The organism is Stenotrophomonas sp. 704A1, assembly GCF_030549525.1.
In the GTDB taxonomy this organism is placed as follows: Bacteria; Pseudomonadota; Gammaproteobacteria; order Xanthomonadales; family Xanthomonadaceae; genus Stenotrophomonas; species Stenotrophomonas tuberculopleuritidis.
This window is the reverse complement of sequence record NZ_CP130831.1, coordinates 1-115,343: the sequence shown is the minus strand read 5'-3', so window position 1 is coordinate 115,343 and position 115,343 is coordinate 1. Positions and strand designations below refer to the sequence as shown.

93 protein-coding genes and 4 pseudogenes (1 of these 97 running past the window's edge) are annotated in these 115,343 nt (G+C 66.0%); 25 read left to right on the top strand and 72 right to left on the bottom strand.

All coding sequences use genetic code 11. The annotated features are described in order from the left end of the window. A protein-coding gene (locus Q5Z10_RS00485) for a glutamate synthase small subunit GltD family protein (RefSeq protein ID WP_303637409.1) crosses the window boundary here: on the top strand, positions 1–581 show its 3' end. 865 nt of this gene lie to the left of the window's left edge; only the last 581 of its 1,446 coding nucleotides appear in the window; its start codon lies beyond the left edge, outside the window; the stop codon is at positions 579–581. Here Q5Z10_RS00485 and Q5Z10_RS00480 read toward each other — a convergent pair. Then, positions 567–2,999 (bottom strand): response regulator, encoded by a 2,433-nt coding sequence (locus Q5Z10_RS00480; RefSeq protein WP_303637408.1) that lies wholly within the window; start codon positions 2,997–2,999, stop codon positions 567–569. The genes Q5Z10_RS00485 and Q5Z10_RS00480 overlap by 15 nt on opposite strands. 174 nt (positions 3,000–3,173) lie before the next feature. Between Q5Z10_RS00480 and Q5Z10_RS00475 the strand changes: the two genes are divergently transcribed. Further along, positions 3,174–4,040, top strand: coding sequence for a methylglyoxal synthase (locus tag Q5Z10_RS00475; protein ID WP_303637407.1), 867 nt, complete (start codon positions 3,174–3,176; stop codon positions 4,038–4,040). Positions 4,041–4,149: 109 nt separating this feature from the next. On the opposite strand, the gene Q5Z10_RS00470 is transcribed toward Q5Z10_RS00475, so the two are convergent. From Q5Z10_RS00470 to ttcA, 3 genes are read right to left on the bottom strand one after another with little or no spacing between them, the layout of a single operon-like run. Beyond that, positions 4,150–4,929: a M48 family metallopeptidase gene (locus Q5Z10_RS00470; protein WP_303637406.1), complete on the bottom strand. Its 780-nt coding sequence runs from the start codon at positions 4,927–4,929 to the stop codon at positions 4,150–4,152. A 59-nt stretch (positions 4,930–4,988) separates the two neighbouring features. Continuing rightward, the gene (locus tag Q5Z10_RS00465) at positions 4,989–5,894 is read right to left on the bottom strand and encodes a recombination-associated protein RdgC (protein WP_303637405.1); all 906 of its coding nucleotides are present in this window, start codon (positions 5,892–5,894) and stop codon (positions 4,989–4,991) included. 36 nt (positions 5,895–5,930) lie between these two features. Next, entirely contained in the window at positions 5,931–6,851 is a 921-nt protein-coding gene (gene ttcA / locus Q5Z10_RS00460; RefSeq protein WP_303637404.1) for a tRNA 2-thiocytidine(32) synthetase TtcA, read from the bottom strand. Positions 6,852–6,941: 90 nt separating this feature from the next. On the opposite strand from ttcA, the gene Q5Z10_RS00455 reads away from it, so the two are divergent. Beyond that, positions 6,942–7,145 carry a YdcH family protein gene (locus Q5Z10_RS00455; RefSeq protein WP_303637403.1) on the top strand — a complete coding sequence of 68 codons (204 nt, stop codon included), beginning with the start codon at positions 6,942–6,944 and terminating at the stop codon, positions 7,143–7,145. Positions 7,146–7,215: 70 nt separating this feature from the next. Here Q5Z10_RS00455 and Q5Z10_RS00450 read toward each other — a convergent pair whose 3' ends face one another. The 6 genes from Q5Z10_RS00450 to Q5Z10_RS00425 form a co-directional block, all read right to left on the bottom strand. Then, a complete protein-coding gene (locus tag Q5Z10_RS00450; protein ID WP_303637402.1) occupies positions 7,216–7,572 on the bottom strand; it encodes a hypothetical protein in 357 nt (118 codons plus the stop codon). After that, positions 7,569–10,205, bottom strand: a complete 2,637-nt coding sequence (gene plsB, locus Q5Z10_RS00445) for a glycerol-3-phosphate 1-O-acyltransferase PlsB (RefSeq protein ID WP_303637401.1) — start codon at positions 10,203–10,205, stop codon at positions 7,569–7,571. The genes Q5Z10_RS00450 and plsB overlap by 4 nt, the downstream gene beginning before the upstream one ends. Further along, positions 10,205–11,158, bottom strand: coding sequence for a hypothetical protein (locus Q5Z10_RS00440; RefSeq protein WP_303637400.1), 954 nt, complete (start codon positions 11,156–11,158; stop codon positions 10,205–10,207). The genes plsB and Q5Z10_RS00440 overlap by 1 nt, the downstream gene beginning before the upstream one ends. Before the next feature lie 280 nt (positions 11,159–11,438). Further along, positions 11,439–12,263: a S1 family peptidase gene (locus Q5Z10_RS00435; protein WP_303637399.1), complete on the bottom strand. Its 825-nt coding sequence runs from the start codon at positions 12,261–12,263 to the stop codon at positions 11,439–11,441. Between the two features lie 217 nt (positions 12,264–12,480). Further along, on the bottom strand, positions 12,481–13,206 hold the full coding sequence (gene pyrF / locus Q5Z10_RS00430; RefSeq protein ID WP_303637398.1) for an orotidine-5'-phosphate decarboxylase: 726 nt from the start codon (positions 13,204–13,206) through the stop codon (positions 12,481–12,483). Next, positions 13,203–14,126 carry a 5'-nucleotidase, lipoprotein e(P4) family gene (locus tag Q5Z10_RS00425; protein WP_303637397.1) on the bottom strand — a complete coding sequence of 308 codons (924 nt, stop codon included), beginning with the start codon at positions 14,124–14,126 and terminating at the stop codon, positions 13,203–13,205. Before Q5Z10_RS00425 ends, pyrF begins: the two co-directional genes overlap by 4 nt. Positions 14,127–14,227: 101 nt before the next feature. Between Q5Z10_RS00425 and Q5Z10_RS00420 the strand changes: the two genes are divergently transcribed. Beyond that, on the top strand, positions 14,228–14,878 hold the full coding sequence (locus Q5Z10_RS00420) for a YceH family protein (protein ID WP_303637396.1): 651 nt from the start codon (positions 14,228–14,230) through the stop codon (positions 14,876–14,878). A gap of 38 nt (positions 14,879–14,916) precedes the next feature. On the opposite strand, the gene Q5Z10_RS00415 is transcribed toward Q5Z10_RS00420, so the two are convergent. From Q5Z10_RS00415 to Q5Z10_RS00400, 4 genes are all read right to left on the bottom strand, one after another. Next, positions 14,917–15,441 (bottom strand): GNAT family N-acetyltransferase, encoded by a 525-nt coding sequence (locus Q5Z10_RS00415; RefSeq protein WP_303637395.1) that lies wholly within the window; start codon positions 15,439–15,441, stop codon positions 14,917–14,919. A 91-nt stretch (positions 15,442–15,532) separates the two neighbouring features. Then, entirely contained in the window at positions 15,533–16,018 is a 486-nt protein-coding gene (locus tag Q5Z10_RS00410; protein WP_303637394.1) for a DUF3592 domain-containing protein, read from the bottom strand. Between the two features lie 21 nt (positions 16,019–16,039). Then, positions 16,040–16,780, bottom strand: a complete 741-nt coding sequence (locus Q5Z10_RS00405) for a DUF3592 domain-containing protein (protein ID WP_177179515.1) — start codon at positions 16,778–16,780, stop codon at positions 16,040–16,042. 107 nt (positions 16,781–16,887) lie between these two features. After that, entirely contained in the window at positions 16,888–18,864 is a 1,977-nt protein-coding gene (locus Q5Z10_RS00400) for a UvrD-helicase domain-containing protein (protein WP_303637393.1), read from the bottom strand. 101 nt (positions 18,865–18,965) lie between these two features. Between Q5Z10_RS00400 and Q5Z10_RS00395 the strand changes: the two genes are divergently transcribed. Then, a complete protein-coding gene (locus Q5Z10_RS00395; protein ID WP_303637392.1) occupies positions 18,966–19,586 on the top strand; it encodes a thymidine kinase in 621 nt (206 codons plus the stop codon). Between the two features lie 354 nt (positions 19,587–19,940). On the opposite strand, the gene Q5Z10_RS00390 is transcribed toward Q5Z10_RS00395, so the two are convergent. The 7 genes from Q5Z10_RS00390 to Q5Z10_RS00360 form a co-directional block, all read right to left on the bottom strand. After that, positions 19,941–21,545 carry an OpgD/OpgG family glucan biosynthesis protein gene (locus tag Q5Z10_RS00390; protein WP_303637391.1) on the bottom strand — a complete coding sequence of 535 codons (1,605 nt, stop codon included), beginning with the start codon at positions 21,543–21,545 and terminating at the stop codon, positions 19,941–19,943. A gap of 48 nt (positions 21,546–21,593) precedes the next feature. After that, entirely contained in the window at positions 21,594–24,071 is a 2,478-nt protein-coding gene (locus tag Q5Z10_RS00385) for a serine/threonine-protein kinase (RefSeq protein ID WP_303637390.1), read from the bottom strand. An 18-nt stretch (positions 24,072–24,089) separates the two neighbouring features. Further along, a complete protein-coding gene (locus Q5Z10_RS00380; RefSeq protein WP_303637389.1) occupies positions 24,090–24,656 on the bottom strand; it encodes an ECF-type sigma factor in 567 nt (188 codons plus the stop codon). A 68-nt stretch (positions 24,657–24,724) separates the two neighbouring features. Further along, the gene (gene mutM, locus Q5Z10_RS00375) at positions 24,725–25,537 is read right to left on the bottom strand and encodes a bifunctional DNA-formamidopyrimidine glycosylase/DNA-(apurinic or apyrimidinic site) lyase (protein WP_303637388.1); all 813 of its coding nucleotides are present in this window, start codon (positions 25,535–25,537) and stop codon (positions 24,725–24,727) included. 9 nt (positions 25,538–25,546) lie between these two features. Next, on the bottom strand, positions 25,547–26,332 hold the full coding sequence (locus Q5Z10_RS00370; protein WP_303637387.1) for a hypothetical protein: 786 nt from the start codon (positions 26,330–26,332) through the stop codon (positions 25,547–25,549). A gap of 228 nt (positions 26,333–26,560) precedes the next feature. Next, the gene (locus tag Q5Z10_RS00365) at positions 26,561–26,893 is read right to left on the bottom strand and encodes an EF-hand domain-containing protein (protein ID WP_303637386.1); all 333 of its coding nucleotides are present in this window, start codon (positions 26,891–26,893) and stop codon (positions 26,561–26,563) included. Then, complete coding sequence (locus Q5Z10_RS00360; RefSeq protein ID WP_303637385.1) at positions 26,890–28,092, bottom strand: DesA family fatty acid desaturase; 1,203 nt, start codon at positions 28,090–28,092, stop codon at positions 26,890–26,892. Before Q5Z10_RS00360 ends, Q5Z10_RS00365 begins: the two co-directional genes overlap by 4 nt. A 215-nt stretch (positions 28,093–28,307) precedes the next feature. Here Q5Z10_RS00360 and Q5Z10_RS00355 point away from each other — a divergent pair, with 215 nt between their 5' ends. After that, complete coding sequence (locus tag Q5Z10_RS00355; RefSeq protein ID WP_303639240.1) at positions 28,308–29,066, top strand: ABC transporter ATP-binding protein; 759 nt, start codon at positions 28,308–28,310, stop codon at positions 29,064–29,066. Positions 29,067–29,156: 90 nt separating this feature from the next. Here the strand turns inward: Q5Z10_RS00355 and Q5Z10_RS00350 are convergent, their stop codons facing one another. Together Q5Z10_RS00350 and Q5Z10_RS00345 are read right to left on the bottom strand one after the other, a co-directional pair. Then, a complete protein-coding gene (locus Q5Z10_RS00350; protein ID WP_303637384.1) occupies positions 29,157–30,359 on the bottom strand; it encodes a DUF4785 domain-containing protein in 1,203 nt (400 codons plus the stop codon). Positions 30,360–30,370: 11 nt separating this feature from the next. After that, positions 30,371–31,249, bottom strand: coding sequence for a hypothetical protein (locus Q5Z10_RS00345; RefSeq protein ID WP_303637383.1), 879 nt, complete (start codon positions 31,247–31,249; stop codon positions 30,371–30,373). A 232-nt stretch (positions 31,250–31,481) separates the two neighbouring features. On the opposite strand from Q5Z10_RS00345, the gene Q5Z10_RS00340 reads away from it, so the two are divergent. After that, entirely contained in the window at positions 31,482–32,321 is an 840-nt protein-coding gene (locus Q5Z10_RS00340; protein WP_303637382.1) for an acid phosphatase, read from the top strand. A gap of 150 nt (positions 32,322–32,471) precedes the next feature. Here the strand turns inward: Q5Z10_RS00340 and Q5Z10_RS00335 are convergent, their stop codons facing one another. Beyond that, positions 32,472–34,742, bottom strand: coding sequence for a TonB-dependent receptor (locus Q5Z10_RS00335; RefSeq protein WP_303637381.1), 2,271 nt, complete (start codon positions 34,740–34,742; stop codon positions 32,472–32,474). A 156-nt stretch (positions 34,743–34,898) separates the two neighbouring features. Between Q5Z10_RS00335 and Q5Z10_RS00330 the strand changes: the two genes are divergently transcribed. Both Q5Z10_RS00330 and Q5Z10_RS00325 read left to right on the top strand, forming a co-directional pair. After that, the gene (locus Q5Z10_RS00330) at positions 34,899–35,918 is read left to right on the top strand and encodes a TIGR00266 family protein (protein ID WP_303637380.1); all 1,020 of its coding nucleotides are present in this window, start codon (positions 34,899–34,901) and stop codon (positions 35,916–35,918) included. 164 nt (positions 35,919–36,082) lie between these two features. Beyond that, entirely contained in the window at positions 36,083–37,075 is a 993-nt protein-coding gene (locus Q5Z10_RS00325; protein ID WP_303637379.1) for a patatin-like phospholipase family protein, read from the top strand. 14 nt (positions 37,076–37,089) lie between these two features. Here Q5Z10_RS00325 and Q5Z10_RS00320 read toward each other — a convergent pair whose 3' ends face one another. Together Q5Z10_RS00320 and Q5Z10_RS00315 are read right to left on the bottom strand one after the other, a co-directional pair. Next, positions 37,090–39,087, bottom strand: a complete 1,998-nt coding sequence (locus tag Q5Z10_RS00320; protein WP_303637378.1) for a hypothetical protein — start codon at positions 39,085–39,087, stop codon at positions 37,090–37,092. Between the two features lie 99 nt (positions 39,088–39,186). Continuing rightward, a complete protein-coding gene (locus Q5Z10_RS00315) occupies positions 39,187–39,669 on the bottom strand; it encodes an Lrp/AsnC family transcriptional regulator (RefSeq protein ID WP_025875473.1) in 483 nt (160 codons plus the stop codon). A 126-nt stretch (positions 39,670–39,795) separates the two neighbouring features. On the opposite strand from Q5Z10_RS00315, the gene phhA reads away from it, so the two are divergent. Then, complete coding sequence (gene phhA, locus Q5Z10_RS00310) at positions 39,796–40,689, top strand: phenylalanine 4-monooxygenase (protein WP_303637377.1); 894 nt, start codon at positions 39,796–39,798, stop codon at positions 40,687–40,689. Positions 40,690–40,720: 31 nt separating this feature from the next. Continuing rightward, on the top strand, positions 40,721–41,380 hold the full coding sequence (locus Q5Z10_RS00305) for a DMP19 family protein (protein ID WP_303637376.1): 660 nt from the start codon (positions 40,721–40,723) through the stop codon (positions 41,378–41,380). Positions 41,381–41,422: 42 nt separating this feature from the next. Here Q5Z10_RS00305 and Q5Z10_RS00300 read toward each other — a convergent pair whose 3' ends face one another. The 9 genes from Q5Z10_RS00300 to Q5Z10_RS00260 form a co-directional block, all read right to left on the bottom strand. Next, positions 41,423–42,526 carry a GDSL-type esterase/lipase family protein gene (locus Q5Z10_RS00300; protein ID WP_303639239.1) on the bottom strand — a complete coding sequence of 368 codons (1,104 nt, stop codon included), beginning with the start codon at positions 42,524–42,526 and terminating at the stop codon, positions 41,423–41,425. A 92-nt stretch (positions 42,527–42,618) separates the two neighbouring features. Then, entirely contained in the window at positions 42,619–43,374 is a 756-nt protein-coding gene (gene kduD, locus Q5Z10_RS00295) for a 2-dehydro-3-deoxy-D-gluconate 5-dehydrogenase KduD (RefSeq protein WP_303637375.1), read from the bottom strand. An 80-nt stretch (positions 43,375–43,454) separates the two neighbouring features. Then, the gene (gene kduI / locus Q5Z10_RS00290) at positions 43,455–44,303 is read right to left on the bottom strand and encodes a 5-dehydro-4-deoxy-D-glucuronate isomerase (RefSeq protein WP_303637374.1); all 849 of its coding nucleotides are present in this window, start codon (positions 44,301–44,303) and stop codon (positions 43,455–43,457) included. A gap of 198 nt (positions 44,304–44,501) precedes the next feature. Continuing rightward, positions 44,502–45,560, bottom strand: coding sequence for a LacI family DNA-binding transcriptional regulator (locus Q5Z10_RS00285; RefSeq protein ID WP_303637373.1), 1,059 nt, complete (start codon positions 45,558–45,560; stop codon positions 44,502–44,504). A gap of 38 nt (positions 45,561–45,598) precedes the next feature. Continuing rightward, positions 45,599–47,209, bottom strand: a complete 1,611-nt coding sequence (locus Q5Z10_RS00280; protein WP_303637372.1) for a family 43 glycosylhydrolase — start codon at positions 47,207–47,209, stop codon at positions 45,599–45,601. Positions 47,210–47,226: 17 nt separating this feature from the next. After that, positions 47,227–48,510, bottom strand: coding sequence for a TRAP transporter large permease (locus Q5Z10_RS00275; RefSeq protein WP_303637371.1), 1,284 nt, complete (start codon positions 48,508–48,510; stop codon positions 47,227–47,229). A 3-nt stretch (positions 48,511–48,513) separates the two neighbouring features. Then, positions 48,514–49,044 carry a TRAP transporter small permease gene (locus Q5Z10_RS00270; protein WP_303637370.1) on the bottom strand — a complete coding sequence of 177 codons (531 nt, stop codon included), beginning with the start codon at positions 49,042–49,044 and terminating at the stop codon, positions 48,514–48,516. 10 nt (positions 49,045–49,054) lie between these two features. After that, positions 49,055–50,056, bottom strand: coding sequence for a TRAP transporter substrate-binding protein (locus Q5Z10_RS00265; RefSeq protein ID WP_303637369.1), 1,002 nt, complete (start codon positions 50,054–50,056; stop codon positions 49,055–49,057). A 39-nt stretch (positions 50,057–50,095) separates the two neighbouring features. After that, positions 50,096–50,923: a 2-keto-4-pentenoate hydratase gene (locus Q5Z10_RS00260; RefSeq protein ID WP_303637368.1), complete on the bottom strand. Its 828-nt coding sequence runs from the start codon at positions 50,921–50,923 to the stop codon at positions 50,096–50,098. 174 nt (positions 50,924–51,097) lie between these two features. On the opposite strand from Q5Z10_RS00260, the gene Q5Z10_RS00255 reads away from it, so the two are divergent. The 3 genes from Q5Z10_RS00255 to Q5Z10_RS00245 are packed head-to-tail and all read left to right on the top strand — an operon-like array spanning position 51,098 to position 54,321. Beyond that, on the top strand, positions 51,098–52,063 hold the full coding sequence (locus Q5Z10_RS00255; protein ID WP_442758964.1) for an alpha/beta hydrolase: 966 nt from the start codon (positions 51,098–51,100) through the stop codon (positions 52,061–52,063). Then, on the top strand, positions 52,060–53,682 hold the full coding sequence (locus tag Q5Z10_RS00250; RefSeq protein WP_303637366.1) for a carboxylesterase/lipase family protein: 1,623 nt from the start codon (positions 52,060–52,062) through the stop codon (positions 53,680–53,682). The genes Q5Z10_RS00255 and Q5Z10_RS00250 overlap by 4 nt, the downstream gene beginning before the upstream one ends. Positions 53,683–53,733: 51 nt before the next feature. Then, positions 53,734–54,321, top strand: a complete 588-nt coding sequence (locus Q5Z10_RS00245) for a cysteine dioxygenase family protein (protein WP_303637365.1) — start codon at positions 53,734–53,736, stop codon at positions 54,319–54,321. Between the two features lie 116 nt (positions 54,322–54,437). Here Q5Z10_RS00245 and Q5Z10_RS00240 read toward each other — a convergent pair whose 3' ends face one another. Beyond that, positions 54,438–58,241, bottom strand: coding sequence for a LamG-like jellyroll fold domain-containing protein (locus Q5Z10_RS00240; protein WP_303637364.1), 3,804 nt, complete (start codon positions 58,239–58,241; stop codon positions 54,438–54,440). A 134-nt stretch (positions 58,242–58,375) separates the two neighbouring features. Then, positions 58,376–61,156, bottom strand: coding sequence for a TonB-dependent receptor (locus Q5Z10_RS00235; RefSeq protein WP_303637363.1), 2,781 nt, complete (start codon positions 61,154–61,156; stop codon positions 58,376–58,378). A 284-nt stretch (positions 61,157–61,440) separates the two neighbouring features. On the opposite strand from Q5Z10_RS00235, the gene Q5Z10_RS00230 reads away from it, so the two are divergent. From Q5Z10_RS00230 to Q5Z10_RS00215, 4 genes are all read left to right on the top strand, one after another. Continuing rightward, entirely contained in the window at positions 61,441–62,460 is a 1,020-nt protein-coding gene (locus Q5Z10_RS00230; RefSeq protein WP_303637362.1) for a sugar kinase, read from the top strand. Then, positions 62,447–63,085, top strand: coding sequence for a bifunctional 4-hydroxy-2-oxoglutarate aldolase/2-dehydro-3-deoxy-phosphogluconate aldolase (eda, locus tag Q5Z10_RS00225; protein ID WP_303637361.1), 639 nt, complete (start codon positions 62,447–62,449; stop codon positions 63,083–63,085). The genes Q5Z10_RS00230 and eda overlap by 14 nt, the downstream gene beginning before the upstream one ends. 180 nt (positions 63,086–63,265) lie before the next feature. Continuing rightward, on the top strand, positions 63,266–64,294 hold the full coding sequence (adhP, locus tag Q5Z10_RS00220) for an alcohol dehydrogenase AdhP (RefSeq protein WP_303637360.1): 1,029 nt from the start codon (positions 63,266–63,268) through the stop codon (positions 64,292–64,294). A 109-nt stretch (positions 64,295–64,403) separates the two neighbouring features. Then, the gene (locus tag Q5Z10_RS00215; protein ID WP_303637359.1) at positions 64,404–64,799 is read left to right on the top strand and encodes a hypothetical protein; all 396 of its coding nucleotides are present in this window, start codon (positions 64,404–64,406) and stop codon (positions 64,797–64,799) included. Between the two features lie 54 nt (positions 64,800–64,853). Here Q5Z10_RS00215 and ligD read toward each other — a convergent pair whose 3' ends face one another. The 3 genes from ligD to Q5Z10_RS00200 form a co-directional block, all read right to left on the bottom strand. After that, on the bottom strand, positions 64,854–67,328 hold the full coding sequence (gene ligD, locus Q5Z10_RS00210; RefSeq protein WP_303637358.1) for a DNA ligase D: 2,475 nt from the start codon (positions 67,326–67,328) through the stop codon (positions 64,854–64,856). Between the two features lie 3 nt (positions 67,329–67,331). Next, a complete protein-coding gene (ku, locus tag Q5Z10_RS00205; protein ID WP_303637357.1) occupies positions 67,332–68,276 on the bottom strand; it encodes a non-homologous end joining protein Ku in 945 nt (314 codons plus the stop codon). 230 nt (positions 68,277–68,506) lie between these two features. Then, the gene (locus tag Q5Z10_RS00200) at positions 68,507–68,905 is read right to left on the bottom strand and encodes a hypothetical protein (protein WP_303637356.1); all 399 of its coding nucleotides are present in this window, start codon (positions 68,903–68,905) and stop codon (positions 68,507–68,509) included. Positions 68,906–69,046: 141 nt separating this feature from the next. Between Q5Z10_RS00200 and Q5Z10_RS00195 the strand changes: the two genes are divergently transcribed. Continuing rightward, on the top strand, positions 69,047–69,373 hold the full coding sequence (locus tag Q5Z10_RS00195) for a hypothetical protein (RefSeq protein WP_303637355.1): 327 nt from the start codon (positions 69,047–69,049) through the stop codon (positions 69,371–69,373). 85 nt (positions 69,374–69,458) lie between these two features. Here Q5Z10_RS00195 and Q5Z10_RS00190 read toward each other — a convergent pair whose 3' ends face one another. After that, positions 69,459–71,549 (bottom strand): TonB-dependent receptor family protein, encoded by a 2,091-nt coding sequence (locus Q5Z10_RS00190; protein WP_303637354.1) that lies wholly within the window; start codon positions 71,547–71,549, stop codon positions 69,459–69,461. Between the two features lie 171 nt (positions 71,550–71,720). Between Q5Z10_RS00190 and Q5Z10_RS00185 the strand changes: the two genes are divergently transcribed. The 3 genes from Q5Z10_RS00185 (at position 71,721) to Q5Z10_RS00175 (ending at position 75,090) form a co-directional block, all read left to right on the top strand. Further along, the gene (locus Q5Z10_RS00185) at positions 71,721–72,923 is read left to right on the top strand and encodes an amino acid aminotransferase (RefSeq protein ID WP_303637353.1); all 1,203 of its coding nucleotides are present in this window, start codon (positions 71,721–71,723) and stop codon (positions 72,921–72,923) included. A gap of 334 nt (positions 72,924–73,257) precedes the next feature. After that, positions 73,258–74,274 (top strand): class 1 fructose-bisphosphatase, encoded by a 1,017-nt coding sequence (locus Q5Z10_RS00180; RefSeq protein ID WP_303637352.1) that lies wholly within the window; start codon positions 73,258–73,260, stop codon positions 74,272–74,274. A 108-nt stretch (positions 74,275–74,382) separates the two neighbouring features. Then, positions 74,383–75,090 (top strand): 2OG-Fe(II) oxygenase, encoded by a 708-nt coding sequence (locus Q5Z10_RS00175; RefSeq protein WP_303637351.1) that lies wholly within the window; start codon positions 74,383–74,385, stop codon positions 75,088–75,090. A 66-nt stretch (positions 75,091–75,156) separates the two neighbouring features. Here Q5Z10_RS00175 and Q5Z10_RS00170 read toward each other — a convergent pair whose 3' ends face one another. The 11 genes and pseudogenes from Q5Z10_RS00170 to mblB all read right to left on the bottom strand — a co-directional run bounded on the left by Q5Z10_RS00170 (position 75,157) and on the right by mblB (position 89,484). Next, a complete protein-coding gene (locus Q5Z10_RS00170; RefSeq protein WP_303637350.1) occupies positions 75,157–75,339 on the bottom strand; it encodes a hypothetical protein in 183 nt (60 codons plus the stop codon). A 9-nt stretch (positions 75,340–75,348) separates the two neighbouring features. Next, on the bottom strand, positions 75,349–75,678 hold the full coding sequence (locus tag Q5Z10_RS00165) for a hypothetical protein (RefSeq protein ID WP_303637349.1): 330 nt from the start codon (positions 75,676–75,678) through the stop codon (positions 75,349–75,351). Between the two features lie 90 nt (positions 75,679–75,768). After that, positions 75,769–75,984: pseudogene (locus Q5Z10_RS21375) on the bottom strand (polymorphic toxin type 37 domain-containing protein); the annotation flags it as partial. Positions 75,985–76,181: 197 nt separating this feature from the next. Beyond that, a pseudogene (locus Q5Z10_RS21370) lies at positions 76,182–76,454 on the bottom strand (RHS repeat-associated core domain-containing protein); the annotation flags it as partial. Between the two features lie 160 nt (positions 76,455–76,614). Beyond that, positions 76,615–77,469, bottom strand: a pseudogene (locus Q5Z10_RS00155) (PA0069 family radical SAM protein); the annotation flags it as partial. A 525-nt stretch (positions 77,470–77,994) separates the two neighbouring features. Beyond that, positions 77,995–78,462: a hypothetical protein gene (locus Q5Z10_RS00150; RefSeq protein WP_303637347.1), complete on the bottom strand. Its 468-nt coding sequence runs from the start codon at positions 78,460–78,462 to the stop codon at positions 77,995–77,997. Positions 78,463–78,523: 61 nt separating this feature from the next. Then, entirely contained in the window at positions 78,524–78,898 is a 375-nt protein-coding gene (locus Q5Z10_RS00145) for a hypothetical protein (RefSeq protein ID WP_303637346.1), read from the bottom strand. 5 nt (positions 78,899–78,903) lie between these two features. After that, positions 78,904–82,524 (bottom strand): RHS repeat domain-containing protein, encoded by a 3,621-nt coding sequence (locus Q5Z10_RS00140; protein ID WP_303637345.1) that lies wholly within the window; start codon positions 82,522–82,524, stop codon positions 78,904–78,906. Positions 82,525–82,688: 164 nt separating this feature from the next. After that, positions 82,689–85,064 (bottom strand): RHS repeat protein, encoded by a 2,376-nt coding sequence (locus Q5Z10_RS00135; protein WP_303637344.1) that lies wholly within the window; start codon positions 85,062–85,064, stop codon positions 82,689–82,691. A gap of 995 nt (positions 85,065–86,059) precedes the next feature. Next, positions 86,060–88,240: an anti-phage 6A-MBL system cap2_3 protein gene (gene cap2-3 / locus Q5Z10_RS00130; protein ID WP_303637343.1), complete on the bottom strand. Its 2,181-nt coding sequence runs from the start codon at positions 88,238–88,240 to the stop codon at positions 86,060–86,062. A gap of 68 nt (positions 88,241–88,308) precedes the next feature. Continuing rightward, a complete protein-coding gene (gene mblB / locus Q5Z10_RS00125; protein WP_303637342.1) occupies positions 88,309–89,484 on the bottom strand; it encodes an anti-phage 6A-MBL system MBL-fold protein in 1,176 nt (391 codons plus the stop codon). Positions 89,485–89,593: 109 nt separating this feature from the next. On the opposite strand from mblB, the gene Q5Z10_RS00120 reads away from it, so the two are divergent. Further along, the gene (locus Q5Z10_RS00120; RefSeq protein ID WP_303637341.1) at positions 89,594–90,496 is read left to right on the top strand and encodes a BrxR family transcriptional regulator; all 903 of its coding nucleotides are present in this window, start codon (positions 89,594–89,596) and stop codon (positions 90,494–90,496) included. A 12-nt stretch (positions 90,497–90,508) separates the two neighbouring features. On the opposite strand, the gene Q5Z10_RS00115 is transcribed toward Q5Z10_RS00120, so the two are convergent. Continuing rightward, positions 90,509–91,090, bottom strand: coding sequence for a hypothetical protein (locus tag Q5Z10_RS00115; RefSeq protein WP_303637340.1), 582 nt, complete (start codon positions 91,088–91,090; stop codon positions 90,509–90,511). A gap of 605 nt (positions 91,091–91,695) precedes the next feature. On the opposite strand from Q5Z10_RS00115, the gene Q5Z10_RS00110 reads away from it, so the two are divergent. Next, positions 91,696–93,033: an AAA family ATPase gene (locus Q5Z10_RS00110; RefSeq protein ID WP_303637339.1), complete on the top strand. Its 1,338-nt coding sequence runs from the start codon at positions 91,696–91,698 to the stop codon at positions 93,031–93,033. A gap of 836 nt (positions 93,034–93,869) precedes the next feature. After that, positions 93,870–94,520, top strand: a complete 651-nt coding sequence (locus Q5Z10_RS00100) for a hypothetical protein (RefSeq protein ID WP_303637338.1) — start codon at positions 93,870–93,872, stop codon at positions 94,518–94,520. Positions 94,521–94,849: 329 nt separating this feature from the next. Here the strand turns inward: Q5Z10_RS00100 and Q5Z10_RS00095 are convergent, their stop codons facing one another. From Q5Z10_RS00095 to dnaA, 19 genes and pseudogenes are all read right to left on the bottom strand, one after another. After that, positions 94,850–95,125 (bottom strand): helix-turn-helix domain-containing protein, encoded by a 276-nt coding sequence (locus Q5Z10_RS00095; RefSeq protein WP_303637337.1) that lies wholly within the window; start codon positions 95,123–95,125, stop codon positions 94,850–94,852. 762 nt (positions 95,126–95,887) lie between these two features. Beyond that, positions 95,888–96,478 carry a tyrosine-type recombinase/integrase gene (locus Q5Z10_RS00090; protein ID WP_303637336.1) on the bottom strand — a complete coding sequence of 197 codons (591 nt, stop codon included), beginning with the start codon at positions 96,476–96,478 and terminating at the stop codon, positions 95,888–95,890. Then, the gene (locus tag Q5Z10_RS00085; protein ID WP_303637335.1) at positions 96,456–97,004 is read right to left on the bottom strand and encodes a site-specific integrase; all 549 of its coding nucleotides are present in this window, start codon (positions 97,002–97,004) and stop codon (positions 96,456–96,458) included. The genes Q5Z10_RS00090 and Q5Z10_RS00085 overlap by 23 nt, the downstream gene beginning before the upstream one ends. A 743-nt stretch (positions 97,005–97,747) precedes the next feature. Further along, positions 97,748–98,839 carry a PA0069 family radical SAM protein gene (locus Q5Z10_RS00080; RefSeq protein WP_303637334.1) on the bottom strand — a complete coding sequence of 364 codons (1,092 nt, stop codon included), beginning with the start codon at positions 98,837–98,839 and terminating at the stop codon, positions 97,748–97,750. Positions 98,840–99,153: 314 nt separating this feature from the next. Then, positions 99,154–99,417, bottom strand: a pseudogene (locus Q5Z10_RS00075) (hypothetical protein); the annotation flags it as partial. Between the two features lie 306 nt (positions 99,418–99,723). Then, a complete protein-coding gene (locus Q5Z10_RS00070) occupies positions 99,724–100,467 on the bottom strand; it encodes a pyridoxine 5'-phosphate synthase (protein ID WP_303637333.1) in 744 nt (247 codons plus the stop codon). Between the two features lie 9 nt (positions 100,468–100,476). Continuing rightward, a complete protein-coding gene (locus Q5Z10_RS00065; RefSeq protein WP_303637332.1) occupies positions 100,477–100,737 on the bottom strand; it encodes a hypothetical protein in 261 nt (86 codons plus the stop codon). 40 nt (positions 100,738–100,777) lie between these two features. After that, a complete protein-coding gene (gene cls, locus Q5Z10_RS00060) occupies positions 100,778–102,238 on the bottom strand; it encodes a cardiolipin synthase (protein ID WP_303637331.1) in 1,461 nt (486 codons plus the stop codon). Positions 102,239–102,402: 164 nt separating this feature from the next. Beyond that, entirely contained in the window at positions 102,403–102,816 is a 414-nt protein-coding gene (locus Q5Z10_RS00055) for an ExbD/TolR family protein (protein ID WP_065200109.1), read from the bottom strand. Positions 102,817–102,819: 3 nt separating this feature from the next. Next, positions 102,820–103,245: an ExbD/TolR family protein gene (locus Q5Z10_RS00050; RefSeq protein ID WP_025875550.1), complete on the bottom strand. Its 426-nt coding sequence runs from the start codon at positions 103,243–103,245 to the stop codon at positions 102,820–102,822. A gap of 61 nt (positions 103,246–103,306) precedes the next feature. After that, positions 103,307–104,068, bottom strand: a complete 762-nt coding sequence (gene exbB / locus Q5Z10_RS00045) for a TonB-system energizer ExbB (protein ID WP_049420916.1) — start codon at positions 104,066–104,068, stop codon at positions 103,307–103,309. A 94-nt stretch (positions 104,069–104,162) separates the two neighbouring features. Continuing rightward, positions 104,163–104,831, bottom strand: coding sequence for an energy transducer TonB (locus Q5Z10_RS00040; protein WP_049408447.1), 669 nt, complete (start codon positions 104,829–104,831; stop codon positions 104,163–104,165). Positions 104,832–104,974: 143 nt separating this feature from the next. After that, entirely contained in the window at positions 104,975–106,162 is a 1,188-nt protein-coding gene (locus Q5Z10_RS00035; protein ID WP_303637330.1) for a tetratricopeptide repeat protein, read from the bottom strand. Between the two features lie 131 nt (positions 106,163–106,293). Further along, on the bottom strand, positions 106,294–107,100 hold the full coding sequence (locus Q5Z10_RS00030) for a M48 family metallopeptidase (protein ID WP_303637329.1): 807 nt from the start codon (positions 107,098–107,100) through the stop codon (positions 106,294–106,296). Between the two features lie 71 nt (positions 107,101–107,171). Beyond that, complete coding sequence (locus tag Q5Z10_RS00025; protein WP_303637328.1) at positions 107,172–108,017, bottom strand: CPBP family intramembrane glutamic endopeptidase; 846 nt, start codon at positions 108,015–108,017, stop codon at positions 107,172–107,174. A 67-nt stretch (positions 108,018–108,084) separates the two neighbouring features. After that, entirely contained in the window at positions 108,085–110,544 is a 2,460-nt protein-coding gene (gene gyrB, locus Q5Z10_RS00020; protein ID WP_303637327.1) for a DNA topoisomerase (ATP-hydrolyzing) subunit B, read from the bottom strand. A gap of 112 nt (positions 110,545–110,656) precedes the next feature. After that, complete coding sequence (recF, locus tag Q5Z10_RS00015; RefSeq protein WP_303637326.1) at positions 110,657–111,751, bottom strand: DNA replication/repair protein RecF; 1,095 nt, start codon at positions 111,749–111,751, stop codon at positions 110,657–110,659. A gap of 884 nt (positions 111,752–112,635) precedes the next feature. After that, positions 112,636–113,736, bottom strand: a complete 1,101-nt coding sequence (gene dnaN, locus Q5Z10_RS00010; RefSeq protein WP_005411731.1) for a DNA polymerase III subunit beta — start codon at positions 113,734–113,736, stop codon at positions 112,636–112,638. 275 nt (positions 113,737–114,011) lie between these two features. After that, positions 114,012–115,343, bottom strand: coding sequence for a chromosomal replication initiator protein DnaA (dnaA, locus tag Q5Z10_RS00005; RefSeq protein ID WP_303637325.1), 1,332 nt, complete (start codon positions 115,341–115,343; stop codon positions 114,012–114,014).

The window sequence follows — 115,343 nt, the reverse complement described above, 5'->3', positions numbered from 1 at the left end:
TCGCCCTGCCCGACCTCAACGGCAAGCGCGTGGTGGTGCTCGGTGGTGGCGACACCGGCATGGACTGCGTGCGCAGCGCGGTGCGCCTGGGTGCGGCCAGAGTCACCTGTGCCTACCGCCGCGACGAAGCCAACATGCCCGGCAGCGCGCGCGAGGTGGCCAATGCACGCGAGGAAGGCGTGCGCTTCCTGTTCAACCGCCAGCCGCTGTCGATCGAGGCCGGTGCCGATGACGAAGTGATCGGCGTGACCGTGGTCGAGACCCGGCTCGGCGAGCCCGACGCCAACGGCCGCCAGAACGCGGTGCCGATCGAAGGCAGCGAATCGCTGCTGGAGGCGGACGTGGTGATCATCGCCTTCGGCTTCTCGCCCAGCGTGCCGGCCTGGTTGGCCGAGCATGGCGTGGAGGGCCAGCCGAACGGTCGCATCGTGGCCGGCGGCAAGGAGCGGCTGCCGTTCCAGACCGCACATCCGCGCCTGTTCGCAGGCGGCGATGCGGTACGCGGTGCCGACCTGGTGGTGACAGCCGTGGCCGAAGGCCGCGACGCGGCCGCCAGCATCGTCCGGCTACTGGCACGCTGACGGCCGGGCCTGCGGCTGCAGCGCTGCGGCAAGCGCTGCGCGCAGCTGTTCGCGGTCCACCGGTTTGGCCAGGAAGTGGTCGATGCCGGCGGCCCGGCACTCCTGCCGCGTGCGTTCGAGCACGCTGGCGGTCAAGGCGATGATCGGCACCGCCGCCGAGCCGGGGCGGGGATCGGCACGGATCGCACGGGCCAGCGCGAAGCCGTCCATGCCCGGCATGTGGCAGTCGGTGATGACCAGCGCGAACGCGCCCGCCTGCCAGGCCTGCCAGGCCTGCTGTCCGTCGGCCGCCGCATGCACCTGCAGGCCCAGTTCCTGCAGCCGCTGCACCAGCAGCTGCAGATTGGTGGGATGATCCTCGGCCACCAGCACCCGCACCCGCGGCAGCGCTTCAGTACTGGCGGGCGCTGCCGCCAGGGCGGTCGCCGGTGCCGCGCACGCCGGCAGGTACAGGTCCAGCCACACGCGGGTCCCCTTGCCCGGCGCGCTGCGCAGGCACAGCTGCCCACCCATCGACGCGGCCAGTTCACGGCAGATCGCCAGGCCCAGGCCACTGCCGCCGAAGCGCCGGGTGGTGGACGCCTCGGCCTGGGTGAACGCAGCGAACACCGCGCGTTGCCGCGCCCTGCTGATGCCAACGCCGGTGTCGGTGACCTGCAGCCGCACCTGCTGCCCGTGCGCGCGCTGCTGCAGCATCCGCAGCTGCAGATCGACGCCCCCCTGCAGGGTGAACTTCAGCGCATTGCCGGCCAGATTGAACAGGATCTGGCGCAGGCGCAGGCCGTCGGCCAGCGAGCCGCGCTGCAGTGCCGGGTCGATTGTGCAGCGCAGGTGCAGCCCCTTGCTCGCCGCCACCGGTGCCAGCAGACGCTGCACCGCCCGCAGCAGTTCGGCCAGATCGGTGGGCAGCGGCTGCGCAGGCTGTGGTCCAGGCTGCAACCGCTGGCTGTCCAGCACATCGTCCAGGATCTGCCGCAGCATGGCCGCGGCGTCATCGATGGTGGCCAGCACCTGGCGCTGGCGGGCATCCAGCGCGGTACCGCCCAGGCATTCCAGCATCCCCAGCAGGGTACTCATCGGGGTACGGATCTCGTGGCTCATCGTGGCCAGGAAGTGGGTCTTGGCCGCAGCGGCCTGCTCCGCGTCGCGGCGTGCGACGTGCAGCGCCTGGGTCCGTGCATGGGCCCGGGTGACATCCATCCAGTAGCCACTCCATTCCACGCCGCTGTCGCCGCAGGCAATCGGCCGCCCGTGCGAGCGGACCCAGCGCAGCCCGTCGCGGCCATGCGTGCGGAAGGTGATGTCGATGGCACCGTGGGCCAGCGCTGCGGCATCCACGCAGGCCAGCACCGCCGCACGGTCCTGCGGGTGCACGGCGGCCATCAGCCGGCCGTGGTCGACCCGCGCGGTATCCACGCTCACCCCGAACAGGGCATGCACGTCGCCGGCGATGTGCAGAACGCTGTAGCGGCCGCCGCTGCTGCGCCGCGCGCGGTACACCACCGCCGGCAGGTGGGCGGTGACCTCCTGCAGGCGTTGCTCCAGCGCCTGCCGGCGCAGGCCTTCGCGGTGCAGGCGCCAGTAGCCGAATGCATGCAGCAGGCCCAGCGCCAGGACCACCAGCAGCACTGCCACCCACCAGCGCACCGGCGATTGCGGCAGCTGCCGGTGCCGCGGCGCGGTCGATATCCAGTTCACCCGCAGCGCCTCGGTCTGTTCCGGGGTCATGCCGGCAAGCAGCTGGTTGAAGCCGGTCACCAGCGAGGCGCACGCCGGCACCGTGGCCAGCACCAGCGCATCGCTGAATCCGGCCGGCGCCGCCACGTCCAGGCCACTCCCCGGGTGCCGTCGCAACGCGCTTTCCACACTCACCAGGTCCGCCACTGCGGCGTCGACACTGCCGGTGGCGAGCAGCTGCAGTGCGCTGTCCACGCCGGCGACCTGCAGCAGCTGCGCGTCGGCCGCCTCGTCGTCAAGGCGCCGCGACAACGGCACGCTGTCGGGGCTGGCCAGGCTGTGCCCGCGCAGCCCGTCCAGGCCGATGATCGGTGGCGAATCGCGGCGGCGAACGATGACCTGCGGCACCTGCAGGTACGGCCTGCTGGTCACCCAGCTGGACGGGACCTGCGCGCGTGGCCAGCCCAGCACGGCACGGGTGCCGTCGGGCAGGCTGCCTTCGGCCAGCGCCGCGGCAGTGACCGGCACCGGTCGCAGCGCAGGAACCCGTTCCTGCAGCCGCGACAGATAGGCCGCCACCAGGCCCTGCGGCTGTGCATCCTGGCTGGAGGACAGGGGCGCGCGATCGGCGGGATAGGCCAGCACCAGCGGGCCTTCGCAGCGCTCTGCGGGTGCGGCCGCCGCGGCGCTGGACAGCCACCACGACAGGACGATGCAGGCACGACGGCCGGCGACATTCACGGCGATCTCCTCATGTCGCAGACGGGGTGGTGGCGGTGCGATGGCGGTGTGGTGGATTGGGCTCCTGCCACGGTAGCGGCGCATCTGCGGTCAACAATGAGGAAATTTGTAAAACGATACGAAGCTGACAATAGCGACATACACTGCCGCCTCTACCCTTCCCCGGAGCTATCGATGCGCATCGGTCTGGCCGCCAACCGCCTCCATCACCACGACGCGCGCGCGGCCCTGTTCCGCTGGCTGCGCGCGAGCGAGTCCGGGCTGCGCGAACTGGGCGTGACGCTGTGCGCGGTCGGGCGCACCCATGACGCGATACAGCGGCACGGCTTCCTCAGCGGTTACCCCGGCCTGCAGGGCTATCCCTACGGTCGCCAGGGTGGGCTGATGAAACTGGTCGCCGAGGTGGTGGGCATGGGTGCCGAGCGCACGCTGGACGGTGCGATCTACCTGATGGATCCGGTGGATCCCTCTTCGGTGTTTCCCGAAGCAACCGCGCTCAAGCGCCAGTGCGTGATCCACGCGAAGCCCTTCATCTCCACCGTCGCCACGGCGCGCGACTGGGTCGAGGTCGAGCGGGTGCACGCCGGCATGGCCGCCGATGCCGGTGCCGACGACCTGCATGCGTTCGAGGACCAGACCCTGGCCCTGATCGCGCACGACGCGATGAAGCCGGCCATGCTGGCCTTCGCCGACGAGCACTTCGATGTGCTGGCGCGGTTCGCGGAGCGGGTGGCCACCGGCACCACCGGCCAGCGCCTGAACGAACTGGCCTGGAGCCGTGGCTGGCCCGCCGATACGCCCTGGGTGACGCGCTACCAGAGCGGGCCGATGGGCGGCGACGCGCAGATTGCCGACCGGGTGCTGGAAGGGCGCTGCCAGCGCGCGATCTTCTTCGAGGATCCGCATGTGGCGCGCCAGCATGAGGCGGATATCCAGCTGCTGGAGCGTGCGGTGACGACGGTGACCGACCAGGCGGTGTGCATCACGGCGCCGCGGGTGGCGGCACGCTGGGCAGCGGCGGCGGCGTTGCGGGCGAGGTGAGGGTTGCGGTCGCGGGCTTCACCCTCTGTTGTAAAGCCCCTTCTGCTGAAGGGGCGTGGCGAAGGCGGGGGTAGAGAAGAAAGCGTGGGCAACGGCGGCAGCGCTGGCGCTACAGCAGTTGCCGAAGCATCGCCTTCAGGCGCCGACCTTCCAGCTGGAAGTAATCGCGCTGCGCGCGCCAGTCGGGGAAGCGTGTTTCCACTTCGTGCCAGAACGCGGGCGAGTGATTGGCCTGGATGAGATGGCAGAGTTCGTGCACCAGCACGTATTCGAACGCTTCCGGACGACCGAGCACCAAGGCCAGGTCCAGTGCCATGCTGCCATCGGGAGCCAGCGAACCCCATTGCGATGACATCACTTTCAGGCGCAGCCGGCTGGGCGCACGCGGCAGGCCCGGCAGGTATTTGGGCAGCCAGCGGCCGACGTCGGCGCGGGTCTGCGCTTCGTAGAACTCACGCAGCAGGCGCCGCAGCGTCGCATCGCCGGCACGTGTCGGCCACTGTACGCAGGCGCCCTGGTCATCGATCTCCAGCCGCGCATAGCGGCCTTCCTGCCAGCGCAGCGGCAGCAGTTGACCACGCAGCGGCAGGACGCCATCAACGCCGGGCTGCAATGCGGCCGGCAGGGCATGGCCCTGGTAATGGCGCAGCTGCAGGCCCAGCCATTCGCGATGCTGTTCCAGAAAGCGTTCGCCCATCGCCAGGCTGGCGCGCGGCGGCAAGGTCAGCCGCGCACCGCGCTCGTCCACGCTCAGCTTGATCCGGCGCGCACGCGGATCGCGTACGCGCAGGACCTCGATCTCAGCATCGTCCAGGCGCAGGCGCACCGTGTCGCGCTGCACGGTGGCGGGCGGGACCGGCGAGATCAGGCGGCGCAGCAGGCGGCTCATGCAGCAAGCATAGCGCCGCTTTGGGCCGCCGGATGACCGGCGGCCTGCCGGGTGCCTGTTCAGTCGGCCTTGCTGAGTTTGAAGGCCTCTTCGAGCAGCAGGAACAGGCGGCGGATCTCCGCACTCTGCAGGGCGAAGCGGGCGTCGAACTCGGCGCGGCGGCCGTCTTCGTCGGCGTGTTCCAGCTGGTCCAGCGCGCCGTCGAGGAACTTCAGCTTGCGCACGATCAGGTCATCACCGAGCACGAAGGACAGGTTGTCCTCGAACACCAGTGCCAGCTTGGTGACCTGCTTGCCGGCATCCAGGTGCTTGTCGATCTCGTCGCAGCGCAGTTCCTGGTGCTGGCACTTGACCACCGCGCCGCCTTCCACCGGGTCCTTCATCTCGCACTCTTCGCCCAGGCTCAGCCCGGTCGGCAGCGGCTCGCCGGCAATCCAGCCGGTCAGGATCGAGCGCGGCGCGACTTCGGCGTTCAACGGCATCGCCGGGAAGCTGCCAAGCAGGCCGCGGATGTCGGACATGAAGTATTCGCCGGTCTTGCGGCTGGAGGTATCCACGACCACGTAACCGTGCAGCTGGTCGATGAACGCATCGTTGCGCGAGGACTTCACGAAGGCGCGCGGCAGCAGCTCGTGCAGCAGATCGTCCTTCATGCGCTTGCGCTCGCGGCCGCCGGGACGGCGACCTTCCTTCTCCTCGATCTCCTCCAGCTTGCGCTCGAGCAGGTCGTTGACCACCGCACCGGGCAGGATCTTGTCCTCACCGCCCACGGTCAGCCACAGATGTTCGGCGATACGGTGCGAAAACACCTCTTTCTCTTCACGGCCGAACGGCGACATGAAGCCACGCGAGTTCATTTCCAGCGCGCCCACCGGCTTCAGCAGGGCGTGCGGCAGCAGGGTGTCGACTTCGGAAAAATCGGTGCTGGTCGGGAAACGGAAGAACGTCAGGTTGCGAAAGAACATGGAATTCCGGAAGGCAAAGGGAAAGGGCGCCCGCCCTCAATGGGCAGGCGTCTGTGGGTCGGCGTCGGGCTCGGCCGGTGCGGCCGCCAGCCAGGCTTCGGCCGCGGGGTGCGCCGCATCCTCGCGGCGACCCAGGGCCATGAAGTCGAACAGGTTCGCATCGGCCAGCTGCGCAGGACGCACGTCGGCCATCGCACGCGCGATCTGCTCGATGCGGCCGGGGTGGTCCTGGTCCCACTGCCTGAGCATCTGGCCGACCTGGCGACGCTGCAGGTTTTCCTGGCTGCCGCACAGGGTGCAGGGGATGATCGGAAACCGCCGGGCCTGCGCGTACGCGGCGATGTCGTGTTCGCGCACGTAGGCCAGCGGGCGGATCACCACATGCTGGCCGTCATCGCTGAGCAGCTTCGGCGGCATGGCCGCCAGCCGGGCATGATGGAACAGGTTCATGAACAGCGTGGCCACCATGTCGTCGCAATGGTGGCCCAGCGCGATGCGGGTGAAGCCGTGGGCCTTGGCGTGGTTGTACAGCGCGCCACGACGCAGGCGCGAGCACAGCGAACACATCGTGCGGCCCTCGGGAATGACCCGGCTGACCACCGAATAGGTGTCCTGTTCGATGATCTGGTAGGGCACGCCCAGCCCGGCCAGGTAGCCGGGCAGCACCTGTTCGGGAAAACCGGGCTGCTTCTGGTCCAGGTTCACCGCCACCAGCTCGAACGGCACCGGCGCCTTCTTCTGCAGCTGCAGCAGCAGGTCCAGCAGGGTATAGCTGTCCTTGCCGCCGGACAGGCAGACCATGACCTTGTCGCCGGCCTGGATCATGCCGAAATCGGCGATGGCCTGGCCCACCTGGCGGCGCAGGCGCTTGCCCAGCCGGTCCAGCCCGCGCCCGGCCGCGCGCGCATCGCGCGGCGCGCGCTGCGGAGGATCGGGCAGGGAAATCACGGCGGTCATGCCCCCATTCTAACGGCTTGCGGCGGCCCGGACCCGGGGTCGGAATTCCCCTCTCCCGGCAGTCATCGTCGCTGTGTATGCTCGGGGACTGTGGACACCTACAGCGCCGCCGAAATCGTCGAGCACCTCGTCGCCCTGCGCGCCGAGCACCGCGCGCTGGATGAACAGATCACGCGCATGGCCGCCAACGGCGAGGACGAGCTGGAGTTCAAGCGCCTGAAGCGGCGCAAGCTGCAGTTGAAGGACTGCATCGCGCGGCTGGAAAGCCTGCAGATTCCCGACGAACCGGCCTGACCGCTGCGCCCGTCCGCGGCCGACAGCGCGGCAGTTCCACGCCAGGGGGAGCCGGCCATCGGGCCACGGCTCAGCGCGGCAGTTCCAGCTCCGCACGCCATGCAGCCTCGCCGTCCACGCTCAGCGCACAGCGGTGCCGGCCGCCCTCCAGCGTACAGCGCAGCCGCAGCGGATGGCCGTACCAGTCACCGACCAGGCCCTGGCGCGCGGCATCCTCGTCGCCCGCCACCCGCACCTCACCCGCCAGCCACAGCTGGTAGCGCGCCGGCTGTCCGCCCCCATGGTCGACACACAGGCGGACCGGCGCATCGGCCAGACGCCCGGGCAGGGTGTCCTCGACACAGGCCGTTGCCGCCTGCGCCGCGATCGCGCCGGCGCCGCCGGCGGCAGCTGCCACCGCCAGGGCAACCGCGCGAAGCAGGCTCACTCCTGCGGCGCCGGTTCTTCCGGGCGAGCCGCTTCCGGGCTGACCCGTTCGATGGTGTGGCGCAGTTCGCGGCCGAGGATGAACTTCGCATCCTTGGCCCAGGCATCCAGGCGGTCGTCGAACAGCAGCCTGCTGTTCTCGTCCGGCCACACCAGGCGCAGTTCGCGCAGCTTCTGGATGAAGCCGCGGAACAGCGACTTGTCGAAGAACTCCGGCGCGGCCGGGGCGTAGAGCAGGCTCAGACGCTGCGCGGCCTGCTGGCACAGGCTTTCCAGTTCCGCCGCGCCGAGCGTGCCGGGGCCGTTCTTCACCAGCACCGAAATGGCGATGTAGTAGCGCTCGAAGGCCTGCTGCAGCGAGTGGCCGATCGCCCGCAGGCGGAACACTTCATCGGTCTGCCCGGTATTGCGGGCCAGGATGCCGCCGTCGTCTTCGTTGACGTTCTGCAGCAGCCCTTCCCGCACGAACACGTCGATGGTCTGATCGATGCGCTGGGCGAACTCGTCCTCGGTCCAGGGCAGGAACAGCTCGGCCTGCAGGAACGGGTACACCGTGCGGCCCAGCTGGACCAGGCCGGTGCGGCTCATGCGGCGGTTGTTCTGGAAGCAGCAGGCCACCCACGAGGACGCGGTGAACAGGTGCACCACGTTGTTGCGGAAGTAGCTCAGCAGCACCGCGGTATCGCCACTGACACTGAGCACGTCGCCCAGCGGGTGCTTGATGCGGGTGAGCACGTTGATCTCTTCGGCGTGGGCGATGATCCGCTCCGGCGAATGCGGCGTCACCGTCACCCGGCCCGAGTACGGCATCTCCACCAGCAGGGTCTTGCACAACTCGATCTGCGCGATCAGGTCGGCCTCGCCCATCGCATGCTTGGGCGTGGACAACAGCGCCAGCGCCAGCAGGTTGATCGGGTTGACGTCGGCCGCGCCGTTGATGCGCACCTGGATGCGCTCGGCCAGCGTGTCGACGGTGGTCGACAGCCAGGACGGCTTCTCGTCCTCGGCAACCGCTTCGCCGCCCCACTCCGGCGCCTTCTCGGCCAGCACGTCGTTGAGCGCGATCGGTTCGCCGAAGTTCACCACCACCTGGCCGTAGTTCTGCTTGAGCACCTTGGGGATGCCCCACAGCAGCTGCCAGATCGATTCCTTTTCCTTCGGCCGCCCGGACAGCTCGTCCAGGTAGCTGCCGCCTTCCATCAGCTTCTCGTAGCCGATGTAGATGGGCTGGAACAGCACCGGCTTGCGCGGCTGGCGCAGGAACGCGCGCAGGGTCATCGAGATCATGCCGCCCTTGGGCTGCAGCAGGCGCCCGGTGCGCGAGCGCCCGCCCTCGACGAAGTATTCGATGGAATAGCCGCCGGCCACCAGCTGCGCCACGTACTCGCTGAGCACGGCCGAATACAGCGCGTTGCCACGGATCGAGCGGCGGATGAAGAAGGCGCCGCCCTTGCGCAGCAGGGTGCCGACCACCGGCAGGTTGAGGTTGATGCCGGCCACGATGTGCGGCGGCACGATGCCACGGTCGTACAGCAGGTAGGACAGCAGCAGGTAGTCCATGTGGCTGCGGTGGCTGGGCACGTACACCACTTCGTGGCCCGGCGCGGCGGCCTTGAACTTGTCCAGGTGGTGCACCAGCACGCCAGCGTAGATGCGGTTCCACACATGGCTGAGCATGAAGCTGGCCGAGCGCACCACCGGGCTGGAATAGTCCGCGGCGATTTCCCAGGCGTAGGCGTGCGCCTTCTTCCAGGCATCGGCCGGCTTGCTGTTGTCACGCTTGGCCTGGGCAGCGATCGCCTCGCGCACCGGTTCGGCGGCCAGTACCTGGTCCACCAGCAGGCGCCGGGTGGACAGGTCCGGGCCGATCACCGATTCGCGGATACGGCGGAAATGGGTGCGCAGCACGCGCTGCAGCTTGCGCACCGTACGTTCCGGCTCCAGGCCCTCATCGACGGTGCTGCGCAGCGATATCGGCGGTGCGAAGCGCACGATGGTGTTGCGGCCGTTCAGCAGCAGGCCCAGCAGGCGGCGGAAGCGACCGACCAGCGCCCAGTTTTCCGAGAACAGCACGGCGAACCAGCCGCTCTGCTTGTCCGGGGCGCGGCCGACGAAGATCGACACCGGCACCAGGTGCACGTCCAGGTCATCGCGCACGCGATGGGCCTGCAGCACCTTGGCCAGCGAGTCGGAATGGGTCTTGGCGCCACGCTGCTCGGGGATCAGCGAGTTGCTGGAGCTGCGCCGCGAGAGGGCCAGGTAGGCGCGCTTGCGGCCGGTCGGGTCACCCGCCAGCGGCACCAGCGGCGAGGGCAGGCCCGCCTGGCGGCAGGCCTTGTCCAGGATCAGCGCGTTGGACAGACCGTAGTCTTCCAGCACGTACATGACCGGACGGCCATCGTTGTACTGGCCCGGATCTTCCGGCTCGATCTTCAACGACAGCCACGGCTCGACCAGACGGCCAAGCAGGCGTGCCCACAGCGGCCGGCGGCCCGCCGGGCGCGCGTGCACGGGCGCCGCCGCCGGGCTCACGCCGGTGTCGGTCGAGGGGGACGCCGGCGCCGTGTCGGCGGGCGTCGGCTGGGATTCTTCGCCGGGGAACGGCAGCGGGTTCTGTTTCGACATCGACGTCATTATGGCTTAGCCGACGGCGTTGCCGCTTCCCCATCGCTGGCCGGGTCGGTCGCCGGCGGCGGCACGGCGGCGGCGCGCGCGGCATCGGCCTGGCGCAGCAGGGCATCGGTGTCGGCCAGGGTGCGGGTCAGGTACCAGTGGCCCTCGCGCCGGCTCAGCGGCACCTGCACGGTCATCGCCCGCCCGGCAAGCTCGTAGTGCAGACGGACCAGCGCGTTGTCGCCCTGCACCGACAGCAGCTCACCGCGCACGCTGTGCAGCGCCTCGTCCACCCCCAGCCCGTAGCTGGCCAGGACCGCCTTCACGGTGTGGATGAACGGGGCCAGCTGCTGCAGGCTGCCTTCCATGCCGGCGGCCTGCAGCCCGGCTTCATCCTGGAAACCGACCTTGGCTGCGGCACTGGTCAGCGCGGCGATGCTGCTGCGGGCACGGGCCCGATCGCTGATCGGCGCCTCCCCGGCCCAGGCGGCCAGGGTCTGCACCAGCTGGATGTAATGGGCCTGCTGGCCTGGGGTGTAGCCCTTCTGGTGGCGCAGGTACTGCACCCCGAAGTTGCCCATCGACTGCGCGGCCTGGCGCACGGCGCTGGCCTGGCCGGCCAGCTGGCGGTCGAAACTGCGCTGCAGCTGCACGCTGGCGGTGGGCTCGCGCAGCGCGGCCAGCATCGGCAGCAGCTGGTCGCCCAGCGGCAGCTCGGTCAGCGGCCACTGGCTGTGGCCCTCGGCCCAGGCCTGCTGCAGACGCTGGTACTGGCTTGGCGGTACCGCCAGGCGGGCAAAGCCGACCAGGTCATCCTCGGCCAGCCGCTGCGCCATGGCCTGTACCGCGGCGACCGGTTCGGCCGGCGCCGCAGCCGGGTCGCTGCTGGAACCACGGCACGCCGCAAGCGCCAGCAGCAGCGTCGCCGCCAGCCCCCACCCCCGCGCAGACCTTCCCCGTACTGCCACGTTCATGCCATCGGACTCCCCGGACCGGTCCGCATCTTGCGGCCTGCACGGTGACAGCGGCAAGCCGGGCCGTCACGGTTTCCCGCATCGCGCGCGCAACCGATTGATCTGGATAAAAAAAGAGCCCGGATCACTGGGATCGCAGGCTCTTCAAGCCGGCACGGGGCCGGAGGACAGTAGTGTGGCGCATGTCCGGCCCGAGGGCCGGATGGCGGCGATCGTACGCTGCCATTCAACTTAAGGCAATACTTCACATAATTCGTTGTAACCATTTGATTTTATTGAATCAATCACGCTGCCAGACGGCCTCGATGAAATCTACGGCGTGTTTTTCGGCGATTCGGGCATAAACGCCGGGGTAGCCGGCCAGTGCGCAGCCCTCGCCCCAGCTGACAATGCCGAACTGGGTCCAGCCCGCGCGCAGGCGCAGCAGCAGCGGGCCGCCGGAATCACCCTGGCAGCTGTCGATGCCCTCGCGGCCGGCGCAGATCACCTTGCCGCGCGACAGTTCACCGCCATAGGCCTGCTGGCACTCGGCAAACGGCACGAACGGCACCTGCACGGTCTGCAGTCGGGTGGGATAGCGACGGTCCTCGCTGATGTCGGTATCTCCCCAACCGAGGACCGTGAATGCGCGACCCGGCTTCAGCAGGTTGGCATCCGGCCGCAGCCGCAGCGCCACCGGCTGGGCATCGGCCAGCGGCGCGCTGAGCTGGATCAGGGCCACGTCGTGCTCAAGCGAGTTGCCGCTGTTGAACGCCGGATGCAGGTGGATGGCCTTGATGTTGGAGGCCCGCAACGACGGCTCGCTGGACAGCGTGACGGCACCGCCCAGCACGGCCAGATCACCCGGCCGGTCGCCCTCCACACAGTGAGACGCGGTCAGTATCCAGGACGGGGAAATCAGCGTTGCCCCACACCAGTGGCGGCCATGGTCGCTGTCGCCGAGTGACAGGCGCTGGATGCTGACCATGAAGGGATACTCGCCCGGCTGGGCGGCCTCGCCGCCAATGATGCGGGGCGCTTCGCGTGGCGCTGGCGCCGCGATGGCACTCGGGGTGCTGGACGCGGCAAGCAGGCCGGCCAGCAGCAGCAGGGTGTTGCGATCCATGTAGGTGTACTCCCTTGATCGTGAGTGGGCCGGCCAGCCAGAGGCCGTGCCGGTTCACCGATTGGGAAGTACAGGGAACGCGCCATGGCACCGAACGGCGCACAGTTTTCGCCGCTGGGGATGGTTGCGACAGAATCAGCCGCACAAACGCGAACGCCATCCCATGCGGACCGGGATGGCGTTCGGGTTACCAGCGTGATCGCTGCCGGCAGGCGACTCAGCGTGTGGCCAGAGCCGTCGCGATTTCCTGCTGGATGGCGCGTGCGGCGGCCTGCGGATCGGCGGCCAGGCGGATCGGGCGACCGACCACGATGGCGTCGGCGCCATCGGCGAAGGCCTGGGCCACGCCGACCGTACGCTTCTGGTCATCGCCGACCGGGCCACCGGGGCGGATGCCTGGGCACACGATCGAGAACCCGGCACCGGTGGCGGCGCGGATCGGGCCGGCTTCCTGGCCCGAGGCGATCACGCCGTCGATGCCGGCCGCCTGGGCGGCCAGCGCACGCTCGACCACCACGTCCACCGGCTCGCGGTCGATGCCCATCTGCGCCAGGTCGGGGCGGCCCATGGAGGTCAGCACGGTCACCGCCAGCAGGCGCATGTCGCTGCCGTTGGCGGCCACACAGGCCTCCATCATCGCCGGGTGCCAGCCATGGATGGTGGCGTAGCTGACCGGCCACTGCGACAGGCGCTTGATCACGGCGGCGGCGGTGGCCGGGATGTCGAAGAACTTCAGGTCGACGAACACGCGCTTGTCGCGGCGGGCCAGTTCATCGAGCACCTGGAAGTACTCGCCGGAGGCCAGCAGCTCCATGCCGATCTTGTAGAACGCCACGCTGTCGCCCAGGCGGTCCACCCACTCCAGCGCCTGTGCGCGGTCCGGGACATCCAGGGCGAAGATCAGGCGCTCGTCGTCGCGCAGCGGCAGCGGGGCGCGGCTCACGGTGCGTAATCCAGCGCGGCGCGCTTGGCATCGTGGCGGGCCTGGCGCGACTGGCTGTAGTCATTGTTGAACTGCGCCGGCTCGAAGCCGCCGTAGGTCGGGTTCGGCAGCATCCACCAGCGCTCGCCGAACCAGTCGTGGTACTGCTGCAGCAGCGCGTCACGGCCTTCGTTGGTGTTGGCGGTCACTTCCGCGAAGTCACCCAGCTGGTCGCCGAACTGCATCAGCACCCGGTACTTCTGCCCGGCCAGGCGGCGGCGGCAGTTCTTCTCGCTGCCGGCCTGCTCGCAACCTTCGACCACGGTGCCCAGGCCGAGGAACACGCTGTCATCGGTCACCGGCAGGCCCTGCTCGCGCAGGTTGGCCAGGGTCGCCTCCTTCAGGTGCACGGCGCGGTTGGAGATGTACAGCAGGGTGACGCCCTTGGCGTTGGCGGCCTTGGCGAAGTCGACCACGCCGGGGATCGCCTTGGCCTTCTTTTCGGCCACCCACTGGTCCCAGGTCATCTCATCGTATTCCTTGCCGTCGCGGACCAGGCGCGCCTGGTAGGGCGAGTTGTCCAGCACGGTCTCGTCCACGTCCAGCACCACCGCCGGCTTCAGGCCCTTGGCCGCGTTGCCGCGTTCTTCCGGCACCAGCGCGTCCCAGTGGGCTTCCTTCAGCGCGCCGTCGAGGCGGTCGGCGGCGGCGCGGTAGGTCTGCTCGGTGATCGCCCTGTACTCCTGCGCGCGCTGCATCCACAGCACCGCATTGAGGTTGTCGTTGGCGCTTGCATCGCGCGCGCCATCGGCCTTGGCGGCGGAGGCCGGCGCCTGCGGGGCAGCGGCTTCGGCAGCAGGCGCCTCCACGCGCTTGCAGGCGGACAGGCCCAGCGCCGCGGTGGCGAGCAGGGTCAGGGACAGGGAAACAGGACGACGCATGGATTCACCGGCAATCAGATATACCGGCGCATTTTACCGGCAAAGACCGCCCTGGGACGGCTATGCTTGGCGGTTGACCCGTTGCCCATCCGGAGGCCGCCATGACCGATTCCAGCCAGACCCCCGACGTCCCCCTGCTCGACGCCGTGCAGGCCCGCCTGCTGGGCTGCCTGGTGGAAAAGGAGGCGACCACCCCGGACACCTACCCGCTGACGGTCAACGCCGCGCAGTCGGCCGCCAACCAGAAGACCGCCCGCGAGCCGGTGATGAATGTCGATGCCGGCAGCGTGCAGCACGCCCTGCGCCAGCTGGAGACGATGGGCCTGGCCCGCCAGCATTTCTCCTCGCGCGCGGACCGCTATGAGCACCGCCTGCAGGCGGCGCTGGACCTGACCCGGCAGCAGACCGTGCTGCTGGCGCTGCTGCTGCTGCGCGGGCCGCAGACGCTGGGCGAACTGGTCACCCGCAGCGAGCGCCTGCACCGTTTCACCGATGCCGACGAAGCCCGCCACGCCATCGAGCGCCTGCAGCAGCGCGCGCTGCTGGTGGTGCTGCCGCGCGCCAGCGGCCAGCGCGAAGACCGCTACATGCACCTGCTGTGCGGTGAAGTGGACGGTGCGGCGCTGGCGGCGAAGTTCGCCAGCAGTGGCGGCGGCAGCGACGCCGCCGCCCCCGGCCTGGCCGAGCGCGTGGCGCAGCTGGAAGTGGCGGTGGCCGAGCTGCAGGCGCAGCTGGCCGAGCTGCGTGGCTGAAGGCGCGGGTGCCGGCCGCTGGTCGGCACCGGCCGCGTTCAGACCTGCGCCGCACCCGGCGTGGCATACAGCCGGCTGGGGGTTTCGATGCCCGGCAGCTGGATGACGCCCCGTTCCTGCATGCCCAGGCCCAGCAGGATCCTGCCGGACACCGCGTTGCCCAGGTCGGTGATGCCATACAGGTCCTGCAGGCCCAGCGTGCCGCGCGCGTGCTGGAACACCGCCCGCGCCGCTTCACCGGCATAGCCCTGCCCTGCGAACGCCGACAGCACCGCATAGCCGATGTCCGGCCCGGGCAGGCCGTCACGCCGCACCAGCCCGGCATTGCCCAGCCATTCGCCATCGGCCAGCCGTTCGATGGCATACATGCCGAAGCCATTCAGCGCATAAGCGGGCAGCACGCGCAGGGCGATGTACTCGCGCGCCTGTTCCTCGCTGCGCACATTGCGATCGCCGATGAAGCGGACGAAGCCGGGATCATTCAGCAGTGCCAGCATCGGTGCCGCATCGCGGTCTGGTTCCAGGCGGCGCAGCCGCAGGCGTTCGCTTTCGATGGGATGCATGGGTGGGCTCCGGAAGGAATACCTCGATTTTGCAACGCCAGCGCCCGCCGTGCGGCACGCTCAGGCCAAGTGGGCCACTACGATGCCCAGCCTAGCCACATGCCCCGTCACGCTGGCCGAACAGGATCGGCCAGTAGCGCACGCACAGGCGATGGACGCATGCGGCGATCAGGCAGAACCCCATGCCCATCAGCGCCAACAGCAGCGGTGCGCCCCAGCGCAATCCCGGGTGCTGGATACGAGCCTTGGAAGGCATGTCGCCGGGATATAGCACCTGTACCTGTTCGCCGACCACGTACAGTGGTGCCCCGGTAGCAAAGGACGCGGTGAACTGAATCATCTGCCCCTGTGCGGTCTGGAACCTCACCACCGGGCGATGCAGGGTGATGTCACGTGCGGGCATCCCCTCCATTTCCGACCGGGCATCCTCTGCCTGGACGGCCACCACCGTTCCGGTTACGGAAACGGCCTTGCGCGCGAAACGCTGGACGTCCACGAACAGCCAGGCGGCGGCCAGAAGGATCAGCAGGCCCACGGCAAAGAAAAACAGCAAAAAACATCTGAGGAGGGTGGGCATGGTGCTGGCCGGGTTGATCGATCAGCGTGCCGGTGCCGGCGCTGATCGAATGAAGGAAATATCGACATGGTAGTAGCGCGGATTGCCCGGCATGACATGGACATCCAGTTCACGCCCACTCACCTGTGCACGGGGATCGGCCCAGAGATACGCACTGTGGAAGACATGCCATCGAGTGGTTTCAGGATCGCGCCAGGCGCAGACGATGACGAACGGATGCCTTCCCCCCGAGAATACTCCGCGATCGCGCTTGATCGCCCGGACCTTGGCTTGCACCCGTGTCCCGTGGCGAAGGAGCTGCCTGCGCCGCCATGCCCTCGCCGCCTGCGGCAGGTGCAGAAGTCCCACCCCCAGCAAGAATGGGCCGCCGGTCACTCCCAGTATGACGCTCAGGCCCCAGGGTGATGAGAGCGAACGCACCAGGGCCTTGTCCGGGCGGTCCGGCAGGTACAGCACATCTACATGATCGCCCGTCATGTAGGCACGATGGCGGGTACGACCTGCGAAGAACCGCATCACTTGCCCGCTGCTGGTAGTGAAGTCCACCCAGTACAGGAACTTCACCCCTGAAGTGCGCGAACCACCGCGATCAACGCTGACGGCATCCACATGGGTGATCCTGCCATCGGCAATGACCGCCGCATCGAGGAAGCGCCTGGCCCCAACGTAGGCCAGAAGCGCTGAAACAAGCAGGACCAGGCCCAGCCCGAGGAAGGTACGGGTGAGAACAGCAGGGATATCGTTGGACACGATGAAAGACACGGCGCGCACTTCGGGTGCGCTCACACTAGGCCTTAACCCGATGCAGGCTCAAGGCCAGAAGCGTCAATCGGACGGATTGGAATACCACTTTAGTGGCTTTTCGATCCTCAATCGAACAGCGCCTCGATCGCGGCCAACCCCGCCGTCGCGCGCTCCTTCTTCCGCGCCGCATCCGCCACCGGGTCGGCGCCATCGCGCTGGATCTCCTCGGCCGGAATCTCGTCGAAGAACCGGCTCGGCTTCAGCCGCACGTGCTCGCCGAACTTGCGGGTGAGCTTGCTGTAGCTCATCCACAGCTGGATCTTGGCGCGGGTGATGCCCACGTACAGCAGGCGCCGCTCTTCCTGCAGATTGCCCTCGTCCAGACTGACCTGGTGTGGCAGCACGCCGTCTTCGCAGCCGACGATGAACACGTACGGGAATTCGAGGCCCTTGGAGGCGTGCATGGTCATCATGCGCACCTGGTTGCCGCCCTCGTCCTTGTCGCTGCGTGACAACAGCGCCAGCTGCCCGGCCAGATCGGCGGCGGTGGCACCGCGCGGGCCACCCTCGAACCACTGCGCCAGTTCCTCGATGTTGTTGGCACGGCGCTGGTAGCTGGCCTCCTCCTTGGCCTGCTGGCGCAGTTCACTCAACAATCCGGATTCCTTGGCGACCTTGCGGATCATGTCACCGGAGCTGACCTGCCGGGTCTGTGCGCGCAGGTCGCGCAGGATGTCGGTGAAGCGCGCCAGGCTGTTGGCCGCGCGCGGCGGCAGCTGCTGCAGCGCGCCGATCGCCTCGGCAGCCTGCGCCATCGGCATGTCCTTTTCCTGCGCCAGTTCGGCCAGCCTGGCCAGCGTGCCTGCGCCGACGTCGCGCTTGGGCGATTGCACCGCACGCATGAACGCGGTGTCGTCGTCCGGGTTCACCAGCAGCCGCAGCCAGGCCAGGGTGTCCTTCACTTCCTGGCGCTCCAGGAACATGGTGCCGCCGGTCAGGTGGTAGGGAATGCGCAGCAGCTGCATCGCCTTTTCCAGCGGACGCGACTGGAAGTTGCCGCGGAACAGGATGCAGAAATCACTCCACGGCACGTTGCGCGACTGCGCCACGAAGGCGATTTCGGCGGCGACCTTCTCCGCTTCGTGCTCGCTGTTGCGGCACTCCCACACGCGGATGCGCTCGCCATCGGCCTGGTCGCTCCACAGCTTCTTCAGGTGCTCATGCGGATTGTTGGCGATCAGCGCGTTGGCGGCGCGCAGCACGCGGTTGGAGCAGCGGTAGTTCTGCTCCAGCTTGATGATTTCCAGCATGGGGTAATCGCGCCCCATCTGCTGCAGGTTTTCGGGATTGGCGCCACGCCAGGCGTAGATCGACTGGTCATCGTCGCCGACGCAGGTGAAGTTGCCCTTCTCACCGGCCAGCTGCTTGAGCAGCCGGTACTGCGCGTCGTTGGTGTCCTGGCATTCGTCCACCAGCAGGTAGCCGATGCGCTCGCGCCAGGCCAGGGCGATGTCCGGATTCTCTTCCAGGATCTGCACCGGCAGACGGATCAGGTCATCGAAGTCGACCGCATTGAACGCGGTCAGCCTCAGCTGGTAGCGCTCGTAGACGCTGGCCGCTTCCTTCTCGCGGTTGCTGCGTGCGGCGGCCATCGCCTGTTCGGGCGACAGGCCGGCGTTCTTCGCGCGCGACACCAGGTTCTTCATGTCCTCGATGTCGTCGGGCTTGGCCCCGTGCATCAGGTCCTTGATCTGCGCAGCGGCATCGTCGGCGTCGAAGATCGAGAATCCACGCTTCAGGCCCACCGCCGCGTGCTCGATCTGCAGGAACTTCAGGCCCAGCGCGTGGAAGGTGCAGATGGTCACCTCGTCGGCGTCCTGCTCACGCAGGCGCTTGGCCACGCGCTCGCGCATTTCCTTGGCCGACTTGTTGGTGAAGGTGATCGCGGCGATGCGGCGGGCCGGATAACGGCCACAGCCGATCAGGTGCGCGATCTTCTCGACGATCACGCGCGTCTTGCCGCTGCCGGCGCCGGCGAGCACCAGCAACGGTCCTTCGATGTGCAGGACGGCGGCGGCTTGGGGGGGATTGAGACCGTGCATTGGGTGGGGATTGTAGCGGGCGATGGTGGCGGCCACAGCCCGCCGCCGGTGGGGTTGCTGAACGGCGCCGGCCGCCTGCGGCGGCGGCGTACAATCGGCCGATGGCCAAGCTCTATTTCTACTATTCGGCGATGAACGCCGGCAAGACCACCACCCTGCTGCAGAGCGCGCACAACTACCGCGAGCGCGGCATGCGGGTGGCCATCCTCACCCCGCGCCTGGACGACCGGGCCGGCGCCGGCGTGGTCGCCTCGCGGATCGGCCTGCGCGCCGACGGCATGGCCTTTGAACGCGATACCGACCTGCAGCAGTGGGTGGCCGACGACCTGCAGGCCAACGGTCCGCTGGGCTGCGTGCTGGTGGACGAGGCGCAGTTCCTCAGCCGTGCCCAGGTCTGGCAGCTCAGTGAGGTGGTCGACCAGCTGCGCATTCCGGTGCTGTGCTACGGCCTGCGCACCGATTTCCGCGGCGAGCTGTTCGAAGGCAGCCAGTACCTGCTGGCCTGGGCCGACGAGATGCAGGAGATCAAGACCATCTGCCACAGCGGCAAGAAGGCGACGATGACCGTGCGCGTGGACGAGCATGGCCGCGCGGTACAGGACGGCCCGCAGGTGGAGATCGGCGGCAACGAGCGCTACGTCTCGGTCAGCCGCGCGGAGTTCAAGAAGATCACCCGCGGCGAAGGCCGGATCGATCCGGCGCAGGCGCCCCTGCCGCTGTAAGGGGGGTTCTTTTGCAGGGCTTGCAGCCCTGCACCTGCAGAAGCAACGGCAACGTCAGAGGCCTGCATTCTGTGGGATGGCGGGGCGGCTGTTAGTAGGTGTCGATCTTGGTCGACACATCTGTCAGATATCGAATGAAATTCCGACAGATCGCAGAAATCTGTCGAAGGCGGGGTGGGTCCGGTGGCGGGAGTGTCCGCGGCATGGATGCCGCGGCCAAGCCCCCATGGACGGGTTTACGGCGTCTCCCGCCACCGGACCCACCCCGCCAACCCACGGAATGCCCGCTTTTGACGTTGACGTTGACGTCAGTAGGTGCAGGGCTGCAAGCCCTGCAAACCCACCACCCCCCTCTTAGTACAGCGTGCGCTCCGGCGCACCCGCCGGCGGCGGGGTGTACTGGTACAGCCAGGTTTCCGTAAGGGTCCTGCCGCCACTGCGCAGGAACAGGCGGATGTCGATCTGCTCGGTGCTGCCCTCCGGCGGCACCAGGTCGAACATCGCGCGATAGCCCTTGATCTCGCGCAACGGCCGCGCCGACACGATCTCGACCCGGCCGCGGCTGGCCTCGACCACCGCTTCCACGTCGCCCTTGTCGATCAGGCTGGCCAGCTCGCCGCCTTCGAAGTCGACCGCGAAGCGCCAGGAGAAGTACTCGCGCTTCTTGCCGATCACGCCGCCCAGGCCGGTCCGGCTGGCCACGCAATGGGCCAGCGGCGTATGCGCCGGCGGCTGCGCGCCCCAGTACAGGCGATAGCCGACCAGCAGTTCCTGCCCCGGCTGCGGCTTTGCCTTCGGGTTCCAGAACGCCACGATGTTGTCGAAGGTTTCATCGACGGTGGGAATCTCCACCAGCTGCACCGAACCTTCGCCCCACTCGCCCTTGGGCTCCACCCACAGGCACGGGCGCTTCTCGTAGAACACGCCGTCATCCTGGTAGTGGTCGAAGTTGCGGTCACGCTGCAGCAGGCCGAAGCCGCGCGGGTTGCGATCGACGAACATGTTGAAGCGCAGGTTGCGCGGGTTGCACAGCGGCCGCCAGATCCACTCGCCGGCGCCGGTCCACAGGGACAGGCCATCGGTATCGTGGATTTCCGGGCGCCAGTCCCAGCCCATGCGGCGATCGTTCTCGCCCACCTGGTACATGCTGGTGCACGGCGCGATGCCCAGTCGCTCGATGGTCGCGCGCGGATACAGCGCACTGTCGATGTCCATCAGCAGCACATCGCCGTTGGTGATCGCGAAGCGGTAGGCGCCGGCCACGCTGGGCGAATCCAGCAGCGCATAGACGATGATCGTGTCCGAATCGGCGGCCGGCTGTTCCAGGTAGTAGGCGATGAAATCGGGGAATTCTTCCGGCTTGCCCATGCCGGTATCGATGGCCAGGCCGCGCGCGGACTGTCCGTACTGGCCTTCCTTGCCCACCGCGCGGAAGTAACTGGCACCGAGGAACGCAGCGAAGTCGCGGTCGGTATCCTTGCGGGTGTTGAGGCGGAACCCGGCAAAACCGAGGTCGGCCGGCAGCTCCCCGTTCTTCAGGCCACTCTTGCCGTAGTTGAACGCGGCGCCGTCGTAGGCCAGTTCCTGCGCCTTGCCGTCGACCACATCGAACATCCGCACCGGCGAATGGAAGTACAGGCCCAGGTGGAAGAACTTGGCCTGGAACCTGCCAGGCTGGTCGGCCCACAGCGCATGGTCCTGGCGGTAGCCGATCGACTGGTACTGGTCCCAGTCCAGGGCTTCCAGGCGGCCGGGCAGCACCCGCTTGTGGCTCTTGTAGGGCGCCTGCGCCAGCGCGCGCGCCTGGCCCTTCAGGGTGGCGAAATCGAAGGGCTGCGGCTGGCCGAGGCGGCGCAGCCCCAGCTGCCCGCTGTTGCCGGCCGCGCAGGCCGGCAGCGAAGGAAGGCCGAACGCGGCCAGGGCCAGGGAAGCATTGCGGAGGAAGTCGCGTCGTTGCATGCAGGCGCGGGAGCAGAAGGAAGGTCGGCCATCATAGGCAGACAAACGTTAACGGGCAGCGGTGGGAGCGCTGCGCTGTTCAGCCTGCGTGACCGCGGCGATGCGCGCGTCCAGCGCGCGCAGGTCCGGCGCCTGTGGCCCGCGCTGCGCCAGCAGCAGCTGCCGTGCTTCGGTCAGCACGCTGCGCGCGGCCGCCCACCGGCCCGCTTCCTGCAGCGCCTGGCCCTGCGCCAGCAGCGCCTGCGGCAGCAGCGCCACGTGGTCAGGCTGGCGCCAGATCGCCGCCGCCCGGGCATAGTGCGCCGCCGCTGCCGCCGCGTCACCGTTGTCGGCAGCCCATCTGCCCAGCGCGAACTCGCCATGGCCGATCTCGCGGTGGCCCGGTCCCAGCGCACCCAGCAGCTGCGCCTGCACCTGCCGCAGCTCGCGCCCGGCCGCCTCGTGCTCACCGCGCTGCAGCGCCAGCAACGCGCGCGCGCGGCGCACCACCAGCGCCTCAGGGTGACGCGGCCCCCATGCGTCCTGCGCCGACTGCCAGGCCAGTTCCAGCTCGGCCGCCGCCGCCCCGGTGTCGCCTTGGCGGGCCAGCGCGTCACCCAGTTGCCGGTGCAGGCTGATCACCTGCGGGCTGCTGGCGTCGGCGGGGTGGCCGAGCAGCGCCAGCGCCTGCCGGTACCCGGCCAGGGCGGCCGGCAGGTGGCCGGCGGCCGCATCCAGGGCTGCGAGGTCGGCCAGCGATTCGGCGCGGCCGAAGCGCTCGGCCATGCCCTGCCCGCGCAGGGCCAGCGCATGCTGGAAGGCCCGTCGTGCCGCATCGGCGTTGCCCAGCTCGGCCTGGCAGCGGCCGAGCTGGCTGTGGAACTCGGCTACCGCCGCCGGCAAGGCCGCCGCCTCGCTGGCGGCCAGCGGCTGCAGCGGCTGCAGATGGGCCAGGCACTCGCGGCCCCGGCCCAGCATGCGCAGCGCGCGCCCGCGTTGGGTCACCGCTTCGATCTGCAGCGCCGGCGGCACCTGGCCGACCTCCTGCAGCAGCTGCCGCTGCCGGTCCAGGGTCTGCAGGGCCAGCTGGTAGTCGCCCAGGCCGATCCGCAGGCGCCCGATCACCCCTTCCAGCTCGGCCAGCGCCAAGGGCTGGTCGGCCAGCTCGGCCTCGCCACGCTGCTGCCCGGCGGCCAGCAGCTGCGGCACGTCGAAATGGCCATGGCGCTGGCTGGCGGCCTTGTCGAACAGGCCGACAGTGAAATCCTGCATGGCCTGGGCCCGGGCCATTTCCAGCCGCGCCTGGCGTGCCTGCCACAGCGCGCTGGAGGTCGCCAGCAGCAGGGCCAGCACCGACAGCGTGGCCAGCGCCACGCCCCAGCGATGGCGGCCCACGTACTTGCGTACGCGGTAGCCCACACCCGGCGGTCGCGCCTGGATCGGCTGCCCCTGCAGGTACCGTCGCAGGTCACCGGCAAGCGCTTCGGCCGAGGCATAACGTTGCGCCGGGTCCTTCTGCAGTGCCTTTTCCAGCAGCAGGTCCAGGTCTCCGCGCAGGCGCCGCGCCTGCCGTTGCAGCGCGCGGCGCGGCGCGCCCGGTTGCGCGGCCAGCCGCTGCAGCAGTGCCGAGGCGCGCGGTGCCTGCACATCCAGGATCGAGCGCTCCCACTCGGCATCGCTGTGCCGGCGCAGGCGGTAGGGCTTGTGCCCGGTGACCACCTCGAACAGCACCACGCCCAGCGAATAGACGTCGGTCAGGGTGGTCATCGCCTCGCCGCGCACCTGTTCCGGCGCGGCGTAGTGCAGGGTGAAGGCGCGGATCTCGGTGGGCGGGTGCGCCGCGTTCGCGCCGTCGTGGTCGTGGTCGTGGTCGAGCAGCTTGGCGATGCCGAAATCGAGCAGCTTCACCGTGGCGTCGCCGCGGACCAGGATGTTGGACGGCTTGAGGTCGCGGTGCACCACCAGGTTGGCATGCGCATGGCTGACCACCGCACAGACCTGCAGCATCAGCTGCAGACGGGTTTCCAGCGGCGGCTGCAGGCGCCGGCAGTAGTCACTGATCGGTTCGCCTTCCACGTAGTCCAGCGCCAGGTAGGGCTGCCCGTGCTGGTCCACGCCGGCATCCAGCAGCTGGGCCAGGTGCGGATGCTGCAGGCGGGCCAGGATCTGCCGCTCGCGGCCGAAGCGCTGGCGCAGGCCCGGGTCGGCCACGCCGCTGCGCAGCAGCTTCAGAGCCACCTGGCGCTGGTACAGGCCATCACAGCGCTCGGCCAGCCAGACCTCCCCCATGCCCCCTTCGCCGAGCGGCCGCAGCAACCGGTAGGGGCCGACTTCACTGCCGGCACGCCCCGGCGGCGCGGCAGTCCACAACGGCTGGGCCATGAAATCATGGCTGTCCGCTTCCTGCTGCAGCAGCCGCTGCAGCTCCTCGCCCAGGGTCGGGTCCTGTGCGCTCAGCCGTTGCAGGCGCAGCTGCCGGGCTTCCGGCGCCAGCTCCAGCAGCTGGTCCAGCCAGGACGACAATTGCTGCCAGCGGGCGGCGTCCATGGCAGTGCTCGGCGTCGGCTAGTCGCTGCGCATCGCAGCCAGCAGGAACAGCCGTGCCTTCTGCCAGTCACGGCGGATGCTGCGTTCCGAACGCTGGCTCAGCTCGGCGATCTCCAGTTCGGACAGGCCGGCGAAATAGCGCAGTTCCACCACCCGGGCCAGGTGCGCGTCGAGGGCCTGCAGGCGCTCCAGCGCCACGTCCAGCGCCAGCAGATCTTCGTCCAGGCGCACGCCGCTGCTGCTGTTCTCGGGAATCTCGGCCACCCGCTTGAGATCGCCACCGCGCTTGCGTGCGAGCCGGTTGCGCGCGTAGTCGACCACCACGCTGCGCATGGCCGAGGCGGCGTAGGCGAAGAAGTGCGCGCGGTCTTCAAAGCGCGCCGCGCCACGGCTGCCCAGCAGCTTCAGGTAGGACTCGTGCACCAGCGAGGTCGCATCCAGGGTGCGGCCCTGCTGGCCGGCCAGCTGGCGCCGGGCCATGCTGTGCAGTTCCTGGTACAGCGTGGTGAGAACGCGGTCGAGCGCAGCGCGGTCACCACTGCGCGCGGCGTCCAGCCAGACGGTGATATCCGGTCCTTCATCCATCGCCCACGTCCCCCGCAGCGGATGCTGGCTGGACTATAGCGCCGCCCGTGTGCAGCGCATGAAGACGTTCAGCGCTGGCAGTGGCTGCACCAGACGCTCGCGCGCTGGCCGATGGTGGCGTGTTTCAGCGCGCGGCCGCAGGTCGGGCACGGCAGACCGTCGCGGCCATAGACCAGCAGCTCCTGCTCGAAGTAACCGGGTGCGCCATCGGGGCTGATGAAATCGCGCAGGGTGGTGCCGCCACGGGTGATGGCGTAACCCAGGGTTTCCTTCACCGCCGTGGCCAGCCGCTGATAGCGCGCACGCGAGACCTTGCCGGCTTCGCGCAGGGGACTGATGCCGGCCTTGAACAGGCTTTCGGCGGCGTAGATGTTGCCCACCCCCACCACCACTGCCTGGTCCATCAGGAAGGTCTTCACCGGCGCGCTGCGGCCGCGGCTGCGGGCAAACAGATAGTCCCCGTCGAAGGCATCGTCCAGCGGTTCCGGGCCCAGCCCCTGCAGCAGCGGATGGACCTCGCCGGCCGGCTGCCACAGCAGGCTGCCGAAGCGGCGTGGATCGTTGAACCGCAGCAGGCGGCCGTTGTCCAGGCTGATGTCCACATGGTCGTGGCTGCGCAGTGGCGTATCCCCCGGCAGCACGCGCAGGCTGCCGGACATGCCCAGGTGCAGCACGGCGCTGCCTGCGGTGGTATCCAGCAGCAGGTACTTGGCACGGCGGCGCACCGCGTCGATGCGCTGGCCAGGCAGCTGCCCGGCCACTTCCGGTGGAATCGGCCAGCGCAGGTCGGCACGGCGCAGGATCACCCCGTGTACGCGGCGGCCTTCGAGGTGCGGCGCCAGGCCACGACGGGTGGTTTCGACTTCGGGCAGTTCGGGCATGCGGCGATTCTAGCCCTCCTGTCCAGCGGGCAGTGCGGGCGGCGCCGGGGTGCGGTCCGGGAACAGGGTCGGCAGGGTCGCGGCGAAGCTGGCCACGCACGCTTCGGCGTAACGCTCGGCGGTCTGCCGGGCCAGTGCGTAGTCGTCGGCCTGCCACGCATCCAGCGACGCCGAAACCGGTTCGGCGACACGGCAATGCGCGCCCTCACCACCGGTCAGGCGCATGGTCGGCAGCTTGCGCCGGTAGGGAAAGCCCAGGTCCACGTCCTGCCGCAGTTCGTACTCGGTCCCGGCGTTGCCGAGTTCCTTGTAGATCAGGGTAAAGTCGCCCACGGTGACCTGCACCGGCCGCTCCTGTTCGGGAATGGCGCCGGGATGGGCGCTGAAGTACGCCGCCAGGGCTGCCCGCGCCTGCTGCTCCATCGCGCTGAAGGCCGGGTTCGGCACGGTCTCCACGCGGCTGCCCTTCAACTGATCCTTCCTGAAGCCGCTGCCGCCGATGACACCGGAGAACAGCGAAACCGCGGCCTGTGCTGCAACGACCTTGCCGGTGGTGGAGCGCTGCACCAAGCGCAGCGTGCGGTCGCCGACCGGCTGGCCATCGGCATTGGTCTGCAGCCGGGTGCTGGTCGGCACCCGGTGTTCCCACGCAGGTGACAGCGGTACCGCATCCGCCTCCTGCTGCGGTTCGGCGTCGGTGGTCACCGCCACCGCCGGTTCGTCGGCCAATGCCGGTGCGGTCCAGGCGAGGCCGCCGAGCAGAGCGGCGGCGAGGAGGGCAGGGTTTGCATTCATGGGGGATCCTTGGACATCGGTCGGGCCAGCACGGGCGACCCCCACAGGCGTCGATCATCGCAACGGCACCGCATCACCCTCCATGTCCCCACGCCCGCGATCCATCACGGTCGACATGCCAAGCCCGCCCTACCCTGCCTGATCGACCGGCATGCCGGGATCGCGTCGTGCAGGTATCGGCCGTGCCGCCAGCAGCTTTAGCCGCACGCGGCCCCGCCAGCGCTCCGCTCAGCGCGGCGGTGCCGACAGCTCGCGTGCATCCAGGAAGCCGTCGCCGTTGGCATCCTGCCGGTGGAAGCGCTGCGCGAGGGTCTGCTGCTGCTGTTCGCGGCGGATCGGCCTGCCCTTGCCGCCGGGAAGCTCGTCGGCGGTCAGCACGCCATCGCCGTTGCGGTCCATGCGGTCAAAGGCATAGAGCATCCAGTGCACATACTCGGCTTCACTGACCTTGCCATCGCCGTCGCCGTCCATGCGCTGCAGATAGCTGCGGGTGTCGCTGACCTGGGCCAGCGCGGGCGGTGCCATCAGCAGGGCCAGCAGGGCGGTGATGGCTGCCCTCATGCGCCCACCAGGGTGTATCCCTTCAATCGCGTCGCGTAGGCCTGCAGCGCGGCGATGCCGCTTTCCTCGGCTTCGCGGCACCAGGCCTGCAGCTGGCGCAGGCGCTCGGCGGCGTCGTGGCCGCGTGCCTCCAGCAGCGTCGCCAGCCGCGCGCGGTACTCCACCAGCACGCGGATGCGCGGGCGTTGCGCGACCCAGTCACTGAGCTGGGCCCGGCTGTCCGGCTTCAGCCAGCGGCCGTCGTTGACCAGGCCACGGCGCAGCCGCCGCGGCAGCATGCGGCGCAGCTTGGCGCCGGCCAACCGGGCTTCCTCGCGCAGCGCCGGCATGAACACATTGCGCTGGTAGTCGGTCATGGCCTGGAAACGGTGTGACAGCAGTGCCTTCAAGGTCTCGGCATCGGGCACGGCGATGTTCGGGCGCACGTCCATGCTCGGCGCCACCCGCAGTACCCTGGCCAGGCGCAGCGCCTGCAGCAGCCGGATCACGCTCCAGCCGATGTCGAACTCCCAGCGGCGCATCGCGAAGCGGGCCGAGCTGGGAAAGGCATGATGGTTGTTGTGCAGTTCTTCGCCACCGATCCAGACCCCCCACGGGGTGAGGTTGGTGGAGGTGTCGGCCGATTCGTAGTTGCGGTAGCCCCACCAGTGGCCAAGGCCGTTGACCACGCCGGCCGCCCAGAACGGGATCCACGCCATCTGGATGGCCCACAGGGCCACGCCGGGCAGGCCGAACAGCACCGCGTTGATGGCAAACAGCAGGACCGGGCCGAGCGTCGCGTGCGGGGTGTACAGGCGCCGCTCGATCAGGTCATCCGGCGTGCCGCGACCATACTGCTCGATGTCCGCACGCAGGCCGCGTGCTTCGCGGTACAGCTCCACGCCGCGCCAGAACACCTGCCCGATGCCACGCGTGACCGGGCTGTGCGGGTCCTCCTCGGTTTCCACCTTGGCGTGGTGCTTGCGGTGGATCGCCACCCACTCCCGGGTGATCATCGAGGTGGTCAGCCAGGTCCAGAACCGGAAGAAGTGCGCCACCACCGGGTGGAAATCCACCCCGCGATGGGCCTGGCTGCGGTGCAGGTAGAGCGTCACCGAGAAGATCGTCAGCTGGGTGAAGACCAGCAGCACCAGGGCCAGCTGCCACCCGCCCAGGTCGAGCAGGCCGCCGGTCAGCAGGGAGATCAGGGCATCGGACATGACAGCGCTCCAGATCGACGCAGGGATGGCAGACATGATGGGCGCTTGCGTTGCAAACTGCATCCTGTGCCGACGGATGGACAGTGCCATTCCGTGGCTTCGTTCACAGTTGGGGAGCCCTGTTGTCGACCGTTGATCCGCGCACCAGCGCCGTAGCCACCTTCCCGACCGATGGGAACCTGCCACCCCTGATCGAACTGGACCAGGCCAGCGTGATGCGCGGCCAGGTGAAGGTCCTGCACGGGCTCAGCCTGCGCATCGCGCAGGGCCAGCACACCGCGCTGCTGGGCCCCAACGGCTGCGGCAAGTCGACCTTCATCAAGCTGATCACCCGCGAGCTGTATCCGCTGGCCCAGGCCGATGGCCGGGTCGCGGTGAAGGTGCTGGGACAAAACCGCTGGCAGGTGGACCGGTTGCGCTCGCAGCTGGGCATCGTCACCGGCGACCTCAGCAGCACCCTGGCCGACATGCCCGGGCTGACCGTGGAACAGGCGGTCCTGTCAGGCTTCTTCGCCAGCTGCGTGGTGCCCGCCTTCCGCGAAGTGACCGCCGACATGCGCGCGCGCGCGGGCGAGACGCTGGCGATGACCGGCGCGCTGGCGCTGCGCGAACGCGCCTACGCCGAGCTGTCTGCCGGCGAGACCCGGCGCGTGCTGATCGCCCGTGCGCTGGTCAACCGGCCGCAGGCATTGCTGCTGGACGAGCCCTCCACCGGCCTGGATCTGGTGGCCCGCCAGCAGCTGATCGCCACCATGCGCGTGCTGGCGCAGCAGGGCATCACCCTGGTGCTGGTCACCCACCACATCGAGGAAGTGATTCCGGAGATCGAGCGGGTGGTACTGCTGCGCGACGGCCGCGTGCTTGCCGACGGCCCGCGCGCGGTGCTGCTGCGCGACGAACCGCTGTCGGCGGTGTTCGGCGGGCCGATCACGGTGGTCGAGCAGGAAGGACGGCTGACCGCCTACGCGGGGTAAGGCGGCGCCTTGCGGGCATCAACGGCGTCGCGTCGCCAGGCCATCATGCCGTGGTGGCGGGCCGGTAGCGCCGGCCCGCCACCGCCGGCGTCAGAACCGCAACGCCAGCGCGCGTGATTCGATCGGCGCCATCCGGCTCTGGTCCTGCAGCTGCAGGTCACGCAGCTCGTACGGTGCGCCGAAGCCGGAGGGCAGCGCGACCTGGTCGAACGGCAGGACCAGCTGGCCGCCACCGGGGCCTTCGAACCACGCTGCCGCGTGCGCCTGCGCCACCGGTTTCAGCTGCCCGTCGACGGCGGTGGCGTACAACGTGCCACGTGCCTCATAGCGCCCGGCAGCGGCCACCTGCAGCGGCAGGCTGACCTGACGGCTGGCCGGATCCGGCGTCGCCTGGCCGGCGAACCGCGCCGTTGGCCGTGCCACCGCGAAGGCGACCTTGCCGTCGCGCAGCACGCCATCGGCCTGCGTGAACACCTGCAGTTCCCACAGTCCCTGCGCGGTACTGGCTTCGGCCGGGATCCGCACCTGCGCACGCAGGCTGCCGTCGGTGGTGCGCAGCAGCCGCTGCGGCCAGCTGCGGCCATCGGGCGCGACCAGCAGCGCCTCGCCGCCCAGGCTGCCACGGCGTGCCGCCAGCTGCGCGGCGTTGGCGCCGTCTTCCAACAGGCGCGCCTGCAGCTGCACGTTGCCACCGGCCAGGACCTGCGCCTGGCTGGCCTGCACTTCCAGCCGCAGCGGGCTGTTGGGTTCCAGCACCTGCACCACATAGCGGCCCTGCGCCTGCGCGCTCTGCAGTCGATAGGCGCCCACCGCGCTGCTGGCGCCGGTGCGCAGCATGCTGCTGCCATCGGCCACCGGCATGCCGGCGTCCTGCAGCTGGCGGGCATCCACGCTGCGTGCAACGCTGCTGCGCCCGGCCGGGTCGCGCACCTTCAGGGTGTTGGCCGGCAGCACGCGGGCACCTTCGGCCGGGCTCAGCTGGATCACGGCATCGGGCGCCGTCAGCGGCAGCTCCAGGCCGCGTTGCAGCTGGGTGCCATCGACCTGCTGCCAGTAGCTGCGGCTGACCGACGCATACGGCGTAGCCGGCTGCAGTGGTTGTGCCGGGTCCAGCGCCCAGGCAAAGGCCAGCGGCGCGTGCTCGCTCTCATCGGCGGGCAGCGGCGCGGCCACCAGCGCGGCCGGCACCTGATCGCCCGCGCGGGCGGCCTGCAACGGCTGCGCGGCCTGCGCTGCAGAAAGGGACAACGCGGCCAGCACGGCACTGGCCAGCAGGGTGGAATGGATCATCATGGTCGTCTCCCTCACTGGGTCAGGTCGTTGCGCAGCAGGGTGCCGAGGCCGAAGCACTCGCGGCGGCTCTGGTTGTGGCTGAGCGGTTCGGCGCCCTGGGTACGCGCCTTGTCGGTGAACCAGATAGTGCCTGCCGCCTTCTGGCTGCTGCATTCCAGGAAGCCGTCCGAGCACGAGGACAGCCAGTTCTGGGTGAACTCCAGGCCGACATTGGCGGCGTACCCCCCGCAGTAGCTGTTGCTGTCCCACACCGCCGATTCAACATCGCTGCCGACCATTGCACGGAACGGCTTGGGCAGCGCCGGGCGGCCTGCCGTGCCGTACAGGTTCTGCGCGTTGTAGGTGGCCATGCTCGCCACCTGCTGCTGCCGCACGGCATCGTTCTTGTAGCCAAGCAGCCAGCCCAGCGAGGTCTCGAAGGTGTTGCCGTTGAGCACCGCATCGGCCAGGGGCGTGCCGGCCGAGGACGGCGCCAGCGCATTGACCTTGCGCACGGTGCGGATGATCTTCGGATAGCGGCTGTCGTAGGTCGGGTTGGACAGGATCCAGCGCATCACGTTGCCGCCGTTGGAGTGGGTGATCACCACCAGCTGGGTGATGCCACGGCCGTCGATGAAGGCGGTCAGCTGGTTGGCCAGGCAGCCGGCAGCTTCCGGCTTCCACATGTACTGGGTGAAATCGCAGTTGATGACCACGTAGTTGCTGCTGTTCGGCAGTCCCTGGCGCACGGTGTCGATGATCGCCGGCTGCCAGTAGTCCTGGGTGGCATTGGTCTGCGCGCCGGTGCCGTGCACGAAGGCGACCCCGACCACGTCGGCGGCTGGCGCCGGTGCTGCTGCAAGCCCAAGGAACAGGGCCAGGACGGTACTTCCTGTTGCGGTGCTGCGCATCGCGTCTCTCCCTTCTCAGCGGATCCCCCCGGCCCGGCTGGAACTGATGCTCGCGGCGCAGCCCCGTGAAAGTCCGTGCGCTGCGCCCGGATTCAGGAGACTGACGTCACTCGATGACGTTTTTCATCTCATGTGAGGACCATGCCGGGTCTGGCCGTATGACCGATAGCCACTGCGGTGTCGTATGGGGGCTGCGATCATGGCGCGATCGTTTTCTGCCCGGAGCCTGCCCATGTCGCTGATTTCCCACCCTGCCCGCCCGCTGCTCGGCCTGGCCGTCATTGCGGTGCTGGCCGGTTGTGCTGCCACCGCCGCCAAGCCGACCGCTGTCGAAGCCAACGTCACCACCAAGGCGGTGGGCTATCTGGACAAGAGCGCGGTGCCGGCCAGCCTCGACCTGGTGCCGGCACCGCCGGTGGCCGGTTCGGCCGCCCTCGCGCTGGACGAGCAGGTCAGCCGTGAAGCCCGCGCACTGCGTGGCAGCCCGCGCTTCGCGCAGGCCGGCGTCGATGCCGAACTCGGTTTCCCCGAAGGCGCCAACCACTTCTCCTGCGCCGCCGACATCGACGTCGATGCGGTGAAGACCCCGGCGCTGTACCGCCTGCTCGAGCGCAGCCGGATCGACGCCAGCGCCGCCACCAAGGCGGCCAAGAACCACTACCAGCGCCCGCGCCCGTTCATGGTCAACGGTGAACCGACCTGCTCGCCGAAGGACGAGGACGGCCTGCGCAGGAACGGTTCCTACCCGTCCGGCCACACCTCGATCGGCTGGGCCTGGGCCCTGATCCTGTCCGAGATCGCGCCGGACCGCGCCGATGCGATCCAGGCCCGCGGCCGCAACTACGGCGAGAGCCGCCTGGTGTGCAACGTGCACTGGCAGAGCGACATCCTGGAAGGGCGTTTCATGGGAGCCGCCGCCGTGGCCCGCCTGCATGGCAACGCGGCGTTCAACACGGATCTGCTGGCCGCTCGCAGGGAGATCGAAGCGGCGCGCAGGGCCGGCCTGCATTCCAGCCGCGACTGCGCCACCGAGAACGCGGTGCTGAAGGTGCGCCCGCAGAGCGCGCTGTAAGCCACCGCCGCTGCGCTCGCCGGGCATGGCCCGGCGGGCCGCCTTCGGTAGCGCCGGGCCATGCCCGGCGGAGGCCCCCGGCGGGGTGCAGAACGCAGAAGGGCCGGCATTGCGCCGGCCCTTCTTCATTGCATCACGCGATCAACCGCATCAGAACTTCGCGGTGAACTCCACGCCCCAGGTACGCGGCTCGTTGAGGAAGCCGGTCAGGTTGTTGAAGTCGATCGCACCGACCACGCGGGTCTGGTTGGTCAGGTTGCGGCCGAACACGGCCACGTCGTACTGGCCGTACTCCCAGTTGTAGCCCAGGCGCAGGCCCCCTTCCAGCGAACTGCGGCCGCGGAATTCCGGCGACTCGTAGATGAAGAAGTTGACCGCGCTGCGGTAGGCCCAGTCGGTGTAGGCGTACAGCTCGCTGCCGTCGCTGAGCGGGAAGCCGACGCGCAGGGTGGCGTTGTGGATCCACTTCGGCGCCTGCGGCAACGGGTTGCCGTTGACCAGCGCGTAGGTGCCGCCGTTGATGATCGTGGTCGGGTCGTTGATGGTGCAGCCGCCGCCACAGATCGCCACCGCCAGGTCCTTGTCCTTGATCTCGGTGTCGTTGTAGCTGCTGCCGAAGGTCAGCAGCACGTTGTCGGCCAGGTAGGCCTCCAGGTCCAGCTCGACGCCCTGGCCGATGGTCTTGTCGGCGTTGAGCAGGGTCGCCGTGTTGTTGCCGCCACCGACGGCGATCAGCTGCTGGCCGTCCACATCGTAGCGGAACACGCTGAAGCCCAGGCGCGCGCGGCGGTCGAACAGGTCGGCCTTGATGCCGGCTTCGTAGGAGATCACCTTCTCCGAATCGGCCTGCGACAGGCCCGGCGCGAACGCCAGGCGGCCCTGGATCGACGGCGCGCGGAAGCCCTTGGCCACGCGGGCGTAGGCATTGACGTTGTCGGTCAGCTTGTACACGCCGCTGACATCCCAGCTGACGTCGTTGACATCGGTGTTGGCCAGGTACGGGCCGCTGACCGGCGTACCGCCCGGGGTCTGCTGCAGCACGCTGGCGCTGAAGTCCTTCTTGTCCTGCGTGTAGCGCACGCCGCCACGCAGCTTGAAGCGGTCGGTGACGTCGAAGTCACCGGAGGCGAACACCGCCCATGCCTTGTTGCGCTGCTGCTGCACCACGTGGCCGGTCTGCGGGTTGCCCGGGGTGAGCGAGTCGTAGTTGAAGTTGTTGATGGTCACGTCTTCATCGAAGTAGAAGACGCCGGCCTGCCAGTCGAAGCGGCCCCATTCGTTGGATTCCACGCGGAATTCCTGGGTCCACTGGCGGTGGTCCGGCAGGCCGTCGGCCGACTCGGACGGGAACGGGATCAGGCCCGGGCCGGAGTTGCCGGCGCCGAGGAAAGCGGCGCCGTAGCCCCCGTCGATGTCGCCACGGTTGAGCGATTCGGCGGTTTCGTAGCCGGTGATCGAGTGCAGGGTCACCGAACCCAGGTTCCACTGCAGGCGCGCGCTGCCGCCCCAGGTTTCCAGGTCGGAGAAGTTGACGCCGTCGTTGGCGACCTTGTCGCGGTCGAAGTTCTCGACCAGCGCGTTGCCACCCTTCTCGATGATGTTGGCGCGGAACAGGCGCGCGGTGCCGTTGAGCTTGCGCTTGTGCAGATTGAACAGTGCTTCGAAATCATCGCCTTCGTACAGGAACTGCACGCGGCCGGCCGCTTCGTCGTAGCCTTCAAACCCGCTGTTGGGGGCGCCGGCGTGGGTGTTGTCGACCCAGTCGTCGCGGCGCTGGTAGATCGCCGACACGCGCGCGGACCAGCGGTCGGTCAGCGGGCCGCCGTAGGCGCCCTGCACATTCCAGCTGTTGTAGCGGCCGTAGCCCACGCGCACGTAGCCATCGGCATCCTGCGACGGACGCGCCGAATCGAACTTGACCACGCCGGCCGGGGTGTTGCGGCCGAACAGGGTGCCCTGCGGACCGCGCAGCACTTCCACGCCGGCCAGGTCGAACAGCGGGAAGCCCTTCAGCAGCGGGCTTTCCTGCACCACGTCGTCGTACACCAGCGATACCGGCTGCGAGGCATTGAGGTCGAAATCGGTGTTGCCCAGGCCGCGGATATAGAAGCGCGGGAAGGCACGACCATAGGACGACTCGATGTTGAGGCTGGGCACGCGCGCCGCGAGGAAGCGGATGTCGTCACCGGCAGAGCCGAGCACATCGAGCTTTTCGCCCTGGATCGCGCTGATCGCAACCGGGACGTCCTTGGCGTTCTCGACACGGCGCTGTGCAGTCACCTGCAACGCATCGAGGGCGACCGGGTCCTTGGCGGCGGGGGTTTCCTGGGCGGCTGCTGCCAGCGGCAGCAGGGCGGAAAGAGCGACAACGAGCGGGCGCGCGACCGGGAGGCGGCCACGGGAAGTGCGGGTCGGGGACATGGCGGTAGGCTGTGTTTGGAGGGGTGGTAAAACGGCGCTACCAGATAATTGTTGCAATACAGCACCTGCCTCGCAAATGCCGGCCGTTCATGGCGCCCTCGTGCGCGGCCCAAAGCTGCCGCTAGACTCGGGTTTTTCCGCAACGGACCTGCTGCGATGACCCAGTGGTACTTCCATGCCCCGGCCCGGGCCGAGCGCGTCGGCCCGCTTGAGGACGAGGCTGCGCGCGCCTTCGCGCAGGCCCATCCGCAGGCGTTGGCCTGGTCCCAGGGCATGAACGGCTGGACCCCGGTGGCCGAGGTGGCCGCCCTGCACCGGCCGGCAGCCGCGCCTCCCGGTCCGCCGCCGGTCACCGCGCCGGGCCCGTCGGCGCCCGCGGTCACCGCCCCCGGACAGCGCTCGCGCGGCGGCGCCGACCGCATCGACTTCCGCATCGTCGGCCATGAAATGCAGTTCGTGGAAATCGAGCTGGATGCCGGTGAAGGTGCCGTCGCCGAGGCCGGCGCGCTGATGTTCAAGGACGCCTCGGTGCAGATGGAGACCGTCTTCGGCGGCGGCGCGCGCGGCGGCCCGGGCAGCGGCCTCATGGACAAGGTGATGGCGGCCGGCAAGCGCGTGCTGACCGGCGAAAGCCTGTTCGCCACGGTCTACACCCAGACCGGCGCCGGACGCGGCAAGGTCGCCTTCGCCGCGCCCTACCCCGGCACCGTGCTGGCCATGAAGCTGGACCAGCATGGCGGCCGCCTGGTGTGCCAGAAGGACAGCTTCCTGGCCGGTGCGCGCGGGGTGCAGATCGGCGTGCAGTTCCAGCGCAGGATCATGACCGGCCTGTTCGGCGGCGAGGGCTTCATCATGCAGAAGCTGGAGGGCGATGGCTGGGTGTTCATCCATGCCGGCGGCTGTGTGGTCGAGCGCGAGCTGGCCGCCGGCGAGCGCCTGGACGTGGACACCGGCTGCATCGTGGCCTACCACCCGAGCGTGGACATGGACGTGCGCCGGATCAAGGGCATCAAGAGCATGCTGTTCGGCGGCGAAGGCGTGTTCCTGGCGACGCTGACCGGGCCGGGCAAGGTCTGGCTGCAGTCGCTGCCGTTCTCGCGCCTGGCCGGGCGCATGTGGATGGCGGCCCCGCAGGGCGGTGGCAAGCGCCGCGGCGAAAGTTCGCTGCTGGGCTGAGCGGTCCGGCGCGCGCCCTCCTGCATCGGTAGCGCCGGGCCATGCCCGGCGAGCACAGCGGCAGCTGAACCATCCGCCGGGAAGGGCCCGGCGCTACCCACGGATTTTGTGCCTTCGGTATGCTGGCGCCCTTTCCCGATTCCGGCGCCCCGCGCGCATTGCCGATGAGTCTGTTCCGCCCCCGTGTGCTGCTGTCTGTCGCCCTGCTCGGCCTGCTGGCCGGCTGCGGTGGCGAGGAAGTCCGCCCCACGCCGCCGCCCGCACAGGCGGTGGTGCCGCAGGCCAAGCCGGTGAAGATCGGCATCGCCCTCGGCGGTGGCGCGGCCAAGGGCTTTGCCCACATCGGTGTGATCAAGATGCTCGAGGCCAATGGCTTCGAGCCGGTGGTGGTCTCCGGCACCAGTGCCGGCAGCGTGGTCGGCGCGCTGTATGCCAGCGGCATGGATGCCTTCCAGATGCAGAGCAGGGCCGTGGCCCTGGATGAAGCCAGCATCCGCGACGTGCGGCTGTTCTCCGGCGGCCTGGTGCAGGGCCAGAAGCTGCAGGACTACGTCAACGAACAGGTGGCCAACCGGCCGGCCGAACGGCTGAAGAAGCCGTTCGCCGCCGTTGCCACCCAGCTGGAAACCGGCGAGCGCGCGATCTTCGTGCGCGGCAACGTCGGCCAGGCGGTGCGCGCGTCCAGCAGCATTCCCGGGGTGTTCGAGCCGGTGAAGATCGGTGGCCGCAACTACATCGACGGCGGCGTGGTCAGCCCGGTGCCGGTGGACGCCGCGCGCCAGCTCGGGGCCGAGTTCGTGATCGCCGTGGACATCTCCAGCAAGGCCAGTGGCAAGGCGCCGACCGGCATGCTGGGCATCGTCAACCAGTCGATCTCGATCATGGGCCAGCGCCTGGGCGAACAGGAACTGGCCCGTGCCGACATCGTGATCCGACCGAAGGTGCTGGACATCGGCGCCGCCGATTTCAGCCAGCGCGGTACGGCGATCCTGGAAGGCGAGAAGGCCGCGATGGCGGCGATGCCGCAGATCCGCGCCAGGATCATGCAGCTGCAGAAGGCCCGTGCCGCCGCCTTGGCACCGGCACCGGTGGCGGCGCCGAAGTGCGACGAACCTTCGCGCCTGGGCAAGCTGATGGGCCGCAAGGAAAAGTGCTGAGCTGACGCGGGCGCCTAGCGCGCGGGCCGGTAGCCGCTGGCCCGTTGCCGCTCGCGCCTGCGCGCCTGACGCGCCTGCGCCTGCAGGGCAGCGGTGTGCTGCAGCTGCTCCATGCCGTCGGCCGGTACATGCAGCTGCCGGCGCGCACGGGTCAAGGCCAGGTACACCGCGCGTACCGGGTCGTGCCAGATGCGCCCGCCCTGCCCCGCACTGAAACACCCGGGCGATAGCGATACCACGTCGAACTGCAGGTTCTTCGCGTGTTCGGCCAGGCACAGCACCACGCGCGCACCCGCAGCCGTGTCCTGGTCATCCAGCGCCTGCAGCAGGGCCTGCGGGCGGTCGGCGGACGCGAACAGTTCCACCAGTGCGGCCTGGCCTTGATCGGCATGCGCAGCCAGAACGCCCTGCCAGGTCGGGTTCGATTCGCTGTCGCGGCGCCGCCAGGCATCCAGCGGCCGCTGCAGCGTGCTGCGCAGTGCGCGCAACGAGGCCGGGTGCAGGTAGGGCCGCAGCCCGCGCAACTGCAGCTGCGCGGTATCCAGGGCCAGGTCGGCGACGTTGCCGTGGATGCGCAGGCCTTCGGCCGGCACCTGCGACCAGTCGCGGTAATGCAGCACACCGGTGGCGCGGTCGGCGGCACCGACGAACGGCCCACTTTCCTGACCCAGTCCATCCAGCGCCAGGGTCTGGTTGACCAGGCCCTCGACCTGGTTGCCCTGGCGCACCGACTGGTGCATTTCCAGCACCTTCGATGCCGCCCAGCGCGGCACCGTGCCGGTCAGGCACTGGTGCGGGTCGCCGAGGCTGACCACGCCGGGTGCGTGGGTGGACAGCAGCTGCTTCCACGACGGGCTGAGATCGTGCGCCTCGTCGATCAGCAGCATGCCCAGCTCCAGCGGTGGGCGTACCCCGCGCAGGGCCAGCCATTTGCCGATGTGCAGCGGGCTCAGGCTCAACAGCGTGCCGCGCTGCAGCCCGGCATCGAACATGCTGCGCCAGACTAGCTCGGCGGCCGCCAGATAGGGCGCCACGTCGAGCATCGCGGCGGGCACCGAGCGGTCGAAATGCTGGAACGCCATGCGTGGTGCGGACGATGCACACCAGCGGTTGATGGCCTCGAAGGCGGTCAGCAGCACCTGCTCGGGACTGCGCCCGCCGATGCCCTGCAGGCCGATGCGGCCGGCAATCTCGCGCGGGGTGCGGGTGCTGCGCCGGTAGCTGGCGACAAAGCCGCCGGTCTGTCCGCTGCGCGCGGCGTGCTGGGCCACACGATTGGCGAATTCGATCTGGGTCAGCAGGCGTACGGCGGTGCTGGCCGGTACGCGCGCGCGGAACGCCTCCACCTGGCCGCGCGACGGCGCCACGTAGGTGTAGCGGCCCGGGCGCGCGTCCATCAGCGCCAGCACCAGGTGGCCCTTGCCGGTGCCGGCATAGCCATCGAGGTCGAGCAGCTCGTCCGGGTTGGCCGCGATCGCACGCAGCACGCGGGCCTGTTCGGAGGTGTACAGGCCATGGTGTTCGACTGCACGCGCGTCGCCAGCGGCGGCCGGGGCCTGTTCGGCTTCTTCATCATCGCTGGCGAAAGTGGCCGGAAAGCGGATCTCGTGCACCGCCAGCGTCTGCTGGCAGGCCTGCTGCAGCGCCAGGCCGGGATAGGCGTGCGGCGAGGCGGTGAGGGCGTCCTGCACGATCTGCGCCGGTGCCAGCAGCACGCCGTGGGCGGCCAGCGCGGCCAGCCATGCCTCCAGGTCCGGCGGGCCGCCGCCACCGCTGCCGGCCAGCCGGGCGGCAGCGGTGGCATCGGCTGCGAACAGCGCGCAGGCATCGTGCAGCAGCCGCTCGATCTCGGCCGGCGCGTGCAGGCGCGCGCGGCACAGCTGCGCGGCCATCAGGCCGGCTTGTTCCAGCGCGGTCTGCGGCGGCGTGCCATGGGCGATGTAGCGCGCCAGCGACTTGCGCTGCAGCGGCAGGAAGGTGGTGGAGAGCACCGGGTGCTGGATTTCGGACATGCCTGGAACCGGGGAAGAGCGCAGCGGCGCGCGCAGGTCAGCGCCGCCGCCGATGATGCTCGGCTACCCACCCGCTGCCGTCAAATGGCAGCGGCGCGCTCATTCCAGTTGCGACAGCGGCAACGCCTGGAACCCCTTCACCGTACGCAGCACGAAGCTGGAATTGGCGTCTGCCACGCCGCCGGCATTGAGCAGCCGGTCGAGCAGGAAACGCGAGAAGTGCTCCAGGTCGCGCACGTACACGTGCAGCAGGTAGTCCATGTCGCCGGTCAGGGCGTGGCAGGCCACCACTTCATCCCACGCCTGCACGCTGTCGACGAAGTGCCCGATCGCGGCCTGGTCGTGCTTCTCCAGCTGCACGCGCACGAACGCCTGCAGGCCGAGGCCGAGCCGGCGTGGCTCCAGCCGCGCGCCGTAGCCGACAATCACGCCTTCGCTTTCCAGCCGCTGCAGACGACGCAGGCACGCCGACGGCGACAGGTTCACCCGTGTCGCCAGCTCGGCGTTGGTGGCGCGACCATCGCGCTGGATTTCAGCCAGCAGGCGTATATCCGTGCGATCGAACTGGACTTCTCCGGCCATTGTTGCCCCGCAACATGGTGAGTACGCAAGGATATTGCGCCATCGGCGCTATTCTGCGCAACTTTTGCAACCCTGTTGCGCGCGCCCTGCCCTAGCATCGTGGCTATCCCGTCAAGGAGTCTTTCCATGGACCTCGCCCCGCCCCGCCGCGTCGAACACCAGCAGACCGACAAGGGCTACGTGCCGGTGTACACCACCGCGCTCGTCGAGCAGCCGTGGGACACCTATAGCGCCGACGACCATGCCACCTGGAGCACCCTGTACCAGCGCCAGCGCGAACTGCTGGTCGGCCGCGCCTGCCAGGAATTCCTGGATGCGCAGGACGAGATGGGCATGAACGCGCACATGATCCCGCGCTTCGACCAGCTCAACGAAGTGCTGGGCGCGGCCACCGGCTGGACCCTGGTCGGCGTGGAAGGCCTGCTGCCGGAGCTGGACTTCTTCGACCACCTGGCCAACCGCCGCTTCCCGGTGACGTGGTGGATCCGCCGCCCCGACCAGATCGACTACATCGCCGAACCGGACCTGTTCCACGACCTGTTCGGGCATGTGCCGCTGCTGATGAATCCGGTGTTTGCCGACTACATGGAGGCCTACGGCCGCGGCGGCGTCAAAGCCCACGCGATCGGCCCGGACGCGCTGCAGAACCTCACGCGCCTGTACTGGTACACGGTGGAATTCGGCCTGATCGACACGCCCGACGGCCTGCGCATCTACGGCGCCGGCATCGTCTCGTCCAAGGGCGAATCGCTGTACTCGCTGGAATCGGCCGCGCCCAACCGCATCGGCTTCGACCTGCAGCGGATCATGCGCACGAAGTACCGCATCGACACCTTCCAGAAAACCTACTTCGTCATCGACAGCTTCGAGCAGCTGATGCAGGCGACCTCGCCGGACTTCACTCCGATCTACGCCGCTCTGGCCGACCAGGAGCACCTGCCGGCCGGTGATGTGCAGGCCGACGACCACGTGTTCCAGGCCGGCACGGGTGAAGGCTGGGCGGACGGCGGCGACGTGTGAGGCGTGCTGCCGCGCGGGTATCCTGCACGGCATGACTGATGCATTTGCTTCGCTGCGCGTAACCGACGTCGCCTTCAACGACGACTTCATCCTGTTGACCCTGGCCGATGGCCGCCGCACGCGCCAGCCGCTGCGCTGGGCACCTGCGCTGTTCGAGGCCACACCCGAACAGCGCGCGCAGTGGGTTGCCACGGCCAACGGCCTTGGCGTGAACTGGCCTGCGCTGCTGGCGCCGCGCGAGCACGGCGTGGTCGATATCCCCAACCAGGTCTGGGACGACCGCTACGAGGCGGCGCTGGCGCGCCTGAAGGCTGCGGCCTGGTCGCTGGATGCGCTGTGCGATGAAGACCAGCAGCTGGTGGCGCTGTGGCGCATGGAAGCGGACATCAACAACGGCGGCTTCATGCAGTTCCTGTGCAACTGGGGTGACCCGACCTGCCAGTTGGCGCTGCGGGCGCTGCAGGCGATGGGCGCGGTGCAGACCCACGCGATCCTGGCCGGCATGCGCGGGCTGCTGGACCGGCTGGAAGATGACCCGGCAATCAAGGAACTGACCGACCTGTACGGCGCAATGACCGAACAGGAGCAGGCCGCCCTGCACGCCTTTGACGAAGCCTATTTCGAGCGCCCGGAAGATCTGGCCCGGCTGGGGCTGGCGCACTTCGGCCCGGAGCCGGTTGAACAACGATGACCCCTGCCCCCCTTGTGGAGTCGAGCCATGCTCGACTGCCGTTCAGTTGCGCGGGTACGCCAACAACACCACCAGATCCTCGTCGCCCACCTGCTGCAGCGCGTGCGTGCTGCCGGGGCGGGTCAGCAGCGCATGGCCCGCACGCACGTCGTACTGTTTTCCGTCCAGCACGTAGCTGCCCTGCCCGCTGACGATGTAGTAGATCTCATCCTTGTGCTGCGGGTGCAGGCCGATGCCGGCGCCCTTGTGCAGCACGCGCTTGCGCAGCACGAACGGCAGGTCCGGAGCATCGGCGAAGAACGGATACGCGGTGGTCGGCCCGGCACCGCCATGCGGGCCGGGCTGCATGCGTGCAACCGTGTCTTCATGCAGCACCTGCGAGGGCCGCTGCGCATCGGCGCCCTGCCCTGCGCCCATCACGTCGCAGTCGATGTCACGCACCAGCGCCGGTTTCAGCGCGGGCAGCAGCGGCACCGCCTCGCGCAGCACCAGGCAGGCCACCGCATTGGCACCGGCCACGCTGAAATGCGTGCCGTCGGCCTTGTTCTGCTCGGGCACGAACAGGAAGTATGGCCGTGCACCCTGCTCGCCCAGCGCGCGGATCCAGCGCGTGCTGCGGTCGTTGAGTTCAATCAGCGCGACGTGCTCCCGCGCCGCCAGCTGCTGCATCGCCCGCGTGTAGCGCGCGTGCGTGTCCAGCAGTGAACCGAAGTCGTACAGCAGCCGTGCCACCGGGGTCACCAGCACCGGCGTGGCGCCCTTGTCGCGCGCCACCTGCACGAAACGCATCAGCAGGCGCGGATAGTCGCTGTCAGGATCGGTGTAGCGCGTGCGGTCCTCGAACTTCGCATCGTTGTGGCCGAACTGGATCAGCAGCACGTCACCGCGGCGAATCTCGCTGGCGATCGCCTCCAGGCGCCCTTCGTCGATGAAGCTGCGCGTGCTGCGCCCGCCCTTGGCATGGTTGTGTACCTCGAAGCGTGCCGGGTCCAGGTAGCTCTGCAGCGCCTGGCCCCAGCCCGCCTGCGGTGCACGCTCGGACCCGTACTCGGCAGCGGTGGAATCGCCGGCAATGAACACGCGTACCGGGGCCGCCTGCACGGCGGTGCATGTCAGCAGCAACAACAACAGCAACAGGGTGCGCATGGCCAGGCCCTTGTAGAGCCGAGCCATGCTCGGCTGCTTTGCGAAAGCGGCGCGGACCAGGGTCCGCACCCACCGTTCGTTGCCTTGCCGGGTTACCGCGCCAGCCAGCCACCATCGACCGGCAACACCGCGCCGTTCACGTAGTCCGACGCGGACGACGCCAGGAACACCGCCGCACCGGCCAGATCATCCGGCGTGCCCCAGCGACCGGCCGGGATGCGGTCCAGGATCGACTGGTTGCGCGCTTCGTCGGCGCGCAGCGCGGCAGTGTTGTCGGTCGCCATGTAGCCCGGTGCGATCGCGTTGATGTTCACGCCCTTGCCGGCCCATTCGTTGGCCAGCAGGCGGGTGATGCCGGCAATGCCGCTCTTGCTGGCGGTGTACGACGGCACCCGGATGCCGCCCTGGAAGGACAGCATCGAGGCGATGTTGATGATCTTGCCGCGGCCCTGTTCGATGAAGTGGCGGCCTGCGGCCTGCGAGATGAAGAACGCGGACTTGATGTTGACGTTCATCACGTCGTCCCAGTCCTGCTCGCTGAAGTCCACCGCATCGGCGCGCCGGATCAGGCCGGCGTTGTTGACCAGGATATCCAGCCCGCCCAGGCCTTCGAGGGTTTCGCGGACCACGCGCGCGACCGGCTCGATGCTGATCAGGTTGGCTTCGATGGCCAGGCAGCGGCGGCCCAGCGCGGTGATCTTCTCGATGGTGTCGGTGGGCGGGGCGATGCCGGCCACGGCGACATCGGCGCCGGCGGCGGCCAGTGCCACGGCGATGCCCTGGCCCAGGCCGGTATTGCCACCGGTGACCAGAGCGACCTTGCCTTCCAGGCTGAAGGGATTAGCCATTGCGTATGCGTTCCTTGGTAGGGGCGAGCGGGGGTGCGGCGCCGGCCGCCAGCGCGCGGTGCGCGGCGGCCGGGCAGGGCTTACTTGAGCTGGCAGATGTCCAGCACGTGCATGTCGGTGTAGTCCAGGTTCTCGCCGCCCATCGCCCAGATGAAGGCGTAGTTGCTGGTGCCGGCACCCATGTGGATCGACCACGGCGGCGACACCACCGCTTCGTTGTTCTGCATGACGATGTGGCGCTGCGCGTCCGGTTCGCCCATGAAGTGGTAGACGCGGTCGTTGTCGCCCAGGTCGAAGTAGAAATAGACCTCGCTGCGGCGATCGTGCAGGTGCGGCGGCATGGTGTTCCAGACGCTGCCCGGCTTGAGCACGGTCAGGCCCAGCAGCAGCTGCGAGGACGGGCAGGTGGCCGGCACGATGTACTGGTAGATGGTGCGTTCGTTGCTGGTTTCCAGCGCACCGCGTTCCAGTGCCACCGCGTCCTTGATCGACAGCTGCCTGGTTTCGAAACGCGCATGGGCCGGAGTCGACGCCAGGTAGAACTGCGCCGGGTTGGCGGCGTCCTGCGATGCGAACACCACCTCCTTGCTGCCCATCGCCACGTACAGGCCGTCCTTCGGGCCCAGCGTGTACACGGTGCCGTCGACGGTGACGGTACCGGTGCCGCTGCCGACGTTGATCACGCCCAGTTCGCGGCGCTCCAGGAACGGATGGCCGGCGGCCGAGGCCGGCTCGGTCTGTTTCGGCAGGGATACCGGGCCGGTGACCGGGGCCGCACCGCCAAGCACGAAGCGCTCGTAATGGGTGTACTTCAGGGTCACCGCATCGGCATTGAACAGGCCATCAAGCAGGTACAGCTCGCGCAGCTGGTCATTGCTGGCGCCCTTGATGGCGTCGGGATGGGTGGCGTAGTGGGTCTTGCAGTACATGGCTTCTCCAGAGCTGGGGGCGGGCCGATGGTTCGGCCCCGGCACGGTTCACGACGGATTCTAGCGTTGGTGGTAACCGGTGTCATTTTGCGCCGCACGATAGCGGGGTGTACCGGGCAGGGCGCGGTGGATGGGTGAATGGGGCAGGTGGCGCGTCACGCCCAACGGTCGTGACCTGCCGCACCTGCCGCGCAGCGCTCAGTCCTCGGGCGGTTGGCAGGAATCGCGCACGATCAGGTGCGGGCGCACGCTGGCGATCTGCAGCGCCGCCTGGCCGTCCGGCTGGATCAGCATCGCTGCGGCGGTACGGCCGGTATCACGGGTATGCCGGCGCACCGAAGTCAGCGACGGCCACAGCCGCGAGGCCAGCGGGCTGTCGTCGTAGCCGACGATCGACAACTGGCGCGGGATGTTGATGCCCGCGCGCAGCGCGACCTTGTAGATGCCGGCGGCCATTTCATCGTTGCCGGTGAAGATCGCCGTCGGGCGGCGCTTGCCCAGCAGCAGCTTCTCCGCCGCCGCCACACCGGACTCGAAGGTGTAGCCGGCCTCGATGATGCGGTCCTTGGGCAGCTCGATGCCGCGCTGGGACAGCGCATCGATGAAGCCGGCGGTACGCTCGTGCGCCGAACGGTACGCGCTGGGGCCGGTGACCAGGGCGATGTCGCGATGGCCCAGCGACAGCAGGTAGTCGGCCGCTTCAGCCGCGCCATCGCGGTCGTGGGTGACCACCATCTGCGAGGTGTCATCCAGCGGCAGCGCGGCCACGCGGGTGAAGCGGCAGCCGATCTCGTCCAGCATGTCGGCCAGCGCCTGGTCCTCCGACGCACGCGGCACCAGGATCACGCCGTGCAGCTTCTGCTGCTGCACGAAGCGGCGCACGCCGTCGATGTAGCCGGGGCTGCGGCTGTCGCAGGGGTGCACCACCAGTTCAAAGCTGGAGCCGCGCAGCGCGTCCAGCGCGCCGTACTGCATGTCCACGATGTACTGCGCGGTGGGGTTGTCGTAGACCATGCCGATCAGGAAGGAGCGGCGGAAGGCCAGGCCACGGGCCAGCGGATCGGGCGTGTAGCCGACCTCGCGCATCAGCGCCTCGACCTTGTCACGCGTGTCCTTGCGCACCAGCGGCGAGTTGTTGATGATTCTTGAAACCGTTTTCTTGGAAACACCCGACAGTCGCGCGATGTCGTTGATCGTGGCGGCCTTGCCCTTCGCCAATGCCGGCGTGGCGGCATCGTTCTTGTTGCGCACTGACATGTAGTGAACCCGATAAGTCTGGGGATTCCAGCGCGCGCTCAATCCAGCGCGCGATAGCGGAAGCTGCGGAAGGTTACCGCACCGTCGCCGGCCGCATACAGGGCCGGCTTCAATGCCAGGAACTTGCCAGCCACATTGTGATGGTAACCGGACACTTCCATCTGAACCGGATACTTCTGCCAGTGCTGGCCGTCGGTACTGGTGTGGAAGGTCACGATGTGGCGGTTGTTGGTCACCCGCAGCCACAGCTTGCCGCCCTTTGTGCCGGGCGCCAAGCGGGTGGGGCGCTCCTCGCCGTAGCGGTGCATGACGAGCGCCTCGCCATTGCTGCCCACGCCCACGTACAGACGGTCGCTGTAGAACAGCAGAGCGCCCCCCACTGCACCGGGCGCGATCTCCAGCTCCACCTCGAACTGGTAGGCGGGGTCGCCGGCGATGGTGGTCAGCGGCGAGGCATCGCGCGGCGCGCTGCCTTTGCCCTGCATGACCAGGCCGTCGCCGCTGAAGCGCAGGCGGCGGGCTTCGTCCGCGGCCGGGTTGAAGAAGGCCCACTGCGGGCCGAGTGCACGACCGCGGAAGTCATCCGACAGTGCCATCCCGTGCGGGGCCAGTGCCTGGCCGGCCGGCTTGCGCAGCGGCTGGCCGAGATCGCCGCCCTTGGCCACGAACCAGCCGTCGGCGGTCCACTCGATCGGTTCCAGCAGGGCCTGCCGGCCCAGCGTCCAGAAGCCGTTCTCGTAGCCGTGGTACATCATCCACCAGCGCCCGTCGGTGCCTTCGATCACCGTGGCATGGCCGCGCGACCACCACGGTTCGGCTGCCGAACGGGTGCGGGTGATCGGATTGTTGGGCGCATTCACCCACGGCCCATGGATCGAGCGCGAGCGCGCAGTGATCACCATGTGCCCGGTCGGCGGGCCGGCGGTGCCGCCCACGGCGGTGGTCATGTAGTACCAGCCGTCGCGGAAGTGGATCTTCGGCCCTTCCTGCGCGTAGGCCTCCACGTCCCAGCTTTCCGGGTAACGCCAGCCGTCGTAGACGTGCTTCGGCGTGCCGACCACGCTCAGGCCGTCGTCGGCCAGCTGCACGTAGTCGCCACCGCTCAGGAACAGGTAGCGCTTGCCGTCTTCGCCCACGGCATGGCCGGGATCGATGTAGCCGCCCAGGCCGATGTCGATCGGCGCGCTCCACGGGCCCTGGATGTCGTCGGCCCAGACCACGAAGTTGCTGCGCCGCTCGCCGGTCCGGGCCGGGAAGTAGATGAAGTAGCGGCCCTGGTGCTTGACGATGTCCGGCGCCCAGATCGCGCCCACGTTCTGCGTGATCGCGTGGCCCAGCGGCTGCCAGTTGACCAGGTCGCGGGAGTGCCAGAGCGGCAGGCCGGGATAGGCGTCGAACGAGGACAGGGTGAGGTAGTAGTCGTCACCGTCCTTCAGCACCGACGGGTCGGGCCGGTCGCCGGCCAGCACCGGGTTGAGGAACATGCCGTTGCCCAGGTCGGCCTGGCGCTGGTGCTCGATGCCGCGCGTCCAGTGCGCGGCGGCGGGCTCGGCCGCCCGCGCAGGCAGCGCAGGCAGCGCGGCCAGCAGCAGGGCCAGCAGCAGGGCCAGCAGGGCAGGGGCGGCAGCGCGGTGCAGCGTCGGTGTCATGGGATCGCCTCCAGCGGTCAGGCGCGCAGCGCGGCGGGCAGCCACAGCGACAGCGACGGGAAGAAGGTGACCACCAGCAGCACGCCCAGTGCGGCGAACCAGAACGGCCAGATGGTGCGCATGCTCTGCCCCACGCTGATCTTGCCGATGGCAGTGCCGATGAACAGCACCGAGCCCACCGGCGGGGTGACCAGACCGAGACCGCCGGTCAGCACCAGCACCAGGCCGAAGTGGATCGGATCGATGCCGTAGGCGCGGGCCACCGGCAGGAAGATCGGCGTGCAGATCAGGATCATCGGCGCCAGGTCCATGAACGTGCCCAGCAGCAGCAGCATCACCACGATCATCAGCAGCACCATGAACTGGCTGTGTGCGAACGACTGCAGGAACGCCACTGCCGCCGCCGGCACCTGCAGGTAGGCCAGCAGCCAGCCGAAGACCGCGGCGGTGGCGATGACGAACAGGATGACGCCGGTGCTGCGCGCGGCATGGATCACCGTGTCGAAGAACTCGCGCCAGCGCAGCTGCCGGTACAGCACGGTGGTCACCAGCAGCGCATACACCACGGCGATGGCCGCACTTTCGACCGCGGTGAAGATGCCGGCACGGATACCGACGAAGATCAGCGCCACCAGGCCCAGGCCGGGCAGGGCAGAAACCACCCGCAGCAGCACCGCGCGCCAGCCGGGGAACACTTCCACGCCATACCCGCGGCGGCGGGCCACCGCGTAGCCGGTCAGCATCAGCACCACGGTCATCAGCAGTGCCGGCGCGATGCCCGCGGCGAACAGATCGGCAATGGACAGGCCACCACCGGCCGCGGCCGAGAACAGGATCAGGTTGTGCGACGGCGGCACCAGCAGCGCGACCAGCGCGGCGGTGATGCTGACGTTGACCGCGAAGTCACGGTCATAGCCGCGCTTGACCATCTGCGGGATCATCGTACCGCCCACCGCCGAGACATCGGCGATGGCCGAACCGGAGACGCCGCCGAAGAACAGCGACGACAGGATCGACACCTGGCCCAGGCCACCGCGCAGGCGGCCGACCAGCGACGAGGCCAGTGCGATCAGGCGCTCGGAGATGCCGCCGCGCATCATGATCTCGCCGGCAAAGATGAACAGCGGAATGGCGATCAACGACGCCGAGCCGGTGCCGGCGGAGATCTGCTGCACCAGCACGATGCTGGGAATGTCCAGGTAGAGCAGGGTGGCCAGCGCGGCAGCGGCCAGTGCATAGGCCACCGGCACGCCCAGCAGCAGCAGCACGGCGAACACGGAGAACAGAAGCGTGATGCCCATGGATCAACGATCTCCTTCAGCGTCATCGGTACCGGGGGCGCTGGCCTGCAGCGCTTTCCACGCGCGGTTCAGCGCGAACAGCAGCATCAGCGCTCCACCCACCGCCAGCGGCAGGTAGTTGATGCTCTGCGGCAGGGGGGCGCCGGCGGTCCTGATGTCCAGGCCATCCAGCAGCAGCTCTGCCGACCAGAACGCAATGAAGCCGCCCAGCACCGCGACCACCAGCTGGATCAGCACATCCACGGCACGGCGCAGGCCGGCGCCCAGGTAGGCGTGCAGCAGGTAGAAGCCGAAGTGGCGGTGGGTGTGCACGCCGCAGGCTGCGCCCAGGCTCATCGCCGTGGCCAGCAGCAGCAGCGTGACCGGCTCGGTCCAGCTGGGCGAGTCGTTGATCACGTAGCGGGCGAATACCTGCCAGCCCTGTACCACCACCAGCCCCAGCAGGGCGGCAGCGGCGCAGTAGATGGCGATGTCGGCGATGTGGTCCAGCAGGCGCTGGCCGGGCCCGGTTTCGGGCGTCGTCGTTTCGGTCATGGCGGTGTCCTCAGGCGGCGCGGATGCGGTCGACCAGCGCGGCGATGTCCGGCTGCTGCAGGTACTGCTTCAGCAGCGGCTGGGCGGCGGCGCGGAAGGCGGGCATGTCCACCTCGTTGGCTTTCACCCCGAACTCGAGCACCGCACTGCGCGCAGCGCTTTCCGAGGCATCCCACTGCTGGCGCATCACCGTCACCGACGCGCGCGCGGTCTCCAGCAGCAGATGCCGGTCGCGCGGCTGCAGGCGCTCGAAGCTGGCGCGCGACATCAGCAGCACGTCCGGCGCATAGGAATGATCGCTCTGCGACCAGTAGTGGGCGGCTTCGAAGTGGCGGCTGGAGTGGAAGCTGCGCATGTTGTTCTCGGCGCCATCGATCATGTGCGTCTCCATGCCGGAGAACGTGTCACCCAGCGACATCGGCGTCGGATTGGCGCCCAGCAGGCGCATCAGCTGGATGAAGATGTCCGACGAGGCCACGCGCAGTTTCAGGCCGTGCAGGTCCTTCGGCGAAACAATCGGATGCTGGGTGTTGTAGAAGCAGCGCGCGCCGGAATCGTAGATGGCCAGGCCAACCAGATCGCGGCGTTCGAAGCCGCGCAGTACAGACTCGGCGATGCCCCCGTCCAGTGCGGCGCGCTGGTGCGCCACCGATTCGAACACGTACGGCAGGCACAGCGCCTGGGTCAGCGGGAACGCGTTGTTCAGTGCGCCGGCATACACACGGGTGATGTCGATGGCACCGAAACGCGCCATGTCGATCGCTTCCGATTCGCGGCCGAGCTGGCCCGAATGGTACTGGCGCAGGCGCAGGCGGCCGTGGGTTTCGCGCTGCAGCGTTTCGCCGATCCACTTCACCGCGGTCACGGTGGGGTAGTCGGCCACATGTACGTCGGTGGCGGTCAGCAGCTGGCCGCCATCGACGGCGTCGGCAGGCCCGCGGCCACAGGCCGCGAGCATCGGGGTGGCCAGCGCCGCAGCGCCGGTGGCCAGGAAGTGTCGTCGTGTGATCATCTGCGCCCTCCCGCGCGTGTTCACCGGTACCGGCGGCGGTCAGCCCGCCGGCACCGCCCTGCAGGCAATCTCGCCGACGCCGGCGAAGCGCACCAGCGCCGTTTGTCCTGCCTGGATGTCGTGGATGCCGGTAGCGTTGCCGGTGGCGATCAGGTCACCGCGCCGCAGCGGACGGCCGCGCAGCGCCGAACGGGACAGCGCGAAGGCGTAGGCCGCGCGCAGGCCACCGGGCAGGCGGGTGGCGCCGCCGCTACCGACCACTTCGCCTTCGATCAGGGTCTCGGCGCGCAGCGCGGTTTCATCGCGCGCGGTCCAGTCGGCGATCTCCGGCCCCAGCACCAGGCCGTTGTTGTTGCCGAAATCGGACACCACCACGCGCGGGCCGAGCTCGTTGATGGTCGCCAACGGGCTGCTGGCCACTTCCACGCCGATGTACAGGCGCGCCGGCAGGGCCTCGGCCTGCTCGGGGGTCCAGTGCAGCTGCGCGGCCGGCGCGTCGTCCAGCAGCTCCAGCACGTACTCCGCCTCGACCGCTGCGAAGCCGCCGACGAACACCGGAATGTCCACTGTTCCACCGGTAGCAATTTTCAGCTGACCGGAGAACACCGGGCCCAGCAGGCGCTCATCGCCGGAGGCATCGCGGCGTTCGGCGGCGATGTAGCCCACCTTCCAGCCGACCACCTGGTCGTCCCAGCCGGCGATGGCCAGGTCCTGCACCCGGTAGGCGGCCACCAGGTCCTGCGGCACCTGGCCCGGGAAGCCGGGCAGGGCCTGTCCGGCACGGCGGGCGGTAGTGAAGGCGTGGGCGATCGCGGCCGCATCGTCCGGCGGCGGCGTATGCCCATGTAGGCCGTGTTCGTTGCTCAAGAACGGTCTCCCTCTGGCGTTGTTGCACTGCCCATCGACAGCGTCTGCAGGAGGTGTATATGGTAAACCGGTGTCATCGTGCAAGCCGCAGCGCATCACGGACGCTTGGCGGTGACATCGTCGACCCTGTTGCCCCTTGCCGGAGCCTTGCCCACCATGCGCCTTTCCGCCGTTGTGCTGTTGCTGGCCTGCCTGCTGCAGGCCGCCCCCGTCGTGGCCGCCGATACGCCGCTGCGCGCCGGTGAGCGGCTGGGGCGGGAGCTGGACGGTGAGCAGCTGCCGCTGTGGCCGGCGGGCCAGGTGCCCGGCGAGGCTGCCGCCGCGCGTCCGCCGCGCGTGGTCGAGCGCAGCCAGGACCCGGCTCACCCGGATCGCTTCGTTGACCGCATCGATGCGCCCTACCTGCTGGTGCATGCGCCCGCCCGTTCCAATGGCCGCGCGCTGCTGGTGATTCCTGGCGGTGGCTACCAGCGCGTGGTGATCGACAAGGAAGACAGCGCGCTGGTGCCGGAGTGGGTCGAGCGTGCCGGCTACACGCTGTTCGTGCTGCGTTACCGGCTGCCGCAACCGGGGCGCGACCGCCAGGCCGCACTGGCCGATGCACAGCGCGCCCTGCGCGTGGTGCGCGAGCAGGCCGCGCGACGTGGACTCGATGCCGACAGCGTGTCGGTCATGGGCTTCTCCGCAGGCGGCCACGTGGCCGCGCGGCTGGCCAGCGGGTTTGATCTGGCGGCATACCCGGCACGCGATGCCATCGATCAGCTGAGCGCGCGGCCAGCACGGGCGGTGCTGGTGTATCCGGTGATCGACATGGGCGCGCATGCCCACAGCGGGTCGCGCGGGCGCCTGCTCGGCAGTGAACCGGATGCGCCGCTGGCAGCGCAGTACTCGATGCAGACGCAGGTCCGTGCGGACATGCCGCCGACGCTGCTGATCCACGCCAGCGACGATCACGTGGTCAGCGTGCACAACAGTGAAGCAATGGCACAGGCGCTGGCGGCCGCCGGTGTCGAGCACGAACTGCATGTGTTCGCGCACGGCGGGCACGGATTCGGCATGCGCGTGCCGCCCGCCTCGACGCTGGCGCTGTGGCCGCAGCTGGCGCAGCGCTGGCTGGGCAGCGACGAGGGCACGCGATGAGCGATGCACCGTCCGACCTGACGCGGCGACGCTTCCTGTGCGACAGCGCGCGTTGGGGGCTGGCCACCGCCACCGTGGCATCGTTGCCTGCGGCGGCGGCGCCCGGGCCGCGCGATGACCGCCAGGTGGGGGTGCGCGTGCGCGGTGGACGCGTGCGCGGCCAGCGTGAGCAGGGCGTGCATGTCTTCCGCGGACTGCGCTATGGCGCCGATACCGGCGCCTACCGCTTCCAGCCGCCCCGTCGCGAGGCGCCCTGGCGTGGCATCGCCGACGCGCTGGAGTACGGCGCGGCGGCTCCCCAGGGCGGCGCCGAGGGTCCCGGCAGCGAAGACTGCCTGTTCCTCAATGTGTGGACGCCGGCGCTGGGCGATGGCGGTCGCCGCCCGGTGCTGGTCTACCTCCATGGCGGCGGCTTCAACAATGGTTCCGGCAGCGATCCGCTGTACGACGGCAGCGCGCTGTGCCGGCGCGGCGATGTGGTGGTGGTGACGCTCAACCATCGTCTGAATGCCTTCGGCTACCTGTACCTGGGTGCGCTGGGCGACCCGCGCTATGCCGCATCGGGCAACGTCGGCCAGCTCGATCTGGTGCAGGCGCTGCAGTGGGTGAGGGAACACGCGGCGGTGTTCGGTGGCGATGCCGGCAACATCACCGTGTTCGGGCAGTCCGGCGGCGGCGCCAAGATCGCCACGCTGATGGCGATGCCGGCGGCGCAGGGCCTGTTCCAGCGCGCGTGGACGATGAGCGGGCAGCAGGTGACGGCGGCCGGGCCGCGCGCCGCGGCGCAACGGGCGGCGATTGCCATGCAGGCGGTGGGCGCACCCGACCTGGCGGCGCTGCTGCGCATGTCGCCCCACGAACTGCTCGCCGCGACCCGCGCACGTGATCCGTCGCGGGTGGAGGACACATCGCTCTACTTCGGGCCGGTGCTGGACGAGGTGGTACTGCCGATCCACCCGTTCTGGCCACAGGCGCCGCGGCAGTCGGCGGGCATCCCGATGGTGATCGGCAACACCCACGATGAGACCCGCGCCTTCCTCGGCAACGATCCGGCCAACTTCGCCCTGACCTGGGACACGCTGCCGGCGCAGCTGGAGAAGCAGCAATTCGTCGACCTGCTGCCTTCCACGGTGATCGCCACGTATCGCCGCCTGTATCCACACTACACGCCGTCGGAGGTGTTCTTTGCCGCCACCACGGCAGGGCGCTCGTGGCGTGGCGCGGTGGAGGAACTGGATGCGCGTGCGCGCCAGGCCACGGGCGCGGCGCCGACGTGGGCCTATCAGCTCGATTGGCGATCACCGGTCGAGGACGGACGCCTGCGCGCCTTCCACACGCTGGACATCCCACTGGTGTTCGACAATGCCGGCGTGCCCGCTGCCCGCACCGGCGGCGGCGCGCAGGCCCATGCACTGGCCGCCACGATGAGCGGGGCATTGATCGCATTCGCACGCAGCGGTGATCCCAATCACGCCGCCATGTCGCATTGGGCTCCCTACACGCTGCCGCGACGACAGACGATGCTGTTCGACCAGCACAGCCAGCTGGTGGACGATCCACGCGCGGGGGAGCGCCTGCTGTATGGAAAAGTGCCGTTCGTGCAGCGCGGCACGCAGTGATGACAGCGGCGCGCAAACATTCTGTTAACCCTGCTCGGCTAGAGTCGGGCCATGGGAAGGATCGCCACATCATTGCCGTTTCCGGGCCGCGAGCAGCTGCTGGCCGCAATTGATGGCGCGGTGTGCCTGGCCGACCCGCGGGCGATCACCAGCGCGCTGCAGCGCGTGCTGTGCGCGGCCATCGCTGATCCGTCGATCCAGCTGCCGCCGTGCGTGCGACGCCCGGTGGACGGCCACTACGCGCGCCGCGAGCTGCATCGCAGCCCGACCCTGGGCTACAGCGTCATCGCCATGTGCTGGGGTCCCGGGCAGGGCACGCCGCTGCATGACCACGATGCCATGTGGTGCGTGGAAGGCGTCTGGCAGGGCGAACTGATCGTCACCCCGTATGCGCTGCAGGAGCGGCAGGGTGAGCGCCATCGTTTCACTGCGCAGGACACCCTGTACGGTCAGCGCGGCAGCGCCGGCAGCCTGATCCCGCCGCACGAGTACCACACGCTGCGCAATGCCAGCGACGAGGACGTGGCGGTATCGGTGCACGTCTACCAGGGCGTGATGGAGCGCAGCGCGGTGTTCGAACCGCTGGCGGATGGCTGGTACCAGCGCCGGGTGAAGGTGATGGAGACCGACGCGGCGTAGCCGCCTCCCGCCGGGCATGGCCCGGCGCTACCCCTGCCTCCTGCAGGCACCCCATCCCCGGCGGCCCATCAACGCGCGCCCATCGGTAGCGCCGGGCCATGCCCGGCGGGGCCCCATCAACGCGGCACGTCGGCCACGTTGTTCAACCGGGTCACTTCCTCGCCGCCATCGGCCAGCGCCACGCGCACACGCAGGCCACTGCGCTCGCCCGCGGGCAGCGGCAGTGAAACCTGCACCGTCTTCGGCTGCAGGTCAGCCGGTGCGGCCATCGCCGGTACTTCGGTACGGGCGATCTCGCGGCCGCGCGCATCCTCCAGCACCGCCACACCCACGCCGCTGCCGGCATGGCCCAGGCTGTGCACGGTCACCTGCACCTGGCGCCCGTCCACCCGCACATCGCCGCGGCCGATGCCCAGGTCCGCACGCATTTCCACCGGCGTACCGGCGCTGATCCGCTCGAACTCGAACACTTCGGTGCGGCCGGGACGGAACTGCATCGGCACCGGGACACTGGTCTCCAGCTGCACGCTGCGTTCGGCGGCGGTGCCATCGATGCGCCCATCGCCATCGGCATCCACGCCGCTGCGCACGCGCCAGGTGCCGCTGGCCACGTTCCAGCCGGTCATGTCGGCTGCGATGGTGCGCGCGCCCAGGTTATGGCTGGTCACGCTGAAACGCTCACGCGAGGGCGCATGCACCAGCAGGGCCACCTGCTCGGCGGCACCGTCGCGGTCGAAGCGCCAGCTGACGGTGTGTCCCGGCCAGCTCTGGTTGCGCTTCAGCGCAATGCCGCCCAGTCGCGCGCGCTGCAGGAACTCGCTGGGTGCATCCACGCGGTCCGACCACCAGTGGCCTTCAGTGTTCATGTAGGCACGTTGCACCTTGGCCTGCAGGCCATCGGCATGCAGTGCGTCGATGTACGCCCTGTCGCCGCTGGCCTGCCAGGCCATCAGGCTGGCGAAACCGGTCTTTCCCGCATCGGCCTCGGCGGTCAGCAGCGGATACCAGTCGCGCTGCCGGCCGAGTACGTCCACGTAGTTCTCGCCCAGGTTGGCCAGTGCGCCGGGCCCGCCACGCGCTACGCGGTAGTCCAGCGCCTGCAGGTACTTCGCATCGCCGGTCCAGCGCCAGGCCGCCCAGAACGTGTGCATCGTGTCGCCACCGCCAGAGCCGTTGTTGAGCTCACCGCCACGGGTAGCCCCGGTGGCCCAGTGGATCTCGTTGGGCAGGGTGAAGCGGCCCTTGTCGTCGGTGCCCGCGTGCGCCAGGTAGCCATCGGCCAGGCCGATCACCAGCCGGCGGCCGGTGGGGTCGGCGTTGTACTGGCCGAGCAGGAACGCCGGGTGCAGCACCGGGAACGAATAGGGCTTCTGCCACTGCCAGTTCGGCTCGCGGTAGACCGTGTTGCCGCCGAACCAGTTGCTGGAGAACAGCAGGTGGCCCTGCGGGTTACGCAGGATGATGCGCTCGTCGAAGGCCTTCACCGTTTCCATCAGGCGCTCCAGCGTCAGCGGATCGCCCCAGTTGAGATAGAGCATGGCGCTGTTGGTGTTGATGCCTTCCTCGTAGGCGTGCAGCTCGTCGGTTTCGATCGTGCTCAGTCCGTTGCTGAACATGCCATTGCGGTACACCGCATCGGACAGCGCGGTCAGCGAGGCGTTCAAGCGCTCCGGCCGCACGCCCATCAAGGCCAGCCCCGGCCACTGCTGGGTCAGGTCGGAATCATCGGAAATGCCGCCACCGAAATCGCCGTAGGCCACCTGCCGCTCATCGATCCACCAGTCGACGAACTGCCGCACCTGGGCCAGGTCCTGCACCTGGTGGAACGCCCACGCCGGCACGCCTTTGGGCACGGCCGGTGCGCTGTAGGGCGGGCGGCCCTGGCTGTTGTAGCTGATGTAGTTCCAGTACAGACGGCCGAGTTCGTGGTCCGGGTCGACCCGCAGCAGGTCGCTCAGGTCCGCATGGACGCGCGCGTACAGGCGCTGGCGCTTGGACGTGGTGTGCTCTTCCACCAGGAAGCCCCAGTTGTCGCGCACCTGGTTGAAGCGGTCGGCCACGTGTTCCTTCACCGCGTCGGCGCGCGGCTTGAACACCAGGCGGATCTGCGCGCCGTCGAGTGCACGCGCATCGAAGCCGGGCGCAGCCGAAGCGATGCTCAGCCACAGGCTGTCGGGGGTGAGGATGCGGTCGCGCAGGTCCAGCCACAGCGTGCGCTGCTGCCCGGGCTGCACCGACACCGACACATCGATCATGTCGCGCGCCGGCCAGATCGGATCCTTGATGCGGATGTTCAGCGGGATCAGCCCCGCGTGCGTGGCCGGCAGGTCCAGCGCGGGAAGGTCGATGGCCACGCCATCCAGGCCGTCATGCATGTTCTCCCAGCTGTAGGCCCAGCTGCGGATCAGCGGCTGGTTGGCCGGGGCATCGCCCACGCCGGAGGGAATCAGCACGTGCACGATGGGCTGCGGATGCGCGGGCAGGCTGTCGGCACCGCGGCGGCGGGAGCCGGCGCCCTTGGGCAGGGCCATCACCGTGCTGCGTTCGGCCGCCGGATAGCGGCCGTTGATGTAGCGGCGCAGCGTATCCAGGTTGGTGTAGTCGGGCAGGGCCTGGCTGTCGATGAGGTAGGTCTGCTTGACCGTGCCATCGGGTTCGGCACCCTCGCTCACGTTGTAGGCCCAGATCTCCTGGATCGGCGTTTCCTGTTCGACGTTGCTGAAGCGCAGCACGCCACCGCGCTGCGCGGGAATGTCATCGACGCTGCGCACCACGCCGCGCGGGCGGGTCGCCAGCACCCGGGTGGCCTGCGCGGGACCGGGGCCGTGGGCGAGGGTGCCGAACGCCGCGCCGCGGATCTCCACCCGGTTGACGGTCTCGCCGGCCGGCAGGGTCAGGTCCAGATGCTGGCCGCCCTCCACATAGGTGTTCCAGTCCGGCAGCTGGAAGTAGTCGTTGCGGCCGGGCAGGCGCGAGCGGTTGTAGACACCGGGCCAGGTGGTTTCGGCGATGCCGTCGGTGGCCTTCCACATCCAGGCTTTCAGGTCGCGGCTGTCGGCGAACTCGATCTTGCGGATGCGCGTGCGCGCGGCGGTCAGTGCCGGTGGCGCCGCGCCCTCCCAGCCGAAACGGTGGCGCCAGGCGCGGTCATCGGCAACGCTGGCGACGGCGCTTTCAGCAGCCCTGCCGTGCGCGAGCGCGCTGACCGCCGCAGCATCAAGCATCCGGTCGTAGACGCGGATGTGCTGGAAGTCGCTGCCGCGCAGGAAGTTGTAGCGGCTCTGCACCTGGTAGGGCGCCATCACCCGCCCGGCCAGGCCAAGCTGGTCCAGCGCCGCATCGTAATCGCCAGTGGTCTGTGCGCGGGCCACCTCGCGGCCGTCGACGAACAGACGCACGCCCTGGTCTTCGTCCCAGGCAAAGGCCAGGTGCAGCCACTGGTCTGCGCGTGGCGGCGTGTCCATGCGGAACGACACGCGGGTACGGGCGAGGTTGGCATCGGTGACGAACGCATCGAAGCCGTGCCCGTTCCAGTCGATGCGCAGCCATGCCATGTCCCAGCTGCTGTGATCGGCATAGCCGACGCGGAAGATCACGAACGGTGCTGCGCCCACTGCGTAGCGCGCGCGCCAGTCGAAGGCGAGGGTGCCGCGCTGGGCGAGGATGTTGCCGGGCGCATTCCAGGCAAGCACGCCGTCGTCCTGCCACTGGATCGCCTTGCCACGCGCGCCGTCGTCGACGATGTCGATCCTGTCGCGGAAGTTCGGCACCGCCTCCCCGTGCGCCACCACTGCCTCAAGGCCGCTGTCAGCATCGACATGGAACAGCAGGGTGGGCGTATCGGTGGCGGCCATCGCGGGGCCAGCGGCCACGGCCACCGCCAGCAGTACGCAGTGGAACAGGGTCGAGCGGTGCGGCATCAGGCGTTTCCTTTCAACGGGCGACGGCCGGCGAGGGCCGCCGGACCGTAGCAAGGCCACGCCGCGACGGCACCTTGCGGCGCAGCAGCGAGCGTGGCGAGCGGCGGCGTGCGGGTGCGCGCCGCCGGCGTTGCTCAGAACTTGTAGCGCAGGCCCAGCAGGTACTGGCGGCCGGTTTCGGTGTATTGCAGCGGCAGGCGACCGGTCAGCGGCGAGTAGACCCACTCATCCGATGCCTCGTTGGTCAGGTTGATGCCTTCCAGGCTCAGTTCCAGCTGCTCGCTGATCGTGTAGCGGATGGAGGCGTCGAACACCGTGGTGCCGGTCATGCCGTGATAGCCATCGAGGTTGAAGCCGGTTTCCTGGCCCGGTGCCTGGGTCAGGTAGTCGTCGCGGTTGGTGGCCGAGATGCGGCCGGCGAATTTCTCGCCCTCGTAGAACAGCGTGGCGTTCCAGGACGACTTCGACAGGCCGGTCAGGTCGGTCTTCATCACCGGCTGCCCGGCCGCGTTGATGTACTGGATCTTCGATTCCACCCAGGTGTAGTTCAGCTGCACGCCCAGGTTCGACCACCTGCCCGGCAGGAAGGTGAAGGGCTGGGTGTAGTTGGCTTCCACGCCGTGCAGTTCACCGCCGGGGGTGTTGACCGGCTTGCTGTAGGTGAAGTCATCGCTCGCCGATGCGCCGGTGCCGACCAGCAGCGAGGCGGGCAGGCCGCTGTCGCTGTACGGACGCACTTCGCGGGTGGTCTGCACGAAGCTTTCGATGTCCTTGTAGAACAGGCCGATGCCGGCCATGGCCCCTTCGGCGAAGTACCACTCGAAGCCCAGATCGACGTTGGTGGCGCGGATCGGATCCAGCGCCGGATTGCCGCTGGCGATGGTGCGCGCACCGCCGGCCACTGCCACCGTCGCGCCGGGGGTCAGGCTGCCCAGGCCGGGGCGGCTCATCACCTTGGCGGCGCCCAGGCGGATCAGGAAATCCGGGGTGACTTCGGCCACCAGGTTGAACGAGGGCAGGGTGTCGTTGTAAGTGCGGCTTTCGGTGGTTTCCACCGTGCCGTTGGCCAACGTTGACAGGCCAGTGGAGGATTGCTTGGTGCGCACGTAACGCACGCCGATGTTGCCCGACAGCGGCAGCGCACCGATCTCCGTGGAGAACTCACCCATCAGGTAGCCGCCGCGGTCCTTCTCCTCCACGCTGCGCACGTTGTTGGCGCGCGGCGCCACCGCGTAGATGCCGTTGTTGCTGTAGATGTCGAACTGTTCGGCGATGGCGTCCAGGTTGGGCACGACCCAGCTGCCGGGGCTGCCACTGATGCCCTTCAGCCCGGCGGGCTGGGTCATGTCCACCGGCACGATCCTGCTGCCGTCGGCGAAGCTCGACACGGCCAGTTCGCTGGCGCGGCGCAGCTCGGTGGTCTTGAAGGTGTAGTCCTTGGCCAGCACGCCGCCCTTCAGGCGGAAGCCCGGGCTGATGTTCCAGTTGAAGTCGATCTGGCCGGTGTCGAAATCGTTGTCCACGTATTGCGGACGCATGCGGATCTCGGCCAGCTCCCAGCCGCTGGGGTTGGTCGGGTCGATGCCGTAGTTGAGGACCGGCGCGCGGCTGTTGCCACGGTAGTCGTAGCTGTAGCCGTCGACGTCGTACTTGTCCATGATCACGGTCGTCTGCACCGGATTCTCATGCCTGGAGCGCGAGATGCCGATCTTGCCGGACAGGGTGAAGTCTTCGCCGAAGCGGTGCTGGCCATTCAGCGCGATCTGCTTGAACTCGGTGCTCCACTCGTCGTGGCGGTTCTCGGTGCGGATGTCGACGTTGTCGAACTCGCCGTACAGCAGCGCGCCATTGCGGATCTCACCGTTCCTAACAATGGTGGACGGCTTGCCGTCACGGTCGGCACGCCGCGCCGCGCCGGTGGCCGAATCCCGGTTGCGGCTGAAGGAGATCGCCTCGATGTAGTTCTCGTCGCGGGTCGCATCGATCTTCGAGTACAGCGCATCCAGCGAGAACTCGGTGGCGTCGTTGGGCTTCCACTGCAGCGAGCCGGTCACGCCCAGCCGCTTCTGTTCGTGCGCCATCTGCACGTAGCGCGGGAAGCGCGGATGGAACACGTCGGCGGCACGCGCGGCGGCGAACGGCGAAGACGCGGCGAAGTTGCCGTTGCTCGGGCCGTTGGCCCAGCGGCCGGTGTTGGAGCCTTCCTCCAGCGCCTGGCGCTCGGAATAGGCCACCGACAGCAGCGCTCCGAAGGTGCCATCGGCAAAGGTGTTGGAGATCAACGCGGCCACCCGCGGATCGGCCTTCTCGGCCATCGCGTTGTAGCTCGCCTGGCCACTGGCGGCGAAGGTCAGTCCGTCATAGTCGAACGGACGCGCGGTGCGCAGGTCGACGGTGGCACCGAGCGAACCTTCCTCCACATCGGCCGACGCGGTCTTGCGCACCAGCAGCTGCGAGAACAGGTCCGACGCGAACACGTTGAAGTCGAAGCCGCGGCCGCGGTTGGTGCCGCCGCTCTGGTCACCGGCGCCCACCGTGGTCAGCGCCTCCATGCCGTTGATGCGTACGCGGGTGAAGTCCGGGCCCAGGCCGCGCACGGAGATGTTGCGGCCTTCGCCGGCTTCGCGGGTGATGACCACGCCCGGGATGCGCTGCAGCGATTCCGCCAGGTTCAGGTCAGGGAACTTGCCGATGTCCTCGGCAACGATCGCATCGACCACGCCGGCTTCGCCGCGCTTGATGTCCAGCGCCTTCTCCACGCTGGCGCGGTACCCGGTGACGGTCACCGTATCCAGTTCGGTGGCGTTCGGCTGGGCACCCTGCTGCTGGGCGGCAGCGCTGCCTGCCAGCGCCAGTCCGACGGCCAACGCGAGCAAGGTAACCGGTGTCTTTTTTCCATGGTTCCGAGAATGCATGCCTTTCCCTCTCCCAAAGGTCTGGTATCGCGGCTGTTTCAGCGTGATGACACCGCTGGTCAGGCCGGACGTTAGCAGCACGTTCCCGATCCGGCATCTTGCACCGCAACAGATCTGAAATGTCTCCAAGACGCTTGCAGGACAATGCTTCCAACAGTTTGATAGGCTACGGGCAAGGCCGGTGCCGGCTGGAATGACACCGATAGTCAACCGCCACGCCCCACGCGTGGTCCCCAACTCGCCGAGCAGTGTCACATGCCGGCGGCAAGCGTGAAGGAGCGGAAATGGGTCGTGTCGTGTGTTTCGGGGAAGTGCTGCTGCGGCTGGGGGCGCCCGGTCGCGAACTGCTGCTGCAGTCGCCACAGCTGCAGGTACACGTGGGCGGGGCAGAGGCGAACGTCGGTGTCTCGCTGTCCCGCTTCGGACATCCGGTGGCCATGGTCAGCACCGTGGCGGGCAACGCGCTGGGTGCGCACGCGCTGGCCGAACTGCGCCGGCACGGCGTCGATACCCGCGGCGTACGCGAGGATGCGGACGGCCGCATGGGCCTGTATTTCCTCACCACCGGTGCGGTGCAGCGCGCCAGCGAAGTGGTCTACGACCGCGCCGGCTCCGCGTTCGCCAACAGCACCGCCGCCGACTACGACTGGCCGGCCCTGCTGCAGGGCGCGCAGTGGCTGCACCTGTCCGGGGTCAGCCCGGCGCTCGGCCCGCAGGTCGCGCAGGCGACGCTGGAGGCAGCGCGCGCCGCACGCACGCTCGGCGTGCGCGTGTCGTTCGACGGCAATTTCCGGCCGAGGCTGTGGCAGCGCTGGGGCGGCGACGCGCAGGCGATTCTCCGTGAACTGTTTGCCCAGGCCGACATCGTCTTCGCCGACCACCGCGATATCGAAGTCGTGCTTGGCCAGCGCTTCGAACAGCCCGAGCTGATCGCACGCGTGGAAGCGGCGGCCATGGCCGCGTTCCAGGCATTCCCGCAGCTGCAGTGGATGGCCTGCACCCAGCGGCAGGCACTGAGCGTGGACCACCATGCGCTCGGCGCGTTGCTGCTGGGCCGTGATGGCACCCGCGCGCAGGCGCCGGTGCGCCAGCTGCAGGGCATCGTCGACCGCATCGGCGGCGGCGATGCCTTCGCGGCGGGCATCCTGCATGGCATCCTGTCCGGCTTCGATGCCGATGCCACTGTGCGTTTCGGCCTGGCTGCCGGGGGCCTGAAGCACTCCATTCCCGGCGATTTCAATCCCGTCAGCGAAGCTGACGTACTGGCCCTGGTGGGCGAGGAGCGATTCGATGTCCGGCGCTGATCCACGCGTTCGTGCGGTACTGAAACTGGCCCCGGTGATTCCGGTGTTCACCCCCGATGACATCGACGATGCGGTGCAGGTCGCGCAGGCGTTGTTCCGTGGCGGCCTGCCGGTGATCGAGGTGACCCTGCGCACGCCGCGTGCGCTGGAGGCGATCACGGCGATGGTCGCGGCGGTGCCCGATGCAGTGGTGGGTGCCGGCACGGTCCTGACCCCCGCACAGATGCAGGCCGCCAAGGCCGCCGGTGCGCGCTTTGCGGTATCGCCCGGTGCGACACCGACGCTGTACGCGGCCGCACGCGATGCCGACCTGCCGTACCTGCCGGGCGTCGCCACCGGCTCCGAGCTGATCGTCGGCCTCGAGCACGGCCTGGATACCTTCAAGTTCTTCCCGGCAGTGCAGGCCGGCGGCGCTGCACTGCTGTCGGCCTGGCATGGCCCGTTCGCCGATGTGCGGTTCTGTCCCACCGGCGGCATCAGCGCACAGACCGCCAGCCAGTTCCTGCACCTGCCCAACGTGCTGTGCGTCGGCGGGTCGTGGCTGACCACCGCAGCACTGATGCAGACCCGCGACTGGGATGCGATCGAGCGCCTGGCCCGCGAAGCGGCCGTGCTGGCAGGCTGAGCGCCCGCTCCGCAGTGGGCGCGGGCGGCACGCTGCTGGCCGACGCGGGGTGCTGCACCGCGGGGCCGCGCAATCACGGTGGGCCTGCGCCCGGCCCTGCGCCCGCGATTGATCGGGATCAAGGCGGCGACGGTGCGCCTGCTCCATCCTTGGACGCAAGCGCACTACGGAGATCCACGCATGAACAGAACCATGAAGGCCGCCGTGGTGCGCGAGTTCGGCAAGCCGCTGGTCATCGAGGAAGTCGCGGTACCACGCCCGGGGGCGGGCGAGGTGCTGGTCAGGATCGAGGCCTGTGGCGTCTGCCACACCGACCTGCACGCCGCCGAGGGCGACTGGCCGGTGAAACCGAACCCGCCATTCATCCCCGGCCACGAAGGCGTGGGGCACATCGTGGCCGTGGGAGGCGGGGTAGGGCACGTCAAGGAAGGCGACAGGGTCGGCATCCCCTGGTTGTACTCGGCGTGTGGCCATTGCGAACACTGCCTGGGGGGCTGGGAAACGCTGTGCGAGACGCAGCGCAACACCGGCTACTCGGTCAACGGCGGCTTCGCCGAGTACGCACTGGCCGATGCCAACTATGTCGGCCTGCTTCCGAAGGACGTGGGCTTCGTGGAGATCGCGCCGGTGCTGTGCGCCGGTGTGACCGTCTACAAGGGCCTGAAGGTCACCGACACCCGGCCCGGTGACTGGGTCGCCATCTCCGGTATCGGTGGCCTCGGCCACATGGCGGTGCAGTACGCGCGGGCCATGGGCCTGAACGTGGCGGCGGTGGACGTGGACGAGGCCAAGCTGGCGCTGGCGCGGCGGCTGGGAGCGCAGGTCACCGTCAACGCGCGCACCACCGATCCGGCCGCGCTGCTGAAGAAGGAAATCGGCGGCGCACATGGCGCGCTGGTCACCGCGGTTTCGCCCAAGGCCTTCGAGCAGGCGCTGGGCATGGTGCGCCGCGGTGGCACCGTATCGCTCAACGGGCTGCCACCGGGCAATTTCCCGCTGGACATCTTCGGCATGGTGCTCAACGGTGTCACCGTGCGTGGCTCGATCGTCGGCACCCGCCTGGATCTGCAGGAATCACTGCGGTTCGCTGCCGAGGGCAAGGTTGCCGCAACGGTCAGCACCGACCGCCTGGAAAACATCAACGATGTGTTCGCGCGCATGCGCGCGGGCGCCATCGAGGGCCGCGTGGTGCTCGACTTCGCCGCCTGACCGCCTGTGCAGGGCCGTCGTATCCGTTTCCCTCTCCCACGGATACGGCGGCCGTGCCGGTCACGGGTCCGCCCGCGAACCCGCGGCCGGCGCGCCGTACAATGCGCGCATGCCCAGCCCCCTCAAGAACGTCTTGCTGTCCCTGCTCGCCCTCATCGGCGCGCTGCTTGCGCTTGCGCTGGTGACCAGTGCCGGCGGCTGGTTGCCGTCGTTGCTGCGCCTGCATCCGGGCAGCGAGGCCCAGCTGGGCTGGGATCTGGCCTTCACCGTGCTGGGTGGCATCGCGGCCATTGCCTTTGCCACGTACTACGCACCGTGCTGGCCGCGGTCCCACGGCTTTTCGGTGTGGTCGCTGCTGCTGCTCGGCGCCGGGTACGGGCTGTGGATGACCGGCGGCGACTTCCCGCGCTGGTTCGTCATCGGCCTGCTGCTGTCACTGCCGGTGCAGCTGCTGCTGGGCTGGCGGTTCGGCCGCCGCGCGTCACGCAGCGTATCGTCGGCCTGACGCCCGGCAGGCTTCCGCCCACCGCGCTGCGCGCTCGCCGGGCAGGGCCCGGCGCTACCGCTTCAATGTGGGCAGGGTCTGCCGCAACCGCTCGATGCCCTGCCATGGGTCGGCCTTCAGGCGCTTTGCGCGTGCCAGCGCTTTGTCCATCGGGAACGCATCGGCCGCGCTGACCCGCGCCAGTTCTTCCCAGCGCAGCGGAACGGCCACCCCGGCGCTTTCGCGCGCCCGCAGCGACCACGAGCACACGCTGGTGGCGCCACGGGTATTGCGCAGCCAGTCGATGAAGATCACGCCAGTGCGCTTGGCCTTGCTCATCGTGGCAACGTAGCGGTCCGGCGCCTGTGCGGCCATGGCCTGTGCGAACGCTTCGCAGAACGCCTTGGCCTCGTTCCAGTCCGCCTTCGGCTGCAGCGGCACCACCACGTGCACGCCCTTGCCGCCGGACAACCGCACGAAGCTCTGCAGTCCGACCTCCTGCAGGCGGTCGCGCACTTCACGTGCCCCCCGTTTCACCTGCGCCCAGCTGACTCCTTCACCCGGATCGAGATCGAACACCAGCCGGTCGGGATGCTCCGGGTCGGCCACCGTCGCGCCCCAGGGGTGCAGTTCCAGGGTGTTCATCTGCACCAGCTGCAGCAGGCCGCGGGCGTCGTCGATGAAGACATACTCCTCGCGCCCGCTCTTCTGCTGCAGGGGCACCGCATGCACCGCGTCGCCCAGCCCGGCGCCGTGATGCTTCTGGAAGAAGCAGGCCTTGCCGACGCCATCGGGGCAGCGCAGCAACGACAGCGGCCGTCCACCGATTTCCGGCAGGATCCAGCGCGCCATCTGCCGGTAGTAGTCGGCCACGTCACCCTTGCTGAGCTTCTTCCGTGCAAACACCACGCGCTCGGGGTGGGTGATGGCAACGTCCCCGCTGTCGACGGCAACCGTTTCGCGCATCGCCAGGTCCTCCTTCTTCTTGTCGCTGCGCAGCCGCTTGAAGCTGGCCTGGCGCAGCAGCCCTTCCTTGCCCCAGCCACGGAACGCCACTTCGGCCACGGCCACCGGCTTCACCCAGCGCACGCTGGCCGCGCGGAACGGTACGTGCGCGGGCAGCTCCAGCACCGGCGAGGTCACCGCCAGTGGCTGCAACGCCGCGCTCAGCGCGCGCAGGCTGTCATCGTCGAAGCCGGTGCCGACGCGGCCTACATAGCGCAGTCCCCCCTTGTCCGGTGCTGCCAGCAGCAACGAACCGAATCCGACCCGGGATCCCTTCGGCGCGGTATGGCCGATGATCACGAACTCGTCGGTGTCCTCGTGCTTCACCTTCACCCAGCTGCGCGCACGGGTGTTCACGTAGGGCGCGTCGACTTGCTTGCTGACGATGCCTTCGAAGCCGGCCTTGCCGCTGGCATCGAACACCGCAGGTCCGTGGTCGATGACATGCTCGCTGAAGGCAAGCGTCCCCGGCGTGTCACCGAGCAGCGCCTTCAGCAGCGCCTTGCGCTCGTGCAGCGGTGCGCGACTGATATCAACGCCCGCCACACCGGGCAGGTCGAACACGATGTAGCGCAGCGGTTGCTTCGAGCTGCCGTCGATCACCCGCTGCAGCGCGGCAAAATCGCTGCGGCCGTTGCTGTCCAGCACGACCAGTTCGCCATCCAGGCGCGCATCGCCGACTGGCAATGCCAGTACCGCCTGCACCACCTCGGGGAAGTCGGCGGTCCAGTCCAGGCCGTTGCGTGATCGCAGCTTGACCTGACCGTCGTGCAGATCGGCCAGCAGCCGGTAGCCATCCCACTTGATCTCGTGCAGCCAGCGGTCGCCATCCGGCGCGCTGTCGCGGTGGTCGGTCAACTGCGGCTTGAATGCCTGCGGATAGGGGCGGTCACGCGCGCCGTCCAGCGTCAGCGCGCGCGCCCGCCAACGTGCGTCCGATGTGCGCGGGGATGCCCGCACGGCCTTCTTTGCTGACTTCTTCGTCGACTTCTTCGTCGATTTCTTCGCTGGCGCGGCAGCATCCAGCAGATCATCGGCCTCGGCGTCGCGGGCCTCGTCGTCATCGCGCTTGATCAGCAGCCACTGCACCTGCCGGCCCTTCATTGCCGTGCGCACCAGTTTCCAGCCACCGGCCAGGCGCTGCCCATGCAGCACGAAGTCGATCTTGCCCGCCGCCAAGGCCGCCAGCGGATCGCCTTCGCAGGCCCAGCTGCCGTGGTCGAACACCTGCACATGGCCGGCGCCGTAGTGGCCCTGCGGGATATCACCTTCAAAGCCGGCATAGGACAGCGGATGATCCTCCACTTCCACTGCCAGGCGCTTCTCTCCGACCCGCAACGACGGCCCCTTCGGCACCGCCCAGCTTTTCAGCACGCCATCCATTTCCAGGCGGAAATCGTAGTGGCGCGAGCTGGCATGGTGCAGCTGGATGACGAAGATCGGCCGCCGCCGCGGATCGCCATGGGCCGGTGCATCGTCCGGTTCCGGCGTCTGCCCGCTGCCACCGCCGAGGCGCCGCTTGCGACGGTACTGGTGCAGCGACACGACTCACCCCGCCCTGCGTCGGGCGGGGGCCTTCTTCGCCACCTTGGCCGCCGTTCTTCCGGCCGCCTTCTTCGCGGCCTTCTTCACCGTCTTCTTCGCCGCCTTCTTTGCCGGCGCCCGGCGCGCGGCGGTCTTCTTCGCCGGCGTGCGCTTGTTCGCATCCAGGCTCTTCTGCAACAGGGCCATGAAGTCCACCACGTTGGTGGTCGCATCCTCGCGCGGTGCCGGCTCTTCCTCCACCGTCGTGGTGCCGCCCTTGGATCGGATGCGCTTGTTCAACACCTGCTGCAGGCGCTCGCGGAACTCATCGTGGTACTGCGAGGGATCCCAGTCGCCGGCCATCGATTCGATCAGCTGCTCGGCCATCGCCGTTTCCTTGCTGGTGATGCGGTAGTCGGACGGGCTGCCGGTGGGCAGCTTGTAGTCGTCCGGCTCCACCAGTTCCTGTGGATAGCGCAGGATCATCAGCACCAGCGCATCGTCGTTGGGCATCACTGCGCACAGGTATTCGCGCGTGCGCACCACCACCCGCGCGATGCCGACCTTGCCGGTGCTGCGCAGTGTCTGGCGCAGCAGCACATAGCCCTTCTCGGCCTTCTTGCCGGGCACCAGCAGATAGGGCTTCTCGTAATAGCGGGGATCGATCTGCGTGGCATCGACGAAGGTCTCCACCTCGACCGTCTCATGGCTCTCCGGCGCGGCCGAGCGGATATCGCTGTCCTCCAGCACCACATAGCTGCCCTTGTCGTATTCGTAGGCCTTGACGATGTCCTTCCAGGGCACCTCTTCGCCGGTATCGGCGTTGACCCGCTCGAAGCGGATCGGCTTGCGGTCGCGCGAATCAAGCATGCGGAAGTGCAGGTCGACCTTGCGCTCACCGGACATCAGCGAAACCGGCACGTTGAGCAGGCCGAAGGAGAGGGTACCGGTCCAGATCGGGCGGGCCATGGGTACACCAGCAGCAGGGCAGGACCTCCAGCTTGGTCCGGGCGGTGTCAACCATCCGTGTCGACGCCGTGCAGGGCGGTTCTACAGGGGGCATGGCCGGGCGATGGCCGCTGCCGCCGTGCTGGCGTCTGCGTCCCCTGCCGCCGCGCTGGCGTCTGCGTCCCCTGCCGCCGCGCTGGCGTCTGCATCCCCTGCGGCCGCGCTGCGCGCTCGCCGGGCATGGCCCGGCGCTACTGCAGCAGCGGCTTCACGGCGGCGGCCGGGATGTGGTCCAGCGCGCGCCAGGCGTCTTCCACCACCGGCTGTGCCTGCGCCCAGCTCAGCCGCGACTGCCCGCGCATCTGCTCCCAGTGCTCGGCCAGCTCCTCGCAGGTCTCGGCCGCGCCGCCACGCGGCCAGTCGGCGGCGTGGGTGGTCAGCGCGAAGGCGTAGACCGGGCACAGGTCGCGCCAGTTGCGGTGGCCGTGGCCGCGGCGCTGTTCGTAGTCGCTCAGCATGTACTGCAGGTAGTCCTGCGCCACCGCCTGCGGGTCTTCATGGCGACGCGCGCGACGCGGCGCGGTGCGCGGGCCGAGCGGGTCCAGCAGGGCGTTGAACACGGACGGGGCGGGGCGTTCAAGACGCGGCATGGCCGGCTCCTGCAGCAGGGCGGGTGGGCAGGAATACGCGCGGTGCCGTTAGCCAGTCGTGACAAAGATGTTCATGACGCCGGGTTCGCGGTGGCTTTACCTTCCACGCGCTGTAGTGGAGCCCTGCCAGAGGAGACCGCCATGACCACCCGTGACCCCCTGCGTGAGACCCACGCCCCGCTGCCGGGCGAGCAGCGTGCCAAGCATGACAACGACGATGCCGACTACCGCGGGACCGGTGCACCGTTCATGCAGGGCAGCGATGCCCTGCCGGTGAAACGCGAATCCGAGCAGGCCGCACAGGACCGCAAGGACTGCGGCGACCGCAACCGCGGTGGCCAGGAGAGTCCGCTCAAGCGCCGCGAGCGCAAGCAGCATGCCAGCGACAATCAGGATGAAGCGCTGGAGGAGACCTTCCCGGCCAGCGACCCGACCTCGCCGTTCGTACCGGCCAAGGCCCCCGACTGAGCGGTAACGCCGGGCCATGCCCGCCGAGCGCGCAGCGCGGACGTGACGGATCCGCCGGGCATGGCCCGGCGCTACCGGGGGCCGCCTAACGCCAGGACCACTGCAGCCCCACGCCCGCGCGACGGTCCGGGCCCGGCTCGAAGAACCGGCCGTTGCCATCATTGACGATCACCGAGCCGATGTAGCGCTGGTCGAGCGCATTGTCGATGCGGGCAAACGCGCGCAGTTCACCGGCCTGCAGCGTCCAGCGACGTCCGGCTTCCAGGTTCAGCACGGCGTAGCCCGGCGCGCGATCGGTCGCCAGGTCATTCACCACCACGTCGCTGCCGGCGCTGCCTTCCACGGCCCACTGCCAGTCCCCCGGGGTCCACTGCAGGCGGGCGAAGGCCTGTTGCCGCGGCACGCCGGGAAGACGGGTGCCGGCGGCGACCACTGCGTTGGCGGTCAGGTACGGCGAGCGCACCTGCGCCTGCAGCCGGGTCCAGGCCAGCTGCAGCGCCAGCTGCTCGGTCAGCGGATGGCGGTACTGCAGTTCCACGCCCTGGCGGCGGGTGCGGCCGATGTTGCGGTAGGTGCTGCGACCGTTGCTGTTGCTGGCAACAGCCAGCTCATTGTCGGTATCTGCACGGAACAGGCTGATATCGAGCTGGGTTCCATCCTGCGCACGCCACTTGCTGCCGACCTCCAGGTTGCGGCTGCGTGCGGCGGCAAGGTCCAGCGCCAATCCGGCCTGCCCGTCGGCGCGATAGCCCAGCTCGTTGAAGGTCGGCGTCTCGAAGCCGCGCCCCACCGCGGCGTGCAGACGCCACTGCGGGCTGGCCTCGAAACTGACGCCCGCCACCGGCGTGGTGGCCTGGTAACGACGGTGGCCGCTGTCATCCGGGTTGCGGCCGACGATGTAGCGATCATCCGATTCGAAGCGCACCGCGCTGTGGCGCACGCCCGCCAGCAGCGACCAGCGCGGGCTCCATTGCCACCACAGCTGGGCGAACTGATCCAGGTTCTGCACCACATCGATCTGGTCGCGGCGCAGCCGGCCGCGCACGCCCAGCAGGCTGCCGACGACGTTCTCGTAACCGGTGCGGTGCTGGCGCTGGCGGTCGGCGTTGATCCCGACCACCAGGTCCAGCGGGCGCCCCGCCACATCGCCGTTCCAGCCCCAGCGCGCATCCAGTCCGCCGTAGCCGCCGTCCAGGTCGATCACCCCACCGGCGTGCAGCGGGTTGGCCTGCGGCGCGGGTGGAATCGGCAGGAACTGGGTCACGGTGCGCTGGCCGGCATATCCCATCAGTTGCCAGCGCTGCGCGCCGGTTTCCCGGGTCCAGCGCAGGCCGGCCTGCTGCTGGCGCACCGACTTGCGGGTGTTGTACTGCGCCGCCACCGCCGTCGCCTGGCGTGGATCGGCGGCCACCTGTGCGCGGGTCAGGCCCAGCGGATCCTGTGCATCCGGGGCCTGCAGCGCGTTGAGCAGCAGCTCCAGGCGGCCGCCGCCCAGCTCGGTGCCGAAGCGGGCATTGAGCGATTCGCGGCGTGCGCGGCTGTGGTCGCGCCAGCCATCGGTTCGGAAGTGGTTGGCCGCGATGTTGTAGTCGATGCCCCTGCCCGCGCCGCGCAGCTGGGCGCCGACGCTGACTGTCGCGTCGGCACCCGCGTTCACCCGCAGCCGCCAGGGATCACCGGCCTGGCCCTGCGCGCTCCACACCTGCAGCACGCCGCCGGAGGAGTTGCCGTACAGGGCCGAGAACGGCCCGCGCAGGACTTCGACGCGCTCGGCACCGAGCAGGCTGGCGTGCGACAGCTGGCCCTGGCCATCAGGCATGGTGGCCGGCACGCCGTCGATCAGCACCCGGACCCCGCGCACGCCAAAGGTCGAGCGCGCGCCGAAGCCACGGATCGACAGCTGGGTGTCCTGGGCGAAGTTCTGCCGGTCACGGGCCAGCAGACCGGGCACTCCGCCCAGGGCCTCGGACAGCTGCACGCCCGGACCGGCCCGGTCGGGGTCGATCCAGACCGTGTCCAGACTGCCCGGCAGAGCGAAGGGATCCACCCCCTGCACCCGCGCCGCCTGCACCTGCACCGTGGGCAGGGTGCTCGGCGCGGGAGCGCCGGCCGCTGCCAGGGGCGACAGCAACAGGGCCGAGGACAGTAGGCAGTTACGTCGTGCAGCAGGATTCATGATTCAGGTTGATGGATCGGGCGGCAACGCACGCCATGGTACGGGGCCACGGATGACGATGGCGGCGTCCAGCCCCGGCCGGCTTTGTTACGATGGGTCGGTTTCGGCCGACAGGCCGCAAGCCGCGTGGCGCAATTCCTCCCCCTTTCCGTCTACCGAACGAGTACCGCCGTGTCCTTCTTTGCAAACGTGGAACTGGTCCCAGGCGACCCGATCCTGGGCCTGACCGAGGCGTACAACGCCGACAGCCGCCCGACCAAGGTCAACCTGGGTGTGGGCATCTACTACGACGAGAGCGGCCGCATTCCGCTGCTGCGCGCCGTCAAGCAGATCGAGCAGCAGCTCGCCGCTGAAGCCAAACCGCGCGGCTACCTGCCGATCGATGGCCTGCCGGCGTACACCCAGGCCACCCGTGAGCTGGTGTTCGGCAAGGACTCGCCGCTGCTGGCCGCCGGCCGCGTCACCACCGCGCAGACCGTCGGTGGCAGTGGTGCGCTGCGCGTCGGCGCCGACGTGCTGAAGAAGCTGCTGCCGCACGCCACCGTCGCCCTGAGCAACCCGAGCTGGGAGAACCACCGCGCGGTGTTCAGTGCCGCGGGTTTCGAGGTGGTGGATTACACCTACTTCGACCCGACCACCCATGGCGTTGATTTCGACGGCATGCTGGCCGATCTGGGCAAGCTGCAGGCCGGTACCGTGGTGCTGCTGCATGCCTGCTGCCACAACCCCACCGGCGCCGACCTCACCGTCAGCCAGTGGAAGCAGGTGGCCCAGCTGCTCAAGGACAAGCAGCTGTTCCCCTTCATCGACATGGCCTACCAGGGCTTCGACAAGGGCATCGAGCAGGATGGCGCTGCCGTGCGCATCATCGCCGAGGCCGGCATCGACAGCTTCATCGTCGCCAACTCGTACTCCAAGTCGTTCTCGCTGTACGGCGAGCGCGTGGGTGCGCTGTCGATGGTCGCGCCGACCGCCGCGGACGCCAAGGCGGTGCAGTCGCAGGTCAAGCGCGTGATCCGCACGATCTACTCCAGTCCGTCCACCCACGGTGCCGCGCTGGTTGCCGGTGTGCTGACCAACCCCGAGCTGCGCGCGATGTGGGAGCAGGAACTGACCGAGATGCGCGAGCGCATCCACGCCCTGCGCCAGGGCCTGGTCGAGAAGCTGGCCGCTGCCGGTGCCCCGCAGTTCGGTTTCATCAACGAGCAGGCAGGCATGTTCTCCTACTCGGGCCTGAGCCGCGAACAGGTCGAGCGCCTGCGCGACGAGTTCGGTATCTACGCCGTCGGCACCGGCCGCATCTGCGTGGCCGCGCTGAACCAGAACAACCTGGAGTACGTCGCCAAGGCCGTGGCCACCGTCGCCAAGGGCTGAAGCAACGCTCAAGTGGATTGAAGACAAAGGCGCCGAAAGGCGCCTTTGTTTTTTGCTCTTGCCTTTGCCATCCCCACCGCGCTCGCGGCGAACCCTGAAGCGCGTGGGAGGGGGAGGCGATGCAGGACCGTTGGCGCCATGGATGGCGCCATCGAGCTTACATGGACGTACTTGCAGCGTGTCCTGCATCGCCTCCCCCTCCCACGAGCCTCGATAAAAGGAAGGCGCCACGAGCGCAACGCATCTGGAAACGATTACGCCTTCCCGCGCTCACGCACGGCCCCGCCAGACGGGCGACAATAGGCGTTTTCCCGCTGCCGAGACCTGCCCGCTCATGTCCCGTACCTCGTTGACCCGCTTCCTGATCCAGCAGCAGCACGCCGGCCGCATCAACGCCGATCTGCGCCAGCTGATCGCGGTCGTCGCCCGCGCCTGCACCAGCATCTCCATCGCCGTCAGCAAGGGCGCCCTCGGTGGCGTGCTCGGCGAGGCCGGTACTGGCAACGTGCAGGGCGAAGCGCAGAAGAAGCTGGATGTCATCAGCAACGAGATCCTGCTGGAAGCCAACGCCTGGGGTGGCCACCTCGCCGCCTGCGCCTCGGAGGAGATGGACCACAGCCAGCCGGTGCCGGACATCTACCCGCGCGGCGATTTCCTGCTGCTGTTCGATCCCCTGGATGGCAGTTCCAACATCGACGTCAACGTCTCCGTCGGCACCATCTTCTCGGTGCTGCGCTGCCCGACCAACGTCGAACTGCCTGGCGATGACGCCTTCCTGCAGCCGGGCAGCAGGCAGATCGCCGCCGGTTACTGCATCTACGGGCCCAGCACGCAGCTGGTGCTGACCGTCGGCCACGGTACCCATGCCTTCACCCTGGACCGCGAAACCGGCGAGTTCGTGCTGACCACCGAGAACATGCAGATCCCGGCGGCCACCCAGGAGTTCGCCATCAACATGTCCAACCAGCGGCACTGGGAAGCGCCGATGCAGGCCTACGTGGAAGACCTGCTGGCCGGCAAGGATGGCCCGCGCGGCAAGAACTTCAACATGCGCTGGATCGCCAGCATGGTCGCCGATGTGCACCGCATCCTCACCCGCGGCGGCATCTTCATCTATCCGTGGGACAAGAAGGATCCGTCCAAGGCCGGCAAGCTGCGCCTGATGTACGAGGCCAACCCGATGGGCCTGCTGGTGGAGCAGGCCGGCGGCGCTGCCTGGACCGGTCGCGAGCGCATTACCGACCTCCAGCCCGACCACCTGCACCAGCGCGTGCCGGTGTTCCTCGGTTCGCGCGAAGAGGTCGCCGAAGCCGTGCGCTATCACCAGGAGCATGACGCGAAGAGCGTCTGACCGCGGCCATCCCTACAGCGGTCATGGCACCTTGATGACATGACCGCGGGGTGACAGCAGGGGCGGCAAACGGCACCATCAAGCCCTTGCCGTCCAAGGAATGCACGCATGCACGCGCCGGGCCCTGTCGATTTCATCGAGGTCATCCACAACGCCGTCCCCAGCGACGTGTGCGCTGCGATCGTCGCGCGCATGCGTGCAAGCCAGGGCCTGAAACCCGGTGCGGTGGGCAGCGGTGTATTCCCGGAACTCAAGCACAGCAAGGATCTGCGGATCAGCGGCGTGGACGGCTGGCAGGATGTGGACCAGCAGCTGCAGCAGGCGGTATTTGCCGGTCTGCAGACTTATCTACGCCGTTATCCACAGGCATTGATCGCGCCGCTGATGTTGCAGATCCAGGACAGCAACGGCCAGCCGCGACGCCTGTCGGCCGAGGATTTCCCCGACATGGCGCCGGAGCAGCTGGCGGATCTGGCGCGCACCTGCCTGCGCCCCGGCGCAATCAACCTGCAATGGTATGCGGCGGGCGAGGGCGGCTACCCGTACTGGCACTGCGAGCTGTACCCGAAGGACGCGCAGGCCGAGACGCTGCACCGGCACGTGCTGTGGACGCTGTACCTCAACGACGACTTCGAAGAGGGCGAAACCGAGTTCCTGTTCCAGGGCCGGAAGATCGCACCGCGTACCGGCAGCCTGCTGATCGCCCCGACCGCGTTCACCCACACCCATCGCGGCAACCGGCCGCAGGGCGGCGACAAGTTCATCGCCACCAGCTGGATCCTGTTCCAGAGCGCGCAGAAGTTGTTTGGGGGGTGACCTCGAGCCTGCTCGACGATATCGCTTGCTCGACTGAACCTGGAGCGAAGTCGAGCAGGCTCGACGCTACCGAGGACGGCGGCGATAGAGAATCCCGCCCGCCACAGCGCCGAACACCGCCACACCCAAGCCAACGAGCTCTTCTTCTCCGAGCGCTTCGCCCCACATCAGCTTGCCGGCCGTCAGCAGCAGGACGTTCAGCGGAAGCATCCACAGGAACGCGATGCCGAGCCAGTGGATAGTCCTCATTTCATAGGCCTACTGGTCCGGATACATCGACTTGAACCAGTAGGCGGATCTGTTCCGCATCCATGAGCTGAATTCTTCCGTCTCCAGTTCCCGCAGCTGGCGCATGTCTATCCCATAGCGTTGGAACAACGAAATCAGCTCTCTCATAGCGTCCTCATCCACAGCCGACGGATCAACAGATACGTTGATCATTCTGAGAAACCCCTCAACAGACACCACGCCCGATGTCTTACTCAATCTGGAGAAGAAAGCGTCCTCGTCCAGTCGTGAATAGAACCTCAAAGATTCAACTTCCAGCTTCAGCACAGAATTAGCGCCTTCTTCCACCAGGATAGACATTAATGTAGTCGCCATTTGGGGATTGAGCGTCCCACCGTGGGCTCCCCCTCCTTGACCAGAGGGAACCCAGACATCTCCGGATTTGTCCAGCCATCCACTCCCTCTGCCATTCGGGCTCTTAACCCACTGAGGCCCCTTCTTGGGTGCACAGTATCCCTCAACCTCGCCAGGAAGACCCGGAGCTTTCGCGCCGTTGGGATCTGTTGCATCGGCGGGTGGCTTGTTGTACAGCGCCCTCGCAAGCTGAGGAAGTGAAGGAGAGACAAGGACGATGGTCCCGAAGATGCCAAAACTCCCCGCATCCAATCGAGGACCACCATACTCTTCAGAACCGCCCGTGGTGTAGTTGCCTGGATAGTAGGTCGGACGCAGTGCGCGAGCCTGAAGTCCGAGGGGGTCAACCGAATTGATTGGATTGCCGCCAGCATAGGCGTACGTATTGGTTCCCCCGCCAACCCGATCGGATCACTCTGCACATATCGTCCGATACTCGCGTCATAGTCGCGGAAGCCGTTGTACCAGAGTCCGCTTTCCACATAGTAGTACTGGCCGGGGAAGCCAATGTTCAACCCTCCGATCTCATCCTTCTGGACGCTACGTCCGTAGGCGTAGTTGTACGCCTTCCAGACGGTCTGCTGGCCCGGGCTGGTGACGAACTCCGGGCGACCAAGATGATCGGTATGCACATAATTGTGCTGCCCGCTGCGAGCAAGCCCAACCAGTTCACCTTCAAACCAGCAATAATTGGTCCACACCCCGTTGTTCAGCTCAGTCATGAGCTGGTTCTGGCCGGCGTAGAAGTAGCGGCTGTTGGTGGTCTGGTTGATCTTTGCAACGCGCTGCCCCTGCGCATTGAGCACGTAGTCAGTCGGAGTACCACCGATGTAGCTGCGGCTCATGCGATTAAGGCGTCGTCTCCGTACGCCCCGTAATTTTTTAGAACAGCGACCCCTGCGGCGAATCCTTCTGCGGCGGCAGCGGCTTCTGGAACCGGCTGCAGTCCAGCGTCGGCCAGTGGCTGTTCTGCGCATTGAAGCCCAGCCGCTTGCGCGCCAGCTTGAAGCGGTTGCTCAACAGCTCTGCGTACACCCCTTGGCCGCGCATGCGCGTGCCGAACCGGCTGTCGTAATCCTTGCCGCCGCGCAGCTGCTGGATGGTGCTCATCACGTGCGCAGCGCGATCCGGATGATGGGTATCGAGCCAGTCGCGGAACAGCGGCGCCACTTCCAGCGGCAGGCGCAGCAGTACGTAACCGGCAGTGCTGGCGCCGGCATCGTGTGCAGCCTCCAGCACCGCTTCCAGCTCGCTGTCGTTGATCCATGGGATCACCGGCGCGACCATCACGCCCACCGGAATGCCGGCCTGGTGCAGACGCTTCATCGCACGCAGCCGCGCATGGGGTGCGGAGGCGCGCGGATCCAGCTTTGCCGACAGATGCGGATCCAGCGACGTCACCGAGAAATGCACGCTGACCAGGTTCTCAGCCGCCAGTGGAGCGAGCAGATCGATGTCGCGCTCGACCAGCGCATTCTTGGTGATCAGCGAGAACGGATGCTTCGTTTCCAGCATCACTTCGATCAACTGGCGGGTCAGCTTGAACGTGCGCTCGATCGGGTGGTACGCGTCGGTGTTGATGCCCAGTGCGATCGGCTGCGGCACGTAGCCCGGCTTCGACAGCTCCTTGCGCAGCAGCTGCGGCGCGTTGGTCTTGGCAAACAGCTTGGTCTCGAAGTCCAGGCCAGGCGACAGGTTCAGATAGGCATGCGAGGGGCGGGCGAAACAGTAGGAGCAGCAACATTATATGTGTTCGAGAGAAAGTGCTCAGCATGAGATCGCCTGCAGCTGGTGTCGCCACAGCCTAGCCTCAGAATCCCACCTTCTTGTCCCTTAGCCCAAGCCAATACAGGGTAGGTTAGCCCAGCTAGTCGGGACATGGGTCCAGTGATCGGGCAATTGAGAATGAACCGCTCTCGCTCCGCAATTTTTGCCGCGTCAGGCCGAACTGACTGCATCAATGATCAATTTTGACCATACCGGTGCGAACAATATCTCGCTGTCCGCCAAGGGCGGAGCTCATTGAAGAGACACTTTTAGATTACCGCCACTTCAGGCATCACGCTCGGCGGAAGCTGACCCCAATCGTTGGGCACCTGGCACCGAAGGCTCCGATGGGGTCTCTCGAATGGCCGGGACGGGCGAGGAGCAGAACTCTTCTGCCCCACAGACCTTCATTCCCTCGCTCTGCTTTCGACCGAGCGCGGACGTTCGAGATTCTGGAGTCACTAAAGAAAAGGATCTGGCGTCGCCTTAGATGAACTATCCCCCCTCACTCTTGGCGATCCCTTGAACGAGGTATTTCATTGCGGAGGAGGCATCCTGCAGATCTCTGAAGTGCTCCATGCTTGAATTGTAGTCTCCATTGCTAGCTTTCAGGCAACCTGTATTCTCACACAGTGTCTGCGCCCGCTGATATGTATCAGGAAGTTCCGCCTTGTGCTTCTCTAAGAATGAGAGAGCTGCCAGCATAAATCCGGACATAGATCCACTTGTGGTGAAGTCAAAACCCGACAAGAGCGCACTGGCTTCTCGCTCGATCTTACGCATCTCGACAACCCTCTGCTCCGCGTCAGAGGCCTTCTTTTGATAGGAAGCCATTCCCAGAGCTAAAGCGGTGATAAATAGCGCATATACAACATGCACCAATCTAGACCTAGCAGTTGGAGCTGCGATAAGAAGACTAACAAGTGATGCTATGGTTCCAACAATTCCAAGCGCGGCGAGCATAAATATCCACTGTGAGAACAAAATACCTAAAGGACGTCGACGCTATTGATCGATCTGGTAGCTACACCGATTGCGCTACTAGCAGCCATGGCTTGTATCGCTGAAAGAAGAGACGACGAATGCCCAGGTAGAAACGCTCCAGTGGACCAATCCGGAAGAATGTAAATCCTGAGTCGCCATTCTGCCGTCGAGAGGGACTTTCCTCTGCGACTTCCCACAAATTGTGAACCCAGCAGTACGTTCTCAAGAGCCCCCTCTCACGCCCCGTTACTTCGTTATTGTGCATTCGCTCGGCAAGCAGCTTGCTTGCCCGAATGACCGCGTTATCGGCATTGTTTGCACTCAAGAAGAAGGTTGTATGGAAGCCGCCGACACGCCCCTCAAGCTCAGGGGCGTGAACGAAAACGCCTTCGATCATTATCCGATAGGAGATCATCTCAGCTATCTATTTCCATTTAGCTTTTCGTCGAGCTTCTTGGAATCAAGTCTTCCCCCAACATTGAAGTAGCCTTGGAATCCCCCGTCCTGCCCGACCTTGACGCCTGGCATAGGTATGCCCGTGGACTTATTGATCGTTCCCATCAAGTTGTTCCATCTATCTATATCGGCCTGCTCAGCCGGTCGCGGCGTAGGGTCCGGAATGTACTCTGCTGCCTCTGCCACCTGCTCAAGTGCGCCCGCTGCCGCCAGCGCAGCCACACTCAGTTTGCCCCAGAACGAATGCCCTCTAATACCTTCTGTTTGATAGTGCGGCAAGCCTTTGCTGCCATCTTCCAATTCATGAGCCGCATGCTTTAACTGATCTGCTCTTCCGTGCGCAGCTGTTTCGATCTGACTTGCCACTTGCCTGCGATCTGCAACGACATTCTGCCCCGCCCGGCGTGCAGCAACTGCTTGCTCTTGTGTGATGCGGGCCACCTTGTTCGCCTGATTCGCCGTCAGCCGAACTAGCCATGCCACACGCCCCGCCTCTCCGTTAGGATCGATGAATTTGTATGGATTGTTATTGGCATAGCGGTAGCGATTGAAGTGCGAGGCGGGCTTCTGTAGAGCCGTAATCGGGTCCACGCTCAGGAAGATGCCGATGCTCGGGTCGTAGTAGCGCTGCTGCATGTAGGACAGGCTATTTGCGCTATCCGAAACATGTCCGGCGTAGCCGATGCCATCGGTTAGGGGACGATTGCGTAGTTCGCCATAGGGCTCGTAGTAGCTGCGCTCGACCACAGTTCCAGAGGCATCGGTCACGGCCACCGGAGATCCCAACGCATCCAGATGCTGGTAGGTTGGACGAGTCACGCCATCAGTACCGGTTTCCAAGGTAGCTACCAGCATACCGCCAAGGTAAAGGTACTCGCGACTTTTGCCGTCGCGCTCGCTCTGCTGACGGCGAAGCTTACCGTCCCCATCGTACATCGATAGGATCGAACCGCTGCCCTGCAACCACGCCAGTACGCGACGACCCTCCGCGTCATAGCGGTAGTTTTCCGGTCCAGGAGCAGAGCGCAGACGGTTGCCCATATCAAAGATGAAAGGTTGGCCGTTGCGGAGTGCGAGATTGCCTTGAGCGTCGTAGGCCAAGCCGATGGTGGTGGCGCCTTGGCTGGACATGACATTGGTCAGGCGGTTCTTCGCATCGTATACGTACGTGTGGTCCTTGCCGCTCGCAACCCGCGCACTGCGGATGTTGTCCAGCACGTCATAGGTATATAGCAGGCTTCCGTCGCCACCAAAGGTGGGGGACGTTGCCTGCACTAGCCGCCCCAAACCGTCATAGCTCATCTGGCGGTCGCGTCCTGCGCTGACCATGTCAGTGATGCGGGTGACATTGCCGACGCGATCATACGCATACGCTAAGCTACTGACGCTCGGAAGAGCACCGATGCTGCTGGGCGCCTGCTGGATGTTAAACGCCTGCTCGAACCTGACGCCGTTACCGTAGGAGAAGCCCACCGGGCTGCCATTGGGATGGTAGGTTACGCCGAGGACGTAGTTGCCTACCCGCGTTGCCTGACCGAGCGCATTGGGGTCAAGTGCAATGTAGGTTCCGCTTGGATACTGAATGCCCGATCGTGCGCCGTTGGCGTCGTAGGCATAGCCTAGTGCCCAAGTAAACCATCCGGCCTGGGATGTGGATTCCCCCACCAGCAGCCTACGTTTGTTGTAGGTGTAAGTGTTGATAGTGTGGTTAGCACCACCGTCGTTTGCGGTCTGCACCTCCGCCGGCAACCCATCAGAGGTGTAACTCCAGCTCTGGTTGCCGTTGCCGTCTGGGAAAGTCAGGGTGATGATACGGTTGCGGACATCGTAGGCACGCGTCACCTGACGCCCGGAGCCCTGTGCAGCTGTCAGATCACAGTTGTCTGGACTGGGCAGGTTGAGGCCACTCGCGGACCAGGCCAGGTTACCGGCGCCATCATAGGCGGTTACCGTCGTACCTGCTTCCGGCTCGATGAGCTTGCACAGAGTTCCGCCCTCGCCATAGGCAAAGCTGCGGCGTAGCTGCACGCTGCTGTCTGCGTTGCGTCGGATCACAGCGGTGGGCCGGGCGTAGCGGTCACGTAGCACGTCTGTGAATGATCCTTCCGGTGCGCGAATGGCGATGGGATTCGACTGCGCCGGGGTACCAAAGGCTTGGTATTGGATCTGCGTCGTGTGGCCTAGCGGATCCACCGTGGTTTGCCAATTACCTGGCTGGTAGGTGGATACAGTGATGGCCAGTCCATCGTCTGTGTCTTGGGCGGTAGATGTAACGCGACCCAGCGCATCGTATTCCTTCCATGTGCCCTTCACCGGAGGCAGCGTTACCTGCACGTTGGTGTTCGGCGTGGACTCACCGAACCGGCCGACGCCTTCTTGGTTCATCCGCCACTGCAGCGGGTAGCTACCCGGCGTGGAGGGAGCAGTGATTGTGAAGACGAACTCCACCAGCCCGTTAGGCGGCACGCTGCTTGGTAGCGCAACACGTTGCATGCCCCAGACCGTGTTGTCGGCAGGATTTTCCGATGCCAATGCATAGCCGGCGGCTGAGGTCCAGGTTGTCTCACCATTGTTGCGAACCAGCAGGCGCATTTGCGTAGAGCTTCCGGTCTGCATGCCCAGCGGCATCGGACCGCCCTCCATTCGCGCCGAGTTCACCGGGGCACTGACGTTGATCGCCACATTTGGCGTGGCAGGGCCGAACCAGCCCTTACCATCCGCCCACATCTGGCGCTGGAAGTTGTAGGTGCCTGGCGTAGGCGGCGCCTGCAGCGTAACGGGTATGTCCACGGATTCGCCAGGCGCAACCGTCCGTGGCAGCGCAGTACGTACCGCGCCCCATACGGTAGAGTCGGTGGGATTCTGCGAACCCAGCCAGTAGCTACCCGGCTGCCAAGCGATATCTCCGGTGTTTTTCATGCGCACCGTAGCCACCTGGGCGACACCGGTCTTCATAGACGTTGGCACCGACTGGGCTTCGAAATCGGCATTGTTGACTGGCTGCCAGACAAAGAAGCCAATCTGCCCTGTGGCCAAGCCGAACCAGGCGCCATTGCGCTGCATCTGCAACTGAAAGCCGTACCACCCGCCATTGGTGGCACCCGAGTTGGGGGTGGCAGTGAAGTTGAATGTGGCAGTCTGGCCCGGGGCCACAGGTCCAGACACCGGGATGCTACCTACACCCCAGCCGCCCTGAGGCATGGCTAGTGCATAGCCTCCTTCAGGCGTCCAAGTCGTCTCACCGGTGTTCTTCATCGTCACGCTGACATTGAAGGGTTGTCCGGCCACAACGCGATTGGTGGAAAGAGATGCGGTCACCTTCTCAGCCGAATCGATGGGCGCAGGCGGTGCATTCACCGTTATGGTCACCGGTCCACTGGATAGCGACCGCACCACTTCCTCACCATTGAGGTTGCGTATGCCCTGCGCGGTAAGCATGTAGACGTAGGTGCCGGGCGGCAGGCCCTGCACGGTATAGGTGCCGTAGGCGAAGTTGGTAACTAGGGTGCCGTTCTGCGTCAAGCGGACATTGTCGATGTATTCCGATTTGGGGCCGCCGTTGGTGCTACCGAACTCGACCGTCATGCTTACGGTTGCCGGCGCAGTGTAGACGGTCTGTGCAGGCCCGGTTAGCCGCACCCAGGCCTGCGCCAACACCGATGGGCTGACCCCAAGCAAGCAGATTGCCAGCAGTGCCGAAGCTGCGCAGTGGCTGCGCAAGGCATCGAGGAGGTGTCGAATCATGTACATCACGGCTCTCCCATGCGATAGCGGCCGGGATAGGAGGTGAAGGTCACTCGGCCAGCATAGTCATAACTGTTAATCACCTGTCGGAGCGTGTCGCCGCGATTTGTCGCGTCGTATTCTTCAGACAGCACAGGGCGGAGCAGCACATCGCGGTAGGTTATGCGTCGTGCACTGCCAGTCGCCTCGAGCTCCCGCCAGTGACCTGGTGCCAAACCCCGCTCCGTGCTGGCGGTGCGTTGGCGTATGAAGGTTGTGGCATTCCATCCCACGCTGTCGCCGCTGGGATAGTTGATCTGGGTCAGGCGACCCATCGGATCGTAGCCAAAGCTGGTAACTGCCCCCGTCTCGTCGGTCCGGTTCAAAAGCCAGCCGTTACCGTCCACCAGCGCGGTAATGCCGGTACCGTCTGCATAGAGAATCGTGCGTGGAGTCCCGCGGTAATAGTCCTGGAAGTGGGTGGTATTGCCGTTGCCATCCATGCTCTGACTGAGCATGCCCTGTGAATCATATGCAAGCGTGGAGGTAAGCTTGCCGAACGTCCAGGTCTTGTACGGCAGCGACTGCGCGTTGAACTCTATGCGTGAGCTTTCCACGCCAGAATCGATGTCCGCCACGACCGCCTTCTGGCCCAACGTCCAGCTTCCCAGGCCGTCGTGATAGGTGATTCTGTCCTTTGCGACACCCAAATCGCTGCCGCTGAATGTTTCCACCGGGCGTGCGAAAGCATCGAAGCGATCCACTCGCTCCACGTACTGCGTTCCGTCGCGAACAGTCGTGACGAGCCGCTGCGGCTCGACCAGACCTTCTGTGGGGGTGATGGCGCTTAGGGACTGCCCCACAAGCGGCACGAACTGCCCGGCCGCCTGCTCCTTAGCGAGGTACTCATAGTTCACCGTTTCCAGGGTCGTTCCCGCTGTGCTGACCGTCCGGCTTTCCAGCAAACGGCCTTCGTCTTGGCGCGGTCGTACGCCGAACCGATATCGGTTCGTGGACCCATCGGGCTGCGTTACCGTGGTCCAGCGGCCCTGCGGCCCGAATGTGCCTTCATAAGCGTAGGTGGTGGTCATCCCTGATAGTCCGGCCCCGGTGACTGAGCGCTGCTGCAGGTTCCAAACCGCCACATAAGGCGCGCGCTCGCTGGACGAGCAGGGACTGATGTCAGTGGCGCGGTAGAAGTACCTATAGTTCAGGGTATAAGTGGCCGTCGCCCCGGCCGGGTGGGTCACGGTGTAGATATAGGGTCCCAGCACATCGGGCATGCGGGGATCGCATTCAGAGCCCTCCGGCGTGGGGCCGAAGATCGGTGGGCGCAAGGTTCCATTGGGTGAATAGGTCCATCGGGAGCCATCCGGCAAAATGACGGCGGCTAGCCCCCCGTCAAGCCGCGACCCCAGCGCTCCCGGCTCACGATACTGGTATGTCCAAGTCCGGCCATTGGCCGTCGCACTGGTGATGCGCTCCCCAGTATAGGTGATGCTGATACTGCGGCCGTCGCTGCTACTGATAGAAGTCAGCTTGTCGCCTGTGTAGCCGTAGTTCACCCAGTTGCCGAAGCGGTCCTCAGCGCGGGTGGCCATGAAGAAAACATGGCTACGCGACAGATAGCGGGTGGGCGCTAGGGGGTTGTCTTTGTAACTGTACAGGGGCATCTCGCGGCTGACGACCCAGTTCAAGGAGTACGTGATTCCCTGCGGAGTAACGACCTGAAAAGCCTCGCCAGGAACACCGTTCTGAGTCTGCGGTAAGCAACGCACGCGTGTGTCACCAACGGTCACCCAAGGATAGCTTTTCCCATCGCTTGGCATTGGGATGTTGGCCGAGGCAACCAGCAACTGCGCATCACCCTCCCCAGGCAGGTGCAGGTTATATCCGTTCCAGATCAGGTCCTCCGGGTAGGGCGTGCTTTCCCCGATAAAGGGCTTCTTCTGCAATGAGCAGCGCTGGTAGCGGCTGGCATCATCGTCTGCCCCAACCACCCAGCCACGGGAACTGAAAATGCCTTCCAGGTAGGGCACGTCCAAATCCCAATCGTAGAAGCCGGCCAGGTCGCCAGGTCTGGCATTCTGATGGAGGTAACGCTCACTGATTGTCCGCTTGCGACGGAGCGCTACAGACAGAGCGTTGTTGCCCGGGATGGTGATATCCGTTATCGAGAAGTCGAGTTGCCCGTTGAAAAGGGAGACGTTTTCACCAAACGAACCTTCATCCAGCTGCCCAGTGTGCTGAGCCTTGCCAACCTTGTTCGCATATTGCGACTCGGGTTCGACCCGATCCTGGGCCCCTGCAGTACTGCAGACGAGGCATGCAATTGCTGACGCTACGCACCATTTTCTGGAAACCATTCCTGTCCCCCGGCAGTAGATGAACGACTCGTTCATGAACCGCTGAGAGTTTGCACCGGATCCCGAGCGTCGTGGCCATAGGGACTCCCCGCATCGTGCTGTAGGAAATCTCCGACAGCCCCCAGTGCGTAAGCTATGGGATGGCAAGAAGAACGTAACGGTGGCTAGCGCAGGACCAGCATCAATTATCATCTGTGAGAAGGAGGAGACTGGGGTTTCTTGTCGCTACTTATCAGCATTAAGCCCAATATTCACTCTGAGCGAGTGCCGCCTAGCCTAGATGTCGCGGGGCCGAATGGTGGCGCGTACCCGGCACCGCTAAGGTCAGAGTTCAGAGACAAGAGTACTTCTGACGCCTTCGTCTTGTTTCGAGAGAGGGCGAAGACCGTAACTTCCCTAGGGGGGCTGGGTGACCACTGAATGCTTGTCAGGATTGCCGTCCAGCCAAGGGCGAGTGCCATCATCCGAACGTACTTCCTGGCGTCGGCCCTGTATCGATCCGAGCAGCCCGAGCGAAGTAGCTCGGGAGCTTCGGGCACACTTTATTGTTGAATTATCATGAACTTCATAGTATGCGTTCCTCAGGGTATGGCTGCGAACGCCCCTGGCTCGATCGCATTGCAGGGGTCCGTGCTTCTCCGATAGGGATACCGGTGATTGGCATGAATGAACAACTCGACTAGGTCGAGGCGCTACAGAACTTGTTGGTCTCCTGCGTTACTGGCAGCAGATAGAGCAATCCAGAGTATGTCGCGCTCCGCAGATTGCTGATGGCCAATCCTTCAGCTAAGGCAATTGAGCGCCGGTTAGCGCCTAAATCGCTTCCGCCATTGGAGCCCGTGCCGCGCCCGGCCGGGCTCAGGGGATTCAGCGATGCTTGCAGGCCGAGGGAGCCGGAGGGCCTATCCTCGCCGGCTGAAGTAGGCAACCACCTCAGAGATACCTGAGCTTGGCGCAGGCTCGGTCACGCAGACAAGTCGGATGGGAGTGAGCGAAAGCAGGTTTGGAAGCTCGTCCGCACGTAAAACGATCTAACTCCCTTTCACCTGCAGGAATACGTCGATGCCATTCTCGCCCGCGATGAGCATCACCGCGGGTAATCCGTGCGCACCCAGCCTTGTGCAGAGATGTGACAGCAGGTCCTGATCTTGGATGCTGGGAACTGCGTTAACGCCCTTGGGGTGCGAGTGCCAAGCACCTATCCAAAGGACCATACCGGCTGTTCGTCGCTGGGCCTCACTGATGTCTTCCTGCACGCCGTAGCTACCGCACTGGAAGTCCGCCTCAGTTGACACACTATCCCTTGGCGCAGAACGGCCGTCCACGAGATGGATTGTGTTGAGTTTGAAATCGACGACGCCCAGAAGGATTCCTCCGGTTTCGAGTGGAAGCGAGTTGGCTCGTTCCCCCAGGAGTTGTTCGCAGAGACCTTCGTCCCAGAAAATCTCCCAGTCTCCTACCTTTTTCGAAAAGGTTCGTCTGGCCGCCACCTCAATGTGACGAATGCTGCCGTCGCTCGAAGACTCCCATACATCGATACTTGCACCGGAAAGCATTGACCAATTCCTGATCTGCCCTGCAAGTAATGATGCACTTCGCAGCACCTGGTCGTAGCCTAGGACGACAGAGACATCGCGACAGCCCGCCCCACTTCGAAGGGGGCGCCCCTTTGCTTCGAGGTGCACTGCTCCCCAATCTTGCTGGATGATCGCCCTGTAGTACTGGGCCTCAAGCGATGCGCCTCTGATTTCCCGCGCGCTGTCCTCAGCAAGAAGCACGCAGCCATCTCCCGACGGCGTCAAGAAGGTTGCCATACCTCGAGGTAAGTCCGCTCCAGACCACGCCCTAGTTACCTGGATGGTTGTTGATGCATCGATGAGGAGATCGCCACGCTTCAGGCACGCGTGTACCGGCTCTGTATCAAGGTCCGAGGCCCGGTTCTGCAACGCTTTCACATCTGGGTCGGCAAACCCGAGCGTCCGCCGCGCATGGCGTTTGGCTACTTCGACTTTTGGCAACCCAACCTGATCTTGGGTGCCGACATGCCGGACGACGTTGTGCTGAGCTAGAACGTCGGGATCGATGTAGTCCCAGTGACCCCATGCGGAGCGTGACCATATATCGATAAGGGCACTTCCCAGGGCGCCCACTCCTGCAATTACGCCGCGGAACTCACCGTCCTCAATTCCCGACCATCGCTTCGCCTCGTCTCGATCAAGACTGCGGCTGACGTCGATGTGCAGCACTTCGATATCTTGCCAACCCTTCTCTGGCCACCTTGGTCCTTCTCCAAGTATAAGGACTGGCTGGACTGTATCGTTCTCTCCGTACCGGCCAAGTGCCTGCATTTTTAGCCCTAGCGCGACGAGGTCACAGTCGATTCTGAAGCCTATCGAGTCGATGCTCACAACTTCACCGTCTATTGTCCGCGGAAGACGAACGATCAAGATGATTCGCCCCTGACCCGGCCGGACGTTGGCGTCGCAGCATCGCCGGAAAGCCTCTTGAACTGATTTGGCCAGTCCCGGCATCAGCGAGCTTCCCTTAGCTGCAAGCAGCTCTTCAAGACTGCCAAGCGATGACGGCGGCGAGGAGAGTGGCAGGTGCGCGATCGGGGCGGCATCCATGATGAGTATGCGATGAGGCGCCCGTGCCGGAGAAGCGGACGCGACAATGCGCGTGCGATATGTCACTCCGCGTTCCCACTCCCACGCATCCATCAAAGCAAGCTCCTTGGACGGATCGCTCAAAGCCTCTGCAAAGTCCGGTGGAAGCATTAGGCACTGCCCAAGGCTGTAGAAGACGGGTTCCAAGCCGCGGTCGGCCCCATGAATCGTCCCATCTGCCGTCTTTTCCAGCCAGGCTAGAAGGGTCTCGAGTAGCGCTTCTGGCGTGAACCTGTGTTCCGCAAGCTCCCAGTCTCCCTCCATGATGCAGAGCGACGGTGGTCCTTGGTCGCCCGTAGAGTACTGATGCAGCGCTCTCGGAAAGCTCTTCCTGAGAGGTCGAGCTTCGAATGGGAATCGGGCACCAGTTCGGTAAAGAAGTGCCATTCGTTCGATGCGGTGAATTCCTGCGTCGTTCCCAGGGGACACGGCGCCATCACCAACATCGGCCACTATGATCTCTGCAACGAATGGGTGTTCAAGCCGTCTCAGCTCCACAACATTGATATCCGCATGTGCATTGCAGGCCGTGAGGAGGGCTTGCATGCGACCATCGCGGAATGGATCAGCCTCACCTTTGGGGATGCTGACCCCCCAGTCGAGAAAATCTGAAGTCACTGGGGGCTGCCCGCGCGCGGCGCGGCAGCCAGTGCCGCTACCGTAGAAGAGCCTGCGCCTGCCTTCCTGACTCGGACAGCCCCGAATGAAACCTGGAGATCCAGCGGAGCCTGCTCCCAGTACTGCGGATACTCTCCGGTGCACATGAATTTTCCACCCACAGCAGCCAGGATGCTCTCGTACTCCCTCTTAGCGCGAATGCACGGCGGATCATTCTTGTCATCCAGGATCCGCTTTGAGCTAGCCACAATCACGGCACCGGTCTTCGCCTGACCCAGGGCAGCTCGCGCTTCAGGTGACACTTGAGCCTTCTCGCCCTTTTCGGACCAGCTATCCCATGACAGCGAATGCCACGAGCAATGGTGTGGTGCCTGAAGAAGGTCGTACTGTAGCGCACCGCTCTTACCATACTCAGTCCAGAGAAGCTCCCATACGTAAACCTCCGCATCGCCGCCAGACAGGAACTTGCAGCGGGGGCGTCCGGCCTCGACAGAGTCCAATGCGAAGTTGATGACGATGCTGGAATTGTTCTTCTTCAGTTCCTCAACAATGTCCGGGTCGTCGCAGAGGATGGGCGCGAGCAGTGTTGCCTCAAAGTAGGAACTATTAGCACCATTAATGCGGCTGAAGGTGCTGCCAGGTTTGATGACGATAGGGGAGAGATCGTCCGTCTTGCCGTCAACGTCCTCACCCATCAGAAGTACACGCTCACCGTCCTTGTTCCCTAGACCATGGCGGTACTGGGTTACCCGCCGCTTTGCCTCGCGATTGAAGGCCAAGGCGTCGTCGCAAAGAACATGGTCCTTTGAACGACGGCGGAAGACCAACGGAGACGACCAGATTTCACGTATAACAATCCGCTTGTCCTTGTCAGCTTTCTTGTCGTCAGGATAGTCCTCGATCGGCCCCAGATAGAAATGACGGGCCAGACCGAGACAGTGGTCCTTGTCGGGGTGACTCAACATGAAGACGTCTACATAGGGCCGGCCAAGTCCATCCCGCTGCAGCCTAGCTCGCAGATCCGAAGCCACATCACGTACCGAAGTGTCGTCAGCATCGTCCGCCGCGGCGCGGATGTTAACGTCAATCAGGATAGAACTGACCGCAGCATCCGCGAGGCGGATCAGGGTCATGTCACCGCAGTCGACCGGGAAGAACGTGATGTTGCTCATGCGAGTTGCGCCTCATCGTGTTGACCACCCCTGGTGGCCGTTGGACGCACTATACTACGAAAAAATACGAGGTCATAAAAATTAGTGGCCTCCATCGGACAATGCAGAGATGACTAATAAATTCAATGACTTGAAAGTAAGCGCTGGCCGTAAGGAGCGTTGGGGGCAGGCCCGCCGGCTAGAGTTCATTGACTCCCGTCTCTTGTGGGCGGGAAAGGTCAATCGTTCCGACCTGGTCGAGTTCTTCAAAATTTCGCCCCCTCAAGCAACTCTGGATTTTGCTGAATACGCTGCACGCGCGCCCGAGAATGCGAAGTACGACGCCAAGGAACGCGCGTACGTTGCAATGCCGACCTATGCGCCGATATTTACCGAAGGATCGAGCGCCCGATATCTGGCAGAGCTGCATGCCATCACCACTGGCTTGCTGAGCCCCGACCTAAGCTTCCTAGGCAATCCGCCGCCTTCAGAGATCGTGAGCTTCCCGACCCGTCGGGTCGATATCGGGCTCCTGCGGGAGACCTTAACTGCAGTTCAGTCCGCTAAGTCTCTGGAGATCACCTACCAGACCATGGCACGTGCTGAGCCAGATGTAAGGTGTATCTCTCCCTTAGCATTGGCATACGACGGGTTTCGGTGGCACATCCGAGCCTACTGTCACATGCGCAAGGACTACCGCGACTTCCTCTTCGCCCGAATCTTGACGGCCAAGCCATCTGGAGACGCTCAAGCCGCGATCAGTGGAGACGAACAATGGAACCGCATAATCGATGTCGAGATAGCCCCTAACCCCGCGCTCTCTGAGGGCGCGCGGCGAGTTATTGAACTTGACTACGGCATGTCAGACGGAAGATTGAAGTTGAGGTGCAGACAGGCTATGGGCTACTACTTGTTGGCACGCTTGGGTCTCAAGGAGCAGGAGAACGAATCCGCAAAATCGCAGCAGATCGTCCTTGCCAATCGCGCTGAACTGTCAACCTACCTCCCCAACATTGTGCGGCCGGAGCGGTAGATGAAGGGGCGATCATGCCGCGCCAGGAGCAGCGGAACCTGGTTGGGTTCCCTCAATGGCTAGAACAGTTCGAACCAGACGGACACCGGCTACGCGGGCCACGACACTAGCGCCAAGGTACTGAAGACAGAAAACTGCTGCGACGGGACCGCGGGCGAAGCCGAGATCAAAGACAGTGAGTGTGATGGGAGCCGCCACGGTTACCATGAGTGAGACTACTGCCAGATCCCGAAAAGTGAGATAGCGACGATTGGCATCAACGACGGCCTCATCATTGCGATGGTCGCGGTAAATCTTGTACCAAAGGCGTTGCTGGGCATCCGGGTCCGACGGAAGAGGACCCCGTCGTGCCGCAACTGCGTCGGCGTCTATTCTCGAATCCTCCTTCAGGTGCCTCGAGAATGCCGAATAGCCAGGCAAGTGATACCTAGTTTTCCAGAAGACGATCGCTGCCTTCAGCTCCGGTGACAACACTGACGTCATCATGTACAGCATGGGGGGCGACAGCACTGTCGTCAGCCCGCCGATGATCATTTTCGGCTCGGCGGCACCCCACCGCCAATCGGGCGTCAGTGCATATGTCAGCAGCGCCATGTCGAAAGCTACAAAGGCTCCGATCCACCTAAGCAGTCCTCCTTTTGCAGACACCTCATTCTCCCCGTCGACTGAATTAGCAGGTGGTCGAGATCTTCTTCCCCCGCTAGATTATGCCTTCCCGATGGGGGATGTATGTAGAGTGCCCGGGATCTGTCCCCAAGGTATAGCCCATGCCTCCCGGGTCAACCTCCGCCTACCCTATCGATCTTTCCAGGAGTAGCCGGCCGGGATGCGCCGGTGCTTGGGCGGGGCGCCTGGTGAGTAAGAGACAGGTGCCATCAAGCCATGTCCGGTGTTTTAGGAGCTGACGCCGACCAGTAGTAGCCATTTATACCGCTCGCCGCGTGCCAACTGGAGGAAAGCTCGCATTCAACGCAGTGCATCCTTAGCGCTTCGCAGCTTGAAACGACCTGGTCCTGATGGGCGTTGCCAAAGGACCAGTTATATGTCTTTGACCATACGCGGCTCCGGCCAAAGACTGACCTACACTCCTCTGACTTGATCCCATCCCCACAATGTGGTGCCCGGAGTGGACGGCGCTCGATCTTGGATAGCCATCCAACATCTGCCAACATTCCGACGATAGACAGGGAGGGTCCCCCATGGAACGAGTACTCGAGGTCTACCACGACGGTGGTCCGGTACGTCTGGTCGACGAGGCTGAAGTCAGTGCAAGGGACAACACATATACAGTTGTTGTGGGGGAGAATGGCGTTGGGAAAAGCCGGCTGTTGTCGGACATTGCTCGGGGACGGATCAGCGACTACAACCTAATGGGTGCTCGGCGCCTTAGCGCCTCCCCCTTGCCTGTGGTCATAGCGGCATCAACCAGTCCGTTCGACAAGTTTCCTGCCCCGCCGAGGCGACAAGCGAAAGCACAGAAGAACTACCGCTATGTTGGCATGCGCGGTGAAGGTATTTATGGCGCTTCATCAGCTGTATCGCTGCTGTCTTCCGCAGCTCGCGGATTGCTATCTAAATTGTCCGAAGCTCCACCTAGCTTGAACCTACTGGGTGTTCTGGATTCGCTGAAGTTCTCTCCAGTGTTCCACTTTGTCTTAAAGCCGCAGTTTGAACGCTCGCGCGAGAATGAGACGTCGACCCGTCACAGGGGTGACAGAACCTCCTTCAAGTTTGGCGCCTACAGGTACAGCTTCGATACCCGCGTCGCATCCATCCTTGAGGCGACCGAAAGCTTACGGACAGTCTTGAGGGACCTCCACTTCGCCTCTGCCCTTATGGATGCGCCTGGCGCGTTGCGTCTCACAGTTGATTTCCGAAGTAGCGTCGCAACACTTAGCGGGGCGGTGATAGAACCAAAGCATCTTGGCGCAATTCTAAGGTTGTTCGACGAGAATCTGCTTCGGCTGATGGACATCGAGGTGGAGAAAAATGGACGGCAGCCCTTCAGCCTTAAGCGGGCAAGCTCTGGTGAGCAGTGCTTGCTTGTGTTGATGCTCGGCGTCGCAGGACACATCCAAGACCACTCTCTGATACTGATAGACGAGCCCGAAATCAGTCTCCACCCAGAGTGGCAGGAGCGCTTCATGGCGCTCCTGCAGTCCGCGTTCTCACATTACAGCGGCTGCCAGTTTGTGATTGCCACGCACTCGCCTCAGATCATCTCTAGGCTTAGTGGCCCCGGCTCCTTCATCTGTCACCTACGCAAAAGGAAGCTCTATCCTGCATCGCAGTTTCAACGCCGCTCCGCAGACTTCCAACTGGCGGAGCTGTTTGATGCGCCCGGCATGATGAACGAGTACATCTCCAGGGTATGCTTCAATCTCATCGCCCAAGTGCGCGTCGGCCGCCCACTCACGCTCGAAATGAAGCGCGAAATCGACTGGCTGTTCGAGATGCGCTCAAAGCTTGACCCTAGCGACAAGCTGATAGCGTTGATCGACTCACTCTCGGCGCTTCTCAGGGAGGAGCGGACTTGATTGACGACCCTGTTGTCTTTAGCGCGGATGCGCTCAATAGAATTGCGACCGTACGTGCTCATCCAGCATACGACCATACGATGTGGTCCGACGCCAGTCTTGAGCCGGTCCGTGTGGAAGTCCGAGATCATTACCGACGCGTGCAACGCTTGGCGTGTGTGTACTGCCTCAACCCCATATCGATCAGGTCGGCCGCAGGCTCTCCCGTCGAACACATTGCTCCTAAGGCGATGTACCTAGGATACATGTTTGAGCCACTCAACCTGTGCGTCTGCTGTCCTGATTGTAATGAGTACAAGAGTAGCCGGGAGGTTCATGTCGACCCACCCGTCAAGGGTTACGTTCCTGTGGCTTACCCCAATGATCCTGAGAAGTTTAGGATCGTACACCCGCACTTTGATGAGTACTCAAAGCACATTAGGCGGGCCGGCATACTCTACATACCGATGAGCCAGAAGGGCAGCTACACCTTCTATGTCTGCCATCTAGGTCGCTATCTTAGTGAGCTGGGTATGTCCGATGAGCTCTTCAACGACTTGCATGCCGTTATGCAACGTCATAGGTTCCATGAGGGGTAAGCGCAGAAAGGGCGGTGCAGTAGTTCGACGACGCGCCTACGCCACGTCGATGGAGATAACTTCGTCGGAGCGACTGGTTGGTCGACCCAACCGGCAGCCGCCGGGGGGCTCTTCGACGTAGTCGTGGCGGAGAGTAGCGACGTTTGGACTTAGAGCATCAATTGCTACTGATGATGAGCATTATTCTTAGACTTTGGTACGTGACGATATCGAAGCTCTGGACTGTTGGGCAGTAAGTGACCGCATTGGAGTTTCGCGTTGAACAGTACCTCGCAAAGTGCCTTTGATTTGGAAGATGCCGTGATGCCACTCCTGCGGGATGGCGCGTGGTGGGATACTCACTCTCCTTACTACCGTTATGCCTATCAAGAGGCCGACGCCTACGTCCTTGCTATGGAGCGGCTGACTGCTGGGGAAGCGCAGTGGACGAAAGTGCATGGGGCTGCCGGGTTCAATGACGTGTTTGCGAGTGATGTGCCGGATGATCTTATTGAGCTTCACGAGGCCGCCTATCGCCATGCCATTAGCTGCCATCTTTTTGTGTGCATGGCTCTGGAGGGATTCATCAACGCCTACGGAGTTCGCCGGCTAGGCGAACGGTTCTACCAGCAAAACCTGGAGCGCGTGGGCATCACAGAGAAGCTCGCAATCTTGGGCGTATGCTGCCGTCAGTGGACCCTCGCGCCTGATTCAGAAGTTCGTAGGGATTTCAGGCAGTTGTTCGACGATAGAAATCGTCTTGTCCATCCCAAGACGAGAGAGATGCGCTGGGACAGGCTCGAAGATGCGCTTTACGGGCATCCTTCAGAGATCGCGCTCCACGAAACTATGGCTCGCTTGGAGAGATGCATCGATTTCTTGTGCGAGGCAGACAACGACATCCACCGGGATTTCTACTTCCGTAGGTAGCGCTGTCTGCATGGATAGGCGGATCTCCTGAGGAGCGGGGCTAGCGCAACGCTCCCCACGCTAGTCCCTGTTGGTTAGGGCAATTGCATCCACCTTTGTTGCCTTCCAACGCGGTTATTGCTGCCATTTGTACCGACTAGAGATAGGAATCGATGACGTACATGTTCTCCCGCATAGGATCTACATGTGTAGTCTCGGGGAAGATGATGTGCTGCATCTGAATGTGCTAGGGAAGGATGGCCTCGACTGGGACCTCCGATTCTGTGTTCGGATCTGGAGAGAGCCACTGGATCCAGAGGCTCTGATCTCTGCGGGCGATTCGTCCGACGCTATCTGTCCTTAATCTGGCTGGCACGCACGCTCTTCACCAGCTTCGATACGTGCTCAGAGACCTCGGTAGGGGAGAGCCCCAGGGCAGAGGCGATGAGACAAAACTCCAGAACATCCAGGCGCCGTGCGCCGGACTCGACCGAAGAAATTCTCTGCTGGGGCCATCCCAGATGGGAAGCCAGCTTGGCTTGACTGATCCCCAGGGACTCACGTCGCTCGCGAAGCTGGCCGACCAACCGAAGGTATGCACTTTGGTAGATCGTTTTAGTAGCCATCGGGTCCGCCTGTAGGGGCGGAATGGAATCTATGGCCGAGGCAGCGAATACATGAAAATTGTGTGGACGGGTTCCCGGCAGCTTGCTAGCATCGGAGCTGGTTGAACTGCCGGGGATCGAGTGATCTATGGGCGTGACCAACAGACCCTCATCTCCCCGTGGCCAGACCTCGATGCGCTACTGGTATCGCTTGGGCCGTTCTACGCATGCGCGTGGTGTGCGCTTGAGCGCTCGACTTCGATCTCCGCACCTGTAGCCGCTGACCCAGCTACTGCGCAGCACTTGCTGCTATTCCTTAAGGCAGCGGGGGTTCTGGCTGAGACGGGCTCGTCAAACGGTTCTACAAGGCGCTCTCTTTACGACCCTATAAGCTGGAGCTATCGGGAAAGCAGTCAGCTGCCAGACGATCTGGGTGCTTCGCTAACCCGTGCATTGAGAGCCTGGTGCCCCTCGCTTGGAGCACACGACCGTCAGTGGCTTTGGCGTCAGCTCTCCGACCGAGAAGTTGCCGCCTATCTCGTGTCACTGCTACGCAAGCATCGAATCGGGATTCAGCACGCAGAGGAGATCTTACGCGTGCAGGAAGAAGGCTGGCTTCAGCTGAGCTTGGGACGCAAGCGGTATGTGCTTTGGTCATCAATTCGAGGAGCCGCCAGTCAGTTCTTGAGCACCGGCGGCGATGAATCGGCGGCAGTCACCGTGCTGAGCCGCGAGATACGAAGTCGAACAGACTGGCTCTCTCACAAGCAAGCATTGGGAACACTAAGCAAGTCTGACTACAGCTTCTTGCCAGATCCCGCGTGGCGGCGAATAAGCTATGTCGTCTTTGCTTGCCAGCTTCTTCAGATACTCGTCTCGCGCTCTGGCGAAGACGCGATTGAGTGTTTCGGGAGTGACTGGTTTGCCTTTGTAGCGCGAGTTCTTGGTCCTTTGAACGAAGAGGAAGCCGTGGTCCATTCCGCCCCTGGCTGTCCTCGGCCCAAGTAGGCGGGCTCTCTCCTCCACGGCATATCTTTTGAGCGCGTTGAGAAGCCAAACGGGAACCGGCACCTTCCGCTTCTTCGATCCCTTGCCCATCACCTGGATCGCGACTTGAACAAAGTTGTCCTTTCCATTCGTGATCGCGTTCAGAACTGTCTGAGCTTTCAGATCGCAGACTTCTGCTCTTCTAAGTCCAGCATGCCTGCAGAGCTCTGCCATAAGGCGTGGGCCTGTCAGGCCATCGTTGATGATGAGTTCCCCGTCCTCCACATGGGTGGGACTGGGCCCAAGCTGATCGAACACGCCATTGAGTGTGTCTATATGCAGCGCGGTAACGTGTTCGTCCGCCTCATTGAGACCCGGAAGCTTCACTCCAACGTCGAGGTTGAGAGCGGTGCCCTGTGGCGTCTGCACCTCTACGATAGCGAAGCGGCTTTTTCAGGTAGCCACGGCTCTGGCAGAACCGGATTGCCTTGGTCAATGTTGACCAGCGGCGACGTATCGTACTTGCCGCAAACTTCCTAAAGGTCACAGGCGAAATGCTGTTGTTTAGATCGTATGCATAGTTTTGAAGAAGCTCTTCATCGATCAGCTCGAACGTTCTGTCTCTCGCATCGAGGTAGTGATGGAAGTCTATGAGGTCCTCAGCCCAGCCTTTTGCTGATGCAGGGGAACAGACGAGAGACGGTCGCTTTTCCCTGGTCAGGGTTTCATAGCAAAGAAACTCAAACGCTGGCTCGATGGCCATTGCCGTGTTTCGGCTGACCAGGAAGCTGAAACCTGCTGGTAGCGGTGTGCCGGCATCTTCGGATCGTTTTGAATGTGTGCGCTTCCCAGCGCTTTGATCCTTTGCTTTTGGCGCTTTTACGTGCCGGATTTCAGCGTCATAGATCGTCATGGCGCGAGAACATAGTCGCACCATTGTTCCCAGTTCAAGACTGGAAAAATTCTTGTCGGAGATCGCTCAGACAGCCTCAATCTTCGAACAGTTGGTTGTGGGAACTCAATGCGTTACGCTCAGAAGGAAGGATGCGTTCTTAGACCGATTTCACAGAACGAAGTTTGTGCGACTCAGGTCGCATTTTCTCCAAGGCCAGTGCGCAGATTGTGCGCTCGCTGCGGAGCTGACTCGGTGCTGCAGCATGCAACGCTTCAACTTTTTTGCCTGTAGGCAACCATGTCCGAGGTCCTTTGACCTCTAGCTACCGTTAGCGGTAGTGGCGCTCATTTGCATGCTTGCCGCAAGCCATACATGTCCGATGCAAGCTGTATCGGCCTTGTTTCTCAGGGCCAAGCGGGCCGCCACAGTAGGGGCAGGTTGGACCAAGTCCGAGCTCCGCTTGCCTGCAGCGATAGGTTGTCCAAGCCCCGAGAATGAAGGCGTAAACCATTCCGGCCACTGGGAGCCAGATCATCGCCTGATAGAACCCTCTGGTCATGCTGTTGCCGCTTAGCGAGGACACTATGAGCGCGCAGATCAAGGACAGGAAAGCGGCCAGCAGGGCGGGGAAGTACAAGCGCAGTAGCTTCAGCCAGTTCATAGGTTTGCTCTCCTTCGTCGTTGGAAGGCTAGGCTCAGCCTGTCTCACGGCGTGAGACCGTTTCGTCCCTAGATGCCTGCAGCGATCGCTCTTTTCGGCGTTAGAAGAGTTGGCCTTGTGGGGAGTACTCCCTAGGAGGCTGGAACAGTTCTGTGTTCAGAGGCGGGAGCTTTGTGAAGCCAAGCTGCCGGTGTGCCTTCTTGAAACGCTGCGCCAGGAGATCTGCGAAGGGCCCGGTACCACGCATGCGCGTTCCGAAGGTAGAGTCGTATTCCTTCCCACCATGCAGTTGGCGCATCAGGCTCAGCACATGTTCCGCCCGATCCGGATAGTGCAGCTCCAGCCATTCTTTCCAGATTTCCTTGATCTCGTTGGGTAGGCGCAGCAACACATACCCTGCAGCCCGCGCTCCATGGGCATGAGCTGCTTCGAGGATCGCCTCGAGCTCGTTGTCAGTGATGCGGGGAATTACTGGGGCAACCAGTACTCCTACCGGAACGCCGGCTCTATGCAGTGCATCCATCGCCCTCAATCTCGCATGCGGTGCCGCTGCCCTGGGCTCGAGCTTAGCTGACAGCTTTCGATCAAGTGTGGTCACGGAGAAGTAGACCGTGACCAGACGATCCTTCGCCATCGCTGCGAGCAGGTTGATGTCGCGAGTGATCAGCGCACTCTTGGTGACGAAGCTCACAGGGTGGCGCGTCTCGGCCAGGAGCTCAAGGCATTGGCGGGTAATCTGATAACTCCTTTCGATAGGCTGGTAGCCATCTGTGTTGATGCCTAGAGCGATTGCTGCACATTTGTAGCTCGGGCGGCTCAGCTCACTACGCAATCGCTCTGCGGCATTCGTCTTGGCAAAGAGCTTCGTCTCAAAGTCCAAACCCGGCGATAGGCTCAGGTAGGCGTGCGAGGGTCTGGCGAAGCAGTAGACACATCCATGTTCACAACCTCTGTAGGGATTGACCGATGCGCTGAAGCCAACATCAGGTGAAGTGTTCCGGCTGATCACACTCCGCGCCCGCTCTTCAGTTACCTCAGTCCTCAGCGAGGGCATCTCGCGAAGATCTTCATAGACTGATTCCCAGCCATCATCGATTCCGACTGTCGCTGTCGTATCGAACCTGCTCGGTACGCGTGAGGCGGAGCCTCGGCCTTTGATTGGCGCCTGGACCTTGCGAGCGTCTTGTTCCATATCTCCCCCAAGCCCTACAGCGAGCAATTAGTATTATTGCTAACCACAGGCAGCGCAACTGACGGGGATTCATGTAGCCGTAGGGACTGAGCTGAATTCGACGTCCCATTGCCCCCAGAGTTATCCACACCTTTCAAGGCAGGCGCCGTTGAGCCAGACGGCTCGTTGGGTACTTCCAAGTGCGGGCACGAACTAGGAGGCGTTCCATTGGCCTTAGCAGAGAGGCGCGGGTTGCATTCAGTGTGCGAAGTGCTCATCAGAATGAGCATATGTGATTGTTTTATATAAATAATTGCCGTGAGCACTTACGGCACGTTCGCACCGTGCTCGCAGCCGCGATACGGATTCACCGACTGGCTGAAGCCGACGTCCGGGGAAGTGTTGCGGCTGATGATGCTGCGGGCGGTCTCCGCGCGTACTTCGGTGCGCAGGCGTGGGGCGAGGAACTCCTCGCTTTCGTCCACTGCCCAGCCGTCGTCCACCGCCTCGCTGACGGTGCTTTCGAAACGCCCCGCAAGATGGGACGTGGAACCCCGGCCCTTGATGGCGGCCTGGGCGTTGCGAGGGGGGTGCTGCATGGTGCCCTCCGGCCGTTACGGGCTGTTAGTATTATTGCTAACCACAGGCGGCGCAAGCGGCCAGGATTCATGTAGCTGTAGGCGCGGAGGCGGATCGGGCCGCACGTTGACCCCAGACTTGTCCACAGGGTGGCAAGGCGTGGGGACCGGGCGCGCGCCATCGCCGCGGCAGCCCAGCATGGGCCACGGGTGTCTCAGCAGCTGCGATGGGAAGATCGGTCGGCGCGCCAGGAACTGGCGCACCGCTTCAGGCGTTGATCTGCCGGGACAGGCGGCGAGGGAACCCGCGGCCAGCGCCACGCACCGCTACAGCAGTGCCAGGTAGCCCTTCACCGTGGCATCCAGGCCGTCGTACAGCGCCTCGCCGATCAGCGCGTGGCCGATCGACACTTCCAGCACCTGCGGCACGGCGGCCAGGAAGTCACGCAGGTTGTCCTGCGACAGGTCGTGGCCGGCATTCACCCCCAGGCCGACGGCCTGGGCACGGCGCGCGGCGGTGGCGAACAGCGCCAGCATGGCGCGCGCGTCGCCGGCGGCATGGGCCTCGGCGTAGGGGCCGGTGTACAGCTCGATGCGGTCGGCGCCCACGTCGGCGGCCTGCTCCAGCAGCGGGTTGCCGGCGTCGACAAACAGGCTTACCCGGCAGCCCATCGCCTTCAGTTCGGCCACCAGCGGGCGCAGTCGCTGGCCGTCGCGTTCGAAGTCGAAGCCATGGTCGGAGGTGATCTGGCCATCGCCATCGGGAACCAGCGTGGCCTGCGCCGGGCGGGTCTGCGCGCACAGCGGCAGCAGGCCGGGGTAGCCCTCGCGCGGCGGCGCGAACGGATTGCCTTCGATGTTGAACTCAACGCCGCGGGCACGGGTCAGCGTGGACAGCCCCAGCACATCCTCGGCGGTGATGTGGCGGCGGTCCGGGCGCGGGTGCACCGTGATGCCGTGCGCGCCGGCGTCCAGGCAGGCCTGGGCGGCACGCAGCACGTCCGGTTCGGCACCGCCGCGCGAGTTGCGCAGGACGGCGATCTTGTTGACGTTGACGCTGAGCTGGGTCATGGAACGGAACTACGGGGAGAAGGAGGGAGGGTCGCCACGGTCGGTCTGGCCGGTCCGGGCCTGCTCGTGCAGGCGACGCAGCTCATCGCTGTCGACCAGTGTCGCCGGGTCGCGCTGAAGGTCGCCAAAGCGCGCGACATAGCGTCCGCGCACCCAGGCCAGCAGGAAGGCGAGAGCGCCCAGCAGGGCCAGTGACATCACGCCCATGTTCGGCGTCTTCAGCGCGAAGGCGAAGCAGCCCAGCGCCAGCAGCAGGTATAACCAGTACATTCGTCAGTCTCCCCGTTGACCGCCGCAGTGTAGCGCCGCCTTACAGCAGCGGCGAGGCCAACCGTGCGAATGCCTCGGGCAGCCGATGCAGCCACAGCGAGCGACCGGCCTGGTCGTGCACGCGGCTGGCTCGCTCGAACTCGGCCTGCAGCAGCGTCGACAGCGCGGCCACCCGGTCGCGGTCGCTGATCATCATCGACAGCTCGAAGTTCAGGCGGAAGCTGCGGTGGTCGAAATTGGCGCTGCCGACAATGCAGACGTCATCGTCGGCGATGAAGGCCTTGGTGTGCAGCATGCGCGGCCCGTACTCATAGATCTTCACCCCGGCATGCAGCAGCTCGTCGAAGTACGAACGGGCGGCCTGGGTGACGAACCAGGAGTCGCTCATCTTCGGCACCAGCAGGCGAACGTCCAGGCCGCCGAGGGCCGCCGAGGTCAGCGCCATCCGCGCGGCCTCGCCGGGTACGAAGTACGGGGTGACCAACCAGACCCGCTCGCGCGCTTCCTGGATCGCAGCGACATGCAGGCGATGGATCGTCTCCCAGCCCGAATCCGGCCCGGACACCAGCACCTGGGCATCGATGCGGCCATCGCCCCGCAGCGGCATGTCGCCCGGCCACAGCCGGGCGATGTCGAAGCGTGAGTGGTCCTGCCCGCTGGCGTACAGCCAGTCCTCGGCGAACACCAGCTGCAGGCTGCGCACCACGTGGCCGCGGATGCGCATGTGCAGGTCGCGGTAGGCGTTCGGGTCGCGGCTCTCGTCCTCGTCATCGGTGATGTTGATGCCACCGGTGAACGCCAGCCGGCCGTCGACGATCACCAGCTTGCGGTGGGTACGCAGGTTCAGCCACGGCCGCTTGAAGGGCTTCAGCAGCTGGCGCGGGTGGAACCAGATGGCCTCGCCGCCGGCGTCCAGCAACGGCTGCAGGAAGCGGCGCGGCAGCGCCGAGGAGCCGACCGCATCCAGCAGCAGACGCACCTGCACGCCGGCCCGCGCGCGCTCGACCAGCGCGTCGCGCAGGGCGGTGCCGGCGTGGTCCGGGTTGAAGATGTAGTACTCCAGGTGCACGTGGTCGCGCGCCTGTGCAACCGCCTCCAGCAGGGCAGCGTAGGTCGCTGCGCCATCCACCAGCCAGGTGACTTCGGTGGCCGTGCTCGGCGCCAGCCCGGTGGTCGCCTGCGCCACCTTGGCCAGCTCGGTGCAGTCGGCATCGGGCGGGCAGACGTCGCTGTAGTGTTCCATGCCCGAGCGCGCGCGGCCGCGCCGCAGGCGCTGCCGCTTCACCTTCTGCGGGCCCAGCAGGTAATAGATGAAGAGGCCCAGGTAGGGCAGCAGCGCCAGCGACAGGATCCAGCTCAGCGTGGCCACCGGCTCGCGCTTCTGCAGCATGATCCAGCCGGTCAGCGCGAGCAGGTACAACAGGTAGGCCACCGCCAGGATCGTTCCCAGGTGGGCGATGCCATCCAGCCAATGGCGCAGGGAATCGAAGAGGGCGAGCATCTGCCGATCATAACGGGTGCACGGCACCCTGCGACCTGCGCTGCGGGGTGCTGCAGGCATCCACCCGTTGCGCGTTTCGGGCACGCACCCACACAAAAAAAGACGCCCCTGTTTCCAGGGGCGTCCGCAGTCGCGTCATGACTGTTGTATTGCGGTGTAGCGGATTACTGCTGCACGAAGCCGATCTTCTTCATCTGAGCATTCTTCGCGGCGGCCAGGACCTTGGCCATCACGTCGTACTCGGAATCCGGGCTGGCATCGATCCGCAGTTCCGGCTGGTTGGTCGGGTCACGCTGGACCTCCTGCTCCATCCGCTGCTGCAGTTCGTGCGTGCTGATCGGGCTGTTGTTCCACGAGACCTGGTTGCTGGCGTCGATCTTCAGTTCGATCGGCGGCGGCGGTTCGACCAGCTGCGGCGGTGGGTTGAGCACGCGCTGCGGCAGGTCCACGGCGATCGGGTAGGTCATGATCGGCGCGGTCACGATGAAGATGATCAGCAGCACCAGCATCACGTCCACGAGGGGCGTGACGTTGATGTCTGCCATGGGGCCTTTGCCACCACCACTACTGAATGCCATGGCTTATTGCCCCTTCTCTTTGGTCGCGACGAAGCCGACGTCCAGCATGCCCTGCTCCTGCGCGACCTTGGTCATCTCGTTGATGACGCGCATCTTGGTGGTGCGGTCACCACGCAGGTTCAACGGCGGCTGCGGGGTCTGCTGGGCGGCGGTCGCCAAGCGCGACTCGAGCGTCTGCTTGTCGATTTCCTCGTCGTTCCAGTAGATCGAACCGTCTTCCTTGACTGCCAGGGTGATGGGACCCTTGCGGTCGTTGGTGTCGTCCGGCTTCTGGACCAGGTTGGCCTCCGGCAGATCCACCTTGACCTTGTGGGACATCAGCGGCGCCGTGATGATGAAGATGATCAGCAGCACCAGCATCACGTCCACGAGGGGCGTAACGTTGATGTCGGCCATGGGGCCGCCGCTGTTACCACTACTGAAAGCCATAACGGGCTCCGTCTAGATCTTGGTGACTACTTACTTCGTCGCTGGGTGACGCGCGCCGCAATCAGCGGACGCGCGAACCGGTGGCGAAGAAGTCGTGCAGGTCGTGCGCGAAGGTATCGAACTTGCTGATGGTCGCGCTGTTGATCTTGCTGAAGAAGTTGAAGGCGAACACGGCCGGGATGGCGACGAACAGACCGATCGCGGTCATGATCAGCGCTTCACCCACCGGGCCGGCAACGGCGTCGATCGAAGCGGAGCCGGTGGCACCGATCTTGATCAGCGCGCCGTAGATGCCCCACACGGTACCCAGCAGACCGACGAACGGAGCGGTTGCACCGACGGTGGCCAGCAGGGTCATGCCCGACTGCAGCTTGTTGCTTTCACGGGTGACGGCCTGGCGCAGGGCGCGGTCGACGAACTCCGAACGGCTCAGGTTCTCACCCACGCCACCGGTGGCGCCGCCTTCAGCGCGCTGGTGGTGGGCAGCTGCCTGGGCAGCGTCCAGGGCGATCTTCGAGAACGGCTCCGAAGCCGGCTGTTCTTCCATCGCACGGATGGCGTCCTGTGCGTTCGGGGTATCCCAGAACAGGCTGACGACGCGGTCAGCAGCGCTCTTCAGGCGGGTAGCGCGGAAGATGTTGATGACGGTCCAGTACCAGGACATGGCCGACATGATCACCAGGGTCAGCAGCACGACCCAGGAAACCGCGAAATCACCCGGCTTGGTGGTCATTTCGTGGATCAGATGCTCGAAGCCCATCTGCGACAGGGCATTGGACGGATTGCCCCCGGCAGCAGCGGCGATGAAAATTTCCTGCAGCATGACGCTTACCTTTGTTGTGTGTGGTGATAAAGGGTGTAGCTAAGCTAAACAATCGAACGGAAGGCGAGGGTGGCCAGGCGGCCACCCGGGCGCATCAGTTCAGTGCAAAGTTGACCGGGACGCGGACGCGGCCAGCAGCCTTCTTACCGCCAGATTCAGCGGCGTTGAAACGCCACTTGCGGGCAGCTTCCATCGCAGCACGGTCCAGGTCGCGGTTACGGCTGGACTTTTCCACCGTGACATTGGTGACGTTGCCGTTGGCATCGACATCAATGATCAGGATCACTTCACCCTGGATACCAGCGCGGAAAGCGGCCGGCGGGTAGCGCGGCGGATTCATGGCCTTCGACGAGATGTCCACGCTGGCCTCGATCGAGGTCGGCGGAGCAGGCGGCGACGGCGGCGACGGCGGGGTGACGATGTCGTTCGGGCGCGGTTCCGGCACGTCGACGACCGGCGCCTGCGGCGGCGGCGGGACGGGCGACGGCTTCGGCGGCGACAGATTCTTCACCGGCGGCGGCGGAGTATCCTGCGGCGGCGGCGGCGGCGGCGGCGGCGGCGGTGGCGGCGGCGCGTCGACGATGGTCACCATGACGTTGCGCTCCTTCTCGGCCACGGCCTTGGGGGCCACAGCGGGGATCAGGAGCATCATGAAGGCGGCCAGATGCAGGGCGATTACAAACGCGATACCGACGATGCGAGGCCAGCTCAGCCCCTTGTCATCGGGTTGTTCGTACCGGTGAACGACTAGTTGTTCCGTCATGCGCCAAGAGCTCAATAGTGGGGCCGGAATCCCGGGGGCGGGATCCCTGATCAGCGGTGCATGACACCGCAGGAACCTCCAAGCTTATACCAATCCTGAGCGCCTGCGCATCAACTGAGCAGGCGTTCAGGCGTTATTCCTACTTACTTCAGGTTGATGATTTTCTTGGCATCAGCCTGGTTCTTCACGCCCTTCGCCAGCGCCTGCTGGGCGGCCTGCTTGGCCTCCGGGACACGCCCTTCACTGTGCAAGACACGTGCCAGATTCAGGTAGGTCTCACCGTCCTTGGAGAGCGGGGCGGCCTTCTGCCACGCATCGATCGCCTGCGGCACCTGGTCGGAGTAGTAGTAGGACTGGGCCAGCGCCAGGTAGACCTGGTAATCCGGCTTCAGGATGCCCTTCTGCAACCCTTCGTTGATGACCGCGATGACGTCCTTTTCCTTGTTCTCGGTATTGGCGTAGATCGAGTACAGCTGCTTGTACTCACGCTCTTCGGTGAGCTGGCCGCTGCTGCGCAGCTTGTCCATCACCGCGGCGGCCTTCGGCATCTGGTCCGCCTGCATGTACATGTTGGCCAGGTTCAGCTGGGCCTTCTTGTCAGTGGGGTTCTTCGCGGCCAGTGCCTCGGCGGCCTGCACGGCCTCACCGGTCTGGCCAGCTTCGGCCAGGGCGGCCATCAGCAGCTGGTTCCAGTTGTCCTTCGGCTCGGTGGCGCCGGCGATGGCCTGCTTCAGCACCGGGATCGCTTCCTGGTAGCGCTCCAGCTGGTACAGCGCCTGGCCCTTGATGATCAGTTCTTCCGGCTTGGTCGACTTGCTCTCGGCGAAGTACTTGTCCAGGGTCGCCAGGCCTTCGGCGGTCTGGTCTTCCTGGATCTGCAGCTGGCCCAGCATCAACATCGACTGGAAGTGGCCGTTGTTGTCCAGGCCGTTGAACTGCAGGACCTGCTTCAGGTACGCGATCGCGGCCGGGGTGTCGTCGGTCTGGTAAGCCGCCTGCGAGGCCAGCTGGGCTGCGAGCGACTTGTCGTATTCGTTGGCACCGTCGTTGGCCAGAACCTCATCGGCCAGCGTGCGGGTCTCCGGGAACTTTTCCTTGTTGTAGCTGTCAATCATTTTCTGCAGCTTGCTGCCCAGCTTCGCCGACGACTTCGCCGCCGGCTCCTGGCGGGTTGCATCCGGGAACAGCACCTCGGCCTTGGCCTGCTTGCCACCGCGGTTGCCACGCTCGGACGAACGCGAGGACTGCGCGAACGCATCGGTGACCACGGCGCCGGTCAGGGCAGTCGCGATGAGGACGGAAAGCACAGCTTTGTGGTTACGGGAAATCATCGTTCACCTCGATCGAACCGCCGGGAGCGGCAAAGTCGGACTGTCAGAAAAATCTGAGCCGCCAAACGTATCAGAAACAGATGGCGTGAGAAATCGTTTTATGTGCTGCAATACAGCATGAATCTGCGCACTCAGCCACACTTTGGCCGGCGTCCGGCGGCCTGGGCCTGCTGGTAAACGGGGGCGAGGGCCGGCGCGTCACGCTGCAACTCCCTGATCCGATTGGCCGGATCGGGGTGGGTGGACAACCACTGCGGGCTGCGCCCGCCACTGGCGGCCATCATGTTCTGCCACAGATCCACCGCCTGGGCCGGGTTGAATCCGGCTTCGGCCATCAGGCGCTGCCCGATCACGTCGGCCTCGCTCTCCTGGGTGCGCGATCCCGGCAGCAGGAAGGCGGCCTGCGCGCCCATTCCGCCAAGCTGGTTGACCGTGCTGGCCGCGCCTTCGCCGCCGTAGGCACCGGCCAGCGCACCCAGCACCGCCAGGCCGGTCTGCGCGCCCATCTGCCGGGTGATGCGCTCCTCGTGGTGGCGCGCGATGACATGGCCGATCTCGTGGCCGATGACCGCCGCCAGCTGGTCCTGGTTCTTCGCCACGGTGAAGATGCCCGTGTTCACGCCCACCTTGCCACCGGGCAGTGCGAACGCATTGGGTTCCTTGTCGACGAACACCGCGGTCTCCCACCGTACGCCACGGTATTGAGGCGGCAGCTGCGCGACCAGCGCGTTGACCACGCACTGCACGTAACCGTTCTGGCGGCCGTCGCTGCTGATCTTTTCCTTCTGCTTGGTTTCGGCGAACGCCTGCGCCCCCAGCTGGTCCAGCTGCGCCTGCGACACACCGCCCACCATCTGCCGGCGGCCGGTAGGGGACGTGGTGGTCGCGCAGGCGCTGACCAGAGTGGTGATGACGATGGCCAGCAGCAGTTGTTTCATGGATCCACCCCCGTGTTCAGAAGCGCAGTGTGTAACGGGTCTGCTTAATCTTTCGTCAAGCGGACGGGGCCTTACGTTGCACCGAAAAACACCAGTGCGGCCAGTGCCACCGCGTTGTTCAGCGCATGCGCGGCGATCGCGGCCCACAGCGTGCCCGTGCGCCGGTACAGCCAGCAGAACGCCGCGCCCATGCCACCGTAGACCAGCCACAACTGGAGCATGCCCGGCAGGCCGTTGTCGCTGACGCCGGGAATCTCGTGGATCAGGGCGAAGGCCAGGCTGCTCAACAGCATGCCCAGCCAGGGGCGGCCGGCCTGCCACAGCCGTCCGAACAGCACGCGCCGGAACAGCAGCTCTTCATAGGCCGGCGCGAGCACCACGGCGAACAGGGTCAGGAACAGCGGAAAACGCGCGATCGCGTTCTGCATCAGCTCCAGATTGGTGGGGACCGGCTCGATACCGATCTGCTTGGCCAGGAAGGCGATGCCGTTGCTGCCGATCACGATCAGGGTGGCCACCAGCAGCGTCCAGCCCCAGGTGGCGGGTCGGCGCAGGGCCTGCCGTGAGCGCTGGCGCTCGGCCCGATCGGCCGGGCGTCGCCAGAAATAGACCAGCAGCGCGGCGCCGCCGGTGGCGATCAGCGCCATCAGGATCTGGCCCAGGGCGCCGGGTTGCCCCAGTTGCGTGGCGACCGCGGCCGGGTCGGCGGCCGCGCCGGACGCCTGGGAATTGGCGTAGGTGATCGACAGGGTCCGGTACAGGCCCCAGGCCATGCCGCTGATCAGGCTGAGCCCGAACAGCGTCGCGGCTGCAATGCCCAGATCGATGAAAAAGCCGGCCAAAGGCGAGCCAGGGCGTGGCGCGGCGGACGCCGGGGGAACCGGCGGCGGGGCGGAAACCGGGACGGAAGCGGACATCGATTACCTGTGTTCAGGGGAGCAGGACCGGCGCGCCTCCCCGCGCACCGGTCACGGTCCGATTGTGTCAGATATCCAGGTTGGCGACCTTCAGCGCATTGTCTTCGATGAAGTCGCGGCGCGGTTCGACCACGTCCCCCATCAGCGTGCTGAAGATCTGGTCGGCGGCGACCGCGTCTTCGATGCGCACCTGCAGCAGGCGCCGGGTTTCCGGATTCACCGTGGTGTCCCACAGCTGCTCCGGATTCATTTCACCCAGGCCCTTGAATCGCTGGATCTGGCGGCCGCGCTTGGCTTCGTCCAGCAGCCAGTTGCGGGCCTGTGCGAACGACTGCACCTCGATCGACTTGGCACCGCGGCTGATGACCGCGCCGTCGCGGACCAGGCCGTGCAGCAGCTGGGCGGCCTGGTGGATGCCCCGCAGTTCGCCGCTTTCGAACGCGGACAGCGGCAACACCTGGATGTGCTGTTCGCCCATGTGGCTGCGGGTGACCAGAACCGCGGCGGGGCGCTGCTCGTTCGGCTCCTGCAGTTCCAGGGTGAAACGGGCGCTGCCGAGGCTGCCCCGGTTGAGGTGGGCGGCCAGGGCCTGCAGACCTTCGCCCGGGCCGGCGCTGCGCAGGGTGTCCAGGTCCATCGGCATGAAGTCGACCAGCGCTTCGAGCAGGCTGCGATCGTAGCGGTGAGCGTTGCGGTTGATCGTCTCCTGCGCGGCCGCATAGACCAGCAGCAGTTTCTCCAGCGCCACGCCGTCGATCGGCGGCTCGCCAGTGGCCGGAACCAGCGCAGCGTTTTCCACCGCGCTGCTGGCCAGGTAACTGTCCAGCGCCGGGTCGTCCTTCAGGTACAGCTCCTGCTTGCCCTGCTTGATCTTGTACAGCGGCGGCAGGCCGATGTAGACGTAACCGCGCTCGATCAGCTCCGGCATCTGGCGGTAGAAGAACGTCAGCAGCAGGGTGCGGATGTGCGCGCCGTCGACGTCGGCGTCGGTCATGATGATGATCTTGTGGTAGCGCAGCTTGTCCGGGTTGTACTCGTCGCGGCCGATGCCGGTACCCAGCGCGGTGATCAGCGTGCCGACCTGGTCGGAGGACAGCATGCGGTCGAAGCGCGCACGTTCCACGTTGAGGATCTTGCCGCGCAGCGGCAGCACCGCCTGGTTCTTGCGGTTGCGGCCCTGCTTGGCCGAACCACCTGCCGAGTCACCCTCGACGATGAACAGCTCGGACAGCGCCGGATCCTTTTCCTGGCAGTCGGCCAGCTTGCCGGGCAGGCCGGCGATATCCAGCGCGCCCTTGCGCCGGGTCAGGTCACGTGCCTTGCGTGCCGCTTCGCGGGCGCGCGCCGCATCGACGATCTTGCCGGCAATGGCCTTGGCTTCGTTCGGATTCTCCTGCAGGAACTCCTCCAGGCGCTGGCCGAAGGCGTTCTCCACCGCCGGGCGCACGTCCGAACTGACCAGCTTTTCCTTGGTCTGGCTGGAGAAGCTCGGATCGGGCACCTTCACCGACAGCACCGCGATCATGCCTTCGCGCATGTCGTCGCCGGTCAGGTTGATCTTGGCCTGCTTGGCGATGCCGTTCTGTTCGATGTAGTTGTTGAGCACGCGGGTCAGCGCGCCACGGAAACCGGCGAGATGGGTGCCGCCGTCCTTCTGCGGGATGTTGTTGGTGAAGCAGTACATCGTCTCCTGGTAGGAGTCGGTCCACTGCAGCGCCACTTCCACGGTGATGCCGTTGTGCTCGCCGCTGACGGCGATGACGTTGGGGTGCAGCGGGGTCTTCAGCTGGGCCAGATGCTCCACGAAGCTGCGGATGCCGCCTTCGTAGTGGAAGTCATCGCGGCGGCCGTCGCCGCGCTCGTCGGCCAGGACGATCTTGACCCCGGAGTTCAGGAACGACAGTTCGCGCAGGCGACGGGCCAGGATCTCGTAGTGGAATTCGACGTTGTCGTGGAACGCCACCGTCGACGGCCAGAAGCGCACCGTGGTGCCGCGCTTGGTGGTGGTTTCCAGCTTCGCCAGCGGACTGACCGCCGCGCCGTTGCTGAATTCCTGCTGGTAATGGAAGCCGCCCTGGAACACGTCCACCAGCAGCTTCTGCGACAGCGCATTGACCACGCTGACGCCGACGCCGTGCAGGCCGCCGGACACCTTGTAGCTGTTGTCGTCGAACTTGCCGCCTGCGTGCAGAACGGTCATCACCACTTCGGCGGCGGACACTTCGCGGCCGAGCTTGGCGCTCATCTGCTCGTGCTTGCCGGTCGGGATACCACGGCCGTTGTCGGATACCGACACCGAGCCATCGGCGTGGATCGTCACCGCAACATGGTCGGCATGGCCAGCGAGGGCTTCGTCGATCGAGTTGTCGACGACCTCGAACACCATGTGGTGCAGACCGGTGCCGTCATGGACGTCGCCGATGTACATGCCTGGGCGCTTGCGGACAGCCTCCAGGCCTTCCAGGGCCGTAATGCTGTTGGCGTCGTAGTTGCCGTTGTTTACCGGGGTGTTCTGTTCGTCGGTCATTGCGCTTGCCGTAGGCTCCGCAGGTCGGACACCACCAAGGGCAGTGTGCCGAGAATGAAGGGATAGCAGCCGGAATTATACCAGCCGGGGCTGATCGGCCTTGTTGCGCCCACTATGGCACAGCCACGATCTGTGCATGTTCCACGTGGAACCGGGTGATTTCGCTGAGGGTCTCGAGCGCTGCCGGGATCTCGGTGGCGGTGACGAAGATCTGCGCCGGGCCGGTAAGCAGCCGCTGCAGAACGCGGGCCTGGTGGGTGCGGTCCAGCTCCGAGGCCAGATCATCCAGCGCGATGACCGGCCATTCGCCACGCTGCTCGGCGTAATCCTCGGCCTGCGCCAACAGGCAGGCCAGCGCCGTGAGTTTGGCCTGGCCGCGCGACAGCGCGTCTCGGCCCGGAATGTGGGTGAAATCCACGCTCCAGTCGGCGCGGTGTGGGCCGACCGAGGTGTAGCCGGCCTGACGGTCGCGCTCGCGGGCCAGGAGCAGGGCATCGGCCAGGGGCAGCTCGTGCCGACGCCAGCCGGGGCTGAGTTCCAGGCCGCGGATACCCAGCTGCGGCGCGAGAACATCGGCCAGGGCAATGGTTCTTTCCTGCAGCCGTTCCAGATAGTGCTGGCGCCGGCTGGTGAGCGGTTCACCGGCTTCGGCGAGCTCGTGGTCCCAGGTATCCAGCATCCGCGCCGGTCCGCCTTGCTTGAGCAGGGCATTGCGCTGCTTCAGCGCCCGGGAATAGCGACGCCACAGGGAAAGAAAGTCTGGTTCCACGTGGAACAGGCCCCAATCGAGGAAACGGCGGCGCGGTTCACCGCCACCACTCACCAGCGCATGACTGCCAGGCTCGAAGGTGACCACCGCCAGCGCCGCGCACAGGTTCCCGAGCTGGGCAACGTCCTCGCCATCCAGACGGCCTTTCCAGTCCTGCCCGCTGTGACGCAAGCCGGCCTTCCGCCGTTGCAACGGCAGCGTTCCCCGCTGTTCGTCCCATTCCACGAAGATCTCCAGCGCTTCATGGCCCTGGCGTACCAGGCCGTCGCGTACCCGACCGCGGAAGCTGCGGCCATAGGCCATCAGATGCAGCGCTTCGAGCACGCTGGTCTTGCCGGCACCGTTGTCGCCGGTCAGCAGGTTCAAGCCAGGGTTCGGCAACAGCTCCACTGCATCGAATCGACGCAGGTGGTGCAGGGAAAGACGGCGGATCTGCATGGACGAGAGGAACCGGCCGCGCGCAGCGGCAGAAAGCAGGGGATCGCATCAGCTTACTGCATCGGTCAAGCCGGTCCCGGGGCTATCGCCTGGGCATTCCCACGGGTGGCAGCCCTGGAGCGACTGCCGCGTTCCACGTGGCAGCAGCGGTCCGATGCCGAAACTGCGTGAATTCTGACCGATCGTTGTGCACTGGTCTGCCCAGATTCCAGCGAATCCACGCTCTTGGCGGATGACCGCTCCCGTTGCCCCCGGTACACCGGGCTGGCAATCGCCGTGTTCTGCGTGAAATCTGCGGCCGATGACGCTGCACGGTTCCACAGAATTCAAGAAATTCAGGCGTACCGTTCCACGCCATCCACAGGCGGCCTGTATGACTTATACACAAGGTGTGGGTCATCTGTGGATAAAAAAGCCCCTTTTGCCGAACCGCGAAACTATCCACAGGTTCCCCCCCAGCCTCAGGGCCTTCCATACAGGGGGTTTCAGCACCATAAATTCTTTTAATATCAATTAGTTGACTAAGTTTTACATGAAATCTGCTCCTACCATCACCACCAAGCTTTAGATTTATACCCAGATTTAAAAGCTTTGCAGCACGCCTCAGCCCTCGAATCGAGCCTGTGGACAGCAGCGTCAGCAGAGACCCGAGGATTCTGATCCTCTGCTCAAGCGAGCAGACGTCGCACGCCGAAGACACTCCGCTTCGCGATGGGAAGCGGCCGCGATTCACCGCGAAGCGTGGCAGTGACCAGGCTGCCGGCTCGCGGACGGCAGGGCAGCACTCGGGTGCCTCCGACGACGAGTGCAATGCTCCACGTGGAACAAAAAACGCCCGGGACTGGCCCGGGCGTAGACAGGTTCCACGTGGAACCGCAGTGCGGTCAGAGACGCAGCGGCATCACCACATGACGCGACTTCTCGCTGCTGGATTCACGAACCAGCGCCGAGGAGTTGGAATCGCGCAGCTGGATGATGACTTCCTCATCGCGCAGTGCGGACAGGGCGTCGAGCAGGTAGTTCACGTTGAAGCCGATGGCCAGATCGCTGACCGTGGTATCCGCTTCGATCTCTTCCTGGGCTTCTTCCTGCTCCGGGTTGTGCGCGCTGATCTTCAGATTGCCCGGCGAGACTTCCACACGGATACCGCGGTACTTCTCGTTGGACAGGATCGCGGCACGCTGCAGCGAGGCACGCAGGGCTTCACGGTCGACCTTCACTTCACGGTCGGCACCGATCGGGATCACGGCTTCGTAATCCGGGAAACGGCCGTCGATCAGCTTCGAGGTGAAGGTGACATCGTCGCGCTTGACGCGGACGTGGCTGCGGCCGACTTCCAGCTCGATCTCGCGATCGCCGCTCTCGAGCAGGCGCTGCAGCTCGGTCACGCCCTTGCGCGGGACGATGATCTGGCGCTTGGAACCGCTCGGCTTGGCCAGGTCGGTTTCGCACAGGGCCAGGCGGTGGCCGTCGGTCGCGACAGTGCGCAGCGCATCGCCGCGCAGGTCGAACAGCAGGCCGTTGAGGTAATAGCGCACGTCCTGCTGGGCCATCGCGAACGCGGTGCGCTCGATCAGTTCCTTCAGGGTCGCTTCGCCAATGGCCACGCGCTCGGTGGCTTCCACCTCATCCACCGATGGGAAGTCGTTGGAGGGCAGGGTGGCAAGGGTGAAACGGCTGCGGCCCGCCTGCACGGTGATCTTGTCACCGGTCTGCGAGACGGTGATCCGGCTGCCATCGGGCAGAGCGCGGATGATCTCGAACAGCTTGCGGGCGGGGATGGTGGTTTCGCCGTCCTGGGCATCTTCTACCGCGATCCGCGACACCATCTCCACTTCCAGGTCGGTGCCGGTCAGCGACAGCTGGCCGTTCTGCACCTGCACCAGGAAATTGGCCAGAACCGGAAGGGTCTGGCGGCGTTCGACCACGTTGACGACCTGTGCCAACGGCTTGAGAAAGGCTTCGCGCTGCAGTGTGAAACGCATGTGGTTCCGTGCCCCTATGCTTTAAAAAATGTGGAATAAATCAAAAGCTTGGTGGTGCTGGTAGCGGCAGAATTGCTGGAAAACACAGCTAAGTCGTTGTAAGCAAAAGAATTTTAGACATCGAAACCCTCTGCATTACCCGCCCCCAAGGGGTGGGGAAAGCTGTGGATAAATCTACCGCGAAATCGAACGGCATTTTTATCCACACCCTGTCCCGCGCTTGCTACCGGATTCTGCACCGTTTTATGCGGTGACGCCTTATCGGCGAGCGTGCATCATTCGCTCAGCTTCCGGATCAGCTTGTCCCAGTCCTCGCGGAGCTTGCCGTCGGTCTCCATCAGGGTGCGGATCTGCCGGCAGGCATGCAGCACCGTGGTGTGATCACGACCGGCAAAGGCATCGCCGATCTCGGGCAGGCTGTGCTCGGTCAGTTCCTTGGTCAGGGCCATGGCGACCTGGCGCGGGCGGGCCAGGGAACGGGTCCGGCGCTTGGACAGCAGATCCTTGATCTGCAGCCCGTAGTAGTCGGCCACGGTTTTCTGGATGTTGGGAATGCTGATCGCCTGCTGCTGGGCGCGCAGCAGATCGCGCAGGGTTTCCTGCGCGAATTCAGTGGTGATCGCGCGGCCGGTGAAATTGGCGCGGGCGGTCAGGGTATTCAGCGCGCCTTCGAGGTCGCGCACGTTGGAGCGCATCTTCTTGGCGATCAGGAACGCGACATCATCGGGAATCTCGGCGCCGCGCTCGCGGGCCTTGGCCAGCACGATCGCGGCCCGGGTCTCGAAGTCCGGCGGTTCGATCGCCACCGACAGGCCCCAGGCAAGTCGCGACTTCAGGCGCGCTTCCAGGCCTTCCACCTCGCGCGGATAGCGGTCGCAGGTCAGGATGATCTGCTGTTTGCCATCGAACAGGGCGTTGAAGGTGTGGAAGAACTCTTCCTGGGTGCGGTCCTTGCCGGCGAAGAACTGGATGTCATCGATCAGCAGCGCGTCCACCTGCTGGAACTGGCGCTTGAACTGGTCCATGGTCTTTTCCTGCAGCGCCCGGATCATCGCGCTGAAGAACTGTTCCGACCGCAGGTACAGCACCTTTGCCCCCGGATTGGCCTGGCGCATGGCGTTGCCGGCGGCAAACATCAGGTGGGTCTTGCCCAGGCCGGTGCCCCCGTACAGCAGCAGCGGGTTGTGCGCCCGGTCGCCCGGCTTCTGCGCAGCCTGGAACGCCGCCGCCAGACCGAGCTGGTTGCTGCGGCCTTCGACGAAGTTGGCGAAGGTGTAGTGGTTGTCCAGATTGCCGGCGAACGGTACCTGCGGTTCCACCGGCACATGTGCCGACGTCGTGGATGCAGGCGCGGTCTGCGCCTCCACGGTGCGCGGCCGCGAGCCGATTTCAAGGAAAACGTCGCTGAAACCGGCGAAATGGGTGAGCAGTTCGCGGATCCGCGCCAGGTACAGTTCACGCACCTGATCGACGATGAAGGCATTCGGTGCATACAGCACCAGGCTGTCAGCGCGCAGATCGGCCTGCAGCGGCTTCAACCAGGTGTGAACGTCTTCAGGCGGGAACTCCGCTTCGAGGCGCTCGAGACTACGGGACCAGGCATCCAT

Excerpts from the sequence above, each read along its gene's own strand:
- Q5Z10_RS00175 (WP_303637351.1), top strand. The coding sequence starts at position 74,383 with ATGCACGCGCCGGGCCCTGTCGATTTCATCGAGGTCATCCACAACGCC.
- Q5Z10_RS00385 (WP_303637390.1), bottom strand. The coding sequence starts at position 24,071 with ATGGACGCCGCCCGCTGGCAGCAATTGTCGTCCTGGCTGGACCAGCTG.
- mutM (WP_303637388.1), bottom strand. The coding sequence starts at position 25,537 with ATGCCCGAACTGCCCGAAGTCGAAACCACCCGTCGTGGCCTGGCGCCG.
- dnaA (WP_303637325.1), bottom strand. The coding sequence starts at position 115,343 with ATGGATGCCTGGTCCCGTAGTCTCGAGCGCCTCGAAGCGGAGTTCCCG.
- Q5Z10_RS00415 (WP_303637395.1), bottom strand. The coding sequence starts at position 15,441 with ATGCATCCCATCGAAAGCGAACGCCTGCGGCTGCGCCGCCTGGAACCA.
- kduD (WP_303637375.1), bottom strand. The coding sequence starts at position 43,374 with ATGGCTAATCCCTTCAGCCTGGAAGGCAAGGTCGCTCTGGTCACCGGT.
- Q5Z10_RS00350 (WP_303637384.1), bottom strand. The coding sequence starts at position 30,359 with ATGATGATCCATTCCACCCTGCTGGCCAGTGCCGTGCTGGCCGCGTTG.
- Q5Z10_RS00025 (WP_303637328.1), bottom strand. The coding sequence starts at position 108,017 with ATGTCCGCTTCCGTCCCGGTTTCCGCCCCGCCGCCGGTTCCCCCGGCG.
- Q5Z10_RS00395 (WP_303637392.1), top strand. The coding sequence starts at position 18,966 with ATGGCCAAGCTCTATTTCTACTATTCGGCGATGAACGCCGGCAAGACC.
- Q5Z10_RS00190 (WP_303637354.1), bottom strand. The coding sequence starts at position 71,549 with ATGAATCCTGCTGCACGACGTAACTGCCTACTGTCCTCGGCCCTGTTG.
- Q5Z10_RS00030 (WP_303637329.1), bottom strand. The coding sequence starts at position 107,100 with ATGAAACAACTGCTGCTGGCCATCGTCATCACCACTCTGGTCAGCGCC.
- Q5Z10_RS00165 (WP_303637349.1), bottom strand. The coding sequence starts at position 75,678 with ATGTCTATCCTGGTGGAAGAAGGCGCTAATTCTGTGCTGAAGCTGGAA.
- Q5Z10_RS00170 (WP_303637350.1), bottom strand. The coding sequence starts at position 75,339 with ATGAGGACTATCCACTGGCTCGGCATCGCGTTCCTGTGGATGCTTCCG.
- Q5Z10_RS00285 (WP_303637373.1), bottom strand. The coding sequence starts at position 45,560 with ATGTCAGTGCGCAACAAGAACGATGCCGCCACGCCGGCATTGGCGAAG.
- Q5Z10_RS00245 (WP_303637365.1), top strand. The coding sequence starts at position 53,734 with ATGGGAAGGATCGCCACATCATTGCCGTTTCCGGGCCGCGAGCAGCTG.
- Q5Z10_RS00270 (WP_303637370.1), bottom strand. The coding sequence starts at position 49,044 with ATGACCGAAACGACGACGCCCGAAACCGGGCCCGGCCAGCGCCTGCTG.
- Q5Z10_RS00095 (WP_303637337.1), bottom strand. The coding sequence starts at position 95,125 with ATGGCTACTAAAACGATCTACCAAAGTGCATACCTTCGGTTGGTCGGC.
- Q5Z10_RS00070 (WP_303637333.1), bottom strand. The coding sequence starts at position 100,467 with ATGACCCAGCTCAGCGTCAACGTCAACAAGATCGCCGTCCTGCGCAAC.
- Q5Z10_RS00335 (WP_303637381.1), bottom strand. The coding sequence starts at position 34,742 with ATGTCCCCGACCCGCACTTCCCGTGGCCGCCTCCCGGTCGCGCGCCCG.
- Q5Z10_RS00425 (WP_303637397.1), bottom strand. The coding sequence starts at position 14,126 with ATGCGTCGTCCTGTTTCCCTGTCCCTGACCCTGCTCGCCACCGCGGCG.
- Q5Z10_RS00240 (WP_303637364.1), bottom strand. The coding sequence starts at position 58,241 with ATGCCGCACCGCTCGACCCTGTTCCACTGCGTACTGCTGGCGGTGGCC.
- Q5Z10_RS00235 (WP_303637363.1), bottom strand. The coding sequence starts at position 61,156 with ATGCATTCTCGGAACCATGGAAAAAAGACACCGGTTACCTTGCTCGCG.
- Q5Z10_RS00435 (WP_303637399.1), bottom strand. The coding sequence starts at position 12,263 with ATGGATCGCAACACCCTGCTGCTGCTGGCCGGCCTGCTTGCCGCGTCC.
- Q5Z10_RS00280 (WP_303637372.1), bottom strand. The coding sequence starts at position 47,209 with ATGACACCGACGCTGCACCGCGCTGCCGCCCCTGCCCTGCTGGCCCTG.
- Q5Z10_RS00400 (WP_303637393.1), bottom strand. The coding sequence starts at position 18,864 with ATGCACGGTCTCAATCCCCCCCAAGCCGCCGCCGTCCTGCACATCGAA.
- Q5Z10_RS00150 (WP_303637347.1), bottom strand. The coding sequence starts at position 78,462 with ATGCTCGCCGCGCTTGGAATTGTTGGAACCATAGCATCACTTGTTAGT.
- gyrB (WP_303637327.1), bottom strand. The coding sequence starts at position 110,544 with ATGACCGACGAACAGAACACCCCGGTAAACAACGGCAACTACGACGCC.
- Q5Z10_RS00440 (WP_303637400.1), bottom strand. The coding sequence starts at position 11,158 with ATGAACGTGGCAGTACGGGGAAGGTCTGCGCGGGGGTGGGGGCTGGCG.
- Q5Z10_RS00120 (WP_303637341.1), top strand. The coding sequence starts at position 89,594 with ATGACTAATAAATTCAATGACTTGAAAGTAAGCGCTGGCCGTAAGGAG.
- Q5Z10_RS00365 (WP_303637386.1), bottom strand. The coding sequence starts at position 26,893 with ATGAGGGCAGCCATCACCGCCCTGCTGGCCCTGCTGATGGCACCGCCC.
- Q5Z10_RS00080 (WP_303637334.1), bottom strand. The coding sequence starts at position 98,839 with ATGGAACAAGACGCTCGCAAGGTCCAGGCGCCAATCAAAGGCCGAGGC.
- Q5Z10_RS00055 (WP_065200109.1), bottom strand. The coding sequence starts at position 102,816 with ATGGCATTCAGTAGTGGTGGTGGCAAAGGCCCCATGGCAGACATCAAC.
- Q5Z10_RS00180 (WP_303637352.1), top strand. The coding sequence starts at position 73,258 with ATGTCCCGTACCTCGTTGACCCGCTTCCTGATCCAGCAGCAGCACGCC.
- dnaN (WP_005411731.1), bottom strand. The coding sequence starts at position 113,736 with ATGCGTTTCACACTGCAGCGCGAAGCCTTTCTCAAGCCGTTGGCACAG.
- Q5Z10_RS00320 (WP_303637378.1), bottom strand. The coding sequence starts at position 39,087 with ATGTCCGAAATCCAGCACCCGGTGCTCTCCACCACCTTCCTGCCGCTG.
- Q5Z10_RS00265 (WP_303637369.1), bottom strand. The coding sequence starts at position 50,056 with ATGATCACACGACGACACTTCCTGGCCACCGGCGCTGCGGCGCTGGCC.
- Q5Z10_RS00420 (WP_303637396.1), top strand. The coding sequence starts at position 14,228 with ATGACCGATTCCAGCCAGACCCCCGACGTCCCCCTGCTCGACGCCGTG.
- Q5Z10_RS00345 (WP_303637383.1), bottom strand. The coding sequence starts at position 31,249 with ATGCGCAGCACCGCAACAGGAAGTACCGTCCTGGCCCTGTTCCTTGGG.
- plsB (WP_303637401.1), bottom strand. The coding sequence starts at position 10,205 with ATGACGTCGATGTCGAAACAGAACCCGCTGCCGTTCCCCGGCGAAGAA.
- Q5Z10_RS00110 (WP_303637339.1), top strand. The coding sequence starts at position 91,696 with ATGGAACGAGTACTCGAGGTCTACCACGACGGTGGTCCGGTACGTCTG.
- Q5Z10_RS00135 (WP_303637344.1), bottom strand. The coding sequence starts at position 85,064 with ATGAACGAGTCGTTCATCTACTGCCGGGGGACAGGAATGGTTTCCAGA.
- Q5Z10_RS00145 (WP_303637346.1), bottom strand. The coding sequence starts at position 78,898 with ATGATCTCCTATCGGATAATGATCGAAGGCGTTTTCGTTCACGCCCCT.
- phhA (WP_303637377.1), top strand. The coding sequence starts at position 39,796 with ATGGACCTCGCCCCGCCCCGCCGCGTCGAACACCAGCAGACCGACAAG.
- exbB (WP_049420916.1), bottom strand. The coding sequence starts at position 104,068 with ATGCTGCAGGAAATTTTCATCGCCGCTGCTGCCGGGGGCAATCCGTCC.
- Q5Z10_RS00300 (WP_303639239.1), bottom strand. The coding sequence starts at position 42,526 with ATGCGCACCCTGTTGCTGTTGTTGTTGCTGCTGACATGCACCGCCGTG.
- Q5Z10_RS00230 (WP_303637362.1), top strand. The coding sequence starts at position 61,441 with ATGGGTCGTGTCGTGTGTTTCGGGGAAGTGCTGCTGCGGCTGGGGGCG.
- Q5Z10_RS00475 (WP_303637407.1), top strand. The coding sequence starts at position 3,174 with ATGCGCATCGGTCTGGCCGCCAACCGCCTCCATCACCACGACGCGCGC.
- Q5Z10_RS00305 (WP_303637376.1), top strand. The coding sequence starts at position 40,721 with ATGACTGATGCATTTGCTTCGCTGCGCGTAACCGACGTCGCCTTCAAC.
- Q5Z10_RS00325 (WP_303637379.1), top strand. The coding sequence starts at position 36,083 with ATGAGTCTGTTCCGCCCCCGTGTGCTGCTGTCTGTCGCCCTGCTCGGC.
- cap2-3 (WP_303637343.1), bottom strand. The coding sequence starts at position 88,240 with ATGCAAGCCCTCCTCACGGCCTGCAATGCACATGCGGATATCAATGTT.
- ttcA (WP_303637404.1), bottom strand. The coding sequence starts at position 6,851 with ATGACCGCCGTGATTTCCCTGCCCGATCCTCCGCAGCGCGCGCCGCGC.
- Q5Z10_RS00140 (WP_303637345.1), bottom strand. The coding sequence starts at position 82,524 with ATGACGGTCGAGTTCGGTAGCACCAACGGCGGCCCCAAATCGGAATAC.
- Q5Z10_RS00370 (WP_303637387.1), bottom strand. The coding sequence starts at position 26,332 with ATGAATGCAAACCCTGCCCTCCTCGCCGCCGCTCTGCTCGGCGGCCTC.
- kduI (WP_303637374.1), bottom strand. The coding sequence starts at position 44,303 with ATGTACTGCAAGACCCACTACGCCACCCATCCCGACGCCATCAAGGGC.
- Q5Z10_RS00250 (WP_303637366.1), top strand. The coding sequence starts at position 52,060 with ATGAGCGATGCACCGTCCGACCTGACGCGGCGACGCTTCCTGTGCGAC.
- Q5Z10_RS00470 (WP_303637406.1), bottom strand. The coding sequence starts at position 4,929 with ATGAGCCGCCTGCTGCGCCGCCTGATCTCGCCGGTCCCGCCCGCCACC.
- Q5Z10_RS00330 (WP_303637380.1), top strand. The coding sequence starts at position 34,899 with ATGACCCAGTGGTACTTCCATGCCCCGGCCCGGGCCGAGCGCGTCGGC.
- Q5Z10_RS00340 (WP_303637382.1), top strand. The coding sequence starts at position 31,482 with ATGTCGCTGATTTCCCACCCTGCCCGCCCGCTGCTCGGCCTGGCCGTC.
- Q5Z10_RS00085 (WP_303637335.1), bottom strand. The coding sequence starts at position 97,004 with ATGACGATCTATGACGCTGAAATCCGGCACGTAAAAGCGCCAAAAGCA.
- Q5Z10_RS00380 (WP_303637389.1), bottom strand. The coding sequence starts at position 24,656 with ATGGATGAAGGACCGGATATCACCGTCTGGCTGGACGCCGCGCGCAGT.
- Q5Z10_RS00065 (WP_303637332.1), bottom strand. The coding sequence starts at position 100,737 with ATGTACTGGTTATACCTGCTGCTGGCGCTGGGCTGCTTCGCCTTCGCG.
- eda (WP_303637361.1), top strand. The coding sequence starts at position 62,447 with ATGTCCGGCGCTGATCCACGCGTTCGTGCGGTACTGAAACTGGCCCCG.
- recF (WP_303637326.1), bottom strand. The coding sequence starts at position 111,751 with ATGCAGATCCGCCGTCTTTCCCTGCACCACCTGCGTCGATTCGATGCA.
- Q5Z10_RS00215 (WP_303637359.1), top strand. The coding sequence starts at position 64,404 with ATGCCCAGCCCCCTCAAGAACGTCTTGCTGTCCCTGCTCGCCCTCATC.
- Q5Z10_RS00355 (WP_303639240.1), top strand. The coding sequence starts at position 28,308 with ATGCGCGGCCAGGTGAAGGTCCTGCACGGGCTCAGCCTGCGCATCGCG.
- Q5Z10_RS00390 (WP_303637391.1), bottom strand. The coding sequence starts at position 21,545 with ATGCAACGACGCGACTTCCTCCGCAATGCTTCCCTGGCCCTGGCCGCG.
- Q5Z10_RS00360 (WP_303637385.1), bottom strand. The coding sequence starts at position 28,092 with ATGTCCGATGCCCTGATCTCCCTGCTGACCGGCGGCCTGCTCGACCTG.
- mblB (WP_303637342.1), bottom strand. The coding sequence starts at position 89,484 with ATGAGCAACATCACGTTCTTCCCGGTCGACTGCGGTGACATGACCCTG.
- Q5Z10_RS00115 (WP_303637340.1), bottom strand. The coding sequence starts at position 91,090 with ATGGCGCTGCTGACATATGCACTGACGCCCGATTGGCGGTGGGGTGCC.
- ku (WP_303637357.1), bottom strand. The coding sequence starts at position 68,276 with ATGGCCCGCCCGATCTGGACCGGTACCCTCTCCTTCGGCCTGCTCAAC.
- Q5Z10_RS00315 (WP_025875473.1), bottom strand. The coding sequence starts at position 39,669 with ATGGCCGGAGAAGTCCAGTTCGATCGCACGGATATACGCCTGCTGGCT.
- Q5Z10_RS00465 (WP_303637405.1), bottom strand. The coding sequence starts at position 5,894 with ATGTTCTTTCGCAACCTGACGTTCTTCCGTTTCCCGACCAGCACCGAT.
- Q5Z10_RS00200 (WP_303637356.1), bottom strand. The coding sequence starts at position 68,905 with ATGCCGCGTCTTGAACGCCCCGCCCCGTCCGTGTTCAACGCCCTGCTG.
- Q5Z10_RS00195 (WP_303637355.1), top strand. The coding sequence starts at position 69,047 with ATGACCACCCGTGACCCCCTGCGTGAGACCCACGCCCCGCTGCCGGGC.
- adhP (WP_303637360.1), top strand. The coding sequence starts at position 63,266 with ATGAACAGAACCATGAAGGCCGCCGTGGTGCGCGAGTTCGGCAAGCCG.
- Q5Z10_RS00050 (WP_025875550.1), bottom strand. The coding sequence starts at position 103,245 with ATGGCTTTCAGTAGTGGTAACAGCGGCGGCCCCATGGCCGACATCAAC.
- Q5Z10_RS00410 (WP_303637394.1), bottom strand. The coding sequence starts at position 16,018 with ATGCCCACCCTCCTCAGATGTTTTTTGCTGTTTTTCTTTGCCGTGGGC.
- Q5Z10_RS00035 (WP_303637330.1), bottom strand. The coding sequence starts at position 106,162 with ATGATTTCCCGTAACCACAAAGCTGTGCTTTCCGTCCTCATCGCGACT.
- Q5Z10_RS00040 (WP_049408447.1), bottom strand. The coding sequence starts at position 104,831 with ATGACGGAACAACTAGTCGTTCACCGGTACGAACAACCCGATGACAAG.
- Q5Z10_RS00275 (WP_303637371.1), bottom strand. The coding sequence starts at position 48,510 with ATGGGCATCACGCTTCTGTTCTCCGTGTTCGCCGTGCTGCTGCTGCTG.
- cls (WP_303637331.1), bottom strand. The coding sequence starts at position 102,238 with ATGCTCGCCCTCTTCGATTCCCTGCGCCATTGGCTGGATGGCATCGCC.